This window comes from Paraflavitalea speifideaquila (assembly GCF_032395985.1).
Taxonomy (GTDB): domain Bacteria; phylum Bacteroidota; class Bacteroidia; order Chitinophagales; family Chitinophagaceae; genus Paraflavitalea; species Paraflavitalea speifideaquila.
In genome coordinates this window covers 4,161,694-4,270,869 of record NZ_CP135920.1, presented here as the reverse complement: position 1 = coordinate 4,270,869, position 109,176 = coordinate 4,161,694, and the positions used below count along the sequence as shown (strand labels likewise).

The window sequence follows — 109,176 nt, the reverse complement described above, 5'->3', positions numbered from 1 at the left end:
GAAAAATACCTGGAGCAGGTCTATGCCTGGTGTGGTACCCTTTCGCTGGAAAAACAATTGAAGCAGGTAGCCTCTTTTACCGATATCCAGCCGGGGATGTATTGATCAAGGGAGGCTCGCCGGGCCATGCAGTAATGGTAATGGATGTGGCGATTAATAAGGCCGGAGAAAAGATCTACCTGCTGGCGCAAAGCTATATGCCCGCCCAAAGCATTCATATTCTAAAAAATCCTATGGATCAAACCTTGAATCCCTGGTATAAAGCAGGTAATGAACCAATTATAGAAACCCCGGAATGGACATTTACGCAACAGCAGTTAAGGCGCTGGTAGATGAACTTCGTAAAAGTCCTATTGCAATATTTAACCTTGCTTATTACTTTAGTACCAGCATCATCCTTTGAAAAACTATTATCTAATCCCAAAAAGTGTCCCTATGAAGGCTCAGATCAATGCTCAGCACCCCTCATTCAGCAAAACTATTATGCGTTTAACGATTTTAGGAGGTGTTCTTTTAGGCGCCGTTTATGCTTTTCTTATGCTTTGTTCTTCCGCAATAAAAATTATTGAATAGGTCGGATGACTGTATAGCAAGCAAAAAGAATGCCGGCGTTTGGCCGGCATTTGTATTTTACTTCGTCACCTCCACTTCCAGTACCGTATCATACTCCTCTTTCGGAACGGTTTTCACATCGATCACCACATAATTATCCGGTAGTACCTGGAATTTTACGGGCGCTTTGCCAGTGAAGGTTTTAATGGATTTGATCTTATAGGGGATCTTCAGGAATAACTTTTCTTCAGGCGCTTTGAGCAAGTGTAAATACACGGTATTGCCCTTCTCGGTTACAGCACCCCAATCTTGCGGGGCTATAAACCCACCTTTGGTACCATAGATGGTGGTGCCATATTGCTTCAACCATTGCCCCATAGCATTCAGTCGATCGGTAAACTCTGGCTGAATAACCCCATTGGGCATGGGTCCGATATTCAGCAGAAAATTGGCATTGTGACCGGCAGCTTTTACCAGGTAATGTACCAGGGCTTTATTGGATTTGTAATTGCGGTCAGTGATATTAAAACCCCAGGAGTCGTTGATGGTTTCGCAGGTCTCCAGTGGCAGCGTTGATACCGAGGCTCCGCCAAATCCTGTAGTGTTGCCACCGGGCAGGTCTTTTCAAACGCCTGGAAGTCTTCTCCCGGAATAGGCGTCAGGTGGTGGTTATTGCTAATCATACATTGAGGCTGCAGCCGGTGAATGAGGCTGTAAATCTCATCGTATTTCCAATCCACCTTAGACACAGCTGTCTTATTATGGTCATTTTCCAGTTGATCCCAATGACCATCGAACCAGATGCCGGCTACTTCTCCGTAATTGGTAAGTAATTCGGTCAACTGGGCTTTCATAAAGTTGATATAGCTGGGCCAGTTGCTTTTTCTGTCCGGCCAGTGCCTTTACCTGTACGGCCAGTTTCATATTGGTAGTCAGTGCGGTACCAATCCAGCAGGGAATAATAAAAGAACAACTTGAGACCCTGGCGATGGCACTCATCGGCCATTTGTTTTACAATGTCCTTACCGTAGGGTGTGCCCATGATATTCCAGTCCGACTGTTTGGTATCCCATAAGCTAAACCCATCGTGGTGGCGGGTAATAAGGGTAATATATTGCATACCGGCATTTTTGGCCGTACTTACCCAGGCCCTGGCATCGAAATTAATAGGATTGAAGATATTGATCAACCGGCGGTATTCCGGTACCTGGATGTTTCGCTGGTTCATAACCCATTCGCCATGCCCCAATACGCTGGAAGCACCCCAATGAATGAACATGCCAAAGCGGGCACTGTCGAACCATTTGCGGGACTCCATATTTTGCAAAGAAGGAGTATAACCAGGCTGCTGGCTGAAACAGGTAAAAGAACAGATAGTCAAAAAACACGCAATCGTTAGTCGGATCATAATAGTGATGTTGTTTGGAATAGGGAAGATAATGATAATACGTTTATTTGAACAGGAGTTACGGATAATTAACGCAATCGATTTCCCGAGGTGTTGGCACAAAAAATCCCGGAGCACAAACCCCGGGATTGAAGATTATCAGGAACCAGCTATTCGTCTGTCCCATTCACCAATGACGATTCACATTGTTACTTCTTCACATACATCACTTCCTTCACCAGTGCCACGGTGCGGGGCACATCGGGCAACGCGGCGGCTACCAGATTAGGGGCATAGTGCAGGGGCGCATCAGCGGCAGTGATACGGCGGATGGGCGCATCGAGGTAATCAAATGCCTCTTTCTGAATACGGTAAGCAATTTCAGAAGATACCGAGCACATGGGCCACTGCTCTTCTACAATTACCAGGCGGTTGGTTTTCTTTACACTTTCCACGATGGTATGCCAGTCAAGCGGACGAATGGTACGCAGGTCAATTACTTCTGCGCTGATACCTTCTTTTTCCAGTTCGGCAGCAGCTCCGAGGGCTACTTTCATCATCTTATTATAGGAAACGATGGTCACATCGCGGCCTTGCCTTTTCACATCAGCTTTGCCAATGGGGATCAGGTATTCTTCTTCAGGTACCTCACCTTTATCGCCATACATTACTTCACTTTCCATGAACATCACCGGATCATTGTCGCGGATGGCCGATTTCATCAATCCTTTGGCATCGTATGGGTTGGAAGGAGAAATCACTTTAATACCGGGAATATTGGCATAGTAGCTCTCGAATGCGGTAGAGTGCTGAGCGCCCAATTGACCGGCAGAACCGTTGGGACCACGGAATACGATGGGGCAACTAATTTGCCCACCGCTCATTGCCAGCATTTTAGAAGCAGTATTTAAAATTTGATCTAAAGCCAGAACGGCAAAGTTCCAGGTCATAAACTCAACAATAGGACGGAGGCCATTCTGTGCAGCGCCCACGGCAATACCGGTAAAACCCAATTCAGCGATCGGGGTATCAATTACTCTTTTGGGGCCAAACTCATCCAGCATACCCTGGCTAACCTTATAGGCGCCATTGTATTCTGCTACTTCTTCACCCATCAGGAATACATTAGGATCTCTTCTCATTTCTTCGCTCATCGCTTCGCGCAGCGCTTCACGAAATGCTATTAATCTTGCCATCCGGTTATTTAGTTTAATTTTTCTATGCTCCCGACTGCATTAAGACCTTCATCGGGCGACGCAAAATTATTGGTTGAGAGGCAGATAAACAAATTGGAATACGGAAGTCTTGTCCTTAGACCACCCTAAACTGTCCGTACGTCAAACGGATTTCTCCCTCCCTTGGCCCGAAGCTAGGTTTGTAAAAAATAACCAACCATGCAAACTGTTTCCTCCCGTCAAAGTTATTTAGACTGGCTGCGCATCCTCGCCATTTTAGGTGTATTGTTCTTCCATTCCGCCATGGCTTATGTAGCCGAATGGGAATGGCATATTAAGAATAAAGAGACCAGTAATCTGCTTCTGGAACTTAATTTTTGGCTAAGCCGGTTTAGGATGCCGCTACTGTTCTTCATATCTGGCACGGTAGCCTATTTTATGCTCAAAAGTAAATCGGGCCTGGCCTTTGTGGGCCTGCGCTTCAGACGGCTGCTTATACCGCTCTTATTCGGAATGCTGGTGGTGGTGCCGCCCCAGATCTATGTAGAAAGGCTCAACCAGGGCTATACTGGCAGTTATTGGGACTTTTGGGCTACCGTTTTTGAATTCAAGCCCTATCCCTCAGGAGGCAGCTTTAGCTGGCATCACCTGTGGTTCATCCTCTACCTGTTTATTTATGATGTGGTATTCACCCCCTTGTTTAAATGGACCTTTAGCGAAAAAGGGCAAAATGCCCTTCGCCAATTACAAGGCCTGGGCAAAGGCAACCGTATTTATATATTGATCATCCCTGGTATCATCATCTATACCAGCCTGGTCCTTAAATTTCCGGGCACGAATGACCTGATCCATGACTGGTGCAATTTTTTCTACTGGCTGCAGTTCCTGTTGGTAGGCTTTCTCTGTATGGCCATTCCTGCACTGATGGAAAGTATCGAAAGGAACCGCCGGTTATCCTTTACCATTGCTTTTCTCTCTTTTATACTGATCAATTATATACGCTGGAATGATCACGAGCCCTGGGATACGATTGCCAACTGGCGTTCAGACTGGCGCACTTATGCTTTTTAGCACTCACTCCTATCATGGCCTGGAGTTGGGTATTAACGGGTCTGGGGTATGGCAAGAAATACATGAACAAAAGGCACAAAGCACTGGACTATATCAACCAGGCAGTTTACCCTTTCTATATATTACATCAATCGGTGATGCTGGTACTGGTATACTATATCGTGCAGGTGCAAGAATCCATCCTCATGAAATACCTGTTTACCGTTGGTGCCACCTTCTTTGTATCCATGAGTATTTACCATTTACTGATCCGCCCCTTTGGAGTAATGCGATTCTTATTTGGTATGAAACCGAAGGAGAAGCAGGAACCGGCTCCTGGCGGAAGTAATCAGCAATCTCCTTACAAAACAAAAGAACAATTCTTAAAACATGAGTCAGCCGTCGTAGTTGGAGTGCCGGGTGGTGAGTAGTCCAGGTAAGGAACCAGACGCCGCTTATCCCCATGTGTCTTTACTATTAGCCCAATTTACGACTGCCGATTCACGATTGACGCATTAAATCGTAACTTTCTATTCATGAAAAGAGCATGGAGATACCTTACCCCTCCTTTGTATGGACTGTTGATCTATGCTACAATACGGCTGATCAATGATACATTGGCCGATGATAAATTCTGGGAGCGCCCTTTGTTGTTGAATTTTATTGAGATCGGCTTTACCGTATTGATGGGTTATATCATCTATTTTGCCATGCAGCGGGTATTCCGGCATTTCGACAACTACCTGGCAGCAGGGGCCAGTTCCAAAACCATTATGCGGGAATTACTTTGGGTTTTGTGGTAACCGAGGTAGGGGTAAACCTGGTGATGACGCCGATGGTTGCTTTAACGGATGATGGTTTGTCTTGGGGCGATTTTGCGATTATCAATGTGATTCCCCTGTTGTATAACCTGATCTATTATACGGTAATACGGAGCAATAAATTACTGAAAGCCTATATCGACAATAAGGTGAAACTGGAAAAGATCACCAATGATCATTTGCAAACAGAATTGAAGTTCCTGAAGGCCCAATACCATCCACACTTCCTGTTCAATGCCCTGAACACGGTCTATTTTCAGATGGATGAGGACGTACAGGCCGCTAAAAAGAGTATTGAGAAATTCTCGGGCTTGCTGCGTTACCAGTTGTACGACCAGCAGCAAACAGTACCACTAAGCCAGGAAATACAGTACCTCACCAATTTCATTGAGCTGCAACAGGTGCGAACTTCTGAAAAACTTCAGCTAACGGTTCATTTTGATCCCGGACTGAATGGACAGCAGGTATACCCCCTATTGTTGCTGCCCCTGGTAGAAAATGCCTTTAAATATGTAGGAGGCCGGTACAAACTCCATATAGAGGCCAAGCTTATCAATAACCAGCTGCAGTTTACAGTCACCAATTCCATCCCTTTGAATATGCCAGTGAAAGCCAATAGCGGTATTGGGCTGGAAAACCTGAAAAGAAGACTTGAGCTCCTGTATTCCGGAAAAAGTACCTTGCGTACAGAGAAACAGCCGGATGAATTTTGGGCCGAACTACAGTTAAAACTAGACTGATGCCGCGAACAATAACCTGCATTATTACAGATGATGAGCCCATGGCCCGTAAAGGATTACAGGGTTATGTAGAGAAAATAGATTTTCTACAGCTGGTAGGCACTTGTGAAGATGCTCTCCAGCTCAACACCATCCTTAAAAACAGCCGGTGGACCTGCTTTTCCTGGACATTGAAATGCCTTATATCACGGGCATTGATTTTCTGCAGCAAGCGGCCCAGCCCCCGAAAGTGATCTTTACCACAGCTTATGAACAATACGCCATCCGGGGTTATGAGCTGGATGTATTGGATTACCTGCTGAAACCTATTTCTTTTGATCGCTTTTTAAGATCGGCCAATAAAGCTTTTGATTATTTTCAACCCACCGCAGCATCCGAACAGGCTCATATCTTTATCAAAACCGACAGCCGCCTGGAAAAGATCAGGTTTGCCGATATCTTGTTTGCAGAGGCCATGGAAAATTATGTGGCCATTTATACGGCAGAAAAGAAATTCATTACCCATTCTACCTTAAAAGGGTTGCAGGAAAGCCTGCCGCCGGGTATATTTATTCAGCCACACAAGTCGTACCTGGTAAATATGCAAGCCATTGGGGCGGTGGAAGGCAATATCCTGCATATTGGCAAATACCAGGTGCCCATATCCAAATACCAGAAAGAAGAGGTGATGGAGCGAATTGGGTATCGGAAATAAGAAATAATGAGGTGTTGTTTATATGTTCCAAGCTGCGTTTAGTACAATTTTACCGGTAGTCATCACACTTTTTACGATTTTTATACGGTGAAGAACAGATTACGACTACATATTTTTTCTGGCTGGTATACATGGTGCACGAAACACTGGTGGAGTATGCCTGGTTCAATTCTTATTTTCCTTCTGTAACGGTGGGTACCAGGCTATGGTTGGCTTTCCGTACCGTCCTATGCCTGTTTCCGGCAAAAATATTATTTACCTATTTTATCTTATGGGTTGTAGGTCGGGCAGTTAACAACAACAAGCAGTTGCCATGGCTGATATTAATGACCATTCCTGTCCTTATGGTATGTGTTGCCATCTACCGTAACATATTGTATTATTATGTAGTACCCAGGCTACTCCACAACCCCTGGTCAGAGGGCGGGTTTTGGAACCCCAAAAGGCTTCTTGCCAATTCCCTGGATATTATTTTTGTGGGGGCCATAGCCGTGTCGATGAAATTCCTGCGTATGAATTGGCAGGTCCGGATGCGGGAGAAAAAGTTGCTCCAGGAAAAGCTGGAAGCCGAATTGAAGTTCCTGCGTACACAAACCAATCCGCACTTCCTGTTCAATACACTGAATAATATTTACGCGCTGGCGCGTAAAAAGTCCGACGATACGGCCGATGTGGTGATGAAACTCTCAAGCTGCTACGCTTCATGCTGTATGAATCGCGTAAAGAGCGAATACCTGTCAGTGCTGAGCTACGGATGATAGAAGACTACCTGGAACTGGAAAAATACGGTACAATGAACGGCTTAGTATCCAATTTGAAAAAGAAATAGATGACACCAATCAGTTAATAGCACCTTTATTGCTATTGCCGTTCATTGAAAATGCATTTAAACATGGCGCCAGTGAAACCAGGTTCGATTCCTTTATTCATATCAAGGTCCATTTGAAGGAAGGCCAGTTACAATTTTGTATTGAGAACTCAAAGGAAGAAAATGGTGAAACTACGGTTACCGACAATATTGGACTTAGTAATGTGCGTCGCCAATTGGAACTGATGTACCAGGAACACCATTTACGAGTTGATAACCAGAAGGACCGTTTTGCCATTCACCTCACCATTAATCTTAACAACGATGCAACGATATCATTGCCTAATTATTGAAGATGAGCCACTGGCGGCTGAAGTATTGCAGGATTATATCCGGCAGGTACCATTTCTTGAACTGAAAGGGGTAGCCAGTGATGCTATTTTTGCCATGGAATTACTCCAGCAGCAAAAGATCGATCTTATTTTCCTGGACATTCATCTACCCAAACTAAAAGGGTTTGATTTCATCCGAACGTTGAAACTGCCGCCTCATATCATTATTACCTCTGCCTATCATGAATATGCCTTGCAAGGCTATGAATACAATATAGTAGATTACCTGTTGAAGCCTATTGAATTCAGCCGGTTCCTAATGGCCGTCAACAAACTCAAGCAATCGCCTGTACCGGCTGTTAGTATTACCTCACTCATGCCAGGTGCCGAAAGGGCCTACCTGTTCTTTAATGTGAGTAAAAAGAAAGTGAAAGTATACCTCGATGAGATCTTATACATCGAAAGCCTTAAAGAATATATCCGCATCTATACCAAAACCAAGAATATACTCACCAAATTCCAGTTGGGACAGATAGAAGAACTGTTGGCCAAAAACAATTTCCTGCGAATACACCGTTCTTTTATTGTTGCCAAGGACAAGATCGATGCATTTACAGCTACCGATGTAGAGATCAGCAGTAAACTGATCCCCATTGGCAGAAGTTACAAAGAGCTGGTACAATCAATCCTGGAAAAAAGTGCCGGGTAGTATCCGGCACCAACGGCGCATTCAAACCCCGAATCACCGTTTCCATCCCACCAATAAGATACTGCGGCAGGTATCAAAAGCTGGTGGGGTTCATCCTTCCACTGGTTGAATAGCCTGTTTATCATGCAGCAAACCACTGGTTAAACTTATCTACTATAATAGTATAGCCTGTTCATTAATAAGTAAGCCATGAAAAAACTTGTATTGCCAATTGTGCTGGTATCGGGTATTCTATGCCTGGTATCGGGAAAGCTATCACCTCCTGGTCGGGGTTATCCTTGCACTGGCCCCTTGCAGGAAAAGGAAATACTGCTGCCTGTAGAAAGGTTAATGTGGGCGCTGGATGCGCCATAGGCCAGTCACAAGAGGAAAGTAGGTTCCGTTGGTGTTACGGTTAGGGGCAGTTATCAGCACTGCCCCGTCTTACCGGTTTTGTCCTTTTGGATGAAGCCGGTTTTTTATTAAATATGCAGGATGAACCTGCCCGAACGCATATCCTGGGCTTTATCCAGGTTGGCTATTGAGCCTACCCACCAGGTAATGGAAATTGGGTATGGAGCAGGTGCCGCCATCCCTCCTATCATGGCTGTACTTACATCAGGCAGCCTTACGGCAGTGGAGCGATCAACATCCATGGCCCAAAAAGCTGCCAACCGATACCAGCCCTGGATCAAAAACCGGCAATTGACACTTTGCACCGGCGAGTTCAGTGAAGTGCAACTCCCCCACTCCCATTACAACATCATCTTTGCTTTTAATGTAAACCTGTTTCTGGCCAAGGCCAATATTGAGCTGGGCATCATACGGCAATGCCTGGCGCCAGGTGGCACCTTTTATTTATTCTTTCAACCTCCGCCCACCACTGGAATGGAAAAATAAAGGCCATTGCTGAAAAAGCAACAACCAGTTTACAAGATGGTGGTTTTGTGATAGCATCAACAACCTTCCAGAAAATGCAACCCGCGCCTGTTTGTTGTATCGTGTCCAAGGCCCCTAACTAAGGTCTACCCCTTGACGCCCGGCTCCAATAGCTTTTGTGTTTTGTTGCGAACAATGATGCACTTATCCTGATCTATTTCTTTGAAGCCAAACTCATAACAATAATAATAGGTTTCTTTTTCCTTATTGGTGAAAATGCTGGTAAAGTAATCAAACCGGTAGCCTTTTTAGCCAGCTCGGCCTTGGTCCGGGAAGTGGCTTTCTCTACGCCATTCATGGTTTCTTCCAATATACGCCTGTTACGGCGTAAAATATTGTTCACGTTGCGCACATAGTTGACGGAATCACTATTTAACTGGTTATTGTAATTGTTGCGACAATAATCATCGCAAAATCTTTTATCGGCCCTTCCTTTAACGGGTTTCCCACAAGCAGGACAATTTCTTGGTTCTAGATTCATAGTCAGCTGTTTATGAACATGGATCGTATTATGAAAGGCGTTTGTAAGCACTTACAAACGTTTACAAACACTTACATCCGACTATAAACGACTAATAACCGACTATGGATTTCCGGGAGGTGCATATTTGTGTTGGCAGCGAGGCAAGGCTAGCCTGGAATAAAGTATCTATCAACTCTTAAATATTAGCATTATGTACGCACTTAGAAACAAGGTTCAATTGATTGGACATTTAGGCAATGTACCGGACGTAAGACTTACAGAAAAGGGAAAAAAATGGGCCCGTTTTTCTTTGGCGACCAATGAAACCTACAGGAATACCCTGGGCGAAAAAGTTACAGAAACCCAATGGCACCAATTGGTAGCCTGGGGCAAAATGGCAGAAATAGCCGAGCGATACCTCTTGAAAGGAAAAGAAGTAGCTGTAGAAGGAAGCTGGTAAACCGTAGTTACCTGGATAAGGATGGCGTCAAACGGTTTACTACAGAGATACTGGTAAGTGAGATATTATTGCTTGGCGCCAAACAGCTGGCCATTGTTGAAGCCGCTTAGTATTCACTTGGTATATCACAGTGGCAAAGTGCGCAGCATACACACCGGGTAGTTGTGTATTGTCTGCGTACTTTGCTCTTTATGCTTTATAATTCCTTTTTCATCATCCAGTCCGTTTGCGGATCATTGCCTACTACAAATAGGTGTTGACTGAATTTCTGGAATCCCCATTTGGTATAAAAAGCGATAGCGCGGTGGTTGTACTCCCATACCCCAACCAAACCAGGGATTTCTTTTTTTCCCGGGCAATATCAAGGCATTGCTGCATCAAGGTACTTCCTACCCCTTTGCCGATGTTATTGGTAACCGCATATATGCGGGCAATTTCAATGGAAGGTTCATCACCCAATTCAGGCGGATTGGGTACTTCACGAAGGCGGGCATACCCAGCGATCTCACCCTCCATGAGTGCCAGTAAAAGATACTGGCCGGATCGGATACTTCGGCTATGAGCTTTTCCCGGGTAAATTGTTCATTCATGAACTTCTCGATATCCTCCGGGGTATTGTCGGCAGCAAAGGAATCGTAGAACGTTTTCCGGCTTAGGTCGGCAATTACACTCGCATCTTCCGCGGTAGCTATTCGTATGGTAAGGCTACTCATAAACTGATCACCATGGCACTGGCTCCGCCCCCATTACAAATACCTGCTGCTCCATATTGAGCATTGTTTTGTTTCAGCACATTGATCAGGGTAACAATGATACGGGCGCCACTGGCTCCCAGGGGATGACCAATGCTTACCGCACCACCATGTACATTTACTTTGGCGGGATCCAGCTTCATGCGGCGTGTATTTTCAATGCCTACAACGGCGAAGGCTTCATTGAGTTCAAAATAATCTATCTGATCCATGTTGAGCCCTGCCTTGGCTACTGCCTTGGGCAGCGCAATGGCTGGTGTGGTGGTAAACCATTCAGGCGCCTGTTCGGCATCGGCATAAGAAACTATTTTAGCCAGTGGTTTTAAGCCCAGCTCATCCGCTTTTTCCTTGCTCATCAATACCAATGCAGCAGCCCCGTCATTCATATTCGATGCATTGGCAGCTGTTACAGAACCATCTTTCTGAAAGGCTGGTTTGAGCTCAGGTATCTTATCAAATTTTACATTGTAAGGTTCTTCGTCTTTGGAAAATAAAACCGGGTCACCCTTGCGTTGTGGAATGGAAACAGGCACTACTTCATCATTGAACTTACCCGCTGCCCAGGCAGCCTGGCTGCGTTGATAACTCTCCACAGCAAAAGTATCCTGCTCTTCCCGGCTTACTCCACATTCGCGTGCACACAGTTCGGCAGCATTGCCCATGGCCTTGCCATCATATACATCCGTCAATCCATCCTTAGCTAAGCCATCGATTAAACCCGCATTGCCGTATTTATTACCCCAGCGCATCTGGTCTACGTAAAAGGTACATTACTCATGCTTTCCATACCACCAGCCACTACAATATCCGCATCACCCAGGGCAATGCTTTGAGCAGCCTGGGCAATGGCCTTCATACCACTGGCGCAAACTTTATTGACGGTAGTACAATTCACTTCATTGGGCAGTCCGGCAAATTTGGCTGCCTGACGGGCCGGAGCCTGTCCCAGGTTGGCCTGGATCACACAACCCATCAGCACATCCTGTACCTGTGCGGGCTGGATGCCTGCCTTCTCCAGGGCCCCTTTAATAGCAATGGCGCCTAATTGGGTAGCACTGAAGTCTTTAAGACTTCCTCCAAAACTTCCAATCGGGGTACGTACGGCCGAAATGATATATACTTCACGTTTGTTCATATAGCTGATCTTTAATATGTTATGAGGTTCAATAGAGTGAATGCCTGCAAAGATAACGATTGTTAGTTTGTTTGCAACTCATACCGCTGTTCGATGACGGGTTTACCAAAAGGCGCTACAGCAGGCTTCTCCTCAACTACTACAAACCCATGTTTTTGTACAAAGCAGCGGCGGCGGGCAGTTCTTTGGTGGTCCATAAATAAGAGGAGCTATACCCTACTTCACGCAGGAAAGCCATGTACAATTCCATCAGTTTTTACCCAGGCCAATACCGCGATAGCCGGGATGCAGCACAAAATAACGCAATTGGGCAGCGTCGCCCCGGTGCATCAGCAACAAAAAGCCTACTATCTTATCCTGGTGCTCACAGATCCAAACACGATCCCTGGTAACATCATATTGCTGATAAAATTCAGCGAGCCCTACAGCTACATAAGATTCAAAGGCAATGCCATAATTGTTTTCTTTGCTGTATATCCAACCATGCAGGTAGGTAATATAACCAATATCGCCAGGTTGCAAGGTGGTACGTATATGGATATCATTGAGGAAAATGGCAGGTTGCATAAAATAAGATTGAATGCTAAAGATACAATCAGGTTCCTGCATGAACCACCCATTACTTGCTAATATCAAAAAAGCTGATCGCCCAAACGACCAGCTTTTTCTGTATAGCGTACGGATTAATAACTAATGTGGTACTACTTCAAATTCGGCTGGTGTAATCCCTTCTATATATACTTTGAATTGATGGATATCGCGTTCTACGATCCGCTCAAAGGCCGGATTGATGAGCTTGCCAATGGCTACACCGATATCACCTGCCGGTGGCCGGTAAGAAATGATCACCCGCAATTCGGTACCTCCTTCCACATCCCTGAATTCAACCTTTCCTGCATTTTCTATTGCTGAACCGGCAATAGATTGCCATCCCAGCAATACGCCATATTCATCTTTTACGATTTGTGCATTCCAACGTATCCTGCCCAGATTGGCCGGGATAATGGCTTCCCAGCGGGAATGCAGCTGGTCTACTTCCGCACAGCGGCCAGGTGATGCATAAAGGAGGGCAGGTTTTCCAGTTTGCGCCAGAAACGATACACTTCATGCCGGGGTTTATTCACCACCAGTGAGGTACGCACATTAATGGCTGGCGTACGCCGTACATTCCTTGTTTTACCCAAGGCAGTATAGGCCGGACAATTGCCGGATGCACCGCGGTACAATAAAAACCCACCAACCATTCCCTGCAATAAACTCTTTACTGGATGTTTGGTAAAATGACGCATACCATGACCAATCAGGGCCACCCCTGTAGTGGCAGATAATAACCGCTCGGGCCAACTCACATTGATCACGTTATTAGACCTTATATTGGGCAACACCGGATCGTCCATCCAGCTTTCCGTTGCATCGTAATCTCTCATAACACTTTTTCCTTATTGGTTACTAAAACCCTGCCTACGAGAGAAAGCGGAAAATAATAGGTTGTTATGGGGAATATGAGCAACAGTTTTACTTTTTCGGGAAGCAGGGCTAATTGACTATATTTAGCTATATGAAATTGAACAAAGCCTGGCATGAAAAGCACCACATGCCCCGGAATACCAATTTTGAACAGCCCATAAAATGGCACCTGGCGCATCAGCAACCTGGTGCCTGCCGGCCCCTACCAGCCAAACTGGCTGAGGAAATGGCAAAAAAGGTCTCAAAGCCTGACTATTTATGGAATTCCGGCCAGTATGCATCTGACCCAATAAGATAGGTTGGGTTTGGGGCGGCTGATTCATCAACTATTTCATCATTGATCCATTCGGCTTATGCTGCGTTTATTATTCCTGTTTATTTTTATCGCATCCCTCAGTTATGGACAATCTGGTAGATCGCCGGTTTCTTCCATGGCTGCCACTTTATTGTCGGGTCAGGACAGCGCTGTGCATTTATTTGAACAGGCCCTGGCCTATATTCAAAAATCCTTTTAGGAAAGAAATCTCCTGGGACTCGATGGTGGCTGTAGCCCGTGAACAGTTGGCCGATGCCAACGCTGCACAGGATGCCCATGTAGTCATTAATCAATGCCTCCAACAAGTAAATGGCGCGCATAGCTTTATCATGCCCGCCCGGAACACCGATTTATACACCAACAATATTGCCCATCTTAAACGGGTTCCTGCCCTTCAGGAGCTGGTAGGCCCCATAGAAGCCGAATTAGCCGATGGCGGCATTGGTTATATAGTGGTACCCAGGATCAGTACTTCGGATACCACTGTATGTACCCTGCTGGCCGACAGTCTGCAGTCCCTTATTGGTAAGCTTGCGGCCAGGGGCGCCACCCGTTGGATCATTGACCTGCGCAAGAACAGTGGCGGTAATTGCTGGCCAATGCTGGTTGGCATGGGCCTTACTGGGCAATGGCGTATGCGGTTATTTAGTACGGAAAGCCCGGGTAACGAGCATCCGATACCAGGATGGTCTTGCCATGCATGGCAGTACCGTCATGTGCAAGGCCAGCAAACCAGTAGTACTGAGTGATGAGCAACGGCAACAGATCGTAGTACTTACCGGACCCAAAACATCCAGTTCGGGCGAAATACTGGCCCTTGCATTTAAAGGCATGCCCCAGGTACGCCTGATGGGTGAACCTACAGCAGGATTTACCACTGCCAATACCACTTATGACCTCTTCGACGGCTCAACACTGGTACTCACCATTTGCCGCGAAGCCGATAGAACAGGCAAGATCTGCGAAGGCAAGATCATCCCCGACGATTATATAAAGCCCGATCCCCTGCACCAGCAAGAGGATATTGCCCTGGCCCAGGCACTCATGTGGCTGCAGAGCTTTTGATTGAGGTAGCAGGTATTGCAAACTGCCATTGCTGCCCGCAGATTTACGCTCACCGCCAGGTAACTTCTATTTTCTTCGTAACTTTTAGGAAAATAAATATATGGCGCAAAGCAGGCATCGGCACAAACACATGCATCAACATGCACATGCATCTCATTCTTCCAAAGGCTCCCGCCAACAGGCAAAAGGAAAAGCCGTTAAGATCATGATGGTCTTTATGGGCGTATTGGGACTCTTTGTAGCGTATGTATCTGCAGGGCCCGACCTGCTATGGCTTACAATAGGAACAGCAGCCGGTGTAGTGGCAGGTTATTTTGTGGGTCGTAGTATGGACAAAGCCGCCGCCAAAAAAGTGACACCCCCTTCACAAGGTGTCACCTAGAATTAATAAGCAGGCAAGAAAACGTTTAGTTATCAAGAGCGGCGAAAAAGAAACCTTCTTCGCTTAATACAAGTTCGTTAGGTATAAACCGTAGCAGCGATTCCCTCACCATTTCCTCGGCAGCCTGTTGATAACGGGAGCCTACCTCAGGTGTTTTCAATGCAAACTTCCAGCTTTGGATCTTCAGAATCGCAATTTTACTGGCGTGGATCGTATGATTCTCCAATAATTTAAATTTCTCAGCCAGGTAATCCTGGTCGTTTTGGATGTTGGGGTTCATAGGGATTGAAATATATTATCGAATAGCCTTACAGTTATTTAACGCAGGCTTAATGCGAAAATTGTATTGGCATATTAGAAAATTACGATGCAGGAAAACACCAATAACAGGAGTAAGATACGATGACTGTTCGGAATAGGCTGACATTCATTTTATTGTTGAAAGCAATCCCTTACTATGAACAAAGTATCCACAGCTTGGTACTGTTCATGCAAGGAAGCCATAACCGTCTGGCAGGCTGCAGAAAAACTACAACAATACGGCCACAAGGAATTGTGCCAGCGAATAGGGAGAACGGCAACAAGGTATAGTGGCATGGAAGCAAAGGGGGAAATTTACTTGAACAGAACAGGCCAATCTCATCAATGATGGCGAAACCGATTGCGTAGAAAACAAGCTGCTGTAGCCTGGTTTAAATAACATCAAAACATGTTAAAAAGTATGGATGTTTAAAAGTCCGCTTTTTGCTAAATGGTTATAGATAGCTATCTTCAGCCCTGGATGGAGAAAACCGAATAGAAAGTTACGAAAGCATGGCCATTAATAAAAAAATACTGGCTGATTTGTGTTAAACCATCTAAATCTTATACATTTATACCACCTTTTTATATTCATTATTTAAACTTGCCATATGGGCGATCTGCAGATCAAAAAAGTGCAAAGCAGTATGATGTGGTAATTGTTGGTTCTGGTGCTGGTGGAGGCATGGCAACTTATATCCTGGCCAATGCAGGATTGAAAGTATGTCTCATCGAGGCTGGACCTATGTATGACCCCAAGACCAACATTACCCAATTCAAGAATCCCTGGGAATCTCCCCGCCGTGGAGCCAGCACCAGGTACCGTCCTTTTGGCGATTTTGATGCCTGTTACTGGGGATGGGAAATTGATGGAGAGCCCTATACCAAGGCCAATGGAACGGAATGGGACTGGTGGCGCGCCCGTATGTTGGGCGGACGTACCAATCACTGGGGCCGTATCTCTCTCCGTTTTGGTCCAAAAGATTTCAAACGCAAAAGTATTGACGGCCTGGGCGAAAATTGGCCCATTGGCTATGAGGATATCAAACCTTTTTACGACCGGGTAGATCAATTAATTGGTGTATTCGGCACCAATGAAGGACTGGAAAATGACCCTGATGGCATCTTTCTACCTCCTCCCAGGCCGCGCCTGCATGAACTGATGATCAAGAAGGCAGGAATGGCAGCCGGCGTACCGGTCATTCCCTCCCGCTTGTCCATCCTTACCAAGGCCCTGCCGGGTAATAAAGACCGTGGTGAATGTATCTATTGCGCTCAGTGCGGACGGGCCTGTTCTTATGCCTATGCCGATTTCTCCTCTTCTTCTGTATTGGTAAAACCAGCGCTGGCTACAGGCAATGTGGACCTGGTAACAGATGCAATGGCACGCGAGGTATTGACCGACCGGGAAGGAAAAGCCACCGGTATTTCTTATGTGAACAAGATCGACATGAACGAATACCAGGTGAACGGCCGTGTAGTGATATTGGCTGCCAGTGCCTGCGAAAGTGCCCGTTTATTATTGAACTCCAAATCAGCCCGCCATCCGAATGGATTGGCCAATAGCAGCGATGTGGTTGGTAAATACCTGCACGATTCAACCGGCACCGCCATGGGTGGTGTATTACCACAACTTTTTGGCCGTAAGCGGTACAATGAGGACGGTGTAGGTGGTATGCACGTATATTCTCCCTGGTGGGGCGACAATAAAAACTGGATTTCCCACGCGGTTACCATATTGAATATTGGGGTGGTATGGGCCAGCCTGCTTATGGTGTAGGTTGGGGTACCGAGGGTATGAACGGTAAGTATGCTGTCAACGGCCAAAAGAAAGAAGCCGGCGGTTATGGCAAATCCCTGAAAGAAGATATCCGGTTCTTCTATGGCGCCAGCGTAGGCATGGCAGGCCGTGGTGAAGCACTCTCCCTGGCCAGCAACTACTGCGCTATTGATCCCAATGTGGTTGACAAATATGGCATCCCTGTATTGAAATTCAATGTAAAATGGTCCGAACATGAGATCAAACAGGTGAAACACATGAAAGAAACCTTCCGGGAGATCATGCACAATATGGGTGCTATCATTACCTGGGGCGATGATGGTACGGCCGAAAACAACTACGGTATCGATACCCCTGGTAAGATCATTCATGAAGCCGGCACCGTACGGATGGGTAATGATGCCAAACAATCGGCCCTTAACAAATGGAGCCAGGCGCATGATTGTAAAAACCTGTTCTGTGTTGATGGCGGTCAGTTTGTATCACAAGCCGATAAGAATATCACCTGGACCATCCTGGCATTGTCCATGCGGGCCAGTGAATACATTATTGATGAGATGAAGAAACAAAACCTGTAAAAACAGCCTACAGCATTTAGCATACAGCATTCGGAAGAAATTCAGGATCTTTTATTCAGAATCCAGCATATATACAATTATGGACAGAAGAAAATCCCTCAAAGCATTAGCATTAGGAACCCTTTCGGCGGGCGTACTGTTGGAAGCCTGCAATGATAGCGATGCGGATAAAAAAGCGGCGGAAGCCAAGGCCAAAGCCAGTGCTACCGGCTCCACGATCGACCGTATGAAGGAAGAGGAGGCACACTATAAGGCGGTTACTGCCGAAACCTTTTTCACCCCACAGGAAATGACTACCATTACCATCCTGGGCGATATCATCATCCCCAAAGATGAAGTGAGTGGCAGCGCTTCTGAGGCCAAGGTGCCCGAATTCATTGAATTTATTGTAAAAGATATGCCGCAACACCAGATCCCCATGCGGGGCGGCCTGCGCTGGTTGGACATGCAATGTCTTAAACGGTATGAAAAAGCCTTTAAGGACTGCGATCAGAAACAGCAAATGGAAATGGTGGACGAAATAGCCTGGCCTGCCAAAGCCAAGCCCGAAATGGCGCAAGGGGTCGCTTTCTTCAACCTGATCCGCAACCTCACCGCCACCGGTTTCTATACCTCCGAAATGGGTGTAAAAGATATTGGCTATGCCGGTAACAAGCCCAATAAATGGAATGGGGTGCCAGATGATGTTTTGAAACAATACGGCCTGGCTTACACAGATAAGGAATTAAAGGAATGCGTGAGCTACGATAACAAGCCCTAGCTACATCCTTTACCAATTACTTAATGATCCCGGTACACTGACTTTGTCCAGTTGCCGGGATCTTTGTTTTCACAATACTGAAACTGCGCCTTTCTTATTCGTATGTTAATAATATTCTCACCATTTTAGAAAATAAACGTTGCGTCGTACATTTGCAGCGCAACAGCAAGGATATAAACACAGCATATATTTATTGGTCATGTTTATGAAGCGGAATTGGACAAAATATATCATTGGTTATTTTCTTATCACTGCGTTCCTGTGCAATGACATTGTGCCGGAACTGATGATCCTGACAGGCCGCGTTTCCCATTCAATAGTGAATGAAACAATGGCCGTCCAGGAGGATGCGAATACCGAAAGAAGTACAGAAGAAGCACAAGGCGACGCTAGAACCGACTACCTGCCCTGTGCTCATTCATCTGACTATATACACCAGGCACCGCTATTTTTGTTGCCGATTATGTTATTCCCAGCAATATTGCCTACCGGCAAGCTGTGGTAATACCAGTGCCTACTCCCCCACCCGATGTAACTATTATTTAATCTGTTTCCAAAGGAGCCATCCCTGTTCCCTTGTTTGCCGGTAATACCCGCATTACCGTGGTATCTTTTTATCTTTAAAAAGCTATGTATGTTTACTAAAACTCAATATATCCTAAAAACATTATTTTTTCTTTCCTGCTTTTAGCTGTTACAGTTGCCATTGGCCAGGAAAACAATCCGGGTGTGGTGCAAAGAAAGTAGCGGCTATTGAACATCCCGTTCAAAGCCTGGTGCAATTAGAACCAGGGGTTTTTGAATACGATCAACAGCAATCCAAACAATTGAAATTGCCCCAGGGCAAGCATTATGGTTTTACCATTGCTGAAATAGAAGCTGTTTTCCCGGAGTTAATAAAGCGTACTACCCATACTTATCTATTTGGGAAAAACACCTACCGTACGGCTACCGTCAAAACGGTGAATATGGAAAGCCTGATCCCCATATTGGTAGCCTCTGTAAAACAGCAACAGGTCGAAATTGAACAATTAAAAAAAGAGCTGCAGGAGCTGAAGAAGCCGGTAGCCCTTGCTAAATAGTGGCAGACGGTTTGGCGACCAGTAAAACAGGTCTGCTTATTTTCGAGACCCCTAGTGCTGCTGCATCAGCGCCTGGGGGCTCGTTCTTTGGGGCATTCCCTTGCCCGGCCTCCTTTACCGTGCCATTTCCCGCAGACTGGCCTGGCAAAGCTGGCATTCCCTAACCGGTTTACACTCAATTGACTCCATACAAATGGACCAAGGCCTATTTAAGCGTTTCTATATCCCTGTTTCAGCTTATCTTTGCGCGCCTAAAGGTAGGCTGCAGGTAGCAGCCGATCATAGAAAATCAATACAATATGGCTTTACAAGCAGGCATCGTAGGACTACCGAACGTAGGAAAATCAACACTGTTCAATGCGGTGAGCAATAGTGCCAAGGCACAGGCCAGCAATTACCGTTTTTGTACCATCGAACCCAATGTAGGCCTGGTGGATGTACCCGATGCCCGGCTCAATAAGCTGGCCGAATTGGTAATCCCCAATCGCATCGTACCTACTCAGATAGAGATCGTAGACATTGCCGGCCTGGTACGTGGCGCCAGCAAGGGAGAAGGATTGGGCAACCAGTTCCTGGGTAATATCCGCGAAGTGGATGCCATTATCCATGTGATCCGTTGTTTTGAAGACGAAAATGTACTCCGCGATGAAGGGGCCATCAATCCCATCAGCGATAAGGAGATCATCGATACTGAACTGCAGTTAAAAGACCTGGACAGTGTAGAACGCAAAATTGGGCGTGTAGAGAAAGCCGCCCGGGTTGATCCCAAAATGAAGGCCGAACTGGATGTGCTGGTACGTTGTAAAAACCACCTGCAACAAGGTAAGAGCATCCGTGCGCTGGACCTCTCAAAGAAGAGCGTGCCGCTATTGCCGATATGTTCCTGCTAACAGAAAAGCCGGTACTGTACGTAGCCAATGTAGACGAACCCTCTATGCACACGGGTAACAAATACTCTGAAGCACTGGCCAAAGCCGCTAAGGAAGAAGGTGCCCAGATCATTGTAATGAACAACAATATCGAAGCACAGATTGCCGAAATGGAAGATCCTGCCGACCGTCAGTTGTTTATGGAAGAATATAAGATGACGGAACCAGCCCTGAATCGCCTCATCACCAGCGCTTATAAACTACTCAACCTGTATACCTATTTCACTGCCGGTGTACAGGAAGTACGTGCCTGGACCATCCATGAAGGTTGGAAAGCGCCACAGGCTGCCGGTGTGATCCATACCGATTTTGAAAAAGGATTCATCAAGGCCGAGGTAATTGCCTATACTGATTTTGTACAGTTTGGTTCAGAAGCGGCTGCACGCGAAGTAGGTAAGCTGCGCATTGAAGGCAAAGAATATGTGGTGAAGGATGGTGATGTCATGCATTTCAGGTTCAACGTATAACTGTCTGAACCTGGATTTGTGGTATTTAATGGAATAAGAAGCGCAAAGTGAATAAAACGATTAAGGGGTTTAGCTGAATTGTCAAAGACAAGGTGCTAAGCCCCTTCTTTTTTGTACGCTACTCAGGCGTCAGGTACAGGCTTCAACAGACAGCCTAAGAAACAACATAAATAAGAAACTCATCCAGCTAAATCAACAGGTATATAAGGCCCGGACGCTGGCTGTGCTAAAGCGTATAGAAATAGAAAGCTGTACCTTGCAATCTCATGGAATCAACATTTTCGATAGTACTCCTCTGCGAATCGCCCCACCGGCCTCCCTATCCCATAAAGTGACGGATTACCTCGTTCAATTCATAACTGATGAATTGCTGGTGCCCAACAACATTATCCTGAATGGTGAATGGAATATTGAACTGGCCATGATGTTGATGCCGGTCGATACATTTGGCCCGCACCAGGTAGATATTTATGAAGCCGATAGGCAGGATGCTATTAAACTAAAGTCCTACCCCATTGCGATACCATTAGATACGATCACACAATCGGAAAAACCTTACCTGAAGACCATTGAACTCCTGTATGAAGGATTGTTCCGCTTCTTCCCTTCCTTTTATAAGCAGGTGCATGCCCATGATATGCAGGACCTCTGGGAAAAATAGATTTCGACTATTTATTTTCACTGCCCTATCCTGCCGATAGCGCAGAACAGCCATATATACAAGGCTAATACCAGTCGCACTCCGTGGAATGCCTGTGAAACCAGGAAAAATGGAGTGTTCCACGGGGAACCACAATACAGACATGCGTTTCACGTTACACCAACCAACTTGATATTAGTCAAATTTGCCACTGATTACGAAACCTTCAAACAATAAAACACGGGCTTATGCGTTAACAGGCAGCTACAACATGGGCGCTACCAAACGGGCTGTTTTTTCAGCCATCTCATAATACCAGGCGCGGTCATCCCAGGCAATGGGGTCAATTTTTTCGGCGCCTTTCAGGTCTTCATAAAAATTATTACGCAGTTCGCGGGCTATTTCCTGGTCATATACAATGGCATTTACTTCAAAGTTGAGGTCAAAGCTCCGGTAATCCATATTGGCGGTACCTACAATGGCTACCTTACTATCGGTAACCATGGTTTTGGCATGTACAAAACCTTTCTGGTAACGGTAGATCTCCACTCCTGCTTTCAGCAAATCGCCATAATACGAGCGGGCGGCGGTATTTACAAATACCGAATCAGAAATACCGGGCACCAGCAGTTTTACCTGGAGGCCGCTCAAGGCCGACACGATCAATGCTTCCTGGATGCTTTCACCGGGAATAAAATAAGGCGTAGTGATGAGTATCTCTTTCTGGGCCAGGTAGATGGCCTGCAACAGGGCAAACAGTATCGTGGGCCTGTCTGAATCCGGACCACTGGCAGCCATCTGCACCAGTTTATTACCCTTGCCCGACATGACATGGGCTTTGGGGAAGAAGCCAAAATCCGGTTCCAGGTGGTCATTGGCGCAGAAGTTCCAATCGGCCAGGAATAGGTATTGCAGGAAATGTACGCCCGTACCTTCAATGCGCAGGTGCGTATCGCGCCAGAATAGTTTTTGGGGATCCTGGGTGTTATTAATATACTTATCACTGACATTGATACCACCCACAAAACCTACTTCACCATCCACAACGATGATCTTGCGGTGATTGCGGTAATTGAGGCGGTTGGCCAGGGCTATGAAGATGATCTTGTGGAAGGGGAATACCTGTACGCCTCCGGCACGCAATCTTTTACCATCTTTTTGCGTATGGTGCGACTGCCAAAATCGTCATATATAAAACGCACCGTTACCCCTGCTGCTGCTTTTTTGATAAGCAATTGCTCAATGGCCTGACCTATTTCATCATCTTCATAGATATAGTACTCAATATGGATATGGTGTTTTGCCTGTTCCAGGGCTTTTAATACTTCGGGAAACTTCTGTTCACCATTCACCAATACCTTTACCGAATTGTTGGCCGTTAAAGGACTCATATTGTCTTTCAGCAGCAGGCGTGCCAGTTCACGGTTATTGCCGATGGCCGGGTTGTTTCTTTCGAGGTTGTGCATCGAATACTGAAAGATCTCATCATATACTTTCTTTTCAAGATTGTTGTCCCTGATCAGCTTTTTGTTGTAGATCTTTCGCTTGCGGTAATTGATCCCAAAAGAGAAATAGATGAAGATACCGGCAATGGGAATAAAGATCACCAGTAGCATATAGGCTACTGTTTTGGTGGTGCTGCGGGTATCATAGATGATGCGCAGGCATACCAGCACCACCACGATGATATATATGATTTCGTACGCGAATAACCAGTTCATAAGCATTTCCGTTACCTGGTAAAATCCTGGTAATGCGCCGCTAAGGTAACTTAATTTACTTGTTGCTGATTAGTCTGTGGGGCGGTAGCTTATTGATCAGCGCTTCCTCCAGCTCAAATTCATAAAAGGCATGATTAGGTTTCAGGTCAAGGAAATTCAGCAAATAAGGATCCTTAATAATATCCCTTGGCTGTATAGCCTCCTTTTTAGATTCGGCTTCCTGCCTCACAGCAGGCCTCTTGTCCACGCCGCTCAGGAGCATTCTTTCATAATAAAGATTGTTGATCTGTTTTTCAAGGGTACGGGTATTCCACTTACAGGCAATTGTTTCAGTTATATAAAATTGCCGGGCATCCTCTTTTTCCAGTTTTAGTAACAGGCGATAATGCGTCCAGTTTAATTGGTCACGCAATGCGTGACTTTTTCAAATGCCCGATAGAACTGGCGCATGTACTTCAGGTTGGTAGTAGTGAATCCTGTACCATATTGATTTTGAAGCCTTAATAAAGTTAAAAGTTGATGATGTTGTTGCCTGTGCTAGTTTGACCCTATGAATTGTATGGCAGTGGTTAGAGTGAGATTGGTTGGCTAATTTAGGAAAGCACTTTGTAATTACAATAATTAATAATTCACCGTTATTTCTCTAATTATACATCACGTCGCAGATACCCCTTGTAATGACAGAAGTCCCCCTTCCATGATACAAGCAGTATATAGTTTTGTGTTCTCAAAATAACAAGTCATGAAAACAACAAACATTCTCTATTGGATCTTCACCAGCCTCTTTGGTGCTTTTATGTTGCTCTCTGCCATTCCTGATATCTTCAGTCATCCCGTGGCTGTGCAGGGTATGCACACTGAATTAGGTTATCCCTTATACTTTATTCCTTTTATCGGAGTGGCCAAAACACTGGGTGTTATCGCTATTTTGTTACCCGGTTTTCCCCGTATTAAAGAGTGGGCTTATGCAGGATTGGGGTTTGACCTCATGGGTGCTACCTATTCCATATTCGCCATCGGAAAACCCGACTGGATGTACATGCTGCTCTTTGTCGCTTTCTTTTTCGTATCCTATTATTTATACCATAGAAGAAAGAAGGCGCTGGCACAGGCCAAAGGGGCGCCCTGTACCGAAGCGATATTGGTAACCAGCGCTATGGCCTGATCAGCGAAATATGGTAGAACGATGTAGTTAATAATCGTCTATAGATATTTCTTTAGTTGATTAATCACGTCTACAAAACCGTCCTGCTTGTTTGGCCATTTCTTGATGGGCTTAGCATCTTTGGGAAAGGCCTGGAATTTCCCCAGCCATAAATAAAGCTCTTTGCGTTCAACCGGATGTAATGCCTTTTCCTCCCTGGTTATGGGTTGTAATTCCCAGGCACAGGCATCGCAGATAACGGGGAATATAATAGCTTTCCCTGCTTTGAAACGGGCATAGGCGGTTGTGATTTCTTTGGAACTGATATAGGTTGAACTCAGGAAATTCCGGGTGATCAACAATAAAAAGATATCCGCTTCCTGCATGGCAGCTTCTATCTGTGGGTCCCAAAGGCCAGTTTCAATTTGCCTGTCAGTCCAATCTCCGATCAGTTCCTGGTTACGTAATGTAGCAAGGTTTTCAACCAATTGATCTTTCCATTTCTCGTCCTTATGCGCATAGGAGATAAATAGCTTTTTTCCTGACCCGGGTTTGTAGGGTTCCAGGGCTTTATCTAAACCAAATTGTATTTTTGTAGCCCGCGGTATTTCTGCTTTTCCTGAAAAAATACCCTCCAATAATTCCCGGATATTTATTGGTGCAAATGGCGGCTCCTTGCATTCAATCGTGTCTTTTCCAAACGTCATCCTTTTAGTAAATCATCATAATTATATAAGGTTTTGTCCTTACTGTTATTACAGGTGGCACAGTTGCAGGGGATCATTTTGTACCACTTGCTCTTGGGTGATTTGTCATCCACATCAATCTGCCTAAAATAATCCTTGTTCAATTCATCCAATACATGGGTAATCTTACTCAATAGTTCTTTGGAAAAATGGCCTTGTATGCGGATGTTCAGTTGTTTATTATCCCAAGCTTCTGTTATTTCAGCATAAGTATGGGGGCAACCCATTGAATTACCGTCGATCTTTACCCCCGTTTTCCACACCCATTGCTGGTTATGCTCCTTATAAATATAGTCGTTTAACCGTACGATGAAGCGGGTAAGCAACCCCTGGGCATAAAATCGTACCGGTATTGAAGAGGTAGATCGTCTTTGGGTTGCCAACTATAGACTGCTGGTGCTGAATCTGGCAGCATTTCGGGCACGATATAAGCGCAGGGGTTTACATTATTTACCTGGTAACACAGTTCAAATTGCATCATTAAGCCTAGTAGCTTATAGTGCACGTCCAGACCATAACCCTTGGCTTTCCATATACCTGCAAGGTCATGATGGGTAAAACGGCCATTATTTGACTTTACAGTTTCATTGTCCAATACTGCAAAAACCGCATCGGTGGCCCAGGTATTTTGCAGAACAATGAAATCGCCCAAAGCAGGAAAATCCTGGAAATGCAGGAATACCCCCAGGTCATGAAAGATACGGCTAAGCTCCAACTGTCTTTCTTCCTCAACAACCTCAAATTGATCGCAGATTGTTTTATACTTAGAAAGACTAATATAGGCCTCCTCCTGAGAAAACGTCTGCAAGGCTTCCCTGATCTTTACCCAGTTCTTTGGCATGGGGAAACCTACCAGGGGTAAACGCCTAAGCTCGGTTTCTATATCCTGTTTTAAGATGCTAAAGTCATTCTCGCGTTTTGCATTGTAGCTATTGGTTTCAGGAATCAAGGCATTCAGGTCTACATTGTATTCGTTCTTCAAAAGCTAAAGCGCCCCTTTTTTTGCTGTATATCCAGGTTCACTGTCCGCTGATTCTTTTCATTTTTTACCAGCAGGAGCGGACTATGGCCGCCCAACAGCTCAATAGCATGCAGCCAGTAGTTGACCGTAGTATCATCATTACCAATACTATCCTTACCCGTATCCATCACCAATACATACAAGGAGCGGTGTGTTAAAAAAACTGGTGCGTGGTTTGGTAGATCTGTTGCCCGCCAAAATCCCAGATATTATAATAAAACTTTCGTGGATTGCCTTCCACGTCCCTGATATCAAATTCGAGACGTTGTATGTCGATACCCCGGGTAGTTTTATCTTCTTCTGGTAGCGCAGCCAGGCTATCAAACAATTTAATACGAAGCGACGTTTTGCCAGCCCTGGGCTGTCCTACTATCAGGAGTTTTGCTTCATACAGGTAATCGGCACCTTGTTTTTCCAGGTCAGCAAAATAGCTAATGACGGCCTCATTTCCCTGGCGTACGATTTCTATCGGTGGGGCGATCAGTGGGTTACCAGCTACATTTATTCGCCCTTCGTATTTTAGGTCATCTTCCTTTGCAACTATTTTTAAGGGCAACTGTTCTCTACACAATAACTGCAGGAGGGGTTTAATATCTTGTATCTCATTTCGGGTCAATGATAAAACGTTCAAATTTACCAGGTGATCCAATCCTTTGATCTCGGTTAGTTGATTGCCACTAAGGCCTAAACTATGTAACCCGGTCAGGGTTGCCAATCCTTTGATCTCGGTTAGTTGATTATTAAGAATGTTTAATTCCTGTAAACCAGTTAAGCTTTCCAATCCTTTGATCTCGGTTAGTTGATTGCTTCCTAGGTCTAAATACCGTAAACTGGTCAGGAACTCCAATCCCTTGATTTCGGTAAGATGATTGCCACCAAGGTCTAAAATTTGTAACCCAGTCAGGGTAGCCAATCCTTTGATCTCGGTTAGTTCATTGCCATTAAGAGTTAAAGTCTGTAAACCGGTCAGGAGCCTCAATTCTTTGATTTCGGTTAGTTGATTGCCATTAAGTTCTAAACTTTGTAAACCGGTCAGGGTTGCCAATCCTTTGATCTCGGTTAGTTCATTGCCATTAAGAGCTAAAGTCTGTAAGCCGGTCAAGAACTCCAATCCTTTGATCTCGGTTAGTTGATTGCCAATAAGAGCTAAAGTCTGTAAGCCGGTCAGAAACTCCAATCCTTTGATCTCGGTTAGTGGATTACTACTAAGGTCTAATATCTGCAAACTGGTCAAAGTAGTCAACCCTTTGATCTCGGTTAGTTGATTTCTACCAAGGTACAATTTTTGCAAACTGGTCAGGGTAGCCAATCCTTTGATCTCGGTTAGTTGATTGACACCAAGGTCTAAACTTTGTAAACCTGTCAGGAGTTCCAGTCCTTTGATCTCCGTTAGTTGATTATAGCCAAGAGATAATTCTTTCAAATTGATCAGGGCCTCCAACCCTGATATCTCTGCAATTTTATTTCCAGCCAAGTACAGGATTTCTAAAGCACACAATTCTCTTAACCCATTAATGGTAGAGATGTTATTACCATTAAGGTTTAATGCACGCAGTTTGGGCAAAGGCAACAAAGGGATATGGTCAATGCGCAGACCAGATTCGCCATCCCCGGCAATTATTAATGTAGTAAGATTCACCAATGCCGTTACGGCGGCAGGGATGGCTGTAAATTTATTCTTGCCCTTACCTTGCGCCCCATTCTGACTTACTGCAAAATCTTCTGTACGAAAATCCACCCATTCATTGCTCAATACCAGGCTTTCCAAATGCACGCATTTTCTTAATGCCTCATCCAATGGGCCGTCCACTATAAAATCCTGGTCACTCAATCTACAATACCCCAAATCCAAATAAGGATTCTTCGTTTCATAACATTCTTTAACCAGCTTAAGTGCCAACTTACTCATAATAGTTCTTTTGGTGTACGACATCGTATACCTACTGAAGATAGTAGAATCTTTCATTTTGCACAAAACACCCTATCCCCATTTGATAAACCTCAACACAATGGGTGAATTCACCCACCCTACCCCGAAAGCACCAGGGTACACACTACACATTTGAAGGCCTCCCGGAAGGTTTCTCTTTCCCCTACTTCCAGGAAACCGGGCTGCAATTTCCATCTTTCCACTCCCACTGCCCGGTTACGGGCATCCCTATGCTACAAGTATGCAATATTGTGGATTGGTACAATCCAGGAATATAGATATTCCGTATATACTACGTATACAATAGTTAGATGTTCCGTATATGATCCGTACTTATAAAAGACGTAATATCTACGTATTGTGTAGTGGTTAAATAGCTGGTTTATACGTTATATAGTAGAATTTGGAAGCCTTGGTGAATACACCTGCAGGGCTTCATCTATGGAATTGCTTACCTCTTAAATCAATGATGTATGGCTAAAGTACTGGCCGGCCCGGGCGCCGGATTTCAAGGGTCTATTGACGGCCTCTCCTTTTATAAGATCAAGGGACTGGAAGGCACGTATGTACGCAAGAAAGGCGGCCCCTCCAGGGAGCAATACAATCAGGCGCCGGGCATGATCAACACCCGCCGTGGCTGCACGGAATTTGGCGGCCGGGCCACCGCTTCCAAATGGATCATGCGGGCCCTTAAACGGCATAAGCCACTGGCCGATCACAATATTGCCGGGCCACTCAATGCCCTGCTACGATCCATACAGGCATTGGATGGGGAACATTCATGGGGACAACGCAGTGTATGCTTATCAGCCAATCCGCAGATATTAAAGGGTTTCTCACTCAACCGGAATAATCACTTTGATACCACCATCAGGTATCCAATTGAGTATGTGCTGGACAAAGAGATGGGCGCAGCCAGTGTAGATCTGCCTGCCTTAATACCAGGCATCAACTTTTTTGCGCCGGAAAAATACCCCTGGTTCAGTATTATTATTTCTCTGGGTATTGTACCCGATATCGTTTTCACCAAAAACCATGAACCACTACAGACCAAATATGACGCCTTTACTGACCCCGAAGCCAAGTCTAATATTTGTAAATACGGCTATACGGATAAATGGTATGCACTTATTGATTCCTTTCCCGTTACCTATATCACCACCTGGCAACCGGTAAAAAAAGGAATGGCCGCCACTACATTAGAATTGGTCCACCCATTTCTGACGCCACCGTTAAGTCCACCAGATGAGCATTTTTCGCTGGTATTGTCAATTGGCATTGGTTATGGCATCCAGGTTGATGCCGATACCATTCAGCAGGCGCCCTATGCAGGAGCCGCTAAAGTGCTGGCAGTTGTCTGAACCATGATTTATTGGATTGAAAGGATTTTCAGGACATGAATTGCCTATAAAAGTAAAAGCCCGCCGAATGGCGGGCATTTACTTTTATAACAGATCGTATTTAGTCCTTACAGCTGATTAATCCATTCATCTGCGATTAGAAGACATTGTAAGCAAAAGACACATAGTAGATACCACCCACATAAGGATTGCCCAATGCACTGTAGTAGTATTTATTCAGCAGGTTGGAAGCGCCCAGTTTTACCAGGCTGCGTATCTTCTGGAACTTATAACTTACTTGTCCATCGAGGGTGCCGAAAGAAGGAATAGGACCAGCAGCAAAAGTACCTTCCCAATCTACACCATCCTGCCACCTGTACACGAAGTTAAAGCCCCAGGGGCCTTTATTGATACCATCGCTACCCAGGCCAATATTGAAACGCACTTTGGGTGTATTAAAAAAAGTGGTGAGGCCGGCAGGTACATCACGCAACTGATCGCCCGATACATTGGCCCTGGCGCTATAGCTTCCTAAGAAACGGTATTCGGCCCCAATACCCCAACCAATGGCTTTTACATTGTTGGTGGAATTTTCGGGATAGGAATAGTTTTCGGTAGTAAGGGGGTTGGCTACATTGACAGGGGTACCCACGGTTTGCCTACCCACAGCCCGGCGGCCTATAAAGTCCTTGTATTCGCAATAGTAAACATAAGCATCCACCAACAGGTTTTTCATGGGCAGGCCACGATAACCAAACTCATAAGAATTGGCTGTTTCGGGTTTCAGCTCTTTGAAGGAGGCCTGTTGCAGCAAAGTTGGATTGGGCGCACCGGCGGCAACAGAGCCACGGAAGGCACCAATACTTTCAGCAGTGAATACCGGTTTTGTATTAAAGCTATATAGTTGTTGGAATAAGGGCAGGCCACCAATCAGTTTGGCGCCAGGCACATTGAGGTTGATGTACTGATCCTGTGTGGACGGGAAACGATAAGCGGTTTGGAATGACAAACGCAGGTTATTGTCTTTCGCTACACTGATCAGGGCTGTCACCCGGGGTGTAAACCGTCCTTTGAAGTTCTCATTTTTATCATAACGGCCAGAGGCGGTTAATTTAAGAACATCGTTGAACAGGCGTTTTTGCAACTGGATATAACCACCATATTCATCTATATTGATCGCACCAGCAGTATCCACAAAGATGGTACCACGGGAATTGAGGTGGTAGATACGGTAATTGGCGCCCACCATTACTTCGACGATCCTGGTATAATCGCTCAGGTTCCACTGGCCTTCTACATGGTACAGGGCCGATTTATCGGCAAACTTGGCGCCACCGGCAGCGGCGGTCTTGTCGTTGATATTGGTATTGATGGCTGTATTGAGGGCATTTTCGAAAGCAGGTGTGCCAGGTACCAGTCTGCCCGTTTCGGCTGTGTTGCGGGCGGCGCCATGGGCCTGCGCATCGGGGAATACGGGCAGGAAACCTCCGGCCGGATTGGGGATGATACCCAGGCGCCCTGCGCCATAAGTACCGGTATACTGCTGAAACCAGGAAAGGTTGGGCTTCCACAGGTTATTTATTGCCAGGGCAGCTGTAGTGGCTGTATAGGAGTCGCCCGAGTTTTCCTGGGTGGTATAACCACGCAGGAACCAGTTTTTCCCTTTCATTTCAAGCTGGTATTGGCCCAGTTTAAAGTTTTTGAGTGAATAGCGGTCGGCACCGGTATATACGGTGGTACCGGTACCCCAATAGGCCAGCAGATTGAGGTCTATATTGTTGGTGACCTTATAATACAAGCCCGCATTGAGTTTTACGCTGAAAGCGTTATAATCTACCAGGTCCTTTTCATCATAACCGGTACGGCTTACCAATTGTCCTCCAAAAGTGCCTTTGTAGGGGTTATTGGCCACTGAACTGGTAGGTATGAGGAAGGGAAGAAATTGCGCAACCGGGGCAAAAGCCGGGTTGGCAGCAATTTGCTGGGCGGTAAATCCATTCTGCAGCATGAAATCAATGCCTGCCAGGGCAGGCGCTGCAGCCGGATTGGCGGCTACGGTAGCCCTGACCACCTGCGCCAGGGCATTCATGCTTACGCTGGCTTCATCGCCATATACGTTGATGCCATCATAATTGTTATCGGTCTGTCGGTTGCCATCTATGATCTTGCTAAGCACATTGTTACGGGCCAGGTTGCGGGCATCATTGGCCTGCCAGTCCTGGCCGGAGACAAACTGTCCGCCGATCTTAAAGGCAAATTTTTCGCTGACCTTTTACCCCAGCGGAAAGCCCAGTCATAATAGGGAGCGGTGGGCCGGGCATGGCTGTTTACATGCATGATGCCCTGTTTTACCTGGAAGCTGAGGCCCTGGTATTTGAAAGGGTTCTTGCTGGTCATCAGGAGCGTGCCGGTCATACCACCCGAACCATAGAGGGCGGAGGAGGCGCCTTGCAGCAACTCTATATTGTCAATATCCAGTTCGGTAGGGCCGGTAATGATGCCCACGGAAAAGTTGAGGGCGGGCGCCTGGTTGTCCATACCGTCCACCAGTTGGTTGAAACGGAGGTTACCACTGCCATTAAAGCCCCTGGTGCTAAGGGTATTGAAGGTTAGACTGGAAGTAGTCATATCAACCCCTTTATAGTTGGCCAGGCCCTGGTAAAAGCTGGGGGCAGCAGAAGCGCGTACATTGGCCGCACTCATGCGTTCAATAGATACAGGCGATTCAAGTATTTTTCAGCGTTACGACTGGCAGATACTACCACCTCCAAACCGAGCACGGGTGCAGGTACAAAATTGACCTCCACGGCATCGGCCGCATTGTTCACCGCTATTTCCTGTGATTCAAAACCAATGGAGCTGAATACGAGGGTTATGGGTGGACGTTGATTGGTGACCAATTTAAAGTGACCCCGCTCATCTGAAAAAGTACCTGTAGAAGACCCTTTCAATGTAACTGAAACGGCTGGCACCACATCTTTGTTGGCGCTGTTCCGGATAGTACCGGTAATGGTGTAAGTTTGAATTTGGGAATAAGTGTTGGCAGCAAAAAGCAATAGTACAAGGTTCAATAAAGCCGCCCTATAACGGTAGCTTCTTCTCATGATGGCAGTTTTTGTTTATGTATACTACTAATCTACGTATTGTAATTATTAAGTAAAAATTTAATTTTTGAACATCCAGGGCTTGATTGTGAATATCTCAGCCATTCTTTTTTTCTGCCATTTGACGGGCTGCTCTATATTCGCGCCATGAATGCCTACCAATTCCCCGGACAGACCCAATTTTACAAGGGTAAAGTGCGTGATGTATACACTATTCAGGATGAATGGCTGGTGATGGTCGCCTCCAACCGCATATCAGCATTTGATGTAATATTACCCCGACCCATACCCTATAAAGGGCAGGTATTGAACCAAATTGCGGCGTATATGCTGGAAGCTACCCGTGATATATGTCCCAACTGGTTACTGAAAGTGCCAGGGCCCAATGTATCGATTGGCCAGCGTTGTGAACCTTTCAAGATCGAAATGGTGGTACGGGGCAACCTGACAGGCCATGCCTGGCGTACCTATGCCAGCGGCAAAAGAACACTTTGCGGGGTAACCCTACCGGAAGGGATGCGCGAAAACGACTATTTCCCCACTCCCATTATCACCCCTTCTACCAAGGCCGAAGCCGGCCACGATGAAGATATTTCCAAAGAAGAGATCATTGCCCAGGGGCTGGCCACAGCGGCCGACTGGAAAATACTGGAACATTATACACTGGCCTTATTTGCAAGGGGCAAAGAAATTGCCGCCAAACAAGGCTTGCTACTGGTAGATACCAAGTATGAATTTGGCAGGATCAAAGATTCCATCTACCTCATGGATGAAATTCATACACCCGATTCATCCCGCTATTTCTATGCCGATGGATTTGAAGAACGCCAGGCCAAAGGTGAAAGGCAATTGCAACTGAGCAAGGAATTTGTACGGGAATGGTTGATCGCCAATAATTTCATGGGTAAAGAAGGACAAACGGTTCCTGAAATGACAGACGAATGGATCAATACCATTAGTCAACGTTATATTGAACTGTATGAAAAAGTGATCGGTCAGCAATTCGTACCGCAACAACTGGATGAAAAAGCCACTTATGAGGTAGTGGTGAATGCCTTGAAAGAGTTGGGAAAGGCCTAGTGTAGTGACAAATTAATTATGAAACGTAGTGTTTAGAAAGTTTTTATCTGCGTCCTGCTGTGTAAACTTCCATTCGATGTCACATTTATTACGATTGCGCTTTTGCTCCAGGCGTGGATGTCAGTGATCAATTTTTCTTTGATTCTATCCTGCCGCCGGTACACTGCCTATCCATAATATTGATTTCAATTTCTGCCATATTCAGCCAACTTGCATGTTTCGGGGTGTAAATAAATCTTATTCGCTTCAGTATCCGGGAAGCTTTTGATGCCCCATTGTTTCATAAAAGGAACGTTCAAAATGTGTATTTAAGTTGTCCACGACTAACTGTATGTAATCGGCTTTTGGAAAATGGTTGTTCAGCAGTTCTTCAACGAAGCAGGCAAAGTCCGCCTTTGTTCTTGTATCTGTTACCTTCACGATACGCTTTCCGGCTTTGGGTACAACTGCAACGAATATGTTACAGGTTCCTTTTCGCTTGTATTCGTAATCATACTTTTCCGGATTTCCGGGTTTGGCCGCTATCGGTGAACGGCTGTCCATTAATAACTGTTTACTTTTTCATCCAGGCAGATCACCGGGTGTTTATCGTCATATGGCTGCTTGTAAAGATCCAGGAGCCGGTACATTCGTTTACGATATTCCGGGGTTATCTCCTGAATGCACCACATCTTCCTTAACCAAGGCTTACATTCATTTTTTTAACACCAGCCGCACACTTTCGCGGCTGATCTGTTCAAAACCGGGTTTGGACCGGATCACTTCTGTGAGTAAACGTATTGTCCAACGCTTTCTGCCTGCAGGGCACGGACCACAGGCTAATGAGGCCAATTCAGCTTCATGATCGCTTGTATACTTCACCGGCTGACCTGTACGACTTTCTTCCTCAATGGCCGCCTCTATCCCTTGTTCCAGATAACGATTCTTTGTGCGCCAGACCGTGATACGGTCGACTCCCAGGAACTCCTCTATCTCTGACGCCTTCTTCCCTTTGTGAAGAAGCAATAGCACATTAATGCGGTTATATCTGCGCAACCCCAAATCCTTACCTTGCTTTTTAGACTCTAGAAAGGATAGTTCTTTCCGGTTAAGCTTTAAGGATAATGCCATATTAGTGTCGATTTAGAGCACTAATATACAAAATGTTTCATAATTAATTTGTCATTACACTAGTGGTGAAAGGCTACTTTGAGCGGTGAGCTGCGAGCAACGAATTTAAATAATACAACAGCCCTTGTTCCTGGAACAAGGGCTGTTGTCTGTAGCACACCGAAGATTTGTTGCAGAAGGAAAAGGTGGGCCACCGTGCCGCGCTGCTAAGCCGGGCAGCAGGGTGACTCACCTTAATTGAAAAGAGGTGACACCTTTCGTTTTCGTAGCAAGCGAAAGGTGTCACCTCTGTAGCCAAATAAATTATAAACGGCCAGTTTACTCCACAGCCGCCAATACATTGGCCAGGTTCAGGTAAAAGGGCCGCACATTATAGGGGATCAGGCCCATACCAATGATGGCAAAGTGATCATAGCCGTTATACATGCCGATATGATTCCACACGCCTTTTTCCAACGCAACGGGTGAATAGTCTTTGATCATACTGGTATTGGGGCCGCTCATGCCATACACATTGGCAGCGCCATCATTGGCCCACCATTTTGAATCGATCACCACCTTGCCCGGTTCATTTTGAATAAAATTGCCCAGGCCCATCATGAGCGGAAAGGGATAGGCCACTGGTATCAGGGCAGGAAACATGGTCAACCGGGGATATTCCCAACCGGTAAGCAGCCCTTTGACAGTATGTTTGGTACTGACGGAGAAGTAATACACATTCCGGGAATCGGGTTCGGCCTGGTTCCAGTCGCGCGCTGCTTCGGGGTTACATCATGTCCCGAATAATCATCGGTAGTCCATATCCTGCTGTTGGCTACCCGGCCGGTATAAGTCGCAAAACTTTCGCCTGGCTCTCTTTCCAGGTCCCACTGTTCCAGGTCAAAATCATATATGTTATCGGCTTCCAGGCTGGCGCCGGCCAATGCGGCCGCTGTAGTTACCAATCCCCTTACCACGGGTACATAATCGGGCAGTAGTTTATACGCCAGGGTAGCACCATTGTGGGGTGTACTGATGGTAGTAACAGAACGCACCCATCCTACTTTACCACCACTGAAAAGACCGGCATGATCAGCATCCTGCTGTTCGGCCAGGTCGCCTTTTTCCAGCAGGGTTAATAATTTCCGCACGGTAATGCCACCCATACTATGGCCCAGGAGGTGCACCGGATGATCGGCATCCCATTGGGGATACACACCGGGATAGTAACGGCTTTTTTCTGGTGATGGCCATAATGGTTGCTATGGAATTTACCATAATCAACATAACCGCCCTTGATATAGTAATACAAGTCTACGGCCCGGTCAAAATTGCTGCTGAACGGGCCTACAGCCGTGGCATACGCAGGAAAACCATTGTTAGTAAGGTATTGGGGATATTGTCTATCCCACCCCAGTAATTGAAGCCCAGTAGCTCGCCAGGGCCGAAACCTCCCAGGCCATGTACCAGGATGATGGGCATGGGAGCACTGTTGGCATCGCGCAGGCCCTGCCTGCCTGCGCTGGGAACAGCGATGGGCCGGTTGAGCGGCGTTACCGCTTCCTCCAGTACGGCCTCAGGTAAATTGCTGGCAGAGGAATTGGCAGGGGTTTGTTCATGGGCTGCCTTTTTACAGGCATTGGCCAGCAATAGGAGCAGCATGCCTGTGGCAAGTGTTTTACAGTACAGTTTCATTTTTGCAATGGTTTTAATGAGCTGGGGGATCGCCATTGGAATGCAATAGGTACGTAGCGCAGTATAGTCTGGATTTCCGTAGCAAGATTATATCATGTAATTTACGGGCATGAAAAGAATGCTCTTCAATTTGCTGTTTATGATCTTACCAGCATTGGCCATTAGCCAGGAATATTATTTGTTGATAGGCACCTATACGTCAGGGAAAAGCGAGGGTATCTATGTCTATAAATTCAATACGGCCACCGGCGATACGGCTTACGTGAGTAAAGTAGCAGCCAGCAATCCCAGCTACCTGGCCGTATCTAAAAATAAAAAATATGTTTATTCGGTATATGAGGATGGAGACGACAATGGCAGTGTAGCCGCTTTTTCTTTTAATAAGAAAGATGGTTCACTGAAGTTTTTGAACAAGCAGTCCAGTGGCGGAGATCATCCCTGTTATGTGGACATTGATGAATCGGGCAAATGGGTGGCAGTAGCCAATTACAGTGGGGGCAATTTCTCCTTACTGGCTGTGAGTCCGGATGGTTACCTGCGGGCAGCCGAGCGCACGGTTAAACATTCGGGCAGCGGCCCCGACAAACAGCGGCAGGATAAACCGCATGTACACAGTACTGTTTTTGATCCCAGCAACAAGTACCTGCTGGTGCAAGACCTGGGCATTGATAAGATCATGGTATATGCTTTTGACAACAAGCTGGGTGAACTGAAGGCGGCTAAGATCCTCCAACTCCACCCTGCCCGGAGCAGGCCCCCGCCATATTGATTTTCACCCCAATGGTGATTATGTATACCTCATGGAAGAATTGAGTGGTAACGTCACTGCCTATGCCTATAACAAGGGTAAACTGCAATTTCTGCAAACGGTCTCTGCTATTAAAGAAGGCTATAAAGGTCCCATTGGCAGTGCCGATATTCATGTATCGCCCGATGGCAGGTATGTGTATGCTTCCAACCGCGGCGAATCGAATGATATTGCCATCTTTGCCATTGATAGATCAACCGGTAAACTCACCCTGAAAGGCCATCAACCAGTATTGGGCAAGGGGCCGCGCAACTTCAGTATCGACCCTACAGGACAGTTCCTGCTGTGCGCCAATCAAACCACCAATGACATAGTGATCTTTAAAAGGGATAAAGAAACGGGCCTGCTGACAGATACGGGCAGGAAGATCGAACTGGACAAACCGGTTTGTTTGAAATGGATACCGGTGAAATGAGTTGATTTACATCATGTAATTTTTAACAACATGCAACCCCGACAAACACATAAGTGTTTGATTTCATCACACTTAGCCAAATAAATTCAATTGAAATTCCGTAGCTATCAGTCTTATAGTACCTTGCAAGGGTTTTTTACTTGTACCATGAAGGAGTTGAAACCTTCCTGGTAAATTATTACCAGGATGAAAAATAAAGGCGGTTCACCAGATCAAATCCTTAGAGATTTAAAGAGAATTAAAGATGCTTAAGATCGTTGATAAAATATTAGAACAGGTCCAACAATGTATTGAAGGCAATACCTACAAAGAATTAGAAACAGAGAAAATTGAATTAAAAGACCTTTCAACAGGTGATGATTGGAAGGAGCTTTATAAATCAATTTGTGCATTTCTTAATACGAATGGGGGAATAGTAATAATTGGTATTAACGAAAACGATAAAAATACCGCCTACTCATTTAAGGGTTTCAGTGCTAATAATGAATCAAAGTTAAAAGAGATACCAAAGCAATTTACTTCAGATAGTGGTCAGGTGTTAGACCTTACCGATTATATTCGTCCTGATTTATTTGAAATTCAGGATTTCATGGATGGCAGAGTATGTATTTTATACATTGAAAAACTACCAGAGGATAAGAAATATGTGATGTTTAATGGTATAGCTTACGAAAGAAAACTGACCGGAGACCATAAAATTTTAAAAGCCGAAGTTGAAAAACAAAGGGAGCTGAGAGCTGATCTTGAATTAGCGCGAGAGCTGCGTCAAGTTGAAGATACCAGTCTGGAAAACCTAAGTGTTGACAAACTTAATGATTACATACAGCGGCTGAATCAGGGAATGAAGGTAGAAACATTAAAAGCTGATATACCTTCGGCTAGTTCTTTCCTGGAACGGAAAAATTTGTCATTAATGGTACCCCTACTTTACTAGGCATGCTTGTTTGTGGAACTGACCTGTATGACTATGTTCAGGGACGTTGTCAGGTAGATGGTTTTGTAGAGAGTCCGGTTGACATTGCTGGCAATAAAAAGTATTTAAGGACAATATCATTCCCCTACTTGAAAGTAGTATTGGCTTTGTTTTTACAAACATTTCTACAGGAATTAGCTCCAAACAAGGAGGTTCAACAATTTTTGAATACCCTGAAAGGCTAATACGTGAAACTGTAAACAATGCCCTTGCTCACAGGGATTACAGTGTTAATAAGTTTGTTAATATTACCATCTCTCCCGGAAACCATATAGAGATACGTAACCCTGGTAAATTCAGAAATGAGCAGGTATTACGAATAGAAGGCGATATTCCAATTAGAAGAATTATCCCAATTCCAAAAGCACAAAACCCCCGATTAGCTGACGTATTAAAATCTTTTGACCGTTGGGAAGGCAAGGGGTGGGGCATGTCATCGTTAACCAACTTAGCCTTAGAGAATAAAATAGACATTTCTTATTACATTTTGTATGCCGAGCAAGACATAGGCTTATTCATCAATAAGGGCAAAGTATTAGACGATGAGACAGAATGGTGGTCCAGAAGTTTCGGAGGATATATTTATAGAAAGACTAATGGTCGCGATCTATCCGATGAACAAAGAACTGTATTGTCCTATTTCTATAAATCTGAACGACTGAATAAAATTGAAAAATACACTATTGCTTTAACGCCTGACAACAACCATTTTGCTGTTATAGCACAACTAGAAAATTGGGGATTAATCTACAAGCATCCACAAAGCCCCGGACTATACCCTGTTTACCTTGTAGACAGGGTGTTAACTAAGTTTGAGTTTATTGATGAGTTAAGAAACATTTATGGAGGAGCCTTTGATGACCTGCCACCCGACTATAAAGATGTCATAAATGTCATTTATCACTTTAATGAGTTTGGCCAAAACATAAAAGACATCAATGCTGCACAAGTAGGGGATTTTTGTACTTCAGAAAGAATCAGAAGGTGTTAGATGTCAAGCATTACAATGATTACAAAAGAAAAGTTAGAAATATCATAAGCAGTCTGACAAAAAAGGGCTAATACAAAAATCAACCGACGTACGCCCCAGTTATAATATAAACGGAAATTTCGTCCGTACCCGGTCTTTATTTGACCAGTAAAATACCTGTGTTGAAGCTGAATCTCACATCTTCAGGGATTCAGTTTAGGACGCAGCCGGGCTTTTGATTTATTAAAGATATTGCTGCCTTTATCAACACCCTTGCGCAATTCTTTTTGTTCTTCGGGGGCAGGTGAATAAAGTCGTGGCATTCCTTGCTGCAGGTGCCTTCGTATTGGCGGGCGCATTCCTCACATTGAATGAAAAGAAGGTGACAACCTTCATTGGCACAGTTGGTATGGTTATCGGCGGGCTTACCGCATTGGTGGCATTTGGCAATTACATCTTCCGTAATACGCTCCCCCAGCCTGTCGTCAAACACAAAATTTTTACCAATAAACTTACTGTCCATCCCCTGCTCTTTCACCTGGCGGGCATAATTGATGATCCCCCTTCGAGGTGAAATACATTTTTAAAGCCATTGTGCAGCATATAGGCGCTGGCTTTTTCGCAACGGATACCACCGGTGCAATACATGATGATGTTTTTATCCTGGTGGTCTTTGAGCATATCCACTGCCATGGGCAATTGCTCACGGAAAGTATCACTGGGTACTTCAATGGCTTTTACAAAATGACCTACTTCATATTCATAGTGGTTGCGCATATCAACCACAATGGTATTGGGATCGTTGAGCAGCTCATTCATACGGGCTGCATTTACATACTTGCCTTTATTACTCATATCGAAAGCCGGGTCAGCAATACCATCGGCCACGATCTTATCGCGCACTTTGATCTTGAGCACCCAAAATGATTTGCCATCATCATCAACAGCAATATTCAAGCGCAGGCCGTTTAAGGCAGGAATGGAATACAGGTACTGTTGCAGGGCTTCGTAATTACTGGCAGGTACGCTGATCTGGGCATTGATACCCTCCCGGGCTATATAGATGCGGCCAAAGACCTTTAAAGCCTGCAGGGCCTTATAGAGCTCATCACGAAATACCTGTGTATCTGGAATGGGGAAATACTGGTAAAAGGAAATGGTGGTCCGGGCTTCGGTTTCCTGGTACAAACGTTCCTTTAATTCCTTCTGGGAGACTCTGTTGTGTAAAATAGCCATGGGTAAAATTTTGTGACCGTATGCCTGACAGTCAAAATTTTGAAACGGTGCAAAGGTAGTGAAGAAGTCGGGAAGTCGGAAAAGCCGGAAAAGCCGGGAAGCCGGAAAAAGAAGTTGTATTGCCTGTTATTTCCGGACGATATAAAAAAGAGGCCCGGATAAAGATCCAGCCCCGTTTTCAAAATCCAATATCCTATGAAAAACCGATATAGGTATTTCAATACCCATGCCAGCTTATTTTAAAGGGGAAATAGCCTTTCAGCCCGCTGAAACACTCCCAGCCTGGGACAGATTTTCTGGAATTGGGAAAGTAAACTTTACTCCGGCAGCCGGATAGCTCCACCCAATAAGCCACCCAGGCCGATACGGAGGCCTACCTGGCCTTTGTTGCCATTGTGATAGGAAGCAACCACATCCACCCTGAATAGTTTCAGGATGTTTTCAATCCCCCGAATACTTCTACGTAGTTATTATCCTTGTTCACAAAAAGGCATTGCCCCCGCCTACCAGGTGCCAGTTCAGTCGTTTGAATAAAGGGATCTTATTGGTCAGGAAACCATTGAAATGATGTTCCAGGTGCCCCACCGCATAAAATGATTCAGTGGTACTGTTCTCATAATAAGGAGCCAATTGGAAGCTATTGAGGTAACGGCTGGCAAAGATGAGCTGGTTGCCATTGAAATGCTGGTAATCCTGGATAGACACTTTGCGGTCGTTGATAAAACCACCAATACTAAAACGGTACTTCATAGCGCCGCGCAGTTTGAAATTCATATCATCCCATATAGAAAAGGTCCACTTGTCAAAATCCACATCACTGCCCAGTACCTTATCCAATCCTTTTTATAGGAGGCGGCAAAAGTGGGGTATTTAGAACCGATGGGAAACTTGTTATTGGGATACTGGATGTACCGTTGGCCGGGTTGGAACTGCAGGTTGATGCTGGTAATAACTGCCTGGTGACGGGCAAACTGCGCCGGTATTTTTCTACCGGATAATTGGCTGTAAATATTTTGTTCCTATCCTTGAAAATAGAGAAGTCAGTGGTATTCTCCAATGGTATACGGTCTTCGTACAATACATCGGCTGTAATACGCAGGTCATTGTCAAACCGCTTGGTAAAGGCCAGGCGACCGAAGTAGTTCTCGTAGATCTTCATGTAATTGCGCCTGTTGAACAGGGTATACAGGCTGTTCAATAAAGGCGAAATAGGGTTATCCTGGTTAAACTGGCTGATCCTTTTACCGCCCGTGGCCGTCCATACCGTTCGGCTGGTAGTACCGCCATCCTGATCCCAGGTAAAGGCCCGTTTCCACCACTGCAGGGTAGCCCAGGCATTGAAATGCTGGTTGCTAAGGCCATAGCGGATATGGGGCGTAAAGCTAACCTGTTGTTTTATTTTGGGGAATGAGCGTTGTATAGTGGCTTCTGCATTAAGCGCCAGCCCTTCTACCGTATTGTACTGCACCTGTGGCAGTAAAGCTTTCCAGGTAAACCGGGTGGGACTTTTAGGGTTGTAATTATAATGGGAGTACCCACTATATAATACTTTCATAACCGTGAGCTTCCCCTGTTTCTTACGCATAGAATCGGTATAGGCTTTGGTCCACACAGAATCGCGCCGGTAGGCCATCATACTGTCTTTGATCTTATAATCCTTTACTTCTTCCAGTTCCAGCTGTACGGGGCGTATGGAGTCCCAATAAGCTTTTGATTTCTTATTGACAGCAGTATCGTATTTGATCACCACATTGTTGAAATACTTCTTATTGAAGCTGGGATTGACCTCATACTTGTTGTAAACGTTCAGGAAATTGCCCACGGCATCAATACCCATTAAATTAAAGGTGAAGTATACCACCTGGTCCTTGGTTTGCCACACGTCTTTGGTAACCGGTACATGGATCTGTTTGATGCGCATGGTATCCAGTATTTCCAACTGCGATTTTTGGTCAGCGTCAGCTCCAGGCTATGAATACGCCAGTCACCCTCGGTAATATTGATGGTACCATTGAACAGGGGTTCGTAATTGCGGCGTGCAATCACCTGTACCTGGTTGATCTCTTTGCCATCTTCCCAAAAGGAGCCCAGGTATTTGTAAGCATAAAAGCCCATGGCGCCATCTGCAATGGGAGATACAAACCCACGGGGGTTGAGCTGGGCTGTAAATACGTTGACATTGTCGTTATAGAAATTGATAAAGGTGGGAAAGTTAAAACCATAACCAGTGGAACCGCTTTCGCGGCCCGACAATACTTCGAGTTTTATTTTATTGGGCTTTTTGAAGGCAATTTTGGTCAGTGATTCGGACAGGTGAATAATGCCTTTGCCGGCTGAGTCCACTCCCATGTCCTTTTATCATTGTCTTCAATCTTTTGGCCAAATAGTTTCTTCGGCAGTTTGCGGGTCTTGACAAGTGTTTTGATATAAGCTTCGCAGGTAAAGGAATCCAGGGGGCTAGGTAGTTCTTTTTGGCGCGGATGGCATTGCGGATGATCTCATAGGCGGGATCTTCGGCATTGGCCCGTACCACCACTTCTTTCATGGTGGTTTGTTGTATCGAAAGTTCAAAGTTGAGGGTCAGGCTGCTACTGGTTACAGTAACCGTTTTTTCCACCCTGGAATAACCCACATACTGACAGGTGATGGTGTAGGTGCCGGGAATGAGGTCAAGAAAATAGCTTCCCTGGCTATTGGTGGTGGTACCGATGGTAGTGCCTTTTACGAGGATGGAGGCATAGGGTAAGATATCGCCTTGTTGATTCTTTACGTTGCCGGTTACGCGGCCGGCCTGTGCCGCAAAAGAAAAAAGCAATAAGGTAGTTAAATAGAGTAAGGTCTTCTTCATAGCAGTTCTTGTGGCGCGAAAATACTGGCTTTCGGCTCACGAACAGCAAGGAGCTTGCCTGGTTAATTAAGTTTTAACAAATGGCAAGGGGAAGTGGTGAGTAACGAGTGGAACGATTACTTAGCAAGCGAATAGTACACTCCTCTGCGAAACGCTAAGCCTCTATCACGATGGTTTTGGCTACCAGATCGCCTACACGTTGTTTTTTGCTGCTGTTAGAGGCAACGAGCAAGCCCACAATGCCGAGAAATGGAAAGTAGTCTATTATATCAAACAAATGACGAACTAAACCTGCAGAATAATCTAATTTGGTTCCCCATAGTAGCAGCCCGGACTTTGAAGATCACCTTTCCGATGGTTTGTCCATCGTTAAGCATTTCAATCAGTGGCAGGAGGATAAACCAGGCAAGTACTATGACAAGAAAACCAGGACCGCCCGATAAGGTATAAGTTATATTTCCTTCGGCATCTGAAATTGGCTCACCCAGACAATAGGTTATTACTCCCACGATAATTAAAAATAGGGTATAGTCGACAGCGGCGGCAAGCCAACGCTTGGTTTTGCGGGCGAGGCGAAAGGCAGGCTCATCTGTTAAAAATCTTCCTTGGGGTGTGGTTGGAGTTGGTACATGGACAGACAAATGAAGGGATTATGTTATAAAGCCATTTGCTTCCTCTATTTCTTGCGCACATAACTTCCTGTAAGGGCGGCAAAGCCGGCTACGAGGGCGGCTACCAGGGCAGTGATCAGGATTAACAGCATATAAGAACCACCCAGGGAAATACCTGCGCCATTTTTTGGGAAAGGAGGTGCTGGTTCTTCATATCAATAAGGGTAGCCAGGATGCCCCACAGGAGAAACAAACCAAGGAAACCGGCCAGCCAGGCTTTCCAGGGCTTTTGGGGTATGCACACAGCTACAATGAAAGCAGCCAGGGCAAGGCTCCACCAGCCCAAATACAGGCCGGCAGCAAAACTCAATAAAGCAGTGAGTATAATGGCAACGATGAATTTCATCTGTTTAATTTGAGAATTTGAAAATTTGAGAATTTGAAAATGGAAAGCAACATCAAACAGGAACCATTAGCACATTTTCAAATTAGCTAATTACCACATTATTTACTAAAGTTCATGGTGTATTTCACACCGGGGCCCTTGCCTTCACTTTCGGTCATCACCCACAGTACATTGTACTCACCAGCCGCCCATTTGTCTACAAAATTGTCGTAATACTTACTACCGGGATTCCCTTGTTGACCGCCGGGATAAACGCCCCAGGCTTCGGTCTTATCAGTCAGGTGAACGATCATACGCCAACTAGGACCATGGTATTGTTTGGTAGCATTGATCACCGATTCACCGCCGCCCACATTGAGGTGCAGCTTGCCCAGCGGGGCTATCTTACGCAGCAGGTGGCGCAAACCGGTATCCTTGAATTTACCCCAGGTGAGTTTTCCTTCGGCATCCGCTCTTTTGAGTACGGGTACTGCTTTTTTGAAAGCGGTGGTAACCACATCGGCAATGGTTTCTTTTGCCGGGGTATTGATATTGTCGACAGGCGCAAAAGCCGAATCGTTTATGAGGGCTTCCACCAGGGTATAGGTCTCGGGTAACTGGATAGGTTTGGGAGCTACTTCCAGTTCATCGCTCCATACTTCGGCTTCCAGGTCTTTGAACCAGGTATCAAAAATAGCCACGCCTTTTTCATCTGGATCATTGCGCAGGTTCCAGGAACGCATGATCTCCAGGTAAGCCTTTTCTTCATTGGTCAGCATGTGTTCATTTACATACTTTAATAAGATCGGGCGGGCGGTTTCGGCAAATACATTGAGGTTTTCGGTTTGCAGTTTTTTCATGTCATCTACCGTAACGGCATTTGCGTTGCGCAGTTGCCGGTTGATGACCACACTCCGGTACAGGTTATAGCTACCACCCAGGTAATAGGGGTAGGCCGAATCGGCCGGCACCTGGTTGGCGCTGCTTACAAAATCACCGCCGGGAAATACATGGGGGTTTTCCTGCTGGGGAATATCGTACTGCCACATATAACTGCTGTCGGTACCCGGCATCACAAAATCGCCCTGCTGTTTCCATTTGGCCGGGAATTGGCCTTGCTGCCAAATAGCGATGTCATTGTCTTTGCTGGCAAATACAAAGTTTTGTCCGGGGCAGGTAAAGTTTTTTATAGCCACCAGGTAATCGGTATAGCCCGTGGCTCTATTGAGCAGGTAAAAGTTTTGAGTTCATTGGAGCCATCATGGGCTTTCCATTTTACAGCGAGGTTGGCGGCTTTTTAGCGCGGCCAAAACCATCGAAGGAAGCATCGTATTGTACCGGGCCGAAGATGGTATAAGCCACCGTGTCTGCGACAGTGTTTCCTCCTTTGATCTTAAACTCTTCTGTTTTTAATTGGGCAGGTTTCCAGGCGCTGTCAAACCAATACTCCTGTTTGGAGTCGTCTTTAAAGCGGATGACATAATAATCTTTTACATCGCGGTGGGAATTGGTAACGCCCCAGGCGATCTGATCATTAAATCCTATGATGATGGTGGGAGAACCGGGGAAGCTGGCCCCATACGCATTGCTTTGTGGTGTATGGAGCTGCATTTCAAACCAAAGGGAGGGCAGTGACAGGGTAAGATGGGGATCGCTACACAAAATGGGCCTGCCGCTTTGCGTTCTTTGTCCACCCACAGCCCAGTTATTACTGCCATTGTCTTTATCCGGTTTATTCAGCAATGCCAGGGCTGCACTGTCCTTCCACTGAAAATACAAGGAATCGGCTGAAGCGGGGGCTACGGGATGCACACCAGCCGGCTGGAACACGGTTCCTTTGGGCACAATGGGCGCCACAGAATCGGGTTGGGTAAGCGGATAGAACTTATTGAACATTTCCCGGCTAAGGGCGGCTTTGGCATTGGTAAATTCAATATCGGTTTCATTGCCCGACAGGTCGTAGCTCATGTATTTGAGAAATAGGGCCGATTTGAGGTTGGTCCAATGTTCGGGGCGGTAATTGAGCAGGCGGTATTCGAGGGGCAGGGTGCTGGAGGTGAGTTGATCGATATAGGAATTAACACCCGCGGTATAAGCATCCATCGCTTTTTTGTGCTGGTATCGTTTTCCATTACCTGCAGGGAGTTGTTGGCGCCATATAACATCCCAATGCGGCGCATATTGCGGTCGAAGGTGAGGATCACCTCATCATCACCCTTTCCCAATATTTCGGTGAGGCGGCCTGCGGCGGCATGGGTTTGAAACTCCATTTGCCACAAACGGAATTTCGCATGCAGGTATCCCTGAACGAAATACAGGTCCTCATCATTTTGGGCAAATACGTGGGGCACCATCCGGTCGTCAAAGTATACCGTTGTTTGCTCTTTCAACTGCGGCAGGTGCAAAGTGGTATTGTAATCCTGATCTGCAGGTTCGGCGTTTTGCCAGAAGCCCTCCTGCGGGCTAAGGAAGCCGCCCAGGGAGGAATGCTGCCGAATGGCATGCTCAATGCTGTGACCAAACCTGTTGTCACAACAGCGGATATTAGTGTTGGAACGAGTTTCATACTACCGGAAGGGTTTAAAGAAATCGTTTAAAAGTAACACGAACTGGTAATACCACAAAATTGTATTGTGGGGCATGTAATAAGGGTGCAATTTTACAGCAGAGTTTGAGGGAACATTTAAACAGTCGTCGTTTTAATCGAACGCCTTTATGAAACAAGGTGGCTTATTGTCATCGAAAACCGGTCCCTCGGGACCGGTTTTTAAAAACTCCCGAACAGTCAGAACTTACTTATATCGGTCATAGGTTGCTAAATCGGTCGTAAATGAACCGGCCCTCAGCGGGCCGGCTTTCCATATCCGGCCATTCCTTACAAGTAACTCACGTTTAGCGATATAGGCTAAACACTTGTTATTATAATTTATTCGTGTTGTTATTTGCATTTTTAATGGGCCTGCATTACCTTGCGCCTGTATCCAATTCCTAATCCCCAAATCTTCGTTTATGAAAAGATCGTCTACTCCCAAAATCAACATCTTCCGTCTTAAAAAGTTAGCTGGTATTACCCTTGTCTGCTGCATGTTTGTAGTAGGATTGGTAGTTTAAGTAGCCCGCTTTCCCCAACAAGCTATGTACTAACCCTGATGCCTGGCCCTTTTTGGAATGCCAGCAGCTATTTTTGCCTGCCCCTCATCCCTGGGCTTAGAAGGCAAATTTTACAACCATGAACACCGCCAGGCCTGCCTCATGAGGAGGTAGCTACCGCAGGCTTTGCTTTTGTTCCGGTTGACTGCCGGTATACTTTCTTACCTGCCAGTTATTTACATTATTTTACCAGCCCCCTCCACTGGTACGGCTTCCTTATTGCCTATCTCCCCTCCCTTTTTATCGGCCACTATTTCAAGCATTTTTCGTAACTTATAGGTAGTTCTTTTCATATTCCTCACCTCAAAATGGTTTGCTATGAAAAATCAGCTTGTCATATCCTTGCATTATTACTGGTTCCATGGCTGGCCTGCAATGACCAGTCGGCCCACGAAAATGCAGCACCGATCGCCTCCCCACTCCCGAAGCTGCGATGATCCTGCCCGAAGTAAAAGATACTACACTGCCCAGCGGACGTAAGAATACCTACCTGGTAGGCCTACGAAACAAACCCGGTTTTTTGTTGAGCGTGGCAGCTTCCCAGCCGGATACAAAGGATTACCACATATTCACAACGGCGATCTGTATGTAACGATCATTAAAGGATCGGCCCATATTGGCCTGGGCAATCGCTTTGATTCCTCAGGCAATGTACCGGTATATGGTCCGGGCAGTTTTATTGTTATTAAAGCCGATCAGCCGCACTATGAATGGTTCACAGAATCCTGCCTGATGCAGATCGAAGGCATTGGGCCGAATGAAACGTTTTTTGTGAAGTCGGAAGACGGAAAGTCCGGAAGTCCGAAAGTTCAATAGTGTCGCATTGGCACAGTTCTCAGATTGTAGGCCTACCTATTCAACAGAAAGTAATTGTTGGAGCTTTTCTAGTTCTTGAAGTGTATTAAAAGCATGTAATACGATCCTTAACCTTTCACTGCCCCTGGGCACGGTAGGATATAAAATGGGCCGTACATCCAGACCAGCCGACTGTAGCCGGCCAGCCACTTCTTTTACCTGATCATTACCAGGAATGATGACTACTTGAATGGGGGTATCGGAAGGAAGTTTTTGGTAAGCAAGGGGAGTTTGTTGAAACAAGGTAACCAGTCGTTGCAGGTGGTTTCTTTCGGCCTGCATAGCAGGAAAGAGCTGGTAAGCGGTTTCAATGGCTGCCACACTGATTTCGGGCAAGGCGGTGGTATAAATGAAGGGACGGGAAAAATTGATGAGGTACTGACGCAGGGTTTCACTACCCAATACCACCGCTCCATGGCAACCTACGGCTTTACCAAAGGTATGGATACGGGCAAAACAGTTTTGTTGCAACCCGAGTGGCTGTACCAACCCTTCGCCCATTGAGCCTGCTACTCCTGTAGCATGGGCTTCGTCAACAATAAGGTGGGCCTGGTATTGGTTGCAAAGCCGTACCATTTCTTCCAACGGCGCCTTGTCGCCATCCATTGAAAATACCGATTCGGTTACTACAAAGATATTCCCCGTGGCAGTTTGCAGCCTGCTTTCCAATACAACCAGGTCGTTGTGTGGAAAGGAAAAAGACTGGGCAAAACTTAAGCGGATACCATCACGCAGGGAGGCATGGCTCAAGGCATCATAAATAATGGTATCGCCCCGCTGAGGTACGCAACTTAATAAGCCCAGGTTGGCATCATATCCCGAATTGAACAACAAGCCCGCCGGCGCTGCATGAAAAACTGCGAGGGATCGCTCTAATTGCTCTACCCGTTGATAGTTGCCCGCCAGCAAACGGGAACCACCGGAACCATGTGGCAATGGCGGCACAGCATTATCCATCTTTTTCTCCAGCAACCCCTGGTGAATAATGCCCAGGTAATCATTGGAACAAAAGTCGGTTTTACCATCGGGTAAACGGAGTGTACGGAAAGCCTGTGCTGCTTTTCGTTCATCGAGCTTTTTATGGAGAAAGTTGTCGTTCATCTGTTGATCCCTGATTGGTATTTCAAATCCGGGGACAAAGGTAAATATTCGAGGTGACACCTTTCATTTGCTTTGCAAGCGAAAGGTGTCACGGCTTTCCTGATGAAAGTGAGCCACTCTACAGCGCTGCACCGGCAGGGCTTCAGAGCGACCCGCCTTTGTATCTTGCGCCAGAGCAGCTGCGAAGGGCGGTTGCGGGCTGGGAGCGTTTTTGCCCGCGACTTGTAGCCCGGGGCTCGCAGCTTTTCCACAGCTCCCCGCTTTTTCTTTAATTTGCGGCCATGGAAACGAATGACGTAAAGAATATCCTGGGATTGCACCTTCCTACGGATCCACGCTGGGTTGACCTGGCAGCGATCTCGCTGGAGGATATCCTCACGGACCATGCCTATTGCGAACAAAAAGCAGCTACCAGCTGCATATCACTCATTCAACGCTATAGTGACCGGGACAAACTGGTACGCGAACTTTCACCGATCGTCACAGAAGAATGGGGACATTTCAGGCTGGTGCTGGCCGAACTGGACAAACGCAAGCTGAAATTGGGCAAACAACGGAAAGATGAATACGTCAATGAACTGATGAAGTTTGAAAAGAAAGGGGGGCCCGGAAGAACGTTTCCTGGATAAACTCCTCATTTTTGCCTTGATAGAAGCACGTAGTTGTGAACGCTTCAAACGGCTGAGTGAAGGACTGGAAGACCCCTACCTGCGCAATTTCTACCGCCGGTTCATGGAAAGTGAAGCGGGACACTATCACCTGTTTATTGAACTGGCCGATACCTATCTTGACAAAGCCCAGGTTCGTAAACGCTGGCAGGAATGGCTGGCCTATGAAGCCAACATCATTAATAACCTGGCTGTACGGGGCGACAGGATGCATTAGATTTTCGATTGTATATTGCGTTCTTGTTAAAGCTGGATTCCATATCACTGGTACAATTTAAGAACTACAACCAGGCTTCTTTTACTTTCAATGACCGTATTATTGGTATTGCCGGTAAAAACGGGGTGGGTAAAACCAACCTGCTGGATGCCCTGTACTATTGCTGTTTTACCAAAAGTTATTTTGCCCGGTCGGACGGTCAGAACGTTTTACGGGGAGCTGGCGGTTTCAGGATAGAGGCGCACTTCACTTTACAGGACGAACCGTTGAAAGTAGTTTGCATATTGCGTGAAACGGGTAAGAAGGAATTCCTGGTCAATGACGAACCTTACGAAAAGCTAGCGCACCATATTGGCAGGCTGCCCTGTGTAATCATTGCCCCCGACGATATACAGATCATTACGGGAGGCAGCGAAGAACGAAGGCGATTCCTGGATGTTTTGCTCTCGCAACTGGATGCCACTTACCTGCAACAATTGATAGATTATAACCGGGTATTACAACAACGCAATAGTTTTCTGAAATCACTGGCCGAAAGAAGGCTGCATGATACGAGCTTATTGGACGTTTACGATGAGCAATTGAGCCGATACGGGCACTATGTATTTGAGAAAAGAAAAATTTCCTGCAATCATTCATTCCTGCAGTACAAACCTTTTACCGGCAAATAGCCGGCACCACAGAAGAATTGGATATTATCTATGAAAGCCAGTTACTGCATTATTCTTTCTCCGACTTATTTTTCCGTTTCCGGGAAAAGGATATGCTGTTGCAACGGACTACAGGAGGTATTCACAAGGATGACCTGGACATACAACTGCAAGGACAATCTTTTAAGCAGATCGCTTCGCAAGGGCAACGGAAAAGTTTGCTGTTTGCACTCAAACTCGCTGAATTTGAAGCCTTAAGGTCAGCCAAAGGGTTTTCCCCCTCCTATTGCTGGATGATGTATTTGAGAAGCTGGACGAACAACGCATGCACAACCTGCTAAGCCAGGTATGTGTAGAAAACGAAGGACAGTTATTTATTACCGACACGCATGAGGAACGCATCCATAAACATTTCAGCAATATTGTCAATAGTTTTCAGATAATTTGCCTTTGATCAATTATCAACTCCACCGCAAGGAAAAAGTGGTTTTACCCGTCTAAAAATGGCGTTTAAAACGTATATTACAATAGGAGAAGACGATTGCTTATGACTATTGAATCTGTTATAGCGTTTCTGGAAGAAACGAACGACCCCGCAGTAGCTTATTTTTCGTATACCACTGATGAAGCAGGTGAATCAGGCGCCATTAGTGCCAATAAAGAAGGACTGCGACTCTATGCCCTGGAGCTACTCAAAAAATCCCTTGAAATTGAAAGAATACCTGCACAAAGCAGCCTGGCATTTTGCCCGCGGGAATGGATGGTGAGTGAAACGGGCTACAACCTGATCAACTGTGTACGTCCTCAATACCATTCGCGTGAAACAATCCTGTCGGTCATTGAACCTGCCCGATACAGATCACGCGATCCTAAATTTGAGTTGTAAGCTGATTTCTTACTAACTTGCACCCATGGGAGAGTATTCAATGAGTGATGCGCTGAAGCATTTTATGCGTAACCCGCGTATCAAAGGATCTATGCAGGCATTGCAAATTGAAGATGTGTGGGAACAGATCATGGGCAAAACCATTGCCAAATACACAGATAAGATACAGATCTACGGCAGTACTTTATATATCACCACTACAGTAGCTCCACTCAAACAAGAATTACTTTACCAGAAAGAGCAGATCATTCAACGCGTTAATGAAACATTGGGTGAAAACACAGTGAAAGAAGTAGTGATCAAGTAAGCCGAACGCGTGGGTCTACTACTCCATACAATACATCGGCCAGGATATTCACCAGAATAAAGAAAAATGAAGTGATGAGGACAGAACCCATTACTACGGGGAAGTCCAGTTTTTCCAGGGCATCTACGGTTACTTTACCGATGCCTTTCCATCCAAAAATATATTCTACAAAGAAGGCACCTGCCAGCAATTCGGCAAACCAACCTGTAATGGCCGTGATCACCGGGTTAAGGGCATTGCGCAAGGCATGTTTCCAGATCACCGTTCTGCGGGTAAGCCCCTTGGCATAAGCCGTGCGTATGTAATCTTGATTCAATACATCGAGCATGGAACCACGGGTAAGCTGGGTAATTATGGCCAGGGGGCGAATGCCTAAGGTAAAAGCCGGCAGGATCAGGTTCTTCAATTGCAAGGCGCGGTGCCAGTCCGGCGGTGCGTTATCGAATAAGGTGCCGGTCATGTTAAGCCCCGTATAATCACTAAGCACAAACCCAAAGAGGTAGGCGATAATGATACCCATGAAAAAAAGAGGGTGCCGAAATACCCAGTACACTGGTAAAGATGGCCGAGGTATCCATCCAGGTATCTTTTTCACAGCAGCAATCACCCCCAGGGGTATACCCAATGCTATAGCAATAAAAATAGCAGCCAGGGCCAGCACCAGGGTACCTGGCAAGGCCTCCATCAATACCTGCCACACATCTTTCTTGGTTTGATAGGAACGACGCAGGTAAGGCACTTTCAATCCCACTTTGGTTTCACTGCCCACAAACCAACCCTTTAATTGTTTCTTTTCTATTTCCTGCCGGGTATGTATTGCAATGGGCGACACATCATTAAGGTATAGGGTAAATTGTTTCCAAACGGGCTGATCCAGGTACAGCTCTTTGCGGATATTATCACGGGTAGCTGCATCGGCACTTTGGCCCAGCATAAGCCGGGAAGGATCGCCAAATCCCTGAAACAGGAAAAACACCAACACTACTACACCCAGCATGACCAGGAGGCCGTATAATAGTCGTTTGGTAAAGTATCTGATCAATGTAATAGGTGTTAGGATTTAGCTACTTGTTTTACTGTGCAGGTAAGGTTAAGATTACCGGCAATGCTTTATCCAGGTCGGCATAGGACCATTTATTCAGAATGGTGCCTTTTTTGATCAGGAATAAAGCCGGGTTGGTGCGGGCAGCAGTTTTAATAGCTACCGGGTCACAACTCAATGGCAGTAATTTACTGAATACACCAGGAGAGCCCTCACTGTACAACTCCTGTAAGGGCATACTGGTGACCAGGAAACCCCTGATATTCTTTTCGGTGGCCGACTGCAGGATCACCTCCAATGTTGCGGGCCAGTTGCCCTTGTTGTAATCATTGCGCAGGAACAGGTAAAGCTGGTAATGGTCGTCCTGCAGCAGGGCCTGGGTTGTATCGTTCTTATAAAAAGTTTGCAGTGAAAAGTCCTTGATCTTTGCTATTGCATTGCCTTTGCGCACCAGTTTGTCATAGCGTTTTACAAACTTGTAGAGCGAATCATCAAAGTCGTCGGGAAACTGGTCGGCAGTAAATTCTACTTCTTTGCCTTCTTTGGTATATACAAAGCTAATGACGGTGCTATCGGGAATGGCGCCGGCAGGCACTTTCATTTCCTCGGCTATATTATTGCCCACTTTATAAGGCAGGCAATCTACTACAGGCAGGTGCTGAAGTACAAACCACTGAAAAGCGAAAGAGAATATGGTGGTAAAGAAAAGAATAACGAGGCTGCTGAGGGTAGGCAGGGCCGGCTTGATCTTATTACGGAAAAGGAAGATGATCCCGATCAATACCAGCAAAAGGAGGTCCTTCATAAAGGACTGGTCGGCGGTTAAAGGGATACAGTCGCCAAAACAGCCGCATTCGCGTATTTTCCCGGAGAATAGCGCATAGCCGGTGAGGAAGGTAAAAAAGATGATCAGGAGCAAGAGCAGCCAGCTGAACAGGCGCATTTGCCAGCCAACCAGTACAGCTACACCGGCAATGATCTCAAAAGCAATCATGGCCACCGAAAAGGCCAGGGTATAATTGTCGAGGAATCCCCATCCCCAGATCTCAAAAAACTCCTGCATTTTGTAACTAAGGCCCAGGGGATCATTGGCTTTCACCAACCCGGAAAAGATAAACAGTACGCCTACGATGATCCGGGATATGGTAAGAAAATATTTCATAAGTGTTTAGGATGCTTGGTAATGGTATGCAAGATAACAAAACCGGATTCTCAATCATCACCCCTTTATTCACAATAGCCTGAATAAACAGGGGTTGGAACCGGAGATTTGTGGCTGAATGATGCCCAATTGATCACCAAAAGCAAAAAATATTATGTTAGGTTACTGGAAAATTATAATGAGTGCCCTGTTATTGCTGGGGCCTTTGCTGTCAAAAGCCCGTCAGCACAGCGATACAGCCTTTGGCGTTTATGCCAGGCAACAGGAAAAGGTATTTGATGGTTTATACAAAAAAGGGAGGCCAACGCTTTTACGGAGCTGCTGCAGACCTGGCAGGAACGGTACCAACAGTTGCCCGGTACAGCCCAAAAGCAATACACCCGTTACCTGGCCAATGCCTATTATAACCTGGCCTGTACACACGCCCTGGTAGGCAATAAACAGGCAGCGCTTGACAACCTGGGGCAATCCATCCGCGCCGGCTATTACAATTATGCGCATTTGATGAAGGATACCGACCTGGAGGGTATCCGGAAGGACCCGGCATTCACCAAACTGGTGCAGCCTTTGCGGGCTACTGGCGACTACCTGTACATCTTACAAAAGGCCAGCGCATATAATAGCAAGGATCAGCGGCCATTACCGGCATTTCGCTATCAGGCAGCCAGCGACAGTAACCTGACGGCGCTGCGCAAGGCTTTTAAGCTGGATTCCATTGCCGGCCGGGGCAACGATGTGAGCCAGGTATTGCAGGTGCTGCATTGGGTACATGAGCAGGTACCGCATGATGGCAATCATGAAAATCCCGCCGTTAAAAATGCGCTGGCGATGCTGGCTGTTTGCCACAAGGAGAACAGGGGGTTAAATTGCCGGGGGCTGGCCACGGTATTGAATGAATGTTACCTGGCGCTGGGTTTTGCTTCGCGGCTGGTGACCTGCCTGCCCAAGGACAGTTTGAAGGTAGATCCCGATTGTCATGTGATCAATGCAGTGTATGTACCTTCGCTCAAAAGTGGATCTGGGCTGATTCTACACAGGACGCCTATGTGATGGATGAAAAAGGGACATTATTAAGTATAGAAGAGGTACGGGAAAGGCTGGTACAGCAACAGCCTTTACTATTGAACCCAACGGCCAATTGGAACCACCAGGTATCTACCACAAAAGAAAACTACCTGTACAACTATATGGCCAAGAACCTCTATATATTGCAATGTCCTGTAAACAGCAGCTGGAATATGGAAAACGCCGAAGCGGGTAAAACCATCCAGTATATTCAATTACTGCCGCTGGCGTACTTTAAACAAGGCCCTGCAGTAAGGGAAGAAAAGAGTCAGCGAACAGGTACCACTTACCAATTTTACAATACCAATAATGCCGCCAGCTTTTGGCAACTACCCTAATATGAAACCACTACTCCTCATTTGTTTGTTTTTTTGCGGGTATATGCCAGGTATGGTAGCGCAGGTGAATTTAAAAATCACCAACCGGGCTCCAGATATAGCCTGGGATAATTACTCGACCTCCTTCCTGGGTGAAGGCAGTGACAGCATTCCACTGATCGTTACGGCTATTCCCTATAATGGGATCTATGACTTTAATGACGGGCATTCAGGAAATACGCCCATGGACATGTCGTTTGAAGGATACCGGTTCCGCTCACAACTGGCCAATACCCGGCAACAGTTGTATACGTATGACTCGGGAGAGGTATACTTCCTGACACCCGGCCTCTTTAAGCATAATGCTGATCAATTTGAATTCAGGGTATTGGAGAACAACCAAAAAGAGATCCAGCCCTGGGGGCGGTAACCACTTTTGTGGATGCTTCCTTACAAATGAATTTTTCCGTACAAAGTTTGATTCCTTGGAGCATTTAAAACAACCTGGGGCAATTACCTGGTAGTTGAATTGCGCAGGAAAAGGGATTCTACTGCGTTTACCAGTGCAGTGGTGTTTTGGCAAACTGCCAAACCAGTATTACAGGCAGTATTCACTTCCCGCGAACTCACGGCCAGGATGCTACGCCTCACAAATGATTACCGAATCGATCAGGACCTTATGGCATCATTAGGCGACGATAAGAATGCCGCTGGTGTGAATAGTCGTAAAGGGCTTCCCAAACATTGGGAGGTAGAGCCGCTGGCAAATGGGTTGATCTTCCAGGTGCAGGCAAGGGTTTACAAAAAGGGGGTATTGGAATACCGGATCACACGCCATGGCCGGCCACTGATGGACTGGACGGGTAATAAAGCGAATAACAGCTATATCTGGATAGACGATCCCGGTCCGGGGATTATGTACTGGAAATGCGCTACCGTAAACAGCGGCACCAGGTAACCTCCTACCCTTTCACGATGCAGCCGGCCTGGTACCAAACCTGGGCATTCCGCATCCTGATGGCGGTGTTATTACTGGCTTCTATTGGCTTCCTGGTAGTGCTGATCAAGCTACGCAGGCAGCGTAAAAAACGGCGGCTGAGCAGGCTAAAAAAAAAAGGTTTGAGCAGGGGCTAAGGTCAATGTATGCCCAACTGAATCCTCATTTTACGTTCAATGCGCTGTCGTCCATACAAGGGCTCATCAATAACAACGATATTAAAGGGGCCAACCGGTACTTGTCGGATTTTGCCAGCCTGGTGCGCCGTTCGCTCGCTGATAGTGAGCAGGCCAGTATCCCCTGCAGCAGGAGCTGCAAACTTTAGAAACTTATCTTACGCTGGAAAAACTACGTTTTAACTTTGCCTTTGTGATCCATTGTACGGAAGAAGTGCCGGTTGCAGAAACCGAGATCCCTTCTTTGCTACTGCAACCATTGGTAGAAAATGCCGTAAAACATGGTGTAGCTTCACTGGGCGAAAAAGGCCTTATCCGGGTAGATGTGTTGCGACAAGGAGATGATATGGTGATCCGCATCAGCGATAATGGTTTGGGGTTTGTAGCAGGTACTGCGGTAGCAGGTTATGGACTGAAGTTGACGAAAGACAGGATCCATTTAATGAATGAAATGGCGGGCAATGAACAGCTACACCTTGGTATTGAAAGTGTACCGCAGCAGGGAACCATTGTTAGATTGTTATTCAAAAACTGGCTGGCATGAATATGATAAAGGCCATTTTAATAGATGATGAGCGCAATAACCTGATCAACTTAGAACAGTTGTTGAAGGCATATTGTCCGGGTGTGGAAGTAGTAGCTACGGCTTTGGATGCCGTGGAAGGGAAAACAGCCATTTTGCAATACCACCCCGATCTGCTATTCCTGGATATACAAATGCCCGGCAAAAATGGATTTGACTTGCTGCGGGAACTACCGGATTATGGTTTTGAAGTGATCTTTGTGACAGCCTATGATCAGTATGCGATACAAGCGGTTCGATTTGCGGCAGTAGACTATTTGTTGAAGCCATTAAACATTGAGGAGCTTCAATTGGCCGTAGGCCGGGCAATTGCCCGGCACCGGGACAAAAAGAAGAACCTGCAACTGGAAAACCTGCTACAACTGTTGCAAGCACAAAAGGAAGAACACCGGATTGCGCTTACCACGATGAAGGAAACGCGCTTCATCCGTACACCGGAGATCGTACGTTGTGAATCATCCAATAATTATACGGTTTTCTTCCTGGCCAATGGTGAAAAACTCACCGCTTCACGCCCCATCTTTGAATATGAAGAATTGCTAAAGGGCTATGGTTTTATCCGCTGCCATCAATCACACCTGGTGAACAAAAAGTATGTAAAAAAGCTGGGTAAAGGAAGATGGCGGCTACCTGCTGCTGGACAATGGGCACCAGGTACCTGTTTCGCGCAATAAGAAAGACATAATGGCCTGGGCATTGAAAATGTGAATTATCCCTTATGTTTTCCTTCATCGATCATGATGAGGGCAAAGATGGAATAATTGATAATATCAACATAATTGGCATCAATACCTTCGCTGATCAGGGTTTTGCCTTCATTGGCCAATATTTGGCGGATCCGCATGAGCTTCATCAGGATCAGGTCGGCATAGCTTTCCTGGCTCATGCCTCTCCAGGCTTCTCCATAATCATGGTTCTTATCCAGCATGGTGTTTTTGGTAAAAGCGATCTTTCCGGCATACAATCTTTCCACTTCTGTAACTGGTAGATCTTCCATGGCACTGTTCTGTAATTCGAGCTGAATAAGCCCTATTACGCCATAGTTCACCATGCCTTTGAATTCGCCGGCAATATCATCTCCTATCCGCTGAGTTCCTTTTTCCTGGATGGTGCGGATACGCTGGGCCTTAATGAAGATCTGGTCTACAATGGAAATGGCCCTAAGCACACGCCAGGCAGTACCGTAGTCTTTGGTTTTCTTAATGAAAATATCCCTGCACGATTGTACTGCTGCGTCGTATTGTTGGTTTGTATTGCTCATAATACCTGGTATCTTCAGGATTCCATATTCGGGCTCCTGTATTCTATATTCTTGCTTTACCTTTAAGCCGCCAAAAATAATGAACAAAGGTTAAATGCATACACTCAATTGTAAAGGCAGGCTGCTGGTGGTGGATAAACCCCTGATAATGGGTATAATGAACACTACCCCGGATTCATTTTATGCGGGCAGTCGCTACCTGGAAACGGAGATCCTGCAGCAGGCGGAGCGCCTGTTAACAGAAGGGGCCACCCTATTGGATATTGGCGGGCAAAGTACCCGCCCCGGCAGCGAGCGGGTGCCTGTAGAAGAAGAACTGAAGCGGGTAACCGGGGCTATCCAGGCTATCCACCAGCGATTTCCGGAGGCAGTTATATCTATCGACACCTACCAATCGCAGGTAGCAGCTGCAGCAGTTGCGGCCGGCGCCTCCATCGTCAATGATGTGAGTGCAGGCAGTATTGATGCGGCCATGATACCCACCGTGGCCCGCCTGCAAGTGCCCTATGTATTGATGCACATGCAAGGCACGCTGGAAACCCTGCGTGAAAAAGCAGTCTACGAAAATATTACCCGCGAAGTATTGGATTTCTTCATCCGACAGGTAGCGCTTTGCCGGGAAGCCGGTATAAAAGACATTATTCTTGATCCCGGGTTTGGATTTGGCAAGAACGATCACCATAACCTGGAGCTGTTGAAAAATATGCGCACACTGCACATGCTGGGACTTCCTGTACTGGTAGGTTTATCACGCAAACGAACGGTATGGAAAACCCTGGGCATTACAGCCAGCGAAGCGCTGAACGGAACCACTGTATTAAATACCCTCAGTTTGCTAAACGGCGCACATATATTGCGCGTTCATGATGTAAAGGAAGCCATGGAAGCGGTAAAGCTGTGGCAGGCGTATGCAGACGCATAACAACCCCAATATGCTAATAAAAAAAATTGCTCTCGTTACAATGGCAATCCTTTTTAAGGAACGAAAAATGGCGAAGAAATGTGGCCGGCAACATTTTCGTAGTGTTATTGGCGTTAATATTGATCCTTTCCTTTCTTATACTGGGCAGCTCCATCAGAGAAACATTAAAGGAGGCAGGTGGTAACCCGATAGAAACATTCAACGCAACCCTATTATGGTATTTCGCGGGCGACCTGTTATTGAGATGTTTTTGCAGCCTTTGCCAACTCTACAGATTATCCCCTATCTCCGGTTGCCTATTCCCCGGAAAAAGCTGATCAATATCCTGCTTTTTACCAACTTCTGGAACTTGTTTAGTATCCTTCCGTTCCTGATACTGATACCATTTGCTGCCAAAATAATCTACCCTTTGTACGGAATAGCGCCAGTGATCAAATATTTAGCTGGTGTTTTTTAATGGTTGTGTTTAATAATTATTTGGCATTGCTGTTGGGATTTCTGGTCAAAAAGAACCTGGCCTGGTTTATTATTCCCATGAGTGTTGTGGCTGGCTTGTACTTATTGCAGGAACTGCATGTACCTGTGAACCTTGCTTCCATCGCCACCGGAAGATCCCTGCTGGAAGGCCGACTCCTTTTGATCTCTGTTTTACTGGCAGGTATATTGGTCGTTTTAAATTTGGCCCGACGAATACTAAAAACGGGCTTCTATTTAGATGAAATGACGACGCGGCGTCAATGGACATTTATGATGCGAATAACCGGCCTGGACGCTTTTACGCAGGCAGGAGAGGTCAAAAGGTATATATGGCTGGAAGTAAATCTATTAATAAGAACAAACGCCCCCGGCAAATGCTTAGCCTGATGCCCTTCTACCTGGGACTCTTTATCATTATGGTGGTAGATCATAAAACGGGTCATGGTCCAAACCTGATCTTCCTTTCTTTTCTTGCAGGCTTTTTCCCCGCATTGTATGGCCAGTTTGTGTTTAGTTGGGAAAGCGCCTGTTTCGATGGGATCATGACACGTCCGGGGAGTTTTAGCCAGTATGTTGCTGCTAAGTATTACCTGATGCTCATCATGATCCTGATTAGTTTTATCCCAGTGTATATTGCCCTTTCTTTCACAACCGGCATAGATACGCTGCTTTTATTTTCATTGGGTCTGTTTAGTGCAGGCGTAACCTGCTTTTGATCCTGCTGATCGGCTCGTTCAATGATGGCCGGATCGATCTGGGCAAGGGGGCCTTGCTCAATTACCAGGGTGTCAGGGCAAATCAATTTGTTTTTTTCTTTTCTATTTGTCCTGCTTCCTTTAGGGCTTTTTGGATTGTTCAGGTACCTGTTGAATGAAACCGCCGGCAAGTTGGCAATTGCAATTCCTGGAATACTATTGATTATTTTTCATAACTGGTGGATAAAAGGATCATTGTGCCCCTGTTTCTAAGGCGCAAATACAAAAACCTGGAAGGTTACCGTAAACTTTCTGTTTAATACAAATTCTAATGATCACAATTAAAGACCTTGCAAAGAAATACCATGGAAGGCAGGTGTTGGATATTAAAGACCTGCAAATAGAAAGGGGTGAGTTTTTAGGCATTGTTGGGAATAATGGTGCCGGCAAAACTACCTTATTGCGATTGTTGCTAGACCTGGTACCACCAGATAAAGGAACCATTTGCTCCGGTAACTTTCCTGTATTCAGATCAGAAGGCTGGAAGGCATATACCGCCTCCTATATAGACGATGGATTCTTAATGGATTTTTTGACTCCAGAGGAGTTCTTTTATTTCGTCGGAAATAGTTATGGATTTAGTCAAAGCGCCATCGATCAAAAACTTGCAGGCTTCTACCTTTTTTCAAAGACGAAATACTTGGTAAGAAAAAGAAATACATACGTGATTTCTCTAAAGGGAATAAACAAAAGATTGGCATCACTTCGGCATTAATGACGGAACCTGCCGTGTTGGTCCTGGACGAACCATTTAATGGACTGGATCCTACTTCCCAGTTATTATTGAACCGCATGCTAACAGACTACAACAGATCTGCTAACGCCACCATTATTTTATCCAGTCATGACCTAAATCATGTTACTGAACTGGCAACACGCATTGCAATTATTGAAAAGGGAAGTATTGTCCGGGATATGCCGAATACGGAAGGTTCACTGATTGAATTACAGCATTATTTTTCAGGCGAAAGCACTCCTTCTGAATCTTAAGCCTATTTCCTTTCTATAGTGTAAAAGTCTCGTTGCCAGGCATACAGAAAAACCTGCTAATTATTACCTTTTCTTTAACATCGCAGCTGCCTGTTTTCGGCCTTGCTGCCATTGCTAGTATTGCGCTAATCTTTAAATTGCCTGAACCAAACCCCAGCTGTCATCCCATGAATAAATTAAAGTTCAGCAAAGATGAAGGCTCCGCATTCTACAAAGAACTGACTGAAAGAATAGATCAGTATTTTACCTTGCATGGCATCCATAAGACCGGCAACCAAAAGATGTTCTTCAAGATATTTCTATACTTCTTTCTTGATATACTGTTCTATGGGTTAATGATCACCAGCACCTCCATACTGGCATTTTACGCTTATTACTTGCTGATGGGAATATCTGTATTATTAACAGCTTTCAATATTTCGCATGATGCGGCGCATGGAGTAGCTGTAAGAAGCAAGTTCTGGAACAAGTTCTTATTCTCCCTTAGTTTCAACCTGCAAGGCAACAATGCCTATGTATGGGGAAAAATCACAATGAATCGCATCACTTATATACGAATGTAGAAGGCAGTGATATTGATGTATTGAATAACCCATTGTTCCGGATGACAGCAACGCAGGAGTTGAAATGGTACCATCGTTATCAGTTCCTATATGCTCCCCTCTTGTATTTGTTGTATTCACTGAACTGGTTTTTCTTCCGGGAAACGTTGATGCTTTTTAATTATTCCAGCCGTACGATCAGGGATTACCATTCCCGGCGCGAAGTGATCTTGCTGGTTATTTTTAAATTGCTTTACATTGGATACATGATCGTATTACCGGTTGTATTGCTGCCTTTTGGGTTCACCACCGTGTTACTGGCTTTTGTACTGAACCATTTTATGATCTCCTGGATCTTTGTAGGGGTACTGGGTGTTTCGCATGTATCGGACTACGTATCGCATCCTGTGCCGGAAGCCGATAATAAACTGGATGTGAGCTGGCCCAAGTTGCAATTAATGACCTCGGTCGATTATCATCCGGGCAGTCAGTTCTTCAATTGGACGCTTGGCGGATTTAATGCACATGCATTGCATCATTTATTGCCCAATATTTCTCATGTACATTATTTAAAAATACTTCCCATTTTCAGAGAGTTGTGTAATATGCATGGATTAACATATATGGAAATGTCGTATAGCCAGGCACTGGCAGCCCATTTCCGGTTTTTAAAAGCCATGGGAAGAAACGTACATATTAAACCCCAGGCATTTGCGGGATAAGCATATACATATTCCCCAGGACAGCGAACTGCTCAAAACCATCTACCGGCAGGTAGAGGAACAGCTGGTCATTGACCAACAGGCGGCCAGGCGGCTCATCGTACTAAAGTTTGTGGTATACTTTACCTTATCGGTCCTAAGTTATGGCGCCTTGTACAAAATTAGCGAGCCTTTGCTTTTTATAAGTTGCTTTATAGTCTATGGGTTTATACTCTTGTTATTTGCGTTCAATTTCTCGCACGACTTTTCACATAATAGGGTCTTTAAAAGCAAACGGCTTAATAATACTTGTTTCACCATTATCTATACGCTGGTGGGCGCCCATGCGGAAGCATGGAAAGAACGACATATTCATTCGCACCATTATGCGCCCAATGTAGAAGATTATGACTCGGACCTTCAGATCACTCAACTGATCCGGGTTATTCCTCATAGTGAATACCGGTGGTACCACCGGTACCAGCCTGTTTATGCACCGGTGGCTTATATGAGTTATTCCCTGTACTGGGTATTCATTAAAGACTTTGTGATCTTGTTTTCCAAGGATATTTATAAAGCCAGGAAGAATTTCCCCTACCATTTGTCGTTCTGGATACAAAAAGCGATTTATCTATTTCTTACATTGGTATTGCCCCTATTGTTTACAGCACAGCCCTGGTACATAGTTGTAACGGGCTTTCTTTGTATGCACCTCACGCAATCACTGTTTTTGCTATTTACCTTTTTCATGACACACCATGTAGAAAGTACTGCTTACCCGGTAACGGACCAAGATGGGTTTATTAATACTTCCTGGCTTATGAACCAGGTGAAAAGCTCCAATGACATGCATCCCTTCAGTGCCTGGGCCAATTTTCTACTGGGCGGGTTCAATAATCATATTGCACATCATTTATTTCCCCATATCCACCATATTCATTATCCCAGGCTAAATAGGATATTGTACGGCATATTGTTACAACACCATATCAAACCCAACCAAACCACGTATTGGGGTGGAGTTGTTTCGCACCTGCGTTTGTTGAAGAAAATGAGTCATGCTTAGGCAGCTTGTACAGGAATAATGAATGCCCCTCTTTCTGGGCCTGCGCCCACTACAGAAATACATACTTTGTCGCCCGGCTCCAATACCCCTGCCTGCATATCATCATCCAGCAATTTAATGGTACTGGTACTCACCAGGTTGCCATACTTCACCACATTGATGCCCATTTTATCACGGCTGATGCCATGATCTTTGATCAGGGTGTCGAGGAAAGCATTGGTCAGCGTAGGGCTGGCCTGGTGGGTGTAGATCTTCTTTACCTGGTTCAAATAATCAGGTTGTAAGTTCAATAATTGCTGGTGATTCAGGGTCATACCTTTGATATAATACTCTTTGATCCGGGGCCTGCCATGGCAAAGCAGGACAGGGCTTCACATTTTTCGGTGCCAGGAGGATCCCAGGCTCCGCTACCAGTATAGTGGATAAGGGGATCATCAAAACCCGCTTCCTGTCCAAAGCTTAAAGAATCCCTGGAATAAAATGAATACCCAGTAGGCTCGTCTGTTTTCTTCAAAACCACTGCGGATACACCATCAGAAAAAGGGCTGCCGACATCCACAGGGATTTGGCGTAGGGATGATGGTCGTTACTCTTGTACACAGACGTTTGCGTATAGAGGCTGCTGAGGCTATACGATATAAGCAGGATGGTCTTGGCTTTTATTTGAGCAGCCAGGGCCATGGCACGGGCAAAACCGGCACATCCGGCTCCCAACAATACAGGAACAATATCATCTTTAAGACCTATTTCCTTGTACAGCAGAAAAGCATCCTGGTCAAGCTGCACCATAAAGGGGGAACAGGTAACGATAATGGCGGCATCAATATCAGCCGCATCCACCCTGGCCCTCCGCATAGCTTCCCTGGTAGTATCAATGACTACCTGTGGATCTTTAAATACATCGGGGGCCCAGCTTTTGGATTTAATACCCAGTATTTTTTCTACCATTTTACCATCTAAATACTTCCCTTCCGTTTGTCTGTCGGGCACTTTGAAGGCAGTGGCCCATTCATCAATACTAATGGGTTCAGCAACGAAAGAAGAAACGCCTGTAATAGCCAGGTTGATCTGGTGCATAGAATTTGTTTGGTTGTTTATGGAATGTAATATTGTTGTGCTATGGCCATGAAGCGATTGCCCACTAAAGCAGGCAAGTGCAGCTTATGGAATTGTTCCTTATATGACAGGCAACGAGGAAAAGGTTTATTAAAAGGGCCATTAAATAATAGATAAAAGCCCCTGGCACAGCAGATCGTTTTTGTAGTAATAGCTTGTAGTGCGCCGCAAGTTGTAATAGAAATACCAATTGGGGAAGTAGTATTCTATCAGTGACTTGTCATACCGATGAAATGCATCATCAATCTGACGAATGCAATTGTTTTGTTCATTGTGGCCGGAAACTTCCCCCTACCCTATATGAACTGATCTGCAGGTTTTTCATCTATGCTATTCTCTATACAAAACGGGTTGCTGTGGAAGCGCAGCATCAGCCAATGCTGCATGCACTGCGCGATATCTGGGAAAGAATTGTTTCGCGATCGGGACAAATCTACCAGGATAGAATGTTGCGGGGGTTTAAGGATATGTTCAAAGGAGGGATGTGGCAATATGAATTGACGGTGCAAGGGCTCACCCCTGCGATTGAAGAATGCTTTGCCGTAAGGCAATACCTGGGAGCGGCTAATTTGGCTACTGATTCATTGGAACTGACGGGGCAGGTAGACCTGCCGGATATCATATACCTGGATGAGCGGGTGAATAAAATGACTACGCTGGTACGCAATGCGATCTGCTTTGCGAATGATCTTTTTCTTTAAGCAAGGAGGCAATATTGTGTGGAGTACCCGGGATACTTCCAGGTATCCCCATCGGGCCCTGCTGAATGTGTAATTTGATGCCCCACCCATTCCCATCAATGGGATTTAACTGCTTTCAAGATGGCGGCGGATAGTTCGTACAATTTTCTGCCTGCCGTGTCATTGTTTTGGTTGGAAAGTAATACAATAGCCAGATCATAATCGGGATAGAAAGAGTAAAAGGTCCTGAAGCCGGGTGTTCCTCCATCGGCACGAAAATAATAATCCCAATTCCAGGTTTTGCCGGTGGCCCACTGAAAGCAGGTGGCTCCATCATCTATATTACCATACAAAATGCGGTGGGTCATTTTTACAGCAACCTCTTTTTCTTGCAATTGATAGTGCAGGTATTTCAACATATCGCTCAGGGTAGACTTAATGCTGCCAGCCGCAGGAAAGGAAGTATAGATGGAAGGCGCTTCCAGGCCAGCAGCATCATAGCCTTTTAACAGATCTGTCCTTTGTTGCTGATCTATGGTAATGGTAGTAGCATGCATGCCCAGTGGTTTTGTTATATAGCGTTCCAATAGTTGCTGGTAGGTTGCTCCATAAATATGTTCCAATATCCGGCCCAGTACCTGGTATCCTGCATTGGAATAGCGGTACGTAAAAGGCTTTAAGGTATCGGGCCTTAAAGCAGCCAGTTGCCGGATGAATGAGGTGTCGGTCAAGGTTTCATCTGCAGCTCTGACAAATGAATTGGGTAATTGGCTGGTATAGGCCAGCAGGTAGCCTATTTTCAAGGGATCGCCACTGGGATACTGTAAATGCGGGAATGTGCCCGGCAAATATTTCCGAATATCGTCGTTGAGTTTTATGCGTCCCTCCCCGATTGCATGGGCCACGAGCAGTCCCGTAAAGGTTTTGGTCATAGAGCCGATCTCATACAGGCTTTCATTGGTGGGCAACCGATGGGTACCCCTGGCGCTTTCACCGTAGTGATAGGTACATTTTTTTCCATGAAGTAGCACCCCAATGGAGCATCCTACCCGGGAGGAATCTTTCATATAAGTAAGGGCAGCCGTATGAATGGCTGAATCGAGCCGGGTGCGGAGTGGATTATTGCTCGCTATTTGTTGAGCGTTGCCAGCCAGGGAAAACAGGAGACAAAGACCCCAAAGGTGTTTTTTTCATGGTACAAACAGGTGTATAGAATAGGTACCGGAATAGGCCCGGCTTGATCTATAGTCTTAACAAACTGGCAATTGTTGCATGGTTTGTACCCCTTACGCATACATTTGTCAAATGGGGTGTTTGCACTACCAGGGGCCCTCCCCTTCCTGTATCCGCTGCGAATGATTTGTTAAATCAACCCTCCCTTCGTCATAGATCTATTGAAAGCTACGTTGGGGTATTGCATAAGCCGCCCTTTCTACACCTGGTGCAGAAAAATATTGGCATACATCCATAACTACTTACTGGTTGACTCCATATACCGGTCGAACGACCAGCGGCCATTGCCCGCCACCAGGAAATAGCAGAGGAGCAGTAATACCACGATAGCCAACAAAACTTCTGCAAATGGCGTCCACAATCCCGAGGCAGAGCCGCCAAAGATGATGGCGCCGATCAGAATAGGTATATTGATCAGGCAGGCAAAACGGGTGAGTACGCCCAAGGTGAGCAATACTCCGCCCAGCAAGTGGGCAAACACAATGAGGTGACCTATGGAAAGGAGGAAAAATGAACCCCAGGAAACAAAATTAGCAATACGCCCCAATTCGGCGCTCATATTCTCAAGAAAAACAATACCCCGGTAGCAGAGGAATATGCCTAATGCTACACGTACAATATCGATCCATTGCGGATGATGCGTATCACCCCAATGCTCAATGCGTTGAAGGAAACTCATAGTGTATTTTTTTACGTGAGGGAGAAAGAACTGTCCTAAAGTTACGGATATTTTACCAGGTGCCCGCCTGGAAGAAAAACGATGGGTATGGGCTGTCAATATTAATGGGAAGGTAGCCCAGGCGATCAATATTCAATCCGTAAGTAAAAGCGATACCGGGATCATGCTGCAGGGGCAAGGCGGCTAACAAAGACATTTTGGAAGGCAGGCAGGATGCTGTTGTGCCGATGCCGCCGGGTATGCCTGCATTGGCATAAATGGCTTGCATCTTTTATTGCTGAACAGGGCTGCTGTCCTTTTCATTAAATGAAACCAGGATCTGTGGTTTGTGCTTGTGTGGTGGTAAAGAAAACACCGGGCAATAAATAGGGTATACTACGCTGGTCAAGTCAAAGGTGCTTAGTTGTATAGGCGCCCCTCGTGAGTTCTTTCATGCTATTCTAGCGCCCCGCCCGGTGGCCCATCTTTGGCAGGTTTAGGGTAACAGCTTAATTCAACGACAATTGTTCAGGATGCTTTTGGTCAAAGTCTTTGATCATTTTAGGGGTAGCCCGCATGCGCCAGGCAGTTGTCAGTAATTGCTGAAGGTCTTTGTCTTTTACTTTATTGAGCCTAACCAGCATCATGGGATAATTGCGGTAGTGATCAGTAAAATAATAAACGGCTGGTTGTTTGGCTATCCACTGGTCTCTGTCTTCGGTATAGATGGCCAGGGTTTCGCCATCTTCTTTCATGCGCATCATTAGTTTTTTGCGCACATAGAATGCCTGGGTGCCAAAGCAGATACCTTCATTCACCTCTGGCAGGTTGACCGTGAGGGCACGTAGTTTATCGAGGTATATAAAGGTATCCATGTTCATGAGGAGCAAATTATTAAATTCTTCGGGAATAATTGGTTCTTTAAACACCGGCAGGCTTATCTTTATTGTTACACATTATCAACCACATATGAAAACCCTCCTTTTAGCAGCCTTGGTACTGATTGTTTGCGCTGGTTGTAAAACCACCAAAACCGCCACTGACAACAGCAAATGGATCTCTTTATTCAATGGGAAAGACATTAATGACTGGTTTGTGAAGATCCAGCACCATGAGATAGGTGAAAACTTTGGCAATACCTTCCGGGTGGAGGACAGTATGATCAGGGTAAGTTATGATCAATATGGGGATTTCAATGATCAGTTTGGGCACCTGTATTATAAGGTTCCTTTTTCTTATTATCACCTAAAGCTGGAATACCGTTTTGTTGGCGCGCTTCAAAAAGGCGCCCCTGGTTATACGCTTCGCAATAGTGGGGTGATGTATCATTCGCAAGATCCGCGCACGATGCCCAAAGAGCAGGATTGGCCTATCTCCATTGAAATGCAATTCCTGGGTGGTTTGGGTGATGGCAAACCCAGGTCTACGGGTAATATGTGTTCACCCGGTACGCATATCATATACCAGGGTAAGCTGGATACGCGCCATTGTATCAACTCTACTTCCAGGACCTATGATGGGGATCAATGGGTACGGGCTGAACTGATCGTATTGGGAGATTCGCTGATCACGCATATTATTAATGGGGATACTGTGATGCAATATTCCAAACCACAAATCGGTGGTCCGGTAGTGAATCGTTATGATCCGGCTATTAAACAAGACGGTAAGATGCTGAATAAGGGCTTTATCGCTTTGCAAAGCGAAGGTCAACCCGTTGATTTCAGGCGGATCAATTGATGGACCTGTCAAAGCGCTTCAACAAGTAAAGGCATACGAAATGGCCTCATCCCACCATTCAGCGGGAAGGCGAGCGAGTGCAGAGGACCAGGGTGAGCCGCTCTTGGAGAGCGACCCACCCTTCAATCACTTTTTGACATTCTCCTTAGTTCAACGACATGGAGGTATATAAAGAATTGCTGAATCAGTTTCTGGGAGGCAGGTAGGTAAGCACGGTTACGCCACACTCATAGGACTGGGTATTGACGAGTTGCAGACTGAGTTTATGACCGGGGTCTTTAAAGATGGACAAACCGCTGCCCAAAGCGATGGGGTTGACAAATAAATGGAACTCATCAATGAGCCCGGCTTCAATTAATGCAGACACAAAGCTGGCGCCTCCATATACGATCATGTTTTTACCGGGCAGGTTTTTCAGTTTAGTAACCTCGCTGACCAGGCTGCCTTTGGCTAGGCTGGTATTTTCCCAGACTGACTGGTTAAGGGTTTTGGTAAATACCACTTTTGGGGCTGCGGTGATGCTTTTGGCAAAAGCATATTGTGGTCCATCGGGGTTGGCGGCAACCCTGGCCCAATGCCCAATAAATCCTTCTTCGGCCATTTTTCTGCTCAATAAAACTGTATCTACCGTATCATGCAGGTCGACAAAATGTTTTTGTAAAGCGGCATCCCAGGTCCATTCGGCCCCCCAATTCCATACCATCCAATCGGTTCTGTCTTTAGCATCGGCAATGAACCCATCGACGGAAGTTTGTATCTGCAGTATTAGTTTTTTCATGGAAACTTTCCCTGTTTAATGTGTTGCTATCAAAAGTAGAAGGAAGGTAGCACCCTCCTGGGGGCAACACGACTTTAGACGGGGGTATTTGCGCCATCCGGTTTTTAAGGCAAGCAGCAGGCAAGGCAATAAATAACTTTCAGAATATTTTGAAAGTTCGGAATTAACGACTACCTTTGAGTCAGCAAAGCACCTTCTACCACACCTTAAATTCTACTGGTATGAACATCATCGCTTACATTATTTACTTAGTCATCACTTATATTATTACGGTACGGGTGGGGTTTCTTTTTTACCGCAATGGCCGTGTATTTATCCTGGGGTTACTCCATAATGACGTACAACTTACTGATTTCATTAACCGGCTGTTGCTAACGGGTTATTATTTGCTGAACCTGGGTTATGCTGCACTGATGTTGCGAAGCTGGGAAACCATCAATACATGGACGGCCTTATTGGTTAGTATAGTGGCCATGACGGGTAAGATCATGCTAACGCTTGCGGTCATGCATTTCTGCAATATGGCGGTCATTTACTTCATTAGCAAACGGAACGATCATTTTCTTAACTCCAAAATATAGTATATGAATACCTCTTACAATTTTATGGCCTATTTAATTTACCTGCCCGTAGTGATCATTCTTACCTGGTATGTAGCGCACACGCTGTTCAAAAACAGTAAAGTATTTATGTTGGATATATTCAATGGCAAAGCCGAGATCGCGGTGGCCACTAATAAGTTGTTTGAGACGGGCTTCTATCTGCTGAACCTTGATTTGCCTTTTGGGTCATGGAAATTACCAGTGACATCAGCGCCACGCGTAGTATGTTGGAAATATTAAGCACGAAGATTGGCGGGTACTGCATCTACCTGGGTATAAGCCTGTTCTTTAATCTTTACCTTTTTTCCGGGGCAGAAGGATCTCTAAGGAGCGGGCAAGGCTGGTAGCTCAGGTACCTATTCCCAAAGCATAAGTAAAAGGCAATGAGGGAGAAAAGCAGTAAGGCAATGAGCAGGCAGGAATAAGAACAGATGAGCTATTAAAAATTGATCAGGATTAATTAAGGCACGCCTTTCTTTCAGTTCAAGACCGTCCGGTTTATTGCCGGCGGTCTTTTGTTTTACATCAATAAATATCAGGAACTACCGGTATAGATCAATTGATCCACATCAAAAAAAAGCAATAACAGGCATAATTCTGCACTCCAGGAGTTGTAAGTGATAATAGGCAGCAGTATTTTGCGTTTGTATATAAGCGAAACAATCCAATGCACCGGTTTCGCTACCCTTAACCTGTTGTCCCTATGAAGAAGTATTACCTGTATAATGGCGCCCAATATGGGCCCTTCAGCTATGCTGAATTAAAACACCAACACTTGCTTCGAGATACACCTATATGGTATGAGGGACTGAATGAATGGGTAACAGCGGGATCAGTAGTTGAATTACAGGCCATTTTGCCCGCCCCCTGTCCTCCTCCTTTCGTAGTTGCCAATGCCAATAATAGTAATTCTTCCAAAACGCTCCCTCCTCCAGCTACTTCAAAGATCAAAACCAGGTTCCTGAACAAGGTGTTTCTTATAGGTTGTCTTATCGCCTGCTTATTGGTTGTTTTAACATTGATAACTATCAGTATGGGGTAAAACGCCCACCATACTCAATTGATTTACAGCATAATATTAATTTACATAGGAATTAATGTATAAAAATGTTATGATTATTCCGGGAAGGTTTCTATATTAGTGCTCTCAATATCCAGTCTACTATCCTATCTCAACAGAATCCACATCTTCCCTGTTGAACCGTTTCAATCTCTGAACCATCAAAAATCAAGCTATGTTAAAGCTCTACAAGAACCGGAAGCGGTTTGCTATCCTCACTTTTGTATTATCTCAACCTTTCCTGCATTTTCAGCCACTTTTACTGTTACGAATACGAATAGCAGTGGGGCCGGCTCGCTGGCACAAGCTATTACTGATGCGAATAGTACCCCTGGGGCAGATGTGATCGAATTTAACCTTGATCCCAACCAGCCTGGTGTTATTAATCTTACAACAGCACTACCTACCATTAGTGAAGCGCTATTTATTAATGGTTATTCACAGCCAGGTTCTTTGAAGGGACCTATTGCTACCCGCGTCATCCGGGTCAATATCAATGCAACCGGTGCAGGCGCCAATACGAATGCTTTTACCATATCAGGAGATAATGTTACGATTGCAGGTTTAGCTATTTATGGCGCCCGGGGTTACGGGATCCAGGGGCTGGCAATTCCTGCCAGTGTGAGTAACCTGCATATCTGGGGTAATTATATTGGCACAGACAGTACGGGCCTTAATGCGGGCTTGGGTAATGTGGGCGGAGGCATTGAAGTTAATTTGGGAAGTAGTTTTACACCCTCCAATAACATTATTGTAGGTATTAAAGACGATGGTGTTGACGATGGCAATGAAGGCAACCTCATCACTAGCAGTAGCAGTCTTTCAGGCAATAACGGCGATGGGGTACTATACTGGCGATGCACCAATTCGGTGATTGCCGGTAACATTATTGGGTTGAACAAAAATGGAACGGGTACTGGCCTGGGTCATACGAGGGATGGTATTGTGGTTACGGTAGGAAGTACCAATGTTGTGATCGGTACAGATGGTGATGGAAGTGCGGCAGACGCTATAGAAGGCAATACGATCGCGCGCAATGGCCGCAATGGTATTTTACTGGCAGGCATATCAACCAATAATATCATTGCAGGCAATACGGTGGGTGTAGACCTGGCAGATGCCGGGGCTGGAAATGGAACTGGCATCTTATTGCTCAATGCCTCCACGAACAGGATCGGTACAGATGGTAATGGTACCAGTGATGCACTGGAAAAAAATATAATCGGGTCGAACACTTTTGCAGGACTTCGTATCAGTAGTGAAAGCTTTTTCGGCGCAGCTTATGAGTCGGGCTCTAATGGCAATGTGGTTAAAGGAAATATCATAGGCGCCAACGCGGGGCTTACAGTCAGCCACCCCAATGGGACCAATGGTATTGAGCTGCAGGCTTCCTTGTCTCCCTTTACTGTCAATGATAATATTTTTGGTACAGCGGTTAGCAATACTGAGGAACGCAATATTATTGTGAATAATGCGGGCAATGGTATCCGGGTATTGGCTCCAGGGGAGGCACTGCTACTACGGGTAATAAATTTTCGGGCAACTTAATTTATAATAATGGTGCGCTGGGCATTGACTTGCAGGGTGGTGCCATAGAGACCAGTGGTGTAACGGTGAATGATGATGGGGATGGAGATGCAGGGGCGAATGACCTGCTCAACGCGCCGGTCATTACTTCTGCCCGGATTGAGGGCAGTGACCTGGTATTGATGGTTTTAGCCGCCCCAATAGTGTGATCGAATTCTATGTGGCCGATGCGGGCCCCCACCCCAACCCATTAATTGGCACTAAGAGCTTTGGCCAGGGGCAAAGTTTTGTGGTGCGTGCCCAGGAAGGCGGAACGTTGGGTACGATTACAGATATGGAAGCTACTACAGGCACCTACGATGCAACGATAGAAGGCGCCGGCTCGGGCGGTACGCGTACGGAAAACAAGTTCAGCTTCCGTATTCCACTCAGCTCTCTTCCGCCTGTTACAGCAGGTACACGGTTTACAGCGCTGGCTTATATGAATGCCACTGGTGCAGGCAGTACTTCTGAATTTGGCGGGGTATTGGCCCTGGCCAACCTGCCGGTTCGATTTACCTCATTTACAGGAAGGATCAAGGATGGTAAATCATTCCTAAGCTGGGCAACCGCAGAGGAACAAAACAATAGTTATTTTGAAGTACAGAAAAGCACTACAGGCAGTGATTTCACGGCTATTGGCAAGGTTAGCCCCAAGGGAGGGGTGTACAACCAATACGATTTCACGGATGCTACCCCATCGGCAGGGATCAATTATTACCGGTTGAAGCAGGTAGACGTTGACGGCAGGTCGATGTACAGTAAAATACTGACGCTTAGGAGTAACCTGGATAAAGTGGAAGTAAAAGCGGGCCCCAATCCTTTTGCCGGCAATATCAATATTTACTATCAACTGGAAAAAGCTGAACTGTTACAGATCCGGTTGTATGACCAGGGAGGCCGTACGGTGAAGCAATACACTACCCGGAGTGGTGCGGGTGTTAACACCTTTAACATTACGGATGTAAATAGCTTGCCCAAGGGTAATTATACGCTGGAGCTTAGTGGAGAAACGGTGAAGTACCGGCAACAGATTGTAAAGCAATAAAGATTTAACAGATATTAATATATTGGAAGAGGCTCTCCAGTTGTGCATCGATCGTCAGTAAGAGCAAGTGGTAACGATCCATTCCGATCCTACGGGCGCCATACCCGATGAAGTTGTGAGTTGTCGTGGATCGTCAATCGGTAGTCGTGAATAAGTCACGATTACTGCGAGAGGCTGATTAAATGGAACATCCTGTTCGATTTAATCAGCCTCTCGCTTTAGTAGTTATGTATAGCGTATTCACGACTTCACGATCCCGTCAATGCGCTTGAGGAGTTCCATACAGGCCCTGCCATTGTGGTAGGGGCATTTCCAAAGACCGGCTTTATCTTCCCATGACATGACGGTCTTATCGGTCCCGGATGCTTCATTGAGTACGCCCCAGCGCCATTCACCAAATTCGTGATCAATGATGTTTTCGCGGATGAATTCCCAGTTACTGAGGGTATGTTGTAGAAAGGTCCGGTCGCTGCTAACCTGCCAGGCATGGAAGAATCCCACGAGGGCTTCGGCCTGTGGCCACCAATGTTTTTCTTTGACCCATAAATTGGTGGCGCTGTCCTGCTCATACCACATACCTCCATCGTAATCCAGGCCACGGGCGGCGGCATAGGCCATTTGCAGGGTTACTTTCTTTACGCGCAGGATCAGTTCTCCATCGGAAATAACATTGGCAGCTTCTGCCAACAGCCAGGAAGCTTCGATATCATGCCCAAAAGAAACAATGGTACTGCGGGCATGCCAATGTTCATCAAAAATAATACCTGGTGGTAGGTAATAGGATGTATGATATGGTCCAGGAAATTATTGATGAGGCGGGTGATTTGCCTATGCAACCCTTCATCGGGCCAAATGCTGTAGAGGTTGGTATAAGCTTCCAGTACATGCAGGTGGGTGTTCATGGACTTTTTCTCATTGGCATCTTTGGCACTTAACCGAAGGTCTTTCAGTGGCCTCCATTCGCGGTCAAAGGCTTCAAAATAGCCTTCGCGGTCTTTATCATAGCTAAAACGCTCAATGAGGGTATATAGCTCAATAGCGCGCTCTTTCACGGTTTCGTGGCGACAGGCTTTGTAATATTCGCAGAAGGCATACAGGGTAAAAGCCTGTCCATATACCTGCTTTTTGGTATCAAAGGGGTGGCCGGCATGGTCTACCGTCAGAAAACGCCACCAATTTCGTCATCGGCAAAATGGGTGACGAGGTATTCATAAGCCCGGGTGGCAATGGTAAGGTATGGTTGGTGATGGGTATGGTTCCAGGCGGCTGCAAAGGTCCATAAGATACGGCTGTTCAGCACGGATCCTTTGGGGGCCAGTATATCAATGGAATTATGGTGATCGATGCTGCCATAGAAACCGCCATATTGCACGTCAATGGCATGGTTCATCCACCAGGACAGGACGGATTGGAGTTCGTTTTCAATCTCTCGACGGAATAATTGTAGCTGCTGACGTACAGGCTCATCCTGTATAACAGGGGTTGTCATGCGTAAATATAAGTAATGAAACGTTAAACCCATAAGTACAACTACGGAGAAGAAACGGTGGATCGCAAAATTTGATTTACATCAGTTCGGCGTGCTCACTACCCAGTTACGGGATTTGGTGAGTATTGATTATCAATACATCCTATCAGGCGTTTTTTTGACCGGCCGGTCCCTCTCCACTGTCAGGGTACTGCCCTGCTGATCCAGATAAGTTTGATTGGCCTCAATAATATGGACCAAGGTTTCGGCAGAGGTGGCGGAGCGCAGTCCATCGGGTGGTGTATGCATTACATAGTCTGTTAGTTGTTCAATGGTAGAAGTGGCCACATGCAACCGGGTATCGGAGGAGGCATAATATATAAATACGGCACCATCCTCATCGGCAATCCAACCGTTACAGAACAGGACATTGGAGACATCTCCTACTCTTTCGGCTCCTTCGGGGCCATAAAGTAACCACCAGGTTTGTAGATGACTTTGGTGAGATCATGGAGATCGGTCATGAACAGGTAGAGTACATAGCGTAAACCTGCTGCGGTATTTCTTACACCGTGGGCCATGTGCAGCCAGCCATGTTTGGTTTTGAGGGGTTCGGGGCCCAGGCCATTCTTGGCTTCATAGACGGTATGGTACATTTTATGGTCGATCACGAGTTCTGCTGTTATTTCGGCTTGTTCGATGGTCTTGCTTAAGCCAAATCCGATACCACCGCCACTGCCTGCGTTGATGAAGCCATCCTGGGGGCGTGTATAAAAAGCATATTGCCCATGTACCAGCTCGGGATGCAATACAACATTGCGTTGTTGGGGAGAGGGTGTTTTCAGGTCGGACAGGCGTACCCAATTTACCAGGTCTTTGGTACGGGCGATGCCACATTGGGCAATAGCAGCGGATTGATCGGCATCTGATGCCCTGGGGTCTCTTCTTTCGGTACAGAAGATACCATAGATCCAGCCATCCTCATGTTGGACTACGCGCATGTCATAGATATTGGTATCGGGGTTGGTTGTTTCGGGCATGAGGATGGGATAATCCCAAAACCTGAAATTGTCTATTCCATTGTCGCTTTCTGCGACGGCAAAAAAGATTTACGGTCTGCGGCTTCTACTCTGGCGATCACGATGTATTTCCCATTCCACTTCATAGCGCCTGCATTGAATACGGCATTGATGCCAAAACGTTCCATGAGGTGTGGATTGGTATCATAATTAAGGTCATAGCGCCAGAAAATGGGGGTATGCTGGTGTGTGAGCACGGCATTTTTGTAGCGCTGATAAATACCATTGGATGATTCCAGGGCTTCATTGGGTATACGGACCAATTGATCGTAACTAGTTTCCAGGTGCTCTAATCTTTGAAGAAATCCTTTATACATCGGTTGTCATTTAATTCGTATTCTTAATACAAGCTGCGAGTGAATACAACCCGTAGCTGGTAGCGAGTGGCTAATGGCAAATGGGCCTTACTAATCTTCCAGTTTATCCCACCAGGTTTTTTAAGGATAAGGACAATGATGAGTAATATGGCTATGGTAATGAATAGGGGAGTTGCAACCACAGTACGATGTACATCGGTAGCAAGGTGAGGCAGCATTGTGCAATAATGCCCAGCGCCACATTGAACATATCGAGTTTAAAACGCTTATTGGGCACAAATGAAGGGTCTTCTGCGATCACCAGGACATGAATAGGTTGCCAAAATCCCCAGGGTTTTACGGTTCGGTAAAAGTTTTTAATATTTGCGTATCTGTGACTGGTGCGGTGTAAGTGCCTGCGATGCAGCCAGCCAGGGATATGAGGAATAGCAAGGGCCAATTGTACAAAGGTAGCCCTTTGAACAGGTATGGAAATACCAATGCAGCTAGAATACCACTGGTCATGCCCCAGAAGAAACCATGTGCATTGAAACGCCACCAATACCATTTGAGCATATTGGCCGCGATATAACCACCATATAAGGCGCCAACGATCCATTGCAATACGCTGTTTACGTTTTTAGCAAAGAACCCCAGTACAACACCTATTGTCACCACGCCTATTCCTGCCAGGTAATTCATAGTCATCACACGTTTGTTGGAAGCCTGGGGATTTACATATTTCAGGTAGATATCATTCACGATATAAGCCTGAGCGGCATTGAGGGTGCCGGAAAAAGTGCCCATGAAAGCGCCCAACAATCCAGTAAGTACCAGTCCCTGGATACCCATGGGCAAAAAGGTGTTGATGGTAGCGGGCAATACTTTTTCAAAGTCGGTTCCTGTGGCACTGGCGCCAAGGTCCAATTGATCATAATACAATAAAGCCAAAACGGTTAGTCCGATGACCATGGAATAGCGGATGGGCAGCAGGATGATGGATACAAAGCCGCTCATTTTGGTAGCTTCCCGGGGAGAGCGGGTGGACAATACTTTTTGCATATCATAATTGGGTGCAGGGCCTGCGAGGCTGGCGAGTATGCCTTTGAACAGCATCATCATAAAGAATATTCCAAAAAGGCCAAAGCCATCTTCGGCAATCTTCTTATTGGCATCGGGTACTATCTGGCTCCAATTGAGGTTGAGTTTCCAACCAAAGAAGGGGTTTTCCCAACCGGCAGGGACGGCTAGCGTTTTTCCATGTAAGTGGATCATAGCTATTACGGCAATGGAAATACAGGCCACGGTCATGACGCAGTATTTGATCACATCGCCCAAAACAATGCTGTGCATGCCACCCAGTATGGAATAGAACATGGCAAAGAGGGTGAAGATGATGCCATAAAAATGGGGAACAAATTCTTTAGAGATGGCAAAGGGGATATGATCTTTCACCATTTCCCAGGGCACAAAGATCTCGATGAACTTACCCAGGCCTACAAAACCATAGGCCAGGAAACCAAAGCAACTGAGTAAAGCAAAAGCCACTACGATATTGTGTGATGCCTGCACACCTTTTCCGGTAATGCCAAACCGGGTAGCCAGCCATTCGGCACCGGTAGTAGCATTTGACCGGCGTAACCACTTGACAGGAACATCATCATAAAGACCTGGTTGAATACCGGCCACAGCCAGGGTATCCAAAGGCTTTTCATGCCATACACAAAACAGAGGGCTACCATCCACATGGTGCCGCTGATATCAAACATATCAGACGCATCGCTTAGTCCCAGCATATACCAGGGCAGTTTTTACCGCCCATGAGGTAGTTTTCTTTATTGGTACGGGCCTTTTTCTAAGTACCCAGCCTATTACCACCATGGTAGTGAGATAGGCTACGATAATGCCAATGTCGAGCAGGGTTAGTTTCATACGCTTTCAATCTTCATTCATATAGTTTCTTCTTTGCGACCTCTTTCTCAAATAAAGTTTTATCCGATTGATAGAACTTAATAAAATCAGCTTCAGAGGTTTGGCCTTTATAAGGGGCATAATAATGCATCTTCTTGTTCCAACTGGCAAATCCATGATTGCGCCATACCAATACGTAGGAGAGCTGATGATTGCCAATGGCCTTTAATAAAACCTCTGTCCACCAGTTGGCATAAGGAATGGCCTCGTAGCCTGTTTCGGAAAAAGCAGTGAGTTTGTTCTTTTCGCGGGCTACGGTATCAAGTATACCCAGTAAGGCATGTGTATTTTTCAGGAACCAATCATTGGTAAGGGGGTCTTCATACTGGTATGCATCAAAGCTTACCATATCAACCATATCATCATCGGGATAGCGCTGTAAGAACTCTTCTTTTGTTTTAAAGTCGCCGCTGGTGCTGTACACATAGAGGAGGTGGTGTACTTTCTTTTCCTGCTGCAGGTAATAGACTGTAAAACGCCAGAGGGTTTGGAATTCAAATTCGGTACAGGCATTGCGGCCCCACCAGAACCAATTGCCGGTTAATTCATGCCAGGGCCGGAACAGAACGGGGATCTGTTCTCCTTTCTTCCCTTTTAAGGATAGCAGAAAGGCTGCTACTTTGTCCAACCATTCTTTGTAAAGGGCATGCAGGGTACCTCCCGGTAAAATAGCTGCTACGGTGCCATGGGTAGTATCCCAGGCGCCTTTTTCCTTATCCAAGGGACTTCGGGCATGCCAGCTAATGGTGATCACACCGCCTCTTTCATAGCCTTCCTGTATGTATTGCCGCATTTTCTTAAAAGGTATGCCATCGAGGTTATTGGGGTTATCCATTTCCAATCCACCCAGGTCCCAACCGTATACAGCGGGGTAATCGCCTGTGACCTCTTTTACATCGCTTTTTCCGGGTAGGTATTTCCAACCTACGCCATAGGCCAGATCGTCCTGATGACCAAACATGATGCCGGTAGCGGCCAGCTTTTTCAAGTTGCGGTACAGGTTAACGGTTTCTTTGGTAGCCTGGGGATCAACTGGTTTGTCCTGTGCAACCAGGCAGGTGGCCAATACAAGGCCCATTATACATCCGCTTATTTTCTTCATGCGTCGTTTTGCGAAAAACGGTTCGTCCCCTACGGGGCCGTGTGTTTATTATATCCTTGTTTGCTACAAAGCTTTGGCTCCGATGGAGCCGAAAGGCGCCAGGGATCTTGTGCATGGATTTGCCTTATCTTATTTCACCAACAGGATGTTATCAAAGTACAATGTTTTTGGATCATCATTGATCTGCATGATCACTGTTTCTAATTCTGCCACCCCTGCATTCTTGAAAATACCCAGATCGAATTTGTAATAGGTCCATACGTTGGGTGGAATGGTAAGGGTTTGGTCATTGGTCCAGTTAAAGTTAAACTTCATTTTCTTCTCTACATCAGCGCCCTTGATCCAAAAGGTAACGTATTTATAGGGAGCCAGTACGGCTTTCACTTTGGCATGTAATTGCATACCTCCCCAGGCGCCACTATAGGCGGCCTGCATGGAAGCAGTGCCGGTTATTTTTTCGGTAGTGGAAGGGGTATTGGTCAGACTCCAGGACCAATCTTCCCAATCGCTATGTAATGCATCTTTAAAGATGGCATAGGCCGCGTCTACGTTTGTCAATACCTGGGAGGTGGTCATGGTGCCGGAGGCATTGGTAATAATCAGTTTACAGGTATTGAGGGCAGTGGCGGGCATGGTGATCACCAGTTTCTTTTTTTCTTTCGATACGATAGTAGCTTCGGTGGTAGTGCCATCCAACAGTACTTTGCTAACGCTTTCGAGGTTGCCCCGGTAAGGGTAATGGAAGTGCCTGCCTGGAAATCGACCGGGAAAACGGTTGCTACAGCAGGTAAAGCCACTACCGAAAAAGGCACCTTAACGGACCTGCCATCTATATTGGTGAAAATGATGTTCTGGTCACCGCCATTGGCAGTATCGGGCACCCGGAAGATCACGGCATTTGAAGTATTAAATACGGGATTGAAAGCTGCCGGCACATTGCCATTGTCAAACACGATGGACCGCATATCGGCCAGGTCGGCACCGGTTAAGGTTAATACGGTACCACCGGAAGCTTTTACAGGGTCCAGTTTATCGGCCTTGGGATTGGCCCGCCCTTCATTGGCATCTTTTTACAGGCGGCCAGGATGAGGGTACTAACTGCCACTAGCAGGAAGGCCTTGGGCATGTGGAGGAAGTGAGGTTTCATATTTATAGTTTAAAGCATTTGTTAGTTAGGTTGTTGGTTTCATCTGCTCAGGGTGAGCCGCCCTACCGCGCAACAAAAGCAGCCCGCAGGGCGACCCACCCAAATCCGGTTTCGACAGGCTCAACCTGACAAATGTTTTTAATAATAGGCAATGGCTGGTTCTTTCAGTTTTGGGTTCTCTACGGTTTCAGATTGGGGAACGGGCAGGAATAACTGACCGGGCGCACTCAATATTACTTTCAGGGTATTGATGGTACCATTGTCGTTGTAATTGCCCCGCTCCTGTTTGGCTATCATTTCCTTTGCTTTTTCAAATCCCTGGCGCTGGATATCGAACCAGTAATCGCCTTCAAAGGCAAATTCTACTTTACGTTCGTGCAGTAAGATGTCCTTTGTAAGATTGGCAAGGGGTGTTAGTTGCGCGCGGGTATGCACAGCATTGAATGCAGCCAGTGCTGTACCATCGGCGGTGGAACTGCCGCTGCCGATCACAGCTTCTGCATAGATCAATAATACATCGGCATAACGCAGTATATAGGTGCACATGCTGGTATGGGGTCCATTCACCGGTTCATCGGCACGTTTAGGGCCTACTATGTATTTCTGTACGTTGGAGCGGGTAGGTGTTTTTATCTTAAAATCATTGGTAGCGGCGGTAGTGGTATCATACATAAAGCCAGCGGGGAAATTCTCATTGATCCAATCGGCTTTTGTAAATCCATGCTGCATCACAGACCAGTTGCGCCGTTTATCACCCGTGGCATAACCGGTGGCGGGGTCCAGCATATCGAGGGAAGGAACGCAGGCGGAGTAGCCGTCTGCAGTAGTAGGTTTGGGTTTCAGCAGTGGCTGAGGGCCCAGGTACTGTTGGTAGGGATTGCCGCCATTCCAACTCATGGAAGCCTGCCATTGGAGGGCAAACAGGGATTCTTTGTTGTTGTTGGCTTTGGAAGTGGTAAACATGTACTGATAGTTGTCCATCAGTCCAATTTTGCCGGAGGCGGTGGCATAATCTATTACTTCTTTTGCCTTGGCTTTGGCATTGTCATAGTCCTTATTGTACAGGTACAATTTGGCCATGAGGCCTTTGGCTGAGTATTTGGTAACGCGGCCTGGCTGATAAGGATCCCCGGGCAAGTTGGCTTCGGCAAATTTGAGGTCTTCCAGGGCAAAGCGCAATACATCTTTCTGGAAGTAACGGGGTACTGCATATTTGCCCGGCGCGGTGAGGGAAATAGGATCTTCTACAATGGGCGCATCTCCAAAGGCACGGGCAATGTAGAAATAGGCAAATCCACGAATGAACCTGGCTTCGGCTATGCCTTGTGTGAGGTAGGCTGCAGCGCCTGCTTTGGCAGCTTTTTGTTCAAAGGTCTTTACCAGTACGGCAGCATTACCGGCGGCTTTGTAACAAGATTTCCAGGTGGCGCCCACCAATCCGTCGGTACTTTGTACGTTGAAATTGTAGAAGGTTTTATAATTGTCATCCCTGGTATACAGGGTCCCTCCCATTACATCGCCTACATCAATAAAGGCTTTATCGAACCAGTCGCCCCATACGGAGTTGTACAGGATACCGGTGGCGCCATTTACTTCGGTGGCATTGTTGTAATAATTATCGAGGGTAGGGCTGGTTTCAGAAGGATGTTCCAGAAAAGTTTTTTTGCAGGAGGTGGCAAGGCAACCGGCAAAAAGTAATGATATGATGAGTTTTAATTGCATGGTGTTGAGCTTTAAATGGCTATTAGAATTCAATGTTTGCACCGATGGTAATGGTACGTGGATTGGGATAATGCCCGTCATCAATATTCATGCGGGTGACGTTGTTATTCAGGGAACCGAGGTCGGGATCATAGCCGGAGTAGCCGGTAAATGTATAGATATTCTGTGCTGATACATATAGGCGGGCATTGGTCAGTTTAGCTTTACTGATCAGGTTTTTAGGCAGGTTATAACCCAGGGTAAGGGTTTGTATCCTTAGGAAGGAACCATCTTCCACAAAGCGATCGGAGATGCGGAAGTTGTTATTGTGCCAGGGATTAAAGCGTGGCAAAGCACCATTGGGGTTAGTGGCGGTATACCTGTTGAGCACGTCTTTCGACTGGTTATTGTAAGCATTGGTCAACCCCTCGGTATGGCGGCGTACGATATTGAATATTTTGGCGCCCACACTTCCATACAGGAATACGCCCAGGTCGAAGTTTTTATAAGAAACGGAATTATTGAACCCGAATGTGAATTTGGGGTTTGGGTTACCAATGAACGCTACATCTTTATCATCGATCACTTTATTGCCATCCAGGTCTTTGTACATCACATCACCCAGCCAATAGGTTTTCATGCCCACGGGCAGGCCCCAGGTGGTACCATTGTTCAACTGGTCCATGGAGCGGAACAAGCCATTGGTTACAAAACCATAGAAAGCGCCTACAGGCAGTCCTTGTTTGGTAAGGGTTACTACGGGGTCGTTGCCTGAGTAATCGGTTTTTACCCTGCCGGTAATGGCGGCATCGGGGGTATTGAGGCGATTGAGGATATTTTTATAATGGCTGAATGTAACCGTCGTTTTCCAGGTGAGTGCCTTGGTTTGAATGTTATAGGTGGTGAGGGAGATATCGATACCGGTATTGGTCATTTCGCCATCATTGGCAATGGGTGTCCAGATATCATTCCAGTTATTGGGATTGGTTTGTTCGCCCAGGCCGGAGAAATCGCCCAATTGGGTGGCGAGTAACATATCGGTGGTTACTTTTTTATAGAGGTCGATGGTAAGGTCAACGCGCCTGTTGAATAAGGAGGCATCGATACCGGCATTGTAGGTGATGACGGATTCCCAGCCCAGGTCGGGATTGCCTACGTTGCGCGGAATGCCACCGGGACCAAAGGGGCCTTCGGTAAGGAGGCGGATATTGGTGGTATAGGAATTAGCGGCCACGTTTTGGTTGCCTACGGCACCGGCGCCGGCCCTTAATTTCAGGTAATTGAGCCATTTGATGTTTTGCATAAAGGCTTCATTGCTGGCTGTCCAGGAAACGGATGCTGCGGGGAAATACCCAACGCGGTTATTTTCACCAAATGCAGAGGAGGCATCGCGGCGTATGGAAGCACTCAAGGCATATTTTTCATCGTAGGTATAATTCAACCGGGCAAAATAAGACTCCATGCTCCACTCGCCCGTTCCGGCGCCAATCTGCTCACCCGAACCATTACCACCCGCACCAGCGGCCAGGGAAGGCAGGTTGAGGGTGAGGTTGGTTCTGTAGGCCTGTATATTATCCCATTTGGAATATTGTGCTTCATGACCGCCTGTAGCGTTTATAGCATGTTTGCCGAAGTTGTTGTTGTAGGTGAGGTAACTTTTACCGCCCAGTAATAGCTATTACCTCTTTCTTCACGCAGGTGGCTGGGGCTAAGGATAATCTCTTTAGAAGCCTCATTTTGTACAAAGGGTTGATACGCCTTGCTGCTGCTAAGGTTGAAATCGTAGTTTACTTCATTTCTGAAAGTAAGTCCTTTGAGAATGGAGAGATCGGCATAGAGGCTACCAAAGGCTTTGGACTGAATGGTGCGTACATCGCGCATTTCCGCCAGGGCCACAGGATTGCGGGGATTGCCAAAGGTAATACCACCAATGGAAGTAGTGGTGGCATAATTGCCATCGAAAGTGCGGATGGGCGCAGCGGGGCTATTGTAGAGTACTACGCCGGTTACGGCATCAAATCCATCGGTGAGGGCTATTTTTGGTCGCTACGGGACAGGTTGGCACTTACGCCTGCGCGCAGCCAGGTTTTCACCTGTTGATCGAGGTTGAAACGCAGGGAATAGCGTTTGAATTCAGAGCCGATGATGATACCGGTTTGGTTATAATAGTTGCCTGAAAAATAGTAATTGGTTTTGCCCTGGCCACCGGAAAAAGATAGCTGGTGGTTTTGGATGAGGCCTGTTCTGAAAATGGCATCCTGCCAATCAGTACCGCCGCCGAGTAAAGCGGGGTTCTTGAATTCGCCGGTACTGTCCATTCCATCGCCGGCAGCTCTTACTTCGTTGACGAGGGAATTGAGGTAACCGCCATATTCCTGCAGGTTCATGATGGGCAGTTTTTAGGAATGGATTGCCAGCCATAATAAGTATCGTAAGCAATTTTTCCTTCGCCTGCCTTACCCCGTTTGGTATTGATCAATACCACGCCATTGGCGGCGCGGGAACCATAGATGGCTTGTGCAGAGGCATCTTTGAGGATGTCGATAGAAGCAATATCGGAAGGGTTCAGGCTGGCGAGTACACTTTGTCCGGTTTGGCCTGAGCCGCCGCCCAATACATTTTGTTCAAGGCTGCTGATGGTGCCACCCATAGGCACGCCATCTATTACATACAATGGGTCGTTGCCATTAACGCTGGTAATACCCCTTACTCTAACGGATACGCCACCACCAGGCTGGCCGCCATTGCTACTCACGGTTACACCTGCTACCTTACCCTGGATGGCCTGGTCGGCGCCGGCCACGGGAATGTTTTTCAGGTCCCGTTCGGTAACAGAGGAAATGGAGGAGGTTACGTTGGCGCGCTTGGCGGTACCGTAACCAATCACGACTACTTCATTCAGTCTGTTATCGGTTACTTGTAAGGTAGCCAGTACATTGGTTTTGCCTTCGATGGATATCTCCTGTGGATCCATGCCTACATAAGAAACTACCAGGGTTTTGGCATTGGCAGGAACAGGTATTTTGAAAGCGCCATTGGCATCGGTGGTGGCTGTTATTTTCTCTCCTTTGACGCGTATGGTAGCGTTGACGAGGGGGCACCGTTTTGATCGGAAATGATACCGGTTATGGTTTTTGCTGTGCAAAAGAGAAGGAGAAGGCGGATATGCATAATAGGATAACCAGCAGTATCCGGGGAAATACTTTATTTCTCATATAGCAGGAATGTTTGACCCAAAAATATTCCTGTCAATTATACATTACAAATACTATTTTAGCCAATTCAGGTGTTTTTTAGCATTGACTGGTTACTCACAAAATCTAATACTCTCATATAACTGGCTACCACAGCCAATTATGTCAATTCAACAAACAAAGTGAAGCACTGATACTTTATTTACAATTCTTTATATAATTTTGATAGCATTTCAGTATTTATCTCCTTATTTATGACCAAAGCGGCCAAGAATGATATCCTCCGGGAGATCACTCCCCTTACGCAAAGCGATTGCTTTACTTTGTTTTCACGGATAAAAGCGGTCTTTGATTTTCCGCTGCATTATCATGAGGAGTTTGAGTTGAATTTCATACAGCATGCAAAAATGCACAGCGGGTTATTGGGGATCATATTGAGGAGATTGACGATATTGAGCTGGTACTGGTGGGGCCCAACCTGCAGCATGCCTGGTTTACGCATAAGTGTAAAGGAAAAGAGATCCGGGAGATCACGATACAATTTCATAAGGACCTGTTTGATGAAAAGTTCCTTCGCCGGAACCAGTTGAATTTTATCCGTACGTTATTTGAGAAATCGGTACGGGGGATCTTATTTTCTAAGGAAACCGCTCAACAGGTAGCGCCCCGCCTGATTGATCTGAACCGCAAAAATGGTTTTGATTCTGTATTGGAGCTTATGTCGATCTTACATGACCTTTCTACCTCACGCAATATGCGTACGTTATCGGACTCGTCGTTCAATACAACAGAGCCCTATAGTTATAATAGCCGGCGGATAGAAAAGACGTTTGAATATATGAACCAGAATTTTGACAAGGCAATAGGTCTGGGTGAAGTGGCCAAGCTGGCCAATATGTCGGAAGTAGCTTTCAGCCGGTTCTTCAAACAACGTACAGGCAATACGTTTATAGATAGTTTAACTGAAATAAGGCTGGGTCATGCTTCTCGTATGTTGATCGACACGACGCAATCGGTAGCAGAGATCGCTTACCATTGCGGATTCAATAATATCTCCAACTTCAACCGTATTTTCAGGAAAAAGAAAGGCTGTACGCCCCGGGAGTTCAGAGAAAGTTTTTCGGGCAGGCGAATCTTTATATAGCTGCGCGGTAAAAAGGCAAGGAGGCAACGAGTGAAACAACTTACAGTTCAAAGATCAGTTGGTCATCGCGGTTCTCCACGGGAATCATTCGCAGGAAATTATCATACCCCAGTTCATTATCATGGCTGCTGATAGCCCCATAGGAATCCAGGCTATAACCTATCAATCCATCATTGGCTTCGATCACATATAAAATGGATGAATCATCGGGATTGGATTCTCCTTCAAAACGAAAGGTTCTGATGATCTTCAAGTCTTGGGGCTGGTAGTTCTTACCCCGCCCTGCGGTAAAGCCTTCGGGGTCCAACGGAACTCATTGTCCTTCTTTTCCAGTCTTAATTTTTCCAATACTTGTAATAAGGTGGTCATTTGCCCGGTGTTGTTCATGGCGGTTTTAGTAGCGTATGTTCAAAAGCTATGCCTCCCCCGCCTTCAAGGAAGGGGCAACAAGGGCGCATGACAATGTCAATTGAGGGGGCATAATTGTATAGAGAAATCCACAAACATAAGTCGGCAACCAGTAAAGGCACAAGTATGCCAGCATACCGGGCTGGGCTGCCTGCTTGCGCCAGGGGCGACTTTTCTGTTCTTTTGCCTTGATGCAAAAGAACCAAAAGATCAAGCCAGGCCCGATCCTCCGGGCGGCCTGGCGAGCCAGCTCCTCCCTTGTGTAACTTTGATTACTTACCATTGGCAACCTTCACGTTCTTGCTTTGGCACAAGTACGCCAGCACACGAAACCGGACTGCCTGCTTGCGCAAAGACAGGGGTTCACGATTCAAACCGTTTAGATTGAACGATCTGTGGCATTGGGTGTTTAAAGAGGATGAGCAAGGTAATGGAATACGGTTCATGACGGATTTGGATCATTTCACAGATCATTAACTAATATTTCTGGCAGGCTTGTTACTACTTTGCATTCTGTTCAACCTTTATATATGAGAGTATTCATTGTTATTGTAGTCTTTTTTGTGACGTATGCGCTGCATGCGGAAACTACCCCACGGCTGGACAGCCTGCTTCAACGACGGCAATATTTCGAACTTCGTAAAGTGCTTTCTTCGGCCCCCAAAGACCAACTACCGGAACACCGGCGCTTGTATTTTCAGGCCTTCGTCAATAATTTTTTTCATGAGGGAGCCGCCTCTAACAAGGATATCGAAGAGTTATTCAAAAGTACGGTGGTCAATTCTCCGATAAGGAACTGGGCAGGTTACTGGGCAAGAAGATCGATAATCATGCAAAGCGCTATGAATATCAACAAGCCCATGCCACCAGCGCCTTATTACTGTCTAAATACGGGCATACGCTGAGTGAGGAAGAACGAACGGATGTGGTTAATTCGGACGTGATCTGGAAGGGATTGGAAAAAGTGCCCGCCCAGCGCACACGCATCCGGAAAGACAGCCGGGTCTTCTATAAACGGGATATGGCAGGACTGATCAATGTACCGGTGGAGTTCAAGGATAGTACTTTTGACTTTGTATTTGACACAGGCGCCAATTTATCGGTGATCACAGAAAGTTATGCGATCAAGGCCGGGCTGGATGTACGCAATGTCGTATTCAAGGTGCGGGCTATCACGGGTATTGATGTCAATGCCAAACTTGGTGTGGCCAAATTACTGAAGATGGGTGATGTGGAAGTAGAAAATGTAGTGTTCATCGTTTTCCCGGACAGTGTATTGTCATTTGCCGGCGGCGCCTATAGGATCAGGGGATTATAGGATTCCCGGTTATTGAGCAACTGCAGGAGGTACGTATTAACAAAGCCGGGTTTATTGAAGTACCGCAAGAAGCGGTCAACAAATCGATCCACAATTTTGGGATTGATGAACTGACACCGGTTGTACAGGTGAACGTGAATAAGGATTCATTGGCTTTTACGTTCGACACAGGGGCTCAAACAACTGACCTCAACCAGCCTTTTTACGAGCAATATAAACCGACGATTGAAGCCACAGGTAAACTGTATGATATGCAACAGGGGGTGCCGGCGGTTACGCAATCTCCAAAGCCTGGCGTGTGCCTGCTACGGTATTTGCCGTAGGCGGCCAGTCGCTTACCCTGCCCAACCTGGGTGTGAAAACCACCAGTTCTAACAGCAAGGATCGATTTTATTACGGCAACCTGGGGCAAGATGTGATGTCGCAATTCAGTGAGCTGGTGATCAATTTCAAGTATATGTATGTGGATTTTGTGAGATAAGCAAGCTGTGAGTTACGAGCCTCGAGCTGCGAGCTGAAACAGCCAATAAAATGGTGGGTCGCCTTTGAAAGCGATCCACCATTTGTATTTTCAAGCCTTATGATCAGCTGATCTATTGGTTATCCTCGGTCGCCGCCGCCTTCTTCCATACCACCACCTTCATTGCGATTATTGCGTTTGAAGAGGTTGAAGTCGGATTTACCGAACTTATAGGTAAAGGTTATCCGGAAGCTGCGCACATTGCGGCGGCGGTAAGAATCCTGGTAAAAGTTGTCGGTATCATAAATAGTTCCCCAACGGCGTGAATTGAATACATCATTTACACTAAATGTAAAGGTGCCCTTATTACCTTTCAGAAAATCCTTGCGCAGGGCTGCATCCACGCTCAATTGGTCCTTTCGCTTACCCTGTGGCAATACTTCGGGGATTCATATTCTCCAATGGTTTGAAAGCTTAGTTTGTCGAACAGTTTTGATTTGCTTGCTATGCGGTAGTTAGCAATCAGTTTAGCTTCCCAGTTGAATCCATCATTGCTAAGATCGATCTTATCGAGCTTGGCATTTACCTTGGTATACTGCATGCTCACGGTAGGCGTAAAGTCGAAATTCTTGCCTATTTTTGCTGCAGGGTCAGCTCGCTGCCCCATACATTTTCGGTATTGGCATTGATGAAGGTGCTTAGAATGGCATTGGGATCAACAGCAGCATTGTTGAGTTGCTCATACTGTTTTGCGGTGATGGTATCGCTGAACTGGGTGATCTCTCCTTCGGTATGGCGGTAATAAACAACACCGAGGAAGCTACCGGAACTGTAGGTTTTATTGTAATTGAACTCAAAGGAGTTGGTAAACGCTGGTTTGAGGGAAGGGTTACCCTGGCGAAGGTTGAGGGGGTCATTGATATCGACAAAAGGATTCATCTGCCAGAAATTGGGCCGGCGGATGCGGCGGGTATAATTGACCTGGATATCTTCGCTTTCGCTCAAGGCTTTGGTGATAAAGAGGCTCGGGAACAAGGCGTCGAACAGGTTATTGAGCTTTTCGGGGTAGGTATAGCCAAACTTCTTTGCGCTGTCGATGAGCTCGCCGTCGAACTTTGAATATTCGGCCCGTAGACCTAACTGGTAGCTGATATTACCCAGTTTGCTGCTGTAGGTGGCATAGGCTGCATTGACCATTTCGCGGTACTTGTAATTGTTGCTCAATGCCAGTTTTGTTTCGGTACCATTGGCCAGGGCAAAAGCATTGAACTGGCTGCGGTAGTTGTTGAGGTAGGAACGAATACCGGTTTCAAATTTGGTATGCTCCCCATTGGATCGGTAAAATCGACCTGCATGGTTACCTGGTCATTGTCGTCATGGCCAACATTACGAACGATATTGGTATTGGCCGCAGGGCTGCCATCGGGCTTAAAATAGTGATTGGTAATGAGTGAACTGTTAGAGCCACCGCCAGTATTGTAGCTGATATCGGCGCTCAGTTCTTTACCCGCTTCGGCAAACTTGTGTTTGTACAAGAGTTGGGTATTGCTTCTGTTGAAATTGCCTTTGCTGTTGGCAATGCGGTCGCCATATTGGGTAAGTTCATTATTGAGGTTGGTGTATCGTTGATCCTGTGTTTCATCATTGCGGTCATTGCCGCTTACGAAGTTCTGGGAAAGGGTGAAGGTATTGCGGTTGTCCATGAAGTAATCAACACCGAAACGTACGGAACCAAACTTGCGAAAGCGGTCGGCTTCGGATTGCTGGTTGAAATAATCGGTTGCAATACCTGCTTTCCTGTTTTGGCGGAATGATTTGCTTTTGGCGATACCACCGGATTGGTTGTAGTTGCCGCTGGCAAAGAAATTGAATTTATTCTGGCGCAGGTTGAGGGTAAGGTTGCCATTGAGGATATCTGGATAACCGGCCCCTATGGAAGCCAGTCCATTCAAGCCCAGTTTTTTGTTCTTTTTCAGGATCACATTGATCACACCACCTGTACTGGCGGCATCGAATTTGGCGGAGGGGTTGGTAATGAGTTCTACGCGCTCAATATTATCGGCAGGTATCTGATCCAGGGTCAAAATGGTAGGCCGGCCATCCACAAAGATCTGGGGGCTGCTGTTGCGCAGGGTTACATTGCCATCTACATCGACACTAACAGAAGGAATATTTTTCATGACATCGATGGCAGTACCACCGGCAGCGGTGAGGCTTTTATCGACATCAAAGAATTTACGGTCGATCCCCATCTGCAGGGCAGGCTTTTGCCCGGTTACAGTAACCACATCGAGGGTATTGGCATCCTGTTCCAATTTGATATTACCCAGGTCTTGCCCGGTAGCGGCGGCCCCGCCTTTGCGAAAGGCCACAGGCTGGTTAAATTCTTTATAGCCAATGATGGTGATATTGAGGCGGTAATTGGCAGTCAAGGGAAGGTTTTCTATGTTAAAGTCGCCATTGGGCTGTGAGAGCATCCCGCCGGCCAGGCTGTCTTTGGATAGGCCGTCGGCGCCTTTGAGGATGAAGTACAGGCGAACGGAAGCAGCTTCCACGCCCTTGTTGTTTTTGGATCTACAATCCTGCCATACAAACGACCATGTGGCGCTTCGAGGTGTTCGCCACCGGTGCGGTTCCTATCTTGCGCAAATACATTGATGGCCAAACAAATAAATGCACATAAGCTTCCTATTTTTCTCATCACCAGGTAAAAATTATCGTCATTAATAGATTGACTCTCTTTGAGATACAGATTAGACGCTGAATCATTGGCATCCTTGCAGAGCAGAGAACTTTGGGATTGTTTTAACAGTTTGGACGGGGCGGCCATCTTTTAATTTGAAGGGACGGCAGTAGGCAGTCAATGTGTTTAGTTAAGAAAACTTTTGCCAGTTACAAAGGTGGGCCACTCTGCAGCGCTGCATTAGCCGGACGGCAGCGTGACTCACCTTAAAGCAGCGACAAGCTTAGCTAGACGACGTTGAATCAGCCATCTTTTGCTTTGAATGAGTGGCAATCGGCAGTCAATAGTGTTTAGTTTTACCTGGCTCCTTTAAGGTGAGCCGCTCTGCAGTGCTTCATCTGCCAGGCGGCAGAGCGACCCACCTTTGTTCCCGCCCCAAAAGTCTTGCTAACTAGACGACATTGAATCGGCAGTCGGTCCACTCGTTGGCAAGAGTAATCTTTTGCTTTGAATGAGCGGCAATCGGCAATCGTGAATACGTTTGCTTCGAAAGTGGAGCACGTGTGTGGTTAGTGAGGAGAACGGTCCAGGAATGGGACCTGAGCAAAACAAACTGGGCGTTTTTGGAGGGGTGGAAAATTGAATGTCGCTCTTGCTAGGTACCCTGAAAGGAAGGTGGCAATCCTATGTAGAGCGGATGGAATATGGCCAGTGTATAGATGGTATATGGCTAGTGTGCGGATGGTGTACGGATAAGGGTCTCGATAAAGTCTCGATAAGGTCTCGAAAAGGTCTCTATAAGGGTATTCAGGAAGTGGCGGAATTCACCTGGAGTAGTGGGGGTAGAAAGAAATGGTATTGGCAGTATTTGATTCATTGCCAATGGGTTCCTGTGTTTAGGTAGCAAGCCAGTTTTCTGGTCTGGATAACAATCCTGCTCTTAGCGCTAATTTACGTAACCCGGCGGGGTGCAGTGCGGCGGGGGTTAATGATATTTCTGCAACGGGCAATCAGGTTTCAATCTAAAATAGTAAGCTGTATGGGGCCTGAAGAGGTGGACAGTCTTCGATTGGAAGGCAGACAAAAGGCGAGGTCCGCACTCTTGCGGGATGCCCGACTTTGGGGGTAAAACAAAATGCAGATCACTTGCCGGGCTGGCAAATAACCTGCATTTATACACGGGTAAGCACATTCATTCAGCAAGAGTCGCCGTTTTTAACAGCCCTGAATGATTGGATCACTGGTTTAGACTTCTTCTTTCGCCATTTTATGGTAATCGTCCTGTAGTTTTTCTGTATTTCACCGGGTACGGCTGCATAATCTTCAAACTGCATGTTGAACTTGGCCCTACCCTGGGTAATGGACCGCAGGGAGGAGGAATAATCATGCATTTCGGCCAGGGGTACTTTGGCCAGAATCCTGGTAAAATGACCTTCTGAATCCATCCCTTCTACAATAGCGCGCCGGGTTTGGAGATCGCCTATAACGGCGCCGGTAAGTTCGTCGGGACAAAGTACTTCTACATGATAGATGGGTTCCAGTATTTGAGGATCGGCCTGTGCAAAAGCCTGTTTAAAGGCCATGAGTCCGGCAATCTTAAATGAAATATCATTGGAATCAACGGGGTGCATTTTACCATCATAGACGGATACGCGTACATCGCGAACAAAGGAACCTGTTTGAGGGCCTTCGTGCATTTTTTCCATCACGCCTTTGAGGATGGAAGGGAGGAAGCGGGTGTCGATGGCGCCGCCCACAATGCAATTATAATATACCAGCTTACCGCCCCAATCGAGGGCATGTTCTTCGCGCCCGCGAACATTGAGGCCTTTGGGATCGGCCATGCCTTCGTACCAGGGTTCGATGCGCATAAATACTTCACCAAACTGGCCATTGCCACCGGATTGTTTTTATGGCGGTAATTGGATTCGGCCATACGGCGGATGGTTTCCCGATAAGGGATGCGGGGCCTGGAGAATTTTACTTCTACGCCATGGAGGTGCTCAATGCGCCAACGTATGACGGTAAGGTGTAATTCGCCCAGGCAATGGATAATGGTTTGCTTCAATTCCTGGGAAAATTCCACGCGGATGGTGGGATCTTCTTCGGGTAACTGGTGGAGGGCCACGGAAAGTTTCTCCTCCTCTCCTTTTCGTACTGATTCAATGGCCATGCTCATATTGGCTTGCGGGAAGACAATGGGTTCCAGTTCGAGGTTTTTCCCTTTTTCGTGGAGGGTATTATTGACATGTGTATTTTTAGTTTGAGGGTAGCACCAATATCACCTGCCACGAGTTCGGTCACATTGATGCGTTTGTTGCCTTCTACGACAAACAACTGGTTGAGTTTTTCGGAGACACCAGTTGTTTCATTCACCAGTTCCATTCCGCTTTTCAGGGTGCCTGAATACACTTTAAAGAAAGACAGTTCTCCTACATGGGGTTCTGAAACTGTTTTATAGACGAAGAGGCAGGCGGGCCCTGCAGCATCACAAGGCAGTAATTGTTGTGAGGCTACTAATTTGGCGGGACGCATTTCATTGGCGCTGGGACATACATTATCTATGAATCCCATTAAGCGTCCGCTGCCCATATTGCGTTCGGCGGATAAGCAGAATAAGGGGAATAGGTCATGGTTGATCATGGCTTTTTAAGGCCCTCTTTCATTTCATCTTCTTCGAGTTCGCCTTTGTCGAAATATTTTTCCATCAGGGCCTCATCATTGCCTGCTATGGCTTCTACCAATTCACGATGCAGGGTATCGGCTCTTTCTTTTTCTTCGTCAGGAATAGCCATTTTTTCGGGCTTACCGCCGGCATCATGGAACTTATACATGGTCATGCGCAACACATCAATGATGGCATGAAAGCCGGCACCCTGTTGTTGTGGGTATTGGACCACGACTACTTTATTGCCAAAATGGTTTTTGGCTTCTTTTACGGTATTGTCGAAATCGGCATTGTCATCATCCAATTTATTAACGGCAAAGATCATGGGAGTTTTGAACTGATCGGTATAATCCCATATGATATCGGTGCCTACTTCGACCCCCATTACGGCATTGAGGAGCATAACGCCTGTATCGGCCACACGGAGGCGGATACCACTTCTCCTGCAAAGTCGTCATAACCGGGTGTATCAATGATATTGATCTTGTATCCCCGCCACTTGGTATGGAGTAAGGTAGAAAAGATGGTGTTGCCGCGTTCCTTTTCCAGCTCATGGTAATCGGAAACGGTATTGCGCTCCTGGACGGAGCCGCGGCGGTTAATAAGGCCTGCTTCAAAGAGCATACATTCCGCCAATGTTGTCTTACCGGAGCCGGCATGGCCCAGCAAGACTATATTTTTACGTGTGAAGTATCAAACTCTGGCATAGCAAAAGGTTTTTAATGTTAGTAGTATTGATAAGGCGTGAATTATAGGGATAGTAATAGGTTACGTGATGGCGGAAGCCACAACGTATAAGCAATAACGTACGGGTCATTGATCAATGCCGCTACTGCCTGGAATGGTTGGCCCTGTGCGGGCAATGGTCACGTTCGGTCAACGAAGTCTTTAAATTCCTGTTTAACTTCAGTTAAGGTGTGTTCAAGATGTTGGTACTCGTCAAGGAGGTTTTCATGGCTGGCGGTGGTATCATCATTGATCTGGCCTTTGGCAGTTTCCGCGTCGATCTTCCGGGTGTGGGATTTAATGGCGTGCTTGAGGTCGTGGATGTTGATAAGCTGGATGTGGAGCTGGTTGTCCAGGTGGTCTACTTCAAGGAGGTCTTCTTTGGTTGTTTGCCGTGCGGCAACATCAATGAGCCTTTGTTTAAGCTGGCCGAATTCGTCGCGCCAGGAACGCAATGTCTCCCTCCAGGCATTGCATTCTCGTGAGAGCTGTGCTACATCTGTAGTAACCATGGGAGAAAAATTTAGGTGAAGAAATAAAGAACTAGTTGGAACGCGATGGACTGATTGCTTATGTGTTCTGATTCCTAATTTAGGAAGATTTGGGCAAAGGGCAGGGGGAAAAGGATTAAAATTAACCACCAATTTTATGATTATTGGGGATAACGCTGATTGGAGCGTGCGCCACAGCCCCCGGCTTTTTCCATATCATTCCCTGAACACCCTGTGGTATACGGCTTGTCATTGCCATAGTAGTCCCTGGCTAAGCCCTGGGTTCTCCCTGGTTAAGTCCAGGTGAGCAGTAAAGGAACAGTAAAGGAACAGTAAAGCAATAGTAAGACTTCGGGGGTCAAATGCAGGCCCAATGCTGGTTTATATTGTTTCTGATTGGCAAACACAGTCCCATGGCTGGTTTGATCGAAACAGAAGAATTGAAAAAAAGGCGGTACCACATATATATATTGCCCTTTTTTAAATATACGAAATATCCGGCAAGGAGTAGCTGGTGCAGGTGCTTAATTCTGTATGCTGGCTCAGCATTCTGGATTCTCTCTCGATAATTGCGTATTTTTGGGGTTTCTCAAATAAATATTTGTAAATCAGTTGATAACACAGCAAACGATACAGCAGATCCAGAGTCGTGTAGACGTAGTGGAAGTAGTGGGCAGTTTTGTAAAATTGAAAAAGCGGGGAACGAACTATATCGGGCTTTGTCCTTTTCATAACGAGAAATCGCCTTCGTTTTCGGTATCTCCATCCAAGGAGATCTACAAGTGTTTTGGCTGCGGTAAAAGCGGTAATTCCATCAGTTTTCTGATGGAACATGAAAAAAGTATTCGTATGTGGAGGCCCTGCGCTGGCTGGCCAACAAATACAATGTTGACATCGAGGAAACGGAAGTAAGTCCGGAACTACGGCAGCAGTACCAGGTTGCGGACAGTTTGTATATCATTAATCAATTTGCGCAGCAATATTTCTCTGAAAAATTATTTGAATCAGAAGAAGGCGAAGATATCGCCATGAGTTACCTGAAAGAACGGGGGTTCCGGGAGGACATTATCCGGAAATTCCAGATCGGCTATTGCACGCAGGAACGGGATGCCTTTGCCAAAGCAGCGATTGCCGCGCAGTACAACCAGGAATACCTGCAAAAAGTGGTCTGATCGTGGTGCGGGATGACCGGCTGTATGACAATTATCGGGGACGGATCATTTTCCCCATTCATAACCAGAGTGGTAAGGTTCTGGGATTTGGCGCCCGGGTAATTGGTAAAGCAGAAAAGGCTCCCAAATACATTAATACGCCGGAAAATGAGATCTACCATAAAAGTAAGATCCTTTATGGCTCTTATTTTGCCCGGCATACGATTGATAAGCAGGATGAATGTTTGCTGGTAGAAGGTTATACGGATGTGGTATCACTTCACCAGGCGGGAATTGAAAATGTAGTGGCCTCGGGTGGTACCTCACTGACGCCCGATCAGTTGCGCCTGGTCAAGAAATATACCAAGAACCTGACGATCATCTATGATGGTGATGCGGCGGGTGTAAAAGCCGCGCTGCGGGGCTTGACCTGGCCCTGGAAGAAGGGCTGAATGTGAAACTGGTACTGATACCGGATAAAGAAGATCCGGACAGTTATGTGAACAAGATCGGGGCTGCGCAATTCCAGGACTTCATCAAGGCGAATAAAAAGATTTCATCCTGTTTCAGGTGGAGATACTGCTGAAAGATGCAGGGGATGATACCAATAAAAAGCGGCGCTGGTAAACCAGATTGCAGAGACGATTGCCAAACTTAATAAGGCAGAAGATTTTACGAAGCAGCAGGATTATATCAGGCGCTGTGCGGACCTGTTGCGTATTGAAGAAGTGGGTTTAAATAACCTGGTGAACAAATTCATCCGGGATAAGGTACAGAAGCAGGAAGGCGGTAAATCCTTTCAACAGCCGGAGGATGGTCAGTTTTATGATGAAGGTCCCCACCCTTTATCCCCGAGGAAGATGCCGGCTCGCTGTTTAACAAAGACGAAATGAATGAGCGGGGCATGGTACGTTGCCTGCTTGAGTTTGGACTAAAGCCCTGGGATGAGAACCGGCGGGTGGCGGATTATATTTTTGAGGAGTCGATCGAGCAGAATATGATCGACAATAAGGAGTTGGTACGAGTAATGGAAATGTACAAAGTGTGGTATGATGAGGGGCTTGAACCCGGGCCGAAAAACTTTCTGTATCATGAAGACCAGACCTTGGGTGCTATGGTAGTAACGGTCACGGAATTTGCATATGAATTAAGTCCTAAATGGAGTGAGCATTTTGATGGTAAAATGCCCACTACGGAAGATACTTACCGAAACGACGTAACCTCTGCGGTGACCTATCTTAAGATCCGTAAAATCCGCCGGCTGATGGAGGAAAACCAGCGGGATATGCAACGCCCGCATAGTTCAGAAGAGCTGCTGGTGTTGTTGCAAACGCATGTGCACCTGAAACAACTGGAGCAGGATATGATCAAACAAAATGGAACGGTGATATTGAAGTAGGGAATCGGCAGTGCGATCTTCCCGCGGAGTGGGACAAATTATGCATCCGGGGTACAAGTGCCTTACCTGGCTGGGCGGCATTTCTGTTCTTTTGCCTTGATGCAAAAGAACCAAAAATCAAGCCAGGCCCGATCGCTCCGCGCGGCCTGGCGAGCCAACTCCTCCCCCTGCGTAACTTTGATTACTTACTATTGGCAACCTTCTGGCTAAGGCTAATCAATTTGGATGACAGTTCCCTGTGTCAGGTTTGGCCGGCAGTCGGCAATCTTAGGCTCCGAGGTTTAAGGGTTAGCCAGTTGGCTATTTTCTATTCTAAAAATATAAATAGCCATGGTAGCAAACATGATCATGGTACCTCCCCTGCGTGTATCTTATGACACGAGGCTGAATTTGCTGTCTGCCGATTTGGCGATGAATAGCAGGTCATTATCTGTTACATCGCTGATGGTTAAATTCCGGCGCGGTACCTGGCAATGGTTTGAATAAGTCTTTCGTTTTGGCTTCCAGGCCTTCTGTGTCTTTGAATCGCAGGCTGTCGATGAGGTTAAAATGTTTTTGGGTGGCTGGGTAAAATCCAATGGCAGGTTTACCCTTTGTTGCGCCTCCGGCTTTTTTTGAGCGTCTGCATAGGAGGCCGCAATCATCAGGAGGGATAAGATTAGATATTTCATTTGTTCATGTAGTTTTTCTTTTGACCGGGACTGAGATGTTCAATGGCGTAGCGCAACATGGTACGGGGCATGGAGGCTGCATGTTTATCCAGAAAGGCCAGTAAAGTGTGCTGGTCCTGTCGGCCGGCCTGGCGAATCCATCCGCCAGCTGCTTTATGGATCAGATCGTGTTCGTCCTTGAGTAATAATTCAGCTATTTTAAAAGTATCCCCGGTTTCTCCTTGTCTAAGAAAGTAGGCGGTACTGACAATAGCAGTTCTGCGCTCCCATATATTTTTTGATTTGGCGAGCTTGTAGAGAAGGGTACGTGATTTGTCAAAAAGCCATGCACCTACAACAAACTGGGCGCTCCGGTCCACCAGGTCCCAATTATTGACCCTGTCGTGCCGACGGATGTAGAGCTCAAAGAGTTCTTTTTTCTGGTTTCGGGTGTTTTTATCCCTGGCCTGGAAATCCATGATGCTCACGGCTCCTGCCCTGATCTCATGTATATTGCTTTCGAGTAGCTTTTCCACCTCCTTCAGGGGCATCTGCATATAGGCTTTGGCCAGGGTAAATACTTCCCCATGCGTACGCCCATGAATTCATCGCCTTCGCCATATTGGCCTTCGCCGGATTTAAAGTAACGCTGTATCTTTTTCAGCTCGGCCTCAGAGACCAATAGTTGCATGGCTTCTATGAAGCTTTGGGCAGTGAGGTTACCGGCTTTGCCTGGCAGGGCGCCAGCAGCTTTCTTAACTGGCAGTGGTTTGGTTTTAGACGGGCGTTTTGTAGTTGCTTTTTTAGGTGCGGCCTTTTTGCCGGCAGGCTTTCTTGCTTTGGAGCTGGTAGTCATGGCATTTTTGTTTCTTAGCTGTTTAAGTTATCCCTTTTTTTCCAATATGCCAATGTTGGTGGCTGGTGTAAACCCATCGGGCTTCTATACAGTTCATACATCCTTTTCCACATTTCATACAGGGGCTTCATCAGCCATAACTGGGGGCACAGGGATATACGGATAATCCAGTATTTTTGAAGGCAGTACTTTTTCCTGATGGTCCTATTGCGCTCACCCTTTATTCTTCTACCGACCGGCGGCTTAGGTTGCTGGGGCCGCTTATTTTGTTTATGGTAGGGGCGCTCTTCTTCCGGCTGCAATTGTACCTGGATACGCCGCGCGCCAAGTTGCCGATCCTGGTATGTGTGGCGCTGGGGAGTGGGTATATTGGGTGGGAACTGGCCAGGTTAACAGCGCTGTTTCTCCAGCATAAACTACCGGGCCTGGAACGTATACGGCAACGGTTAATTTTCCTGATCCTGGCCATTATTGTGCTGTCGCATATGGGTTATATCTTACGTAACTTCATACATAGTATTTTGGGCAGTTTTCCCTGGCGCTGGCCACACCTGATTGATTATACATCAAGCTTGGGCGTACTGATCTTTTATGCCACGGTAACCTTGAATATTTATGAAGGAGGCTATCTGTGGAAACAATGGCGGCAAACTTTTGCAGAAAAAGAAGCACTGATCCGTTCGGAATGGCAGGCCAAGTTCGATCTGCTCAAGAATCAGATCAATCCTCATTTCCTATTTAATAGTTTAAATGCGCTTAGTTCGCTCATCAGTGAAGATCCCAAACAAGCGGAGCAATTCACAGATGAATTAAGCAAGGTATACCGATATCTATTACAAAGTAATAACCAGGAAATGGTTACGCTGGCTGTCGAACTACAGTTCATACTCTCCTATGGGCACCTGCTGAAAACAAGGCATGGAGACGGTTTCAGGCTTTCGATCGATGTAGACAAACAATATCATAGCTGCCTTATACCATCGCTGACGTTACAATTGCTGGTAGAAAATGCGGTGAAGCACAATATTGTTTCGCGGAAACAGCCATTGGAAGTCATGATCGGATACCGGCCTCCGGCGCTATTGGTAGTTGAAAATAGGATACAGAAAAAGGAGAACCAGGTGATGTCGAATGGTGTGGGCCTGTCGAACATCAACAACAAGTTCCGTTTACTGAATCTTCCAGAAATAAGTATAGAGGTCACGCCGGAGCGGTTTGTGGTGTTGGTGCCATTAGGGACGTGAATCGAGGGTTGGCAGTCGTGAACCGGCAATGGTTAGCAGTAAGAGCATGGGCTATTTATTGCCCGCTATTTAACAGCATATCGCTATAGGAGTATTGTAGCAGGTCCTGGTCTTTTATTTCAAATGCTTTGCGGTAATATTGGCATTGTTCCTGCAACTTCTCAACTGGCAGGTCTTCGGTTTTGTTGCTGGCTTCTACTTCCACAAAGGAGCCTAGTGTATCGAGTTGGTCCAAATGAAACTTCACGTTGCCAATAAAATAGATCTCGCGTTTTTTACTACGGTTACTTTAATACCCAGCGCATTGGTTAATGTTTGTTTCAAAACAGCCGCATCGGATACGGGAGTGAGGAGGAAATCGGATTGCTTTGGACAGGCCTGGTTGGTGCGCTGGTACCAGATGAGGTTATTTTCAATATTGCCTTCGCGCAATTTCAGGCGGCCATTGGGTACGTTAAAGTAGGTATCGGTTTGAAAATCGGTTCCATTGAACGCTGCTCCCCTATTCAATAGGTATTGTCTTATTTGATCGGTTTTTTCAGTACGGGCTTTGATCTCAATATTAATAAATGGCATCGGATAAAAGTATATGGGAGCAATTTATGCTGCATTTTTTATATTTGGTACTTATTCTACCAAGGTTACAATGAAAAAGAAAAGGACATTACGAATGCAGGCGTGAAGGAAATTGCCCGGCTGGCAAAGGTTTCTACGGCCACAGTGGACCGGGTGATCCATAACCGAACAGGAGTTTCGGCTAAAACGAAAGACCGCATCAATAAGATCATCCAGGAGCTGAACTATCAACCCAATGTGCTGGCACAGCGGCTGGCGCTGGCTTCGAGGGGTACATTGCGGCTGGCTGTATTGCTGCCCGAGATTTCGGAAGAAACGGAATACTGGAAAGCGCCGCTGGAAGGGGTAAACAAAGCTGAATCGGAGGTCAAACAATACCGGGTACAGATTGAACGGTATTTCTTTGATCAGAATGTAAAGTCATCCTTTGCACAGCAAGCCAAACGTATCATGAAGAACAAACCCGACGGGCTGCTGGTGTCGCCAACGTTTGAAGAGGAATCGAAACAGTTGCTGACTTATTGTAGCAAGGAAAATATTCCGTGTGTGTTGATCAATTCGGATGTATTGGGTTATAACCGGCTATCCTATATCGGTCCGGAATTGTTTCACAGTGGTTATCTATCGGCGCAGTTGGTAGATTACTGTATTGACAAGGGACAAAAGGTAATGATTGCCAATATTGCGCGGGAGATTGAGAACAATTTCGCCATCCTGCGCAAGGAAGAGGGATTCCGCAAGTATTTTAATGATCATCTTTCGGCAGGATTGTTGGTGCCTTTTAATTCAACGGATACGGATTATGAAACGGTTTCGGCCAGGTTATCGAAACTACTGAAGAAGGAAAAGGAGATCGGCGCCATCTATGTTACCAATTCAAGGGTATCGTTGGTGGCTAAATGGCTGGAAGTGAATGACCGGCAGGATATTTTGTTAATTGGTTATGATTTCCTGGATGACAATGTAAGTTATCTTGAAAAAGGGTTGATCGATTTTCTCATTTGTGAGAAACCGCAGGAGCAAGGATTCCGTGGTGTGATGACTTTATTTCAACGATTGGTGTATTCCTCGCCTGTAGAAGAAAATTACCTGATGCCTATTGATATTATTACCAGGGCCAACTATAAATTTTACAGAAACTGATCACGGGCTATTTTTTTTTGCTATATTCGTGCACGTGCCCGTAATTCGGGCTTTATTGACAAAACCGGCTATTTATGCACGGAACGAAGCTTGTCATAGTAGTCATGCTGCTATGGTATTCTATTGCTGGCGCACAGGTATTGGACCTGAAAAAAGCGTATGGTACTACGCTGCTGCAGTTGACGGAAACGTTGCTGGAACGGCAGGTAAAGGAGGAGCAGGCGCCTACTTGTGGGGCCATTGCCTGTAAGGCCTGCAATGTATGGCATACGCGGGCAGGGGAATCAGTCTATCCCTTTTCGGTGGCTTACGGCATCACAGGAGAAGCCCGTTATTTACAAGCAGCAAAAAATGCCGCTGCCTGGCTTATCAGGCAACAGGAAGTCAATGGCAGTTGGAAGGAAACGCCCGAAGAATGGACGGGGACCACTACGGACCAATTGTTGATGCTGATGCTGGCGTATGATATCATTCACACTCATTTTACGGCAACAGAAGAGAAAGCCTGGCAGGAGTCGATTAGCAAGGCTGCGGGCTACTTATATGCAGTAATGAAGCCGGAATTTGCCAGCATCAACTATGTAGCCACGACCACGGCTACACTGGCCAAGGCTTACGCCTTTACAAAAATCAACAGCATTTACAAAGGGCGCGGGAACTGGCGCACAGAACGATCTCGAAGATGGATGAATATGGGTTCATCAATGGGGAAGGCGGCCGGGGTATTGGCAATAAGTTGGGGATAGACCTGGGGTATGAAATGGAAATGAGTTTATGGGGACTGGGTTTGTATGCCCGGTTAACGGGGGACACGCTGGTAGATAGCCATGTCAGGAAATCGTTGAAAGGGCATTTGTACTTTATATACCCCGATGGTTCGTTGGATAATTCATGGGGCATCCGATCGAATAAGTGGACCTTGTATGGCGGAGCTACTTCGGACGGGTGCCAGGCGCTGTTTGCGCTGTATGCCAATGACGATGCCCGCTATGGGGCGGCCTCGTACCGCAACCTGCAGTTCATCCGTAAAAATATATTGCCGGAAGGGTTGATCGGTTATGGTCCGCATCATTACCGGGCCTTGACAGTTGCTCCTTGCATCTACCCTACTTTTACAAAAGCCAAGAACCTGGCCCTGGCATACGAGCTGGATAAGCAAGGCAAACATACAATGGCCAAGCTACCGGCAGATTCAATTGGCTGGATCAATTATTTCCCTTCATTGGACCTGGTACAGGTGAGGACGCAGCAATTCATGGCCACGATTACGGGTTACCGGTACAAAGACCAAGCAGCAGGGGCGCGTAGTAAATACATGCACCGGCCCAATGGAGGTACGCAATCTTATTTGTGGTTAAAGGGATTTGGGGCTTTACAGGTATCGAGTGTTACAGCTTATTCACGTCCCGAGCCGATGAGTTTCCCTGAAGCACCGGGTGTGCAATGTTTGACGCCCCAAATAGCTTATCGTGATTCTACGGGCTATTTCACTAATCTCTATGAATTTGATAGCCGGCTTAGTATAAAGGTGCTGAAGAAGGGAGTTTTCCAGGTAACAGCAACAGGTGAATTAAAAACAAGGATTGGATCAATGGTGGGGTAGCTTATCAACTCACGTATGTTTTTGGAGATAATTATATTGATAAAACGGTTCGCCTCACGTATCACGATGCATTTCCGGTAGTGACGATCACGGAGCCGTTTGTAGAGGTAGAAGGGAGTGTATTCACGCAAGTAGATAGTACGCATGTACTGATGCGTGTTCAAAGTCAAGCGGTGCATGTGGGTATCAAGGCCGGGAATGCCAGGCTTTATATGGGGCGGAATGCGGCTAATTACCGGATGCCCTACCCTGCTGTGAAGGCATATCCGATTGAATTTGAAATAGTGCCGCCAGGGAAAGGATTTACGCAGGAGGTGCGGTATAGGATATGGGTGGATTGAAAGTCCGGAAGACAGGAAGTCCGGAAGTCGGGAAGAAAAGAAAAGGGGATCAGTTAATTGAGTCGTATTGAAGGAAAGCGTAGTGAGATTGTGGTGTTGTATAGCAGGTAGGAGGGTAGTAATTTTAACAAACCGCTGATAAAGAATGGGGAAAAATATTTGGTTATTTAATTATTTTGTTTAGATTCGTGCACGTGCCCGTTCTTATCCTACGTTACTATTCGATTTCCATTTTACCTTATTAGTTCCCCTAGCGGGATTTTATTTTTCTCCAATTTCGGGCACGTGCCCGAAATTGTAATGAAAACCACCCTGAACTGATGATTGAATACAGTGAATATATGTGTTGTGCGTACCTCTATATTATCTCGAAGTATGGCTATCCCCACCGGTGGCGGATACGGAAAGGCATATTAAGGAGATGGCGCAACTGGGTTTCCGGCATATTGAATTAGAAGGAATTGGAGAGGATAATATCAATTACCTCTACGAACACCGCAGCCGCATTGCAACAGCGCTGGATACTCATCATTGTACGGTGCCCATGTTTTGTGTTGTGCTGCCGCAACTGGGTTCAGGTAAAACAGCCGAACGCGCTAAGAGTCTGGCTTTGTTTGAGAAAGGATGCGCCACCGCCAAAGTGTTGGGTGCTGAGGGGGTGCTGGATAATGGTCCACTTTTACCGCTCACCTACCCACTGGATATGCCGGTAATGCGTCATTATAATGATGAGGTGTTGGGCAAATTGCTGCCGCCGCGCAATCTGAACTGGGCCGATTATTGGCTGGAGCTTACGACCACTTACCGGGAGGCGTGCGCCATTGCAGCCCATTATGGTCTTGCTTATCACCTGCATCCTTGTGAAGGAGCCTAACGGTGGGAACGGATTCTTTCCTGCATTTCTGGCAGGCAGTGGGCGCAGGTAACCTGTACTTTAACCTGGATACGGCGAACCAGTATTTTATGAAAGAGAACCTGTCGCTGAGTGTTTTGAGGTTGGCTGATAAGATCAGTTATATCCATCTATCGGACAATTCAGGTACACAGGTAGAACACCAGGTACCAGGGGCGGGTAATATTTATTGGGATGGTTTCTTTAGCACCTTGCAAAGTATTGGATATAAAGGCAGGATTGCCATTGATGTAGGAGGGGCCGAAACAAAGATCAACAATATAGACCAGGCATATACGCAAACTGCCAGTTGGCTGAATACGCAAATAAAAAGGTATTTACACTAAAATAAGGTTCATGGTATTGGTTGGAACATGCAGGAGAAAAGCTTTCTTAATAGGGTTATTAAGCTCGGTATTGGCGCTGCAAAGTAGTAATGCGCAACAGTATAATATTGTACACTCGGGTGCTGTGGGGGATGGCGTTACTGATAATACGATCGCTATACAGAGGGCTATTGATTCCTGTACGGTAACGGGCGGTAAGGTCTATTTTCCGGCAGGCACTTTCTTATCGGGTACGATAGTCTTAAAAATAATGTAATGCTTCATTTGTCGGCCAAAGCAACGTTGCTGGGTCAACCTGCATCGAGGCATTTCGCTTATCAACAGTCGGGCATTCCGTTTTATGGTGAAGACTGGGCCCGGCAGGCATTGATCTTTGCAAGAACCAGGAGAATGTGGGTATTGAAGGGGAAGGAACGATTGATGGACAGGGAGGATCTTTTGTGATCAATACGATCAAAAGCCGGATCGCTATAAAGACCGTCCGTACCTGTTGTGGTTTGCGGGCAGCAAGAAGATCACGGTGAAAGGGGTACGGCTGAGGAATTCGGCCTTCTGGATGCAGCATTACCTGGGTTGTGAGCAGGTATTGATCGATGGAGTGCATATCTGGAATCATAGCAATAAGAACAATGACATGATCGATATTGATGGCTGCAAGTATGTAACGATCTCGAATATAACCGGGGATTCGGATGATGATGGCATCACGATCAAGAGTACATCTCCGCTGATCTCGGAGCATATAACGATCACCAATTGCATTTTAAGCAGTCATTGTAATGCGCTTAAGTTTGGTACAGAATCAACGGGCGGCTACCGCAACATTGTGGTATCCAATTGTGTGATCAAACCTTCGGCGCAGGTAAGTACGATCTATGGGCGCCCTGCTGGCATTAGCGGCATTGCGCTGGAAGTAGTAGATGGTGGTATCATGGAAAATATTTCGATCAGTAATATGGTGATTGATGGCCCGGAAGTGCCGCTGTTTATCAGGCTGGGCAACCGGGCGCGCAAGCATATTGCAGCTGTCCCCACTCCCCTGCCAGGCAAACTGAAAAATGTCAGTATCTCGAATATCATTGCTACGGGGGCGAATGGCATTGGTTGTTCGATTTCGGGGCTTGACAAAGCGCCTGTAGAAAATATATCGTTGCACAATATCAGTATTGGTTTCAGTGGTGGCGGTGCTGCGGCGGATGGGCAGACTGTACCGGAGGAAAAGGAAGTGGATTACCCGGAAGCCACGATGTTTGGCAAGTTACCGGCCTATGGATTCTTCATTCGTCATGCCAAGGATGTAAGGTTATCGGATATCCGGCTGCGCTTTCAACAAGCAGAAGCAAGACCGGCCTTTGCGGTAGTGGGAACGGATGGGTTTACGCTGCGTGGGCTTAATGTACAAGCTGAGGCAACTACTGATGCAGTGATTGTAGTGAACAACAGTAAGAACGGGATAGTGGGTCGTAATGTACCTGAATTCCGTGCAAAGCGGTTGATCAAGCAGGATCAACAGTCGGGCAATATCAAAGTGGATAAATAAAGGGGCTCTGGTAGCCTGTAAGAGATAGATTAGGGTGAGCGGCCCCTGGGGAGGGAGACCCACCATAGGGAGGCTTCCACAACCAATAGCCGCAGGCTTGCTTTCATTAATAATACTCGCATGAAGGATCGTATTGCATACTTGTACCGTTTATTTTCTTTTTGCTGCTGGCATTGGCAGGCGGTGGTTATGGCTTTGCACAACAGGGCACAGATGCGCTTTCGCTGGGCAGGCAGGTAGCTGAACGGTTTGTAAAGGATACTCGCTTTGATTTTGTATTTGAGCCACAGGAAGCGGTATTGGGTATGCAGGTAGTTGATTTCCGGCAC

At 46.1% G+C, this 109,176-nt stretch carries 151 protein-coding genes and 12 pseudogenes (2 of these 163 cut by a window edge); 81 read left to right on the top strand and 82 right to left on the bottom strand.

Translation table 11 applies throughout. The features are described from left to right. Window positions 1-105, top strand: partial view of a hypothetical protein gene (locus tag RS881_RS29245; RefSeq protein WP_315824357.1) — the final stretch only. The gene continues 117 nt to the left of window position 1, outside the view; only the last 105 of its 222 coding nucleotides appear in the window; its start codon lies off the left edge, out of view; its stop codon occupies window positions 103-105. After that, window positions 102-332: a DUF4846 domain-containing protein gene (locus RS881_RS29240; protein WP_315824356.1), complete on the top strand. Its 231-nt coding sequence runs from the start codon at window positions 102-104 to the stop codon at window positions 330-332. Before RS881_RS29245 ends, RS881_RS29240 begins: the two co-directional genes overlap by 4 nt. 298 nt (window positions 333-630) lie before the next feature. On the opposite strand, the gene RS881_RS29235 is transcribed toward RS881_RS29240, so the two are convergent. From RS881_RS29235 to RS881_RS29220, 4 genes are all read right to left on the bottom strand, one after another. Next, window positions 631-1,074: an alpha-L-fucosidase gene (locus RS881_RS29235; protein WP_315824647.1), complete on the bottom strand. Its 444-nt coding sequence runs from the start codon at window positions 1,072-1,074 to the stop codon at window positions 631-633. After that, on the bottom strand, window positions 1,023-1,406 hold the full coding sequence (locus RS881_RS29230; protein WP_315824355.1) for an alpha-L-fucosidase: 384 nt from the start codon (window positions 1,404-1,406) through the stop codon (window positions 1,023-1,025). The genes RS881_RS29235 and RS881_RS29230 overlap by 52 nt, the downstream gene beginning before the upstream one ends. Further along, window positions 1,403-1,870: an alpha-L-fucosidase gene (locus tag RS881_RS29225; protein WP_315824354.1), complete on the bottom strand. Its 468-nt coding sequence runs from the start codon at window positions 1,868-1,870 to the stop codon at window positions 1,403-1,405. Before RS881_RS29225 ends, RS881_RS29230 begins: the two co-directional genes overlap by 4 nt. A gap of 278 nt (window positions 1,871-2,148) precedes the next feature. Beyond that, a complete protein-coding gene (locus RS881_RS29220; RefSeq protein ID WP_315824353.1) occupies window positions 2,149-3,135 on the bottom strand; it encodes a pyruvate dehydrogenase complex E1 component subunit beta in 987 nt (328 codons plus the stop codon). A gap of 198 nt (window positions 3,136-3,333) precedes the next feature. Here RS881_RS29220 and RS881_RS29215 point away from each other — a divergent pair, with 198 nt between their 5' ends. From RS881_RS29215 to RS881_RS29170, 10 genes are all read left to right on the top strand, one after another. Next, on the top strand, window positions 3,334-4,185 hold the full coding sequence (locus tag RS881_RS29215; RefSeq protein WP_315824352.1) for an acyltransferase family protein: 852 nt from the start codon (window positions 3,334-3,336) through the stop codon (window positions 4,183-4,185). 14 nt (window positions 4,186-4,199) lie between these two features. Further along, window positions 4,200-4,595, top strand: a complete 396-nt coding sequence (locus RS881_RS29210) for a hypothetical protein (protein ID WP_315824351.1) — start codon at window positions 4,200-4,202, stop codon at window positions 4,593-4,595. A gap of 105 nt (window positions 4,596-4,700) precedes the next feature. Further along, entirely contained in the window at window positions 4,701-4,967 is a 267-nt protein-coding gene (locus RS881_RS29205) for a hypothetical protein (protein WP_315824350.1), read from the top strand. Continuing rightward, entirely contained in the window at window positions 4,961-5,725 is a 765-nt protein-coding gene (locus RS881_RS29200) for a sensor histidine kinase (RefSeq protein ID WP_315824349.1), read from the top strand. Before RS881_RS29205 ends, RS881_RS29200 begins: the two co-directional genes overlap by 7 nt. A 148-nt stretch (window positions 5,726-5,873) precedes the next feature. Next, window positions 5,874-6,419, top strand: coding sequence for a LytR/AlgR family response regulator transcription factor (locus RS881_RS29195; protein ID WP_315824348.1), 546 nt, complete (start codon window positions 5,874-5,876; stop codon window positions 6,417-6,419). A gap of 131 nt (window positions 6,420-6,550) precedes the next feature. Next, on the top strand, window positions 6,551-7,177 hold the full coding sequence (locus tag RS881_RS29190) for a histidine kinase (RefSeq protein ID WP_315824347.1): 627 nt from the start codon (window positions 6,551-6,553) through the stop codon (window positions 7,175-7,177). Window positions 7,178-7,283: 106 nt separating this feature from the next. Further along, window positions 7,284-7,580, top strand: coding sequence for a LytS family sensor histidine kinase (locus tag RS881_RS29185; protein WP_315824346.1), 297 nt, complete (start codon window positions 7,284-7,286; stop codon window positions 7,578-7,580). After that, window positions 7,552-8,268 (top strand): LytR/AlgR family response regulator transcription factor, encoded by a 717-nt coding sequence (locus tag RS881_RS29180; protein ID WP_315824345.1) that lies wholly within the window; start codon window positions 7,552-7,554, stop codon window positions 8,266-8,268. Before RS881_RS29185 ends, RS881_RS29180 begins: the two co-directional genes overlap by 29 nt. A gap of 189 nt (window positions 8,269-8,457) precedes the next feature. Then, window positions 8,458-8,622 carry a hypothetical protein gene (locus tag RS881_RS29175; protein WP_315824344.1) on the top strand — a complete coding sequence of 55 codons (165 nt, stop codon included), beginning with the start codon at window positions 8,458-8,460 and terminating at the stop codon, window positions 8,620-8,622. A gap of 120 nt (window positions 8,623-8,742) precedes the next feature. Further along, window positions 8,743-9,147, top strand: coding sequence for a class I SAM-dependent methyltransferase (locus RS881_RS29170; RefSeq protein WP_315824343.1), 405 nt, complete (start codon window positions 8,743-8,745; stop codon window positions 9,145-9,147). Window positions 9,148-9,340: 193 nt separating this feature from the next. Here RS881_RS29170 and RS881_RS29165 read toward each other — a convergent pair whose 3' ends face one another. Next, complete coding sequence (locus tag RS881_RS29165; protein WP_315824342.1) at window positions 9,341-9,667, bottom strand: DNA gyrase inhibitor YacG; 327 nt, start codon at window positions 9,665-9,667, stop codon at window positions 9,341-9,343. A gap of 220 nt (window positions 9,668-9,887) precedes the next feature. Here RS881_RS29165 and RS881_RS29160 point away from each other — a divergent pair, with 220 nt between their 5' ends. After that, window positions 9,888-10,109, top strand: coding sequence for a single-stranded DNA-binding protein (locus RS881_RS29160; protein ID WP_315824341.1), 222 nt, complete (start codon window positions 9,888-9,890; stop codon window positions 10,107-10,109). A gap of 196 nt (window positions 10,110-10,305) precedes the next feature. Here the strand turns inward: RS881_RS29160 and RS881_RS62335 are convergent, their stop codons facing one another. The 7 genes and pseudogenes from RS881_RS62335 to RS881_RS29125 form a co-directional block, all read right to left on the bottom strand. Then, on the bottom strand, window positions 10,306-10,440 hold the full coding sequence (locus RS881_RS62335) for an N-acetyltransferase (protein WP_315824340.1): 135 nt from the start codon (window positions 10,438-10,440) through the stop codon (window positions 10,306-10,308). Between the two features lie 29 nt (window positions 10,441-10,469). Continuing rightward, window positions 10,470-10,625: pseudogene (locus RS881_RS62330) on the bottom strand (GNAT family N-acetyltransferase); the annotation flags it as partial. A gap of 193 nt (window positions 10,626-10,818) precedes the next feature. Continuing rightward, entirely contained in the window at window positions 10,819-11,610 is a 792-nt protein-coding gene (locus tag RS881_RS29145) for an acetyl-CoA C-acyltransferase (RefSeq protein ID WP_315824338.1), read from the bottom strand. Between the two features lie 5 nt (window positions 11,611-11,615). Further along, window positions 11,616-11,996, bottom strand: coding sequence for a thiolase family protein (locus RS881_RS29140; protein ID WP_315824337.1), 381 nt, complete (start codon window positions 11,994-11,996; stop codon window positions 11,616-11,618). Window positions 11,997-12,245: 249 nt separating this feature from the next. Then, the gene (locus RS881_RS29135) at window positions 12,246-12,605 is read right to left on the bottom strand and encodes a GNAT family N-acetyltransferase (protein ID WP_315824336.1); all 360 of its coding nucleotides are present in this window, start codon (window positions 12,603-12,605) and stop codon (window positions 12,246-12,248) included. Between the two features lie 81 nt (window positions 12,606-12,686). Beyond that, window positions 12,687-12,935, bottom strand: a complete 249-nt coding sequence (locus RS881_RS29130; protein ID WP_315824335.1) for an SRPBCC family protein — start codon at window positions 12,933-12,935, stop codon at window positions 12,687-12,689. Between the two features lie 92 nt (window positions 12,936-13,027). Continuing rightward, window positions 13,028-13,423, bottom strand: a complete 396-nt coding sequence (locus RS881_RS29125; RefSeq protein ID WP_315824334.1) for a YgaP-like transmembrane domain — start codon at window positions 13,421-13,423, stop codon at window positions 13,028-13,030. A 393-nt stretch (window positions 13,424-13,816) separates the two neighbouring features. On the opposite strand from RS881_RS29125, the gene RS881_RS29120 reads away from it, so the two are divergent. The 4 genes from RS881_RS29120 to RS881_RS29105 all read left to right on the top strand — a co-directional run bounded on the left by RS881_RS29120 (window position 13,817) and on the right by RS881_RS29105 (window position 15,226). Further along, window positions 13,817-13,978: a hypothetical protein gene (locus RS881_RS29120; protein ID WP_315824333.1), complete on the top strand. Its 162-nt coding sequence runs from the start codon at window positions 13,817-13,819 to the stop codon at window positions 13,976-13,978. 22 nt (window positions 13,979-14,000) lie between these two features. After that, entirely contained in the window at window positions 14,001-14,528 is a 528-nt protein-coding gene (locus RS881_RS29115) for a S41 family peptidase (protein ID WP_315824332.1), read from the top strand. Continuing rightward, window positions 14,494-14,844, top strand: coding sequence for a S41 family peptidase (locus RS881_RS29110; protein ID WP_315824331.1), 351 nt, complete (start codon window positions 14,494-14,496; stop codon window positions 14,842-14,844). The genes RS881_RS29115 and RS881_RS29110 overlap by 35 nt, the downstream gene beginning before the upstream one ends. A 130-nt stretch (window positions 14,845-14,974) precedes the next feature. Then, the gene (locus RS881_RS29105; RefSeq protein ID WP_315824330.1) at window positions 14,975-15,226 is read left to right on the top strand and encodes a hypothetical protein; all 252 of its coding nucleotides are present in this window, start codon (window positions 14,975-14,977) and stop codon (window positions 15,224-15,226) included. A gap of 25 nt (window positions 15,227-15,251) precedes the next feature. On the opposite strand, the gene RS881_RS29100 is transcribed toward RS881_RS29105, so the two are convergent. Continuing rightward, entirely contained in the window at window positions 15,252-15,506 is a 255-nt protein-coding gene (locus RS881_RS29100; RefSeq protein ID WP_315824329.1) for a hypothetical protein, read from the bottom strand. Window positions 15,507-16,178: 672 nt separating this feature from the next. Between RS881_RS29100 and RS881_RS29095 the strand changes: the two genes are divergently transcribed. The 8 genes from RS881_RS29095 (at window position 16,179) to RS881_RS29060 (ending at window position 21,783) form a co-directional block, all read left to right on the top strand. Further along, window positions 16,179-17,306, top strand: a complete 1,128-nt coding sequence (locus RS881_RS29095; protein ID WP_315824328.1) for a GMC family oxidoreductase N-terminal domain-containing protein — start codon at window positions 16,179-16,181, stop codon at window positions 17,304-17,306. Beyond that, entirely contained in the window at window positions 17,282-17,884 is a 603-nt protein-coding gene (locus RS881_RS29090) for a GMC oxidoreductase (RefSeq protein ID WP_315824327.1), read from the top strand. The genes RS881_RS29095 and RS881_RS29090 overlap by 25 nt, the downstream gene beginning before the upstream one ends. A 79-nt stretch (window positions 17,885-17,963) precedes the next feature. Continuing rightward, window positions 17,964-18,644 (top strand): gluconate 2-dehydrogenase subunit 3 family protein, encoded by a 681-nt coding sequence (locus RS881_RS29085; protein WP_315824326.1) that lies wholly within the window; start codon window positions 17,964-17,966, stop codon window positions 18,642-18,644. A gap of 139 nt (window positions 18,645-18,783) precedes the next feature. Further along, on the top strand, window positions 18,784-19,149 hold the full coding sequence (locus RS881_RS29080; protein ID WP_315824325.1) for a hypothetical protein: 366 nt from the start codon (window positions 18,784-18,786) through the stop codon (window positions 19,147-19,149). Window positions 19,150-19,420: 271 nt separating this feature from the next. Continuing rightward, entirely contained in the window at window positions 19,421-19,726 is a 306-nt protein-coding gene (locus tag RS881_RS29075; protein WP_315824324.1) for a hypothetical protein, read from the top strand. 299 nt (window positions 19,727-20,025) lie between these two features. Beyond that, window positions 20,026-20,616, top strand: a complete 591-nt coding sequence (locus RS881_RS61760; protein ID WP_315824323.1) for a GTPase — start codon at window positions 20,026-20,028, stop codon at window positions 20,614-20,616. Beyond that, entirely contained in the window at window positions 20,604-21,122 is a 519-nt protein-coding gene (locus RS881_RS61755; protein WP_315824322.1) for a DUF933 domain-containing protein, read from the top strand. Before RS881_RS61760 ends, RS881_RS61755 begins: the two co-directional genes overlap by 13 nt. Before the next feature lie 256 nt (window positions 21,123-21,378). Continuing rightward, window positions 21,379-21,783 carry a hypothetical protein gene (locus RS881_RS29060; protein WP_315824321.1) on the top strand — a complete coding sequence of 135 codons (405 nt, stop codon included), beginning with the start codon at window positions 21,379-21,381 and terminating at the stop codon, window positions 21,781-21,783. 243 nt (window positions 21,784-22,026) lie between these two features. Here the strand turns inward: RS881_RS29060 and cls are convergent, their stop codons facing one another. Genes cls through RS881_RS29045 form a run of 3 tightly spaced genes read right to left on the bottom strand, consistent with a single transcriptional unit; the run spans window position 22,027 to window position 23,895 of the window. After that, window positions 22,027-22,905: a cardiolipin synthase gene (cls, locus tag RS881_RS29055; protein WP_315824320.1), complete on the bottom strand. Its 879-nt coding sequence runs from the start codon at window positions 22,903-22,905 to the stop codon at window positions 22,027-22,029. Continuing rightward, window positions 22,854-23,483: a PLDc N-terminal domain-containing protein gene (locus tag RS881_RS29050; RefSeq protein WP_315824319.1), complete on the bottom strand. Its 630-nt coding sequence runs from the start codon at window positions 23,481-23,483 to the stop codon at window positions 22,854-22,856. The genes cls and RS881_RS29050 overlap by 52 nt, the downstream gene beginning before the upstream one ends. Before the next feature lie 55 nt (window positions 23,484-23,538). Further along, a complete protein-coding gene (locus RS881_RS29045) occupies window positions 23,539-23,895 on the bottom strand; it encodes a DUF1016 N-terminal domain-containing protein (protein WP_315824318.1) in 357 nt (118 codons plus the stop codon). A gap of 330 nt (window positions 23,896-24,225) precedes the next feature. Between RS881_RS29045 and RS881_RS29040 the strand changes: the two genes are divergently transcribed. Continuing rightward, entirely contained in the window at window positions 24,226-24,648 is a 423-nt protein-coding gene (locus tag RS881_RS29040) for a DoxX family protein (RefSeq protein ID WP_315824317.1), read from the top strand. A 38-nt stretch (window positions 24,649-24,686) separates the two neighbouring features. Here the strand turns inward: RS881_RS29040 and RS881_RS29035 are convergent, their stop codons facing one another. Genes RS881_RS29035 through RS881_RS29015 form a run of 5 tightly spaced genes read right to left on the bottom strand, consistent with a single transcriptional unit; the run spans window position 24,687 to window position 28,303 of the window. Next, window positions 24,687-25,334: a toll/interleukin-1 receptor domain-containing protein gene (locus RS881_RS29035; RefSeq protein WP_315824316.1), complete on the bottom strand. Its 648-nt coding sequence runs from the start codon at window positions 25,332-25,334 to the stop codon at window positions 24,687-24,689. Beyond that, window positions 25,331-25,699 carry a hypothetical protein gene (locus RS881_RS29030; RefSeq protein WP_315824315.1) on the bottom strand — a complete coding sequence of 123 codons (369 nt, stop codon included), beginning with the start codon at window positions 25,697-25,699 and terminating at the stop codon, window positions 25,331-25,333. Before RS881_RS29030 ends, RS881_RS29035 begins: the two co-directional genes overlap by 4 nt. Continuing rightward, window positions 25,672-26,355 carry a COR domain-containing protein gene (locus RS881_RS29025; RefSeq protein WP_315824314.1) on the bottom strand — a complete coding sequence of 228 codons (684 nt, stop codon included), beginning with the start codon at window positions 26,353-26,355 and terminating at the stop codon, window positions 25,672-25,674. Before RS881_RS29025 ends, RS881_RS29030 begins: the two co-directional genes overlap by 28 nt. Then, window positions 26,352-26,537, bottom strand: a complete 186-nt coding sequence (locus RS881_RS29020) for a P-loop NTPase family protein (RefSeq protein WP_315824313.1) — start codon at window positions 26,535-26,537, stop codon at window positions 26,352-26,354. Before RS881_RS29020 ends, RS881_RS29025 begins: the two co-directional genes overlap by 4 nt. Window positions 26,538-26,548: 11 nt before the next feature. After that, on the bottom strand, window positions 26,549-28,303 hold the full coding sequence (locus RS881_RS29015) for a leucine-rich repeat domain-containing protein (RefSeq protein ID WP_315824312.1): 1,755 nt from the start codon (window positions 28,301-28,303) through the stop codon (window positions 26,549-26,551). 494 nt (window positions 28,304-28,797) lie between these two features. Here RS881_RS29015 and RS881_RS29010 point away from each other — a divergent pair, with 494 nt between their 5' ends. Next, on the top strand, window positions 28,798-29,685 hold the full coding sequence (locus RS881_RS29010; RefSeq protein WP_315824311.1) for a hypothetical protein: 888 nt from the start codon (window positions 28,798-28,800) through the stop codon (window positions 29,683-29,685). A gap of 136 nt (window positions 29,686-29,821) precedes the next feature. Here the strand turns inward: RS881_RS29010 and RS881_RS29005 are convergent, their stop codons facing one another. The 3 genes from RS881_RS29005 to RS881_RS28995 are packed head-to-tail and all read right to left on the bottom strand — an operon-like array spanning window position 29,822 to window position 32,768. Further along, window positions 29,822-31,840 (bottom strand): TonB-dependent receptor plug domain-containing protein, encoded by a 2,019-nt coding sequence (locus RS881_RS29005; protein WP_315824310.1) that lies wholly within the window; start codon window positions 31,838-31,840, stop codon window positions 29,822-29,824. After that, window positions 31,822-32,367 (bottom strand): TonB-dependent receptor plug domain-containing protein, encoded by a 546-nt coding sequence (locus RS881_RS29000; RefSeq protein ID WP_315824309.1) that lies wholly within the window; start codon window positions 32,365-32,367, stop codon window positions 31,822-31,824. The genes RS881_RS29005 and RS881_RS29000 overlap by 19 nt, the downstream gene beginning before the upstream one ends. After that, entirely contained in the window at window positions 32,364-32,768 is a 405-nt protein-coding gene (locus tag RS881_RS28995; RefSeq protein ID WP_315824308.1) for a carboxypeptidase-like regulatory domain-containing protein, read from the bottom strand. Before RS881_RS28995 ends, RS881_RS29000 begins: the two co-directional genes overlap by 4 nt. 147 nt (window positions 32,769-32,915) lie before the next feature. Here RS881_RS28995 and RS881_RS28990 point away from each other — a divergent pair, with 147 nt between their 5' ends. Beyond that, window positions 32,916-33,848, top strand: coding sequence for a phosphoribosylaminoimidazolesuccinocarboxamide synthase (locus RS881_RS28990; protein WP_315824307.1), 933 nt, complete (start codon window positions 32,916-32,918; stop codon window positions 33,846-33,848). Window positions 33,849-33,864: 16 nt separating this feature from the next. On the opposite strand, the pseudogene RS881_RS28985 reads toward RS881_RS28990, so the two are convergent. The 5 genes and pseudogenes from RS881_RS28985 to RS881_RS28970 form a co-directional block, all read right to left on the bottom strand. Next, window positions 33,865-34,958: pseudogene (locus RS881_RS28985) on the bottom strand (IS630 family transposase). A gap of 318 nt (window positions 34,959-35,276) precedes the next feature. After that, on the bottom strand, window positions 35,277-35,600 hold the full coding sequence (locus RS881_RS28980; protein WP_315824306.1) for a hypothetical protein: 324 nt from the start codon (window positions 35,598-35,600) through the stop codon (window positions 35,277-35,279). Window positions 35,601-35,602: 2 nt separating this feature from the next. Beyond that, window positions 35,603-36,154 (bottom strand): esterase/lipase family protein, encoded by a 552-nt coding sequence (locus RS881_RS28975; RefSeq protein WP_315824305.1) that lies wholly within the window; start codon window positions 36,152-36,154, stop codon window positions 35,603-35,605. After that, the gene (locus RS881_RS61750; RefSeq protein ID WP_425476392.1) at window positions 36,073-36,354 is read right to left on the bottom strand and encodes a lipase-like domain-containing protein; all 282 of its coding nucleotides are present in this window, start codon (window positions 36,352-36,354) and stop codon (window positions 36,073-36,075) included. Before RS881_RS61750 ends, RS881_RS28975 begins: the two co-directional genes overlap by 82 nt. Beyond that, window positions 36,285-36,632: a hypothetical protein gene (locus tag RS881_RS28970; protein ID WP_315824304.1), complete on the bottom strand. Its 348-nt coding sequence runs from the start codon at window positions 36,630-36,632 to the stop codon at window positions 36,285-36,287. Before RS881_RS28970 ends, RS881_RS61750 begins: the two co-directional genes overlap by 70 nt. A gap of 109 nt (window positions 36,633-36,741) precedes the next feature. Between RS881_RS28970 and RS881_RS28965 the strand changes: the two genes are divergently transcribed. The 4 genes from RS881_RS28965 to RS881_RS28950 all read left to right on the top strand — a co-directional run bounded on the left by RS881_RS28965 (window position 36,742) and on the right by RS881_RS28950 (window position 39,819). Then, window positions 36,742-37,401, top strand: coding sequence for a lactonase family protein (locus RS881_RS28965; protein ID WP_315824303.1), 660 nt, complete (start codon window positions 36,742-36,744; stop codon window positions 37,399-37,401). A 31-nt stretch (window positions 37,402-37,432) separates the two neighbouring features. Further along, window positions 37,433-37,855, top strand: a complete 423-nt coding sequence (locus RS881_RS28960; RefSeq protein ID WP_350340188.1) for a lactonase family protein — start codon at window positions 37,433-37,435, stop codon at window positions 37,853-37,855. A gap of 244 nt (window positions 37,856-38,099) precedes the next feature. Further along, complete coding sequence (locus RS881_RS28955) at window positions 38,100-38,789, top strand: AlbA family DNA-binding domain-containing protein (RefSeq protein ID WP_315824302.1); 690 nt, start codon at window positions 38,100-38,102, stop codon at window positions 38,787-38,789. Between the two features lie 469 nt (window positions 38,790-39,258). Further along, a complete protein-coding gene (locus tag RS881_RS28950) occupies window positions 39,259-39,819 on the top strand; it encodes a hypothetical protein (RefSeq protein ID WP_315824301.1) in 561 nt (186 codons plus the stop codon). 190 nt (window positions 39,820-40,009) lie between these two features. Here the strand turns inward: RS881_RS28950 and RS881_RS28945 are convergent, their stop codons facing one another. From RS881_RS28945 to RS881_RS28910, 9 genes and pseudogenes are all read right to left on the bottom strand, one after another. Continuing rightward, window positions 40,010-40,336: a rhodanese-like domain-containing protein gene (locus RS881_RS28945; RefSeq protein ID WP_315824300.1), complete on the bottom strand. Its 327-nt coding sequence runs from the start codon at window positions 40,334-40,336 to the stop codon at window positions 40,010-40,012. Further along, the gene (trhO, locus tag RS881_RS28940) at window positions 40,333-41,034 is read right to left on the bottom strand and encodes an oxygen-dependent tRNA uridine(34) hydroxylase TrhO (RefSeq protein WP_315824299.1); all 702 of its coding nucleotides are present in this window, start codon (window positions 41,032-41,034) and stop codon (window positions 40,333-40,335) included. Before trhO ends, RS881_RS28945 begins: the two co-directional genes overlap by 4 nt. A gap of 480 nt (window positions 41,035-41,514) precedes the next feature. Further along, window positions 41,515-41,969 (bottom strand): annotated as a pseudogene (locus tag RS881_RS62605) (DUF5686 family C-terminal domain-containing protein). 102 nt (window positions 41,970-42,071) lie between these two features. Next, a pseudogene (locus tag RS881_RS28935) lies at window positions 42,072-43,383 on the bottom strand (DUF5686 family protein); the annotation flags it as partial. After that, window positions 43,304-43,882 carry a carboxypeptidase-like regulatory domain-containing protein gene (locus RS881_RS28930; RefSeq protein ID WP_315824298.1) on the bottom strand — a complete coding sequence of 193 codons (579 nt, stop codon included), beginning with the start codon at window positions 43,880-43,882 and terminating at the stop codon, window positions 43,304-43,306. The pseudogene RS881_RS28935 and the gene RS881_RS28930, both read right to left, overlap by 80 nt. Before the next feature lie 269 nt (window positions 43,883-44,151). Continuing rightward, window positions 44,152-44,523: an RDD family protein gene (locus tag RS881_RS28925; protein WP_315824297.1), complete on the bottom strand. Its 372-nt coding sequence runs from the start codon at window positions 44,521-44,523 to the stop codon at window positions 44,152-44,154. 112 nt (window positions 44,524-44,635) lie between these two features. Beyond that, a complete protein-coding gene (locus RS881_RS28920) occupies window positions 44,636-44,899 on the bottom strand; it encodes a hypothetical protein (RefSeq protein WP_315824296.1) in 264 nt (87 codons plus the stop codon). 98 nt (window positions 44,900-44,997) lie between these two features. After that, the gene (locus RS881_RS28915) at window positions 44,998-46,074 is read right to left on the bottom strand and encodes a penicillin acylase family protein (protein WP_315824295.1); all 1,077 of its coding nucleotides are present in this window, start codon (window positions 46,072-46,074) and stop codon (window positions 44,998-45,000) included. 79 nt (window positions 46,075-46,153) lie between these two features. Continuing rightward, window positions 46,154-47,232 (bottom strand): annotated as a pseudogene (locus RS881_RS28910) (penicillin acylase family protein). On the opposite strand from RS881_RS28910, the gene RS881_RS28905 reads away from it, so the two are divergent. Next, window positions 47,170-47,475 (top strand): hypothetical protein, encoded by a 306-nt coding sequence (locus RS881_RS28905; protein WP_315825065.1) that lies wholly within the window; start codon window positions 47,170-47,172, stop codon window positions 47,473-47,475. The pseudogene RS881_RS28910 and the gene RS881_RS28905 overlap by 63 nt on opposite strands. A 729-nt stretch (window positions 47,476-48,204) precedes the next feature. Here RS881_RS28905 and RS881_RS28900 read toward each other — a convergent pair. Together RS881_RS28900 and bioF are read right to left on the bottom strand one after the other, a co-directional pair. Then, a complete protein-coding gene (locus RS881_RS28900) occupies window positions 48,205-48,330 on the bottom strand; it encodes a hypothetical protein (protein WP_315824294.1) in 126 nt (41 codons plus the stop codon). A gap of 550 nt (window positions 48,331-48,880) precedes the next feature. Continuing rightward, the gene (gene bioF, locus RS881_RS28895) at window positions 48,881-49,984 is read right to left on the bottom strand and encodes an 8-amino-7-oxononanoate synthase (protein WP_315824293.1); all 1,104 of its coding nucleotides are present in this window, start codon (window positions 49,982-49,984) and stop codon (window positions 48,881-48,883) included. Window positions 49,985-50,265: 281 nt separating this feature from the next. Between bioF and miaE (RS881_RS28890) the strand changes: the two genes are divergently transcribed. The 6 genes from miaE (RS881_RS28890) (at window position 50,266) to RS881_RS28865 (ending at window position 52,712) form a co-directional block, all read left to right on the top strand. Next, entirely contained in the window at window positions 50,266-50,613 is a 348-nt protein-coding gene (miaE, locus tag RS881_RS28890; RefSeq protein ID WP_315824292.1) for a tRNA isopentenyl-2-thiomethyl-A-37 hydroxylase MiaE, read from the top strand. Next, a complete protein-coding gene (gene miaE, locus RS881_RS28885; RefSeq protein ID WP_315824291.1) occupies window positions 50,573-50,869 on the top strand; it encodes a tRNA isopentenyl-2-thiomethyl-A-37 hydroxylase MiaE in 297 nt (98 codons plus the stop codon). Before miaE (RS881_RS28890) ends, miaE (RS881_RS28885) begins: the two co-directional genes overlap by 41 nt. A gap of 23 nt (window positions 50,870-50,892) precedes the next feature. Beyond that, the gene (recF, locus tag RS881_RS28880; RefSeq protein WP_315824290.1) at window positions 50,893-51,540 is read left to right on the top strand and encodes a DNA replication/repair protein RecF; all 648 of its coding nucleotides are present in this window, start codon (window positions 50,893-50,895) and stop codon (window positions 51,538-51,540) included. A 265-nt stretch (window positions 51,541-51,805) separates the two neighbouring features. Further along, a complete protein-coding gene (locus RS881_RS28875) occupies window positions 51,806-51,973 on the top strand; it encodes a hypothetical protein (RefSeq protein WP_315824289.1) in 168 nt (55 codons plus the stop codon). 93 nt (window positions 51,974-52,066) lie between these two features. Continuing rightward, on the top strand, window positions 52,067-52,405 hold the full coding sequence (locus RS881_RS28870) for a hypothetical protein (protein WP_315824288.1): 339 nt from the start codon (window positions 52,067-52,069) through the stop codon (window positions 52,403-52,405). Between the two features lie 25 nt (window positions 52,406-52,430). Then, window positions 52,431-52,712, top strand: a complete 282-nt coding sequence (locus RS881_RS28865) for a DciA family protein (protein WP_315824287.1) — start codon at window positions 52,431-52,433, stop codon at window positions 52,710-52,712. On the opposite strand, the gene RS881_RS28860 is transcribed toward RS881_RS28865, so the two are convergent. Both RS881_RS28860 and RS881_RS28855 read right to left on the bottom strand, forming a co-directional pair. Continuing rightward, entirely contained in the window at window positions 52,705-53,754 is a 1,050-nt protein-coding gene (locus RS881_RS28860; RefSeq protein ID WP_315824286.1) for an ABC transporter permease, read from the bottom strand. The genes RS881_RS28865 and RS881_RS28860 overlap by 8 nt on opposite strands. A gap of 31 nt (window positions 53,755-53,785) precedes the next feature. Next, a complete protein-coding gene (locus RS881_RS28855; protein ID WP_315824285.1) occupies window positions 53,786-54,916 on the bottom strand; it encodes a BT_3928 family protein in 1,131 nt (376 codons plus the stop codon). A 351-nt stretch (window positions 54,917-55,267) separates the two neighbouring features. Between RS881_RS28855 and RS881_RS28850 the strand changes: the two genes are divergently transcribed. The 8 genes from RS881_RS28850 (at window position 55,268) to RS881_RS28815 (ending at window position 58,728) form a co-directional block, all read left to right on the top strand. Further along, the gene (locus RS881_RS28850) at window positions 55,268-55,966 is read left to right on the top strand and encodes a TPR end-of-group domain-containing protein (RefSeq protein ID WP_315824284.1); all 699 of its coding nucleotides are present in this window, start codon (window positions 55,268-55,270) and stop codon (window positions 55,964-55,966) included. After that, window positions 55,963-56,319 carry a hypothetical protein gene (locus tag RS881_RS28845; protein WP_315824283.1) on the top strand — a complete coding sequence of 119 codons (357 nt, stop codon included), beginning with the start codon at window positions 55,963-55,965 and terminating at the stop codon, window positions 56,317-56,319. Before RS881_RS28850 ends, RS881_RS28845 begins: the two co-directional genes overlap by 4 nt. Window position 56,320: 1 nt before the next feature. Next, the gene (locus RS881_RS28840; protein ID WP_315824282.1) at window positions 56,321-56,728 is read left to right on the top strand and encodes a hypothetical protein; all 408 of its coding nucleotides are present in this window, start codon (window positions 56,321-56,323) and stop codon (window positions 56,726-56,728) included. Window positions 56,729-56,827: 99 nt separating this feature from the next. After that, window positions 56,828-57,256, top strand: a complete 429-nt coding sequence (locus RS881_RS28835; RefSeq protein ID WP_315824281.1) for a hypothetical protein — start codon at window positions 56,828-56,830, stop codon at window positions 57,254-57,256. After that, a complete protein-coding gene (locus RS881_RS28830) occupies window positions 57,226-57,432 on the top strand; it encodes a hypothetical protein (RefSeq protein WP_315824280.1) in 207 nt (68 codons plus the stop codon). The genes RS881_RS28835 and RS881_RS28830 overlap by 31 nt, the downstream gene beginning before the upstream one ends. Window positions 57,433-57,437: 5 nt before the next feature. Beyond that, window positions 57,438-57,620, top strand: coding sequence for a histidine kinase (locus RS881_RS28825; protein ID WP_315824279.1), 183 nt, complete (start codon window positions 57,438-57,440; stop codon window positions 57,618-57,620). A 44-nt stretch (window positions 57,621-57,664) separates the two neighbouring features. Beyond that, a complete protein-coding gene (locus RS881_RS28820; RefSeq protein ID WP_315824278.1) occupies window positions 57,665-58,015 on the top strand; it encodes an ATP-binding protein in 351 nt (116 codons plus the stop codon). 2 nt (window positions 58,016-58,017) lie between these two features. Further along, entirely contained in the window at window positions 58,018-58,728 is a 711-nt protein-coding gene (locus RS881_RS28815) for a LytR/AlgR family response regulator transcription factor (protein WP_315824277.1), read from the top strand. A gap of 35 nt (window positions 58,729-58,763) precedes the next feature. On the opposite strand, the gene RS881_RS28810 is transcribed toward RS881_RS28815, so the two are convergent. Beyond that, complete coding sequence (locus tag RS881_RS28810) at window positions 58,764-59,315, bottom strand: DUF1599 domain-containing protein (protein WP_315824276.1); 552 nt, start codon at window positions 59,313-59,315, stop codon at window positions 58,764-58,766. Between the two features lie 94 nt (window positions 59,316-59,409). Here RS881_RS28810 and folP point away from each other — a divergent pair, with 94 nt between their 5' ends. The 8 genes and pseudogenes from folP (at window position 59,410) to RS881_RS28770 (ending at window position 64,768) form a co-directional block, all read left to right on the top strand. Further along, a complete protein-coding gene (gene folP, locus RS881_RS28805; protein WP_315824275.1) occupies window positions 59,410-60,237 on the top strand; it encodes a dihydropteroate synthase in 828 nt (275 codons plus the stop codon). 80 nt (window positions 60,238-60,317) lie between these two features. Then, window positions 60,318-60,694, top strand: a pseudogene (locus RS881_RS62325) (DUF5687 family protein). Continuing rightward, window positions 60,694-61,430: pseudogene (locus RS881_RS60095) on the top strand (DUF5687 family protein). The pseudogenes RS881_RS62325 and RS881_RS60095 overlap by 1 nt, the downstream one beginning before the upstream one ends. A 310-nt stretch (window positions 61,431-61,740) precedes the next feature. Further along, complete coding sequence (locus RS881_RS28790; RefSeq protein ID WP_315824272.1) at window positions 61,741-62,184, top strand: ATP-binding cassette domain-containing protein; 444 nt, start codon at window positions 61,741-61,743, stop codon at window positions 62,182-62,184. Beyond that, complete coding sequence (locus RS881_RS28785) at window positions 62,106-62,459, top strand: AAA family ATPase (RefSeq protein WP_350340259.1); 354 nt, start codon at window positions 62,106-62,108, stop codon at window positions 62,457-62,459. The genes RS881_RS28790 and RS881_RS28785 overlap by 79 nt, the downstream gene beginning before the upstream one ends. 167 nt (window positions 62,460-62,626) lie before the next feature. Beyond that, a complete protein-coding gene (locus RS881_RS28780) occupies window positions 62,627-63,022 on the top strand; it encodes a hypothetical protein (RefSeq protein ID WP_315824270.1) in 396 nt (131 codons plus the stop codon). After that, a complete protein-coding gene (locus tag RS881_RS28775) occupies window positions 62,977-63,723 on the top strand; it encodes a fatty acid desaturase family protein (protein WP_315824269.1) in 747 nt (248 codons plus the stop codon). Before RS881_RS28780 ends, RS881_RS28775 begins: the two co-directional genes overlap by 46 nt. Then, a complete protein-coding gene (locus RS881_RS28770) occupies window positions 63,713-64,768 on the top strand; it encodes a fatty acid desaturase family protein (protein WP_315824268.1) in 1,056 nt (351 codons plus the stop codon). The genes RS881_RS28775 and RS881_RS28770 overlap by 11 nt, the downstream gene beginning before the upstream one ends. On the opposite strand, the gene RS881_RS28765 is transcribed toward RS881_RS28770, so the two are convergent. Both RS881_RS28765 and RS881_RS28760 read right to left on the bottom strand, forming a co-directional pair. Then, window positions 64,765-65,082 carry a 3-oxoacyl-[acyl-carrier-protein] synthase III C-terminal domain-containing protein gene (locus tag RS881_RS28765; RefSeq protein WP_315824267.1) on the bottom strand — a complete coding sequence of 106 codons (318 nt, stop codon included), beginning with the start codon at window positions 65,080-65,082 and terminating at the stop codon, window positions 64,765-64,767. The genes RS881_RS28770 and RS881_RS28765 overlap by 4 nt on opposite strands. Window positions 65,083-65,278: 196 nt before the next feature. Beyond that, window positions 65,279-65,845: a hypothetical protein gene (locus RS881_RS28760; protein WP_315824266.1), complete on the bottom strand. Its 567-nt coding sequence runs from the start codon at window positions 65,843-65,845 to the stop codon at window positions 65,279-65,281. Between the two features lie 395 nt (window positions 65,846-66,240). Between RS881_RS28760 and RS881_RS28755 the strand changes: the two genes are divergently transcribed. Continuing rightward, a complete protein-coding gene (locus tag RS881_RS28755; protein WP_315824265.1) occupies window positions 66,241-66,585 on the top strand; it encodes a terpene synthase family protein in 345 nt (114 codons plus the stop codon). A 95-nt stretch (window positions 66,586-66,680) separates the two neighbouring features. On the opposite strand, the gene RS881_RS28750 is transcribed toward RS881_RS28755, so the two are convergent. From RS881_RS28750 to RS881_RS28735, 4 genes are all read right to left on the bottom strand, one after another. Further along, on the bottom strand, window positions 66,681-67,631 hold the full coding sequence (locus tag RS881_RS28750) for a serine hydrolase domain-containing protein (RefSeq protein ID WP_315824264.1): 951 nt from the start codon (window positions 67,629-67,631) through the stop codon (window positions 66,681-66,683). Between the two features lie 404 nt (window positions 67,632-68,035). Beyond that, entirely contained in the window at window positions 68,036-68,476 is a 441-nt protein-coding gene (locus RS881_RS28745; protein WP_315824263.1) for a DoxX family membrane protein, read from the bottom strand. Between the two features lie 52 nt (window positions 68,477-68,528). Next, the gene (locus RS881_RS28740) at window positions 68,529-68,744 is read right to left on the bottom strand and encodes a hypothetical protein (RefSeq protein ID WP_315824262.1); all 216 of its coding nucleotides are present in this window, start codon (window positions 68,742-68,744) and stop codon (window positions 68,529-68,531) included. Window positions 68,745-68,964: 220 nt separating this feature from the next. Beyond that, window positions 68,965-69,384 carry an MmcQ/YjbR family DNA-binding protein gene (locus tag RS881_RS28735; RefSeq protein WP_315824261.1) on the bottom strand — a complete coding sequence of 140 codons (420 nt, stop codon included), beginning with the start codon at window positions 69,382-69,384 and terminating at the stop codon, window positions 68,965-68,967. Window positions 69,385-69,448: 64 nt separating this feature from the next. Here RS881_RS28735 and RS881_RS28730 point away from each other — a divergent pair, with 64 nt between their 5' ends. Further along, a complete protein-coding gene (locus RS881_RS28730) occupies window positions 69,449-70,195 on the top strand; it encodes a 3-keto-disaccharide hydrolase (RefSeq protein WP_315824260.1) in 747 nt (248 codons plus the stop codon). Between the two features lie 184 nt (window positions 70,196-70,379). Here the strand turns inward: RS881_RS28730 and RS881_RS28725 are convergent, their stop codons facing one another. Next, window positions 70,380-70,973 (bottom strand): dihydrofolate reductase family protein, encoded by a 594-nt coding sequence (locus RS881_RS28725; RefSeq protein ID WP_315824259.1) that lies wholly within the window; start codon window positions 70,971-70,973, stop codon window positions 70,380-70,382. A gap of 221 nt (window positions 70,974-71,194) precedes the next feature. Here RS881_RS28725 and RS881_RS28720 point away from each other — a divergent pair, with 221 nt between their 5' ends. The 6 genes from RS881_RS28720 (at window position 71,195) to RS881_RS28695 (ending at window position 75,249) form a co-directional block, all read left to right on the top strand. Next, window positions 71,195-71,554, top strand: coding sequence for a hypothetical protein (locus tag RS881_RS28720; protein ID WP_315824258.1), 360 nt, complete (start codon window positions 71,195-71,197; stop codon window positions 71,552-71,554). Window positions 71,555-71,557: 3 nt separating this feature from the next. Continuing rightward, window positions 71,558-71,815 (top strand): hypothetical protein, encoded by a 258-nt coding sequence (locus tag RS881_RS28715; protein ID WP_315824257.1) that lies wholly within the window; start codon window positions 71,558-71,560, stop codon window positions 71,813-71,815. A gap of 463 nt (window positions 71,816-72,278) precedes the next feature. Continuing rightward, the gene (locus RS881_RS28710; RefSeq protein WP_315824256.1) at window positions 72,279-72,617 is read left to right on the top strand and encodes a DUF4339 domain-containing protein; all 339 of its coding nucleotides are present in this window, start codon (window positions 72,279-72,281) and stop codon (window positions 72,615-72,617) included. Between the two features lie 360 nt (window positions 72,618-72,977). Next, entirely contained in the window at window positions 72,978-74,183 is a 1,206-nt protein-coding gene (locus RS881_RS28705; RefSeq protein WP_315824255.1) for a right-handed parallel beta-helix repeat-containing protein, read from the top strand. 29 nt (window positions 74,184-74,212) lie between these two features. After that, window positions 74,213-74,371, top strand: a complete 159-nt coding sequence (locus RS881_RS28700) for a hypothetical protein (protein WP_315824254.1) — start codon at window positions 74,213-74,215, stop codon at window positions 74,369-74,371. Beyond that, window positions 74,368-75,249, top strand: coding sequence for a T9SS type A sorting domain-containing protein (locus tag RS881_RS28695; RefSeq protein WP_315824253.1), 882 nt, complete (start codon window positions 74,368-74,370; stop codon window positions 75,247-75,249). The genes RS881_RS28700 and RS881_RS28695 overlap by 4 nt, the downstream gene beginning before the upstream one ends. Window positions 75,250-75,489: 240 nt before the next feature. Here RS881_RS28695 and RS881_RS28690 read toward each other — a convergent pair whose 3' ends face one another. The 17 genes and pseudogenes from RS881_RS28690 to RS881_RS28610 all read right to left on the bottom strand — a co-directional run bounded on the left by RS881_RS28690 (window position 75,490) and on the right by RS881_RS28610 (window position 87,158). Next, window positions 75,490-75,936, bottom strand: coding sequence for an AGE family epimerase/isomerase (locus RS881_RS28690; RefSeq protein WP_315824252.1), 447 nt, complete (start codon window positions 75,934-75,936; stop codon window positions 75,490-75,492). Continuing rightward, the gene (locus RS881_RS28685) at window positions 75,897-76,412 is read right to left on the bottom strand and encodes an AGE family epimerase/isomerase (RefSeq protein ID WP_315824645.1); all 516 of its coding nucleotides are present in this window, start codon (window positions 76,410-76,412) and stop codon (window positions 75,897-75,899) included. The genes RS881_RS28690 and RS881_RS28685 overlap by 40 nt, the downstream gene beginning before the upstream one ends. Further along, window positions 76,409-76,738 (bottom strand): AGE family epimerase/isomerase, encoded by a 330-nt coding sequence (locus RS881_RS28680; protein ID WP_315824251.1) that lies wholly within the window; start codon window positions 76,736-76,738, stop codon window positions 76,409-76,411. Before RS881_RS28680 ends, RS881_RS28685 begins: the two co-directional genes overlap by 4 nt. A gap of 132 nt (window positions 76,739-76,870) precedes the next feature. Then, window positions 76,871-77,065 (bottom strand): hypothetical protein, encoded by a 195-nt coding sequence (locus RS881_RS28675; protein ID WP_315825064.1) that lies wholly within the window; start codon window positions 77,063-77,065, stop codon window positions 76,871-76,873. Window positions 77,066-77,086: 21 nt separating this feature from the next. Next, window positions 77,087-77,757 (bottom strand): annotated as a pseudogene (locus RS881_RS28670) (glycoside hydrolase family 130 protein); the annotation flags it as partial. 32 nt (window positions 77,758-77,789) lie between these two features. Beyond that, on the bottom strand, window positions 77,790-78,113 hold the full coding sequence (locus tag RS881_RS28665; RefSeq protein ID WP_315824250.1) for a hypothetical protein: 324 nt from the start codon (window positions 78,111-78,113) through the stop codon (window positions 77,790-77,792). 151 nt (window positions 78,114-78,264) lie between these two features. Beyond that, a complete protein-coding gene (locus RS881_RS28660) occupies window positions 78,265-78,414 on the bottom strand; it encodes a hypothetical protein (protein WP_315824249.1) in 150 nt (49 codons plus the stop codon). Window positions 78,415-78,449: 35 nt separating this feature from the next. Then, window positions 78,450-79,796 (bottom strand): sodium:solute symporter family transporter, encoded by a 1,347-nt coding sequence (locus RS881_RS28655; protein ID WP_315824248.1) that lies wholly within the window; start codon window positions 79,794-79,796, stop codon window positions 78,450-78,452. A gap of 66 nt (window positions 79,797-79,862) precedes the next feature. Further along, window positions 79,863-80,024, bottom strand: coding sequence for a hypothetical protein (locus RS881_RS28650; protein WP_315824247.1), 162 nt, complete (start codon window positions 80,022-80,024; stop codon window positions 79,863-79,865). A 13-nt stretch (window positions 80,025-80,037) separates the two neighbouring features. Continuing rightward, complete coding sequence (locus RS881_RS28645; protein ID WP_315824246.1) at window positions 80,038-81,165, bottom strand: glycoside hydrolase family 26 protein; 1,128 nt, start codon at window positions 81,163-81,165, stop codon at window positions 80,038-80,040. Between the two features lie 129 nt (window positions 81,166-81,294). Then, complete coding sequence (locus RS881_RS28640) at window positions 81,295-81,861, bottom strand: hypothetical protein (RefSeq protein WP_315824245.1); 567 nt, start codon at window positions 81,859-81,861, stop codon at window positions 81,295-81,297. Further along, on the bottom strand, window positions 81,804-82,130 hold the full coding sequence (locus RS881_RS60090) for a hypothetical protein (RefSeq protein WP_350340187.1): 327 nt from the start codon (window positions 82,128-82,130) through the stop codon (window positions 81,804-81,806). Before RS881_RS60090 ends, RS881_RS28640 begins: the two co-directional genes overlap by 58 nt. 320 nt (window positions 82,131-82,450) lie before the next feature. After that, on the bottom strand, window positions 82,451-84,034 hold the full coding sequence (locus tag RS881_RS28630; protein WP_315824243.1) for a RagB/SusD family nutrient uptake outer membrane protein: 1,584 nt from the start codon (window positions 84,032-84,034) through the stop codon (window positions 82,451-82,453). Between the two features lie 22 nt (window positions 84,035-84,056). Further along, on the bottom strand, window positions 84,057-85,631 hold the full coding sequence (locus RS881_RS28625) for a SusC/RagA family TonB-linked outer membrane protein (protein WP_315824644.1): 1,575 nt from the start codon (window positions 85,629-85,631) through the stop codon (window positions 84,057-84,059). Continuing rightward, window positions 85,628-85,909, bottom strand: a complete 282-nt coding sequence (locus RS881_RS28620) for a hypothetical protein (RefSeq protein ID WP_315824242.1) — start codon at window positions 85,907-85,909, stop codon at window positions 85,628-85,630. The genes RS881_RS28625 and RS881_RS28620 overlap by 4 nt, the downstream gene beginning before the upstream one ends. 137 nt (window positions 85,910-86,046) lie before the next feature. Beyond that, window positions 86,047-86,400 (bottom strand): hypothetical protein, encoded by a 354-nt coding sequence (locus tag RS881_RS28615; protein ID WP_315824241.1) that lies wholly within the window; start codon window positions 86,398-86,400, stop codon window positions 86,047-86,049. Further along, window positions 86,397-87,158 (bottom strand): TonB-dependent receptor plug domain-containing protein, encoded by a 762-nt coding sequence (locus tag RS881_RS28610; protein ID WP_315824240.1) that lies wholly within the window; start codon window positions 87,156-87,158, stop codon window positions 86,397-86,399. Before RS881_RS28610 ends, RS881_RS28615 begins: the two co-directional genes overlap by 4 nt. Before the next feature lie 515 nt (window positions 87,159-87,673). On the opposite strand from RS881_RS28610, the gene RS881_RS28605 reads away from it, so the two are divergent. Then, window positions 87,674-88,351 carry a helix-turn-helix domain-containing protein gene (locus RS881_RS28605; RefSeq protein ID WP_315824239.1) on the top strand — a complete coding sequence of 226 codons (678 nt, stop codon included), beginning with the start codon at window positions 87,674-87,676 and terminating at the stop codon, window positions 88,349-88,351. Window positions 88,352-88,391: 40 nt separating this feature from the next. Here the strand turns inward: RS881_RS28605 and RS881_RS28600 are convergent, their stop codons facing one another. Then, window positions 88,392-88,604, bottom strand: coding sequence for a hypothetical protein (locus RS881_RS28600; protein ID WP_315824238.1), 213 nt, complete (start codon window positions 88,602-88,604; stop codon window positions 88,392-88,394). Further along, a complete protein-coding gene (locus RS881_RS28595) occupies window positions 88,601-88,738 on the bottom strand; it encodes a hypothetical protein (RefSeq protein ID WP_315824237.1) in 138 nt (45 codons plus the stop codon). The genes RS881_RS28600 and RS881_RS28595 overlap by 4 nt, the downstream gene beginning before the upstream one ends. A gap of 551 nt (window positions 88,739-89,289) precedes the next feature. Between RS881_RS28595 and RS881_RS28590 the strand changes: the two genes are divergently transcribed. The 3 genes from RS881_RS28590 to RS881_RS28580 all read left to right on the top strand — a co-directional run bounded on the left by RS881_RS28590 (window position 89,290) and on the right by RS881_RS28580 (window position 90,558). Next, entirely contained in the window at window positions 89,290-89,664 is a 375-nt protein-coding gene (locus RS881_RS28590) for a hypothetical protein (RefSeq protein ID WP_315824236.1), read from the top strand. 20 nt (window positions 89,665-89,684) lie between these two features. Next, window positions 89,685-90,077: a retropepsin-like aspartic protease family protein gene (locus RS881_RS28585; protein ID WP_315824235.1), complete on the top strand. Its 393-nt coding sequence runs from the start codon at window positions 89,685-89,687 to the stop codon at window positions 90,075-90,077. Between the two features lie 298 nt (window positions 90,078-90,375). Continuing rightward, window positions 90,376-90,558, top strand: a complete 183-nt coding sequence (locus RS881_RS28580) for a hypothetical protein (RefSeq protein WP_315824234.1) — start codon at window positions 90,376-90,378, stop codon at window positions 90,556-90,558. A gap of 119 nt (window positions 90,559-90,677) precedes the next feature. Here RS881_RS28580 and RS881_RS28575 read toward each other — a convergent pair whose 3' ends face one another. From RS881_RS28575 to RS881_RS28540, 8 genes and pseudogenes are all read right to left on the bottom strand, one after another. Continuing rightward, window positions 90,678-90,974 carry an outer membrane beta-barrel protein gene (locus RS881_RS28575; RefSeq protein WP_315824233.1) on the bottom strand — a complete coding sequence of 99 codons (297 nt, stop codon included), beginning with the start codon at window positions 90,972-90,974 and terminating at the stop codon, window positions 90,678-90,680. Further along, on the bottom strand, window positions 90,944-91,204 hold the full coding sequence (locus RS881_RS28570; protein WP_315824232.1) for a hypothetical protein: 261 nt from the start codon (window positions 91,202-91,204) through the stop codon (window positions 90,944-90,946). The genes RS881_RS28575 and RS881_RS28570 overlap by 31 nt, the downstream gene beginning before the upstream one ends. Next, window positions 91,171-92,717: pseudogene (locus RS881_RS62320) on the bottom strand (TonB-dependent receptor). Before RS881_RS62320 ends, RS881_RS28570 begins: the two are co-directional and overlap by 34 nt. A gap of 1,699 nt (window positions 92,718-94,416) precedes the next feature. Beyond that, entirely contained in the window at window positions 94,417-94,977 is a 561-nt protein-coding gene (locus RS881_RS28560; protein WP_350340258.1) for a translation factor GTPase family protein, read from the bottom strand. Then, window positions 94,926-95,393 carry a hypothetical protein gene (locus RS881_RS60085; protein ID WP_350340186.1) on the bottom strand — a complete coding sequence of 156 codons (468 nt, stop codon included), beginning with the start codon at window positions 95,391-95,393 and terminating at the stop codon, window positions 94,926-94,928. The genes RS881_RS28560 and RS881_RS60085 overlap by 52 nt, the downstream gene beginning before the upstream one ends. Window positions 95,394-95,395: 2 nt before the next feature. Beyond that, a complete protein-coding gene (locus RS881_RS28550) occupies window positions 95,396-95,863 on the bottom strand; it encodes an EF-Tu/IF-2/RF-3 family GTPase (RefSeq protein WP_315824230.1) in 468 nt (155 codons plus the stop codon). Further along, window positions 95,860-96,512 (bottom strand): annotated as a pseudogene (locus tag RS881_RS28545) (GTP-binding protein). Before RS881_RS28545 ends, RS881_RS28550 begins: the two are co-directional and overlap by 4 nt. A 242-nt stretch (window positions 96,513-96,754) precedes the next feature. Next, the gene (locus RS881_RS28540) at window positions 96,755-97,126 is read right to left on the bottom strand and encodes a hypothetical protein (protein WP_315824229.1); all 372 of its coding nucleotides are present in this window, start codon (window positions 97,124-97,126) and stop codon (window positions 96,755-96,757) included. 639 nt (window positions 97,127-97,765) lie between these two features. Between RS881_RS28540 and RS881_RS28535 the strand changes: the two genes are divergently transcribed. From RS881_RS28535 to RS881_RS28515, 5 genes and pseudogenes are all read left to right on the top strand, one after another. Further along, window positions 97,766-98,017, top strand: a complete 252-nt coding sequence (locus tag RS881_RS28535) for a CHC2 zinc finger domain-containing protein (RefSeq protein ID WP_315824643.1) — start codon at window positions 97,766-97,768, stop codon at window positions 98,015-98,017. 116 nt (window positions 98,018-98,133) lie between these two features. Next, a pseudogene (locus tag RS881_RS60080) lies at window positions 98,134-98,411 on the top strand (DNA primase); the annotation flags it as partial. A 114-nt stretch (window positions 98,412-98,525) separates the two neighbouring features. After that, entirely contained in the window at window positions 98,526-98,708 is a 183-nt protein-coding gene (locus RS881_RS60075) for a toprim domain-containing protein (protein WP_350340257.1), read from the top strand. A 2-nt stretch (window positions 98,709-98,710) separates the two neighbouring features. Then, window positions 98,711-98,842: a hypothetical protein gene (locus RS881_RS28520; RefSeq protein ID WP_315824226.1), complete on the top strand. Its 132-nt coding sequence runs from the start codon at window positions 98,711-98,713 to the stop codon at window positions 98,840-98,842. Between the two features lie 303 nt (window positions 98,843-99,145). Further along, window positions 99,146-99,655 (top strand): hypothetical protein, encoded by a 510-nt coding sequence (locus RS881_RS28515; RefSeq protein ID WP_315824225.1) that lies wholly within the window; start codon window positions 99,146-99,148, stop codon window positions 99,653-99,655. Window positions 99,656-100,026: 371 nt separating this feature from the next. Here the strand turns inward: RS881_RS28515 and RS881_RS28510 are convergent, their stop codons facing one another. Genes RS881_RS28510 through RS881_RS28500 form a run of 3 tightly spaced genes read right to left on the bottom strand, consistent with a single transcriptional unit; the run spans window position 100,027 to window position 101,161 of the window. Beyond that, window positions 100,027-100,326, bottom strand: a complete 300-nt coding sequence (locus RS881_RS28510) for a hypothetical protein (protein WP_315824224.1) — start codon at window positions 100,324-100,326, stop codon at window positions 100,027-100,029. Next, window positions 100,323-100,862, bottom strand: a complete 540-nt coding sequence (locus RS881_RS28505) for a DNA alkylation repair protein (protein WP_315824223.1) — start codon at window positions 100,860-100,862, stop codon at window positions 100,323-100,325. The genes RS881_RS28510 and RS881_RS28505 overlap by 4 nt, the downstream gene beginning before the upstream one ends. Beyond that, on the bottom strand, window positions 100,847-101,161 hold the full coding sequence (locus RS881_RS28500) for a hypothetical protein (RefSeq protein ID WP_315824222.1): 315 nt from the start codon (window positions 101,159-101,161) through the stop codon (window positions 100,847-100,849). Before RS881_RS28500 ends, RS881_RS28505 begins: the two co-directional genes overlap by 16 nt. A gap of 176 nt (window positions 101,162-101,337) precedes the next feature. On the opposite strand from RS881_RS28500, the gene RS881_RS28495 reads away from it, so the two are divergent. Continuing rightward, the gene (locus RS881_RS28495; RefSeq protein ID WP_315824221.1) at window positions 101,338-102,405 is read left to right on the top strand and encodes a sensor histidine kinase; all 1,068 of its coding nucleotides are present in this window, start codon (window positions 101,338-101,340) and stop codon (window positions 102,403-102,405) included. Between the two features lie 55 nt (window positions 102,406-102,460). Here the strand turns inward: RS881_RS28495 and RS881_RS28490 are convergent, their stop codons facing one another. Next, complete coding sequence (locus RS881_RS28490; RefSeq protein ID WP_315824220.1) at window positions 102,461-102,640, bottom strand: hypothetical protein; 180 nt, start codon at window positions 102,638-102,640, stop codon at window positions 102,461-102,463. Window positions 102,641-102,648: 8 nt separating this feature from the next. Continuing rightward, a complete protein-coding gene (locus RS881_RS28485) occupies window positions 102,649-102,981 on the bottom strand; it encodes a class IV adenylate cyclase (RefSeq protein WP_315824219.1) in 333 nt (110 codons plus the stop codon). Between the two features lie 102 nt (window positions 102,982-103,083). Between RS881_RS28485 and RS881_RS28480 the strand changes: the two genes are divergently transcribed. From RS881_RS28480 to RS881_RS28435, 8 genes and pseudogenes are all read left to right on the top strand, one after another. Continuing rightward, window positions 103,084-104,124, top strand: coding sequence for a LacI family DNA-binding transcriptional regulator (locus RS881_RS28480; RefSeq protein WP_315824218.1), 1,041 nt, complete (start codon window positions 103,084-103,086; stop codon window positions 104,122-104,124). Window positions 104,125-104,198: 74 nt separating this feature from the next. Then, window positions 104,199-106,068: pseudogene (locus tag RS881_RS62315) on the top strand (ulvan lysase-like protein). A 343-nt stretch (window positions 106,069-106,411) separates the two neighbouring features. After that, entirely contained in the window at window positions 106,412-106,942 is a 531-nt protein-coding gene (locus tag RS881_RS28460) for an IolE/MocC family protein (protein ID WP_315824214.1), read from the top strand. A gap of 2 nt (window positions 106,943-106,944) precedes the next feature. Beyond that, window positions 106,945-107,307 carry a sugar phosphate isomerase/epimerase family protein gene (locus tag RS881_RS28455; protein ID WP_315824213.1) on the top strand — a complete coding sequence of 121 codons (363 nt, stop codon included), beginning with the start codon at window positions 106,945-106,947 and terminating at the stop codon, window positions 107,305-107,307. Between the two features lie 10 nt (window positions 107,308-107,317). Next, window positions 107,318-107,563, top strand: coding sequence for a glycosyl hydrolase family 28-related protein (locus tag RS881_RS28450; RefSeq protein ID WP_315824212.1), 246 nt, complete (start codon window positions 107,318-107,320; stop codon window positions 107,561-107,563). Further along, window positions 107,563-107,751 carry a hypothetical protein gene (locus RS881_RS28445; protein ID WP_315824211.1) on the top strand — a complete coding sequence of 63 codons (189 nt, stop codon included), beginning with the start codon at window positions 107,563-107,565 and terminating at the stop codon, window positions 107,749-107,751. Before RS881_RS28450 ends, RS881_RS28445 begins: the two co-directional genes overlap by 1 nt. Before the next feature lie 46 nt (window positions 107,752-107,797). After that, complete coding sequence (locus tag RS881_RS28440) at window positions 107,798-108,847, top strand: glycoside hydrolase family 28 protein (RefSeq protein ID WP_315824210.1); 1,050 nt, start codon at window positions 107,798-107,800, stop codon at window positions 108,845-108,847. Between the two features lie 161 nt (window positions 108,848-109,008). Further along, a protein-coding gene (locus RS881_RS28435; protein WP_315824209.1) for a hypothetical protein crosses the window boundary here: on the top strand, window positions 109,009-109,176 show its 5' portion. It continues 66 nt past the right edge of the window; the window shows 168 of its 234 coding nt (coding positions 1-168); the start codon lies at window positions 109,009-109,011; the stop codon falls past the right edge of the window.

What these genes read in the sequence shown, in the direction of transcription:
- RS881_RS29230 (WP_315824355.1), bottom strand. Translation starts at nt 1,406, where the DNA reads ATGAAAGCCCAGTTGACCGAATTACTTACCAATTACGGAGAAGTAGCC.
- RS881_RS29225 (WP_315824354.1), bottom strand. Translation starts at nt 1,870, where the DNA reads ATGGAGTCCCGCAAATGGTTCGACAGTGCCCGCTTTGGCATGTTCATT.
- RS881_RS29220 (WP_315824353.1), bottom strand. Translation starts at nt 3,135, where the DNA reads ATGGCAAGATTAATAGCATTTCGTGAAGCGCTGCGCGAAGCGATGAGC.
- RS881_RS29215 (WP_315824352.1), top strand. Translation starts at nt 3,334, where the DNA reads ATGCAAACTGTTTCCTCCCGTCAAAGTTATTTAGACTGGCTGCGCATC.
- RS881_RS29210 (WP_315824351.1), top strand. Translation starts at nt 4,200, where the DNA reads ATGGCCTGGAGTTGGGTATTAACGGGTCTGGGGTATGGCAAGAAATAC.
- RS881_RS29205 (WP_315824350.1), top strand. Translation starts at nt 4,701, where the DNA reads ATGAAAAGAGCATGGAGATACCTTACCCCTCCTTTGTATGGACTGTTG.
- RS881_RS29190 (WP_315824347.1), top strand. Translation starts at nt 6,551, where the DNA reads ATGGTGCACGAAACACTGGTGGAGTATGCCTGGTTCAATTCTTATTTT.
- RS881_RS29180 (WP_315824345.1), top strand. Translation starts at nt 7,552, where the DNA reads ATGCAACGATATCATTGCCTAATTATTGAAGATGAGCCACTGGCGGCT.
- RS881_RS29175 (WP_315824344.1), top strand. Translation starts at nt 8,458, where the DNA reads ATGAAAAAACTTGTATTGCCAATTGTGCTGGTATCGGGTATTCTATGC.
- RS881_RS29170 (WP_315824343.1), top strand. Translation starts at nt 8,743, where the DNA reads ATGAACCTGCCCGAACGCATATCCTGGGCTTTATCCAGGTTGGCTATT.
- RS881_RS29165 (WP_315824342.1), bottom strand. Translation starts at nt 9,667, where the DNA reads ATGAATCTAGAACCAAGAAATTGTCCTGCTTGTGGGAAACCCGTTAAA.
- RS881_RS29145 (WP_315824338.1), bottom strand. Translation starts at nt 11,610, where the DNA reads ATGCGCTGGGGTAATAAATACGGCAATGCGGGTTTAATCGATGGCTTA.
- RS881_RS29140 (WP_315824337.1), bottom strand. Translation starts at nt 11,996, where the DNA reads ATGAACAAACGTGAAGTATATATCATTTCGGCCGTACGTACCCCGATT.
- RS881_RS29135 (WP_315824336.1), bottom strand. Translation starts at nt 12,605, where the DNA reads ATGCAGGAACCTGATTGTATCTTTAGCATTCAATCTTATTTTATGCAA.
- RS881_RS29125 (WP_315824334.1), bottom strand. Translation starts at nt 13,423, where the DNA reads ATGAGAGATTACGATGCAACGGAAAGCTGGATGGACGATCCGGTGTTG.
- RS881_RS29120 (WP_315824333.1), top strand. Translation starts at nt 13,817, where the DNA reads ATGCTGCGTTTATTATTCCTGTTTATTTTTATCGCATCCCTCAGTTAT.
- RS881_RS29115 (WP_315824332.1), top strand. Translation starts at nt 14,001, where the DNA reads ATGGTGGCTGTAGCCCGTGAACAGTTGGCCGATGCCAACGCTGCACAG.
- RS881_RS29110 (WP_315824331.1), top strand. Translation starts at nt 14,494, where the DNA reads ATGTGCAAGGCCAGCAAACCAGTAGTACTGAGTGATGAGCAACGGCAA.
- RS881_RS29105 (WP_315824330.1), top strand. Translation starts at nt 14,975, where the DNA reads ATGCATCAACATGCACATGCATCTCATTCTTCCAAAGGCTCCCGCCAA.
- RS881_RS29100 (WP_315824329.1), bottom strand. Translation starts at nt 15,506, where the DNA reads ATGAACCCCAACATCCAAAACGACCAGGATTACCTGGCTGAGAAATTT.
- RS881_RS29090 (WP_315824327.1), top strand. Translation starts at nt 17,282, where the DNA reads ATGGGCCAGCCTGCTTATGGTGTAGGTTGGGGTACCGAGGGTATGAAC.
- RS881_RS29085 (WP_315824326.1), top strand. Translation starts at nt 17,964, where the DNA reads ATGGACAGAAGAAAATCCCTCAAAGCATTAGCATTAGGAACCCTTTCG.
- RS881_RS61760 (WP_315824323.1), top strand. Translation starts at nt 20,026, where the DNA reads ATGGCTTTACAAGCAGGCATCGTAGGACTACCGAACGTAGGAAAATCA.
- RS881_RS61755 (WP_315824322.1), top strand. Translation starts at nt 20,604, where the DNA reads ATGTTCCTGCTAACAGAAAAGCCGGTACTGTACGTAGCCAATGTAGAC.
- RS881_RS29050 (WP_315824319.1), bottom strand. Translation starts at nt 23,483, where the DNA reads ATGAACTGGTTATTCGCGTACGAAATCATATATATCATCGTGGTGGTG.
- RS881_RS29040 (WP_315824317.1), top strand. Translation starts at nt 24,226, where the DNA reads ATGAAAACAACAAACATTCTCTATTGGATCTTCACCAGCCTCTTTGGT.
- RS881_RS29035 (WP_315824316.1), bottom strand. Translation starts at nt 25,334, where the DNA reads ATGACGTTTGGAAAAGACACGATTGAATGCAAGGAGCCGCCATTTGCA.
- RS881_RS29015 (WP_315824312.1), bottom strand. Translation starts at nt 28,303, where the DNA reads ATGAGTAAGTTGGCACTTAAGCTGGTTAAAGAATGTTATGAAACGAAG.
- RS881_RS29010 (WP_315824311.1), top strand. Translation starts at nt 28,798, where the DNA reads ATGGCTAAAGTACTGGCCGGCCCGGGCGCCGGATTTCAAGGGTCTATT.
- RS881_RS29000 (WP_315824309.1), bottom strand. Translation starts at nt 32,367, where the DNA reads ATGAGTGCGGCCAATGTACGCGCTTCTGCTGCCCCCAGCTTTTACCAG.
- RS881_RS28995 (WP_315824308.1), bottom strand. Translation starts at nt 32,768, where the DNA reads ATGAGAAGAAGCTACCGTTATAGGGCGGCTTTATTGAACCTTGTACTA.
- RS881_RS28990 (WP_315824307.1), top strand. Translation starts at nt 32,916, where the DNA reads ATGAATGCCTACCAATTCCCCGGACAGACCCAATTTTACAAGGGTAAA.
- RS881_RS28980 (WP_315824306.1), bottom strand. Translation starts at nt 35,600, where the DNA reads ATGTTTCCTGCCCTGATACCAGTGGCCTATCCCTTTCCGCTCATGATG.
- RS881_RS28970 (WP_315824304.1), bottom strand. Translation starts at nt 36,632, where the DNA reads ATGAAACTGTACTGTAAAACACTTGCCACAGGCATGCTGCTCCTATTG.
- RS881_RS28965 (WP_315824303.1), top strand. Translation starts at nt 36,742, where the DNA reads ATGAAAAGAATGCTCTTCAATTTGCTGTTTATGATCTTACCAGCATTG.
- RS881_RS28960 (WP_350340188.1), top strand. Translation starts at nt 37,433, where the DNA reads ATGGAAGAATTGAGTGGTAACGTCACTGCCTATGCCTATAACAAGGGT.
- RS881_RS28955 (WP_315824302.1), top strand. Translation starts at nt 38,100, where the DNA reads ATGCTTAAGATCGTTGATAAAATATTAGAACAGGTCCAACAATGTATT.
- RS881_RS28950 (WP_315824301.1), top strand. Translation starts at nt 39,259, where the DNA reads ATGTCATCGTTAACCAACTTAGCCTTAGAGAATAAAATAGACATTTCT.
- trhO (WP_315824299.1), bottom strand. Translation starts at nt 41,034, where the DNA reads ATGGCTATTTTACACAACAGAGTCTCCCAGAAGGAATTAAAGGAACGT.
- RS881_RS28930 (WP_315824298.1), bottom strand. Translation starts at nt 43,882, where the DNA reads ATGAAGAAGACCTTACTCTATTTAACTACCTTATTGCTTTTTTCTTTT.
- RS881_RS28920 (WP_315824296.1), bottom strand. Translation starts at nt 44,899, where the DNA reads ATGAAATTCATCGTTGCCATTATACTCACTGCTTTATTGAGTTTTGCT.
- RS881_RS28905 (WP_315825065.1), top strand. Translation starts at nt 47,170, where the DNA reads ATGCAGGTATCCCTGAACGAAATACAGGTCCTCATCATTTTGGGCAAA.
- bioF (WP_315824293.1), bottom strand. Translation starts at nt 49,984, where the DNA reads ATGAACGACAACTTTCTCCATAAAAAGCTCGATGAACGAAAAGCAGCA.
- miaE (WP_315824292.1), top strand. Translation starts at nt 50,266, where the DNA reads ATGGAAACGAATGACGTAAAGAATATCCTGGGATTGCACCTTCCTACG.
- RS881_RS28870 (WP_315824288.1), top strand. Translation starts at nt 52,067, where the DNA reads ATGACTATTGAATCTGTTATAGCGTTTCTGGAAGAAACGAACGACCCC.
- RS881_RS28865 (WP_315824287.1), top strand. Translation starts at nt 52,431, where the DNA reads ATGGGAGAGTATTCAATGAGTGATGCGCTGAAGCATTTTATGCGTAAC.
- RS881_RS28855 (WP_315824285.1), bottom strand. Translation starts at nt 54,916, where the DNA reads ATGAAATATTTTCTTACCATATCCCGGATCATCGTAGGCGTACTGTTT.
- RS881_RS28840 (WP_315824282.1), top strand. Translation starts at nt 56,321, where the DNA reads ATGAAACCACTACTCCTCATTTGTTTGTTTTTTTGCGGGTATATGCCA.
- RS881_RS28830 (WP_315824280.1), top strand. Translation starts at nt 57,226, where the DNA reads ATGCGCTACCGTAAACAGCGGCACCAGGTAACCTCCTACCCTTTCACG.
- RS881_RS28825 (WP_315824279.1), top strand. Translation starts at nt 57,438, where the DNA reads ATGTATGCCCAACTGAATCCTCATTTTACGTTCAATGCGCTGTCGTCC.
- RS881_RS28815 (WP_315824277.1), top strand. Translation starts at nt 58,018, where the DNA reads ATGATAAAGGCCATTTTAATAGATGATGAGCGCAATAACCTGATCAAC.
- RS881_RS28810 (WP_315824276.1), bottom strand. Translation starts at nt 59,315, where the DNA reads ATGAGCAATACAAACCAACAATACGACGCAGCAGTACAATCGTGCAGG.
- folP (WP_315824275.1), top strand. Translation starts at nt 59,410, where the DNA reads ATGCATACACTCAATTGTAAAGGCAGGCTGCTGGTGGTGGATAAACCC.
- RS881_RS28790 (WP_315824272.1), top strand. Translation starts at nt 61,741, where the DNA reads ATGATCACAATTAAAGACCTTGCAAAGAAATACCATGGAAGGCAGGTG.
- RS881_RS28780 (WP_315824270.1), top strand. Translation starts at nt 62,627, where the DNA reads ATGAATAAATTAAAGTTCAGCAAAGATGAAGGCTCCGCATTCTACAAA.
- RS881_RS28775 (WP_315824269.1), top strand. Translation starts at nt 62,977, where the DNA reads ATGGGGAAAAATCACAATGAATCGCATCACTTATATACGAATGTAGAA.
- RS881_RS28765 (WP_315824267.1), bottom strand. Translation starts at nt 65,082, where the DNA reads ATGACCCTGAATCACCAGCAATTATTGAACTTACAACCTGATTATTTG.
- RS881_RS28760 (WP_315824266.1), bottom strand. Translation starts at nt 65,845, where the DNA reads ATGCACCAGATCAACCTGGCTATTACAGGCGTTTCTTCTTTCGTTGCT.
- RS881_RS28750 (WP_315824264.1), bottom strand. Translation starts at nt 67,631, where the DNA reads ATGAAAGATTCCTCCCGGGTAGGATGCTCCATTGGGGTGCTACTTCAT.
- RS881_RS28745 (WP_315824263.1), bottom strand. Translation starts at nt 68,476, where the DNA reads ATGAGTTTCCTTCAACGCATTGAGCATTGGGGTGATACGCATCATCCG.
- RS881_RS28740 (WP_315824262.1), bottom strand. Translation starts at nt 68,744, where the DNA reads ATGCAAGCCATTTATGCCAATGCAGGCATACCCGGCGGCATCGGCACA.
- RS881_RS28725 (WP_315824259.1), bottom strand. Translation starts at nt 70,973, where the DNA reads ATGAAAAAACTAATACTGCAGATACAAACTTCCGTCGATGGGTTCATT.
- RS881_RS28720 (WP_315824258.1), top strand. Translation starts at nt 71,195, where the DNA reads ATGAACATCATCGCTTACATTATTTACTTAGTCATCACTTATATTATT.
- RS881_RS28715 (WP_315824257.1), top strand. Translation starts at nt 71,558, where the DNA reads ATGAATACCTCTTACAATTTTATGGCCTATTTAATTTACCTGCCCGTA.
- RS881_RS28710 (WP_315824256.1), top strand. Translation starts at nt 72,279, where the DNA reads ATGAAGAAGTATTACCTGTATAATGGCGCCCAATATGGGCCCTTCAGC.
- RS881_RS28680 (WP_315824251.1), bottom strand. Translation starts at nt 76,738, where the DNA reads ATGACAACCCCTGTTATACAGGATGAGCCTGTACGTCAGCAGCTACAA.
- RS881_RS28665 (WP_315824250.1), bottom strand. Translation starts at nt 78,113, where the DNA reads ATGTATAAAGGATTTCTTCAAAGATTAGAGCACCTGGAAACTAGTTAC.
- RS881_RS28650 (WP_315824247.1), bottom strand. Translation starts at nt 80,024, where the DNA reads ATGAAACTAACCCTGCTCGACATTGGCATTATCGTAGCCTATCTCACT.
- RS881_RS28645 (WP_315824246.1), bottom strand. Translation starts at nt 81,165, where the DNA reads ATGAAGAAAATAAGCGGATGTATAATGGGCCTTGTATTGGCCACCTGC.
- RS881_RS60090 (WP_350340187.1), bottom strand. Translation starts at nt 82,130, where the DNA reads ATGCGGTCCATCGTGTTTGACAATGGCAATGTGCCGGCAGCTTTCAAT.
- RS881_RS28630 (WP_315824243.1), bottom strand. Translation starts at nt 84,034, where the DNA reads ATGCAATTAAAACTCATCATATCATTACTTTTTGCCGGTTGCCTTGCC.
- RS881_RS28615 (WP_315824241.1), bottom strand. Translation starts at nt 86,400, where the DNA reads ATGAACCTGCAGGAATATGGCGGTTACCTCAATTCCCTCGTCAACGAA.
- RS881_RS28595 (WP_315824237.1), bottom strand. Translation starts at nt 88,738, where the DNA reads ATGAACAACACCGGGCAAATGACCACCTTATTACAAGTATTGGAAAAA.
- RS881_RS28590 (WP_315824236.1), top strand. Translation starts at nt 89,290, where the DNA reads ATGAGAGTATTCATTGTTATTGTAGTCTTTTTTGTGACGTATGCGCTG.
- RS881_RS28570 (WP_315824232.1), bottom strand. Translation starts at nt 91,204, where the DNA reads ATGGGGCAGCGAGCTGACCCTGCAGCAAAAATAGGCAAGAATTTCGAC.
- RS881_RS60085 (WP_350340186.1), bottom strand. Translation starts at nt 95,393, where the DNA reads ATGGCCATTGAATCAGTACGAAAAGGAGAGGAGGAGAAACTTTCCGTG.
- RS881_RS28550 (WP_315824230.1), bottom strand. Translation starts at nt 95,863, where the DNA reads ATGATCAACCATGACCTATTCCCCTTATTCTGCTTATCCGCCGAACGC.
- RS881_RS28540 (WP_315824229.1), bottom strand. Translation starts at nt 97,126, where the DNA reads ATGGTTACTACAGATGTAGCACAGCTCTCACGAGAATGCAATGCCTGG.
- RS881_RS28515 (WP_315824225.1), top strand. Translation starts at nt 99,146, where the DNA reads ATGAATGAGCGGGGCATGGTACGTTGCCTGCTTGAGTTTGGACTAAAG.
- RS881_RS28510 (WP_315824224.1), bottom strand. Translation starts at nt 100,326, where the DNA reads ATGAAATATCTAATCTTATCCCTCCTGATGATTGCGGCCTCCTATGCA.
- RS881_RS28505 (WP_315824223.1), bottom strand. Translation starts at nt 100,862, where the DNA reads ATGCAGATGCCCCTGAAGGAGGTGGAAAAGCTACTCGAAAGCAATATA.
- RS881_RS28500 (WP_315824222.1), bottom strand. Translation starts at nt 101,161, where the DNA reads ATGACTACCAGCTCCAAAGCAAGAAAGCCTGCCGGCAAAAAGGCCGCA.
- RS881_RS28485 (WP_315824219.1), bottom strand. Translation starts at nt 102,981, where the DNA reads ATGCCATTTATTAATATTGAGATCAAAGCCCGTACTGAAAAAACCGAT.
- RS881_RS28450 (WP_315824212.1), top strand. Translation starts at nt 107,318, where the DNA reads ATGGTATTGGTTGGAACATGCAGGAGAAAAGCTTTCTTAATAGGGTTA.
- RS881_RS28445 (WP_315824211.1), top strand. Translation starts at nt 107,563, where the DNA reads ATGCTTCATTTGTCGGCCAAAGCAACGTTGCTGGGTCAACCTGCATCG.